Origin of the sequence: Pandoraea bronchicola, from assembly GCF_902459805.1 — a bacterium.
GTDB lineage: Bacteria > Pseudomonadota > Gammaproteobacteria > Burkholderiales > Burkholderiaceae > Pandoraea > Pandoraea bronchicola.
In genome coordinates, this window is the sequence record NZ_CABPST010000011.1 from 1 (window position 1) to 114,339 (window position 114,339).

Here is a 114,339-nt window from a genome sequence, read left to right on the forward strand (position 1 = left end):
AAAGTAGGTAATCGTCAGGCTCCCCTAAAGACCCCTTGCTACAACGCGTAGCAAGGGGTTTTTGCTTTGTGGCTCCCCGTTTCTCCCGCGACCGGGGGTAATGTCGGCGCGTGGGCCAAGGCCGGTGACGTGATGACATCAGCGCTCCGGATGTTGCATCGTCGTCATGATGTGAAATTCCCGATAGATCGACATCCATTTCTCGCTTAGCATTCGGCCACGGGGTTAGTGAAGTTCGTGGAGCGAAACAGGTGGTAAATCGAGATCGGAGCAAGCGCCATGCAAAGTGGCGCACAAGTGGGGTGTGTATCGGTGCCGCAGCCATTGTTTGGGGAATGGGAGGGTGTGCGTCGCCGGGACCGTCTTCAATACAGGCTTCGACGATAGCTGTGCCGGTGCAGAACGACGAAATTGCACCCCTTTCTGCCGCGCAGAATTCGGATGGATTGCCTCCGCATTGGGAGACTTATCTCGTCACCCGAAAAAAGCGGCTTACCCACTATGAGCAGGTCACGGATGGTGACGGCATTGCCGTAATTCGTGCGAGCGTCGATGGGTCGGCGTCTGGAATCGCTCAGAAGCTCGACATACCGGTGTACCCCGGCGCCAGGTTAACGTGGCGCTGGCGCGCCGATGCCTTACCGGCTAGTGCCGACATTCGCACAAAGCAATTTGATGATGCACCTGTACGCATCGCACTCGCATTCGATGGCGATTCGGCAAAACTCAACGTACAAGATCATCTGCACCGTGAACTGGCCCGACTGGTGAGCGGCCGTGAGCTACCCTTTGCTACGCTGATGTACACATGGGGCGATGATAAATTCGCCGCGGACGAAGTCGTCGCGAACCCTTACACCGGTCGTATCCGCTCCGTCATTGTCGAACGAGGTGGGGTCAATCTTGGAAAATGGCAGACGTATTCCCGCGACATTGCCAAGGATTATGAGAAGGCGTTTGGTGAGCCGCCGGGGCGCCTGATCGGTATTGCCATCATGAGCGATGGCGATAATACGCAATCGAAATTCACCGCTTGGTATGGAGATATTCGCCTGGAGACCGAGGGCGTACCCACGACCACGGCCGCTAAATAGCGCCCCTGCTGCGACATCGGAAACAAAAAGGCCGGCACATATCATTGGCCGGCCTTCTTTATTTCGATCCGGACGAGCGGATCACGACAGCTTACTGACCACGTCGAAAATAGGTTTCGACCAGCTTCACCCAGTAGGTGCCGCCTAGCGGAAGCAGATCGTCGTTGAAGTCGTAGCTGGCGTTGTGCAGATTGCATGGCCCCAGGCCATGTCCCGTGTCTCGGTGTGTGCCATCGCCGTTGCCGATGAATACGTAGGCACCGGGTTTTTCGAGAAGCATGAACGAGAAGTCCTCGGCGCCCATCGTCGGTTCGACTTTGTCGTTGACGTTCTCGTCACCGACAATCTCGCGCATCACGTCCGCACATAATGCGGCCATGCCTGGCTCGTTGATCGTCGGCGGATAGTTGCGAAGGAATTCGATTTCTGCCGAGCAGCCAAGCCCCTTGGCGACAAACTCTGAGATCTCGCGCAGACGCGACTCAATAAGATCCAGAACTTCGATCGAGAACGTGCGAATCGTGCCGCCCAACCATGCCAGATCGGGCACAACGTTCGTCGTATCACCGGCGTGGATCTGGGTGATGGATAGCACGGCGGCGTCGATCGGGCGCTTATTGCGGGTGATGATGCTTTGCAACGCCTGCGCCACCTGGACCGCGGCGATTACCGGATCGATCCCCGCATTCGGAATGCCTGCGTGGGTGCCTTTGCCGCGAATCGTGATCTTGAATTCATTACTCGAGGCCATCATCGGCCCCGGCGTCACTGCGAACGTGCCCGTCGGTACCCCTGGCCAGTTGTGCATGCCGAACACGGCCTGCATGGGGAAGCGCTCGAACAAGCCATCCTTGATCATCTCACGAGCACCGCCGCCACCTTCTTCGGCCGGCTGGAAAATCAGATATACGGTGCCGTCGAAATTGCGGTGCTTCTGAAGATATTGCGCGGCGGCGAGCAACATGGCCGTATGGCCATCGTGGCCGCACGCGTGCATCTTGCCGTCATGTTTTGACGCATGTTCGAAAGTGTTGGCTTCGCGAATCGGCAAGGCATCCATATCGGCGCGCAGACCGATCGCGCGGTCGCTGCTGCCATTTTTGATGATGCCGACGAGGCCAGTCTTGCCGAGTCCGCGATGGATGGGGATACCCCACTTGGTCAACGTTTCGGCAACGACGTCGGACGTGCGTTTTTCTTCGAAGCAAAGTTCGGGGTGCGCGTGAATGTCACGTCGGATGGTCTGAATTTCGCCGCGGGCGGCGTCGATTTCTGGAATGAGCTTCATGACGGGGGATTCCTGCAGGGCGCAATGGCTCATCTTACCCCTAATAGCCCGGTCTGACATCTTGGTAGGAAATGCCTGAGCCTAGCCCCGGATACCTCTGGAAAATGCCGGGAGGGCCCGTGTGACGGGGCGGAGCGCGAACGAACGTAATACAATATCGCCAGCGTCCCACCGTTGCCGGACGCAGAAACTCGGTAGAGAGAGGAGTAGTTTCATGACGACCAATACCCACGTCGTTCGGGCCGCATGCCCGCATGACTGTCCCGACACGTGCGCATTGCACGTGACCGTGGAAAATGGCGTCGCGATCAAGGTTCAGGGGGATCCGGACCATCCGACAACCAAGGGCGTCCTGTGCACGAAAGTCTCGCGCTATACCGAACGCACCTATCACCCGGACCGCTTGCTGCATCCGCTCAGACGCGTTGGCCCGAAAGGCAGCGGGCAATTCGTGCGGGTCAGTTGGGACGAGGCGCTCGACGAAATTGTCAGCCGGCTGAGCGCCATCGCCGCGCGCGAGCCCGAAGCCATTCTCCCCTACAGCTATGCGGGCACGATGGGGTTCGTTCAAGGCGAATCGATGGCGGCGCGTTTCTTCAACAAACTTGGCGCGTCCGAGCTCGATCGTACGATCTGTGCGAGTGCGGGGGCTGCGGGGCTGCGATACACATACGGCGCGGGTGTCGGCATGCACGTCGAGCACTTCGTCGATAGCAAGCTGATTCTTATCTGGGGCAGTAATCCGATTACATCAAGCGTTCATTTCTGGGCGATAGCACAGGAAGCGAAGCGACGCGGTGCGAAGCTGATTGCCATCGATCCCTATCGCTCGCTGACCGCCGAGAAGTGTCACCAGCATATTGCGTTGCTGCCAGGCACGGATGCGGCGTTGGCGTTGGGCATGATGCATGTCCTGATCGCTGAGGATCTGGTCGATCACGAATACATTGCGCGGTATACGGTGGGGTACGCCGAACTCAAGGATCGCGTGCGGCGTTACACGCCGGCGCGTGTCGCGGAAATCTGTGGCATCAGCGAAGAGACGGTCACGACGCTGGCCCGGGAGTATGCGAGCGCGAAACCCGCGGCGATCCGGCTGAACTACGGTATGCAGCGTGCCAAAGGGGGCGGTCAGGCGACGCGTGCCGTTGCGTGTCTTCCGGCGCTGATCGGTGCTTGGCGCGATCCGGCAGGCGGGATGATGATGTCGACGTCCGGTTACGCGCCTGTCGACGCGGTCGCGCAGGCGCGTCCTGATCTGCGGCCACGGCGGGACAAGCCCGCGCGCATGGTGAACATGAGTGCCATCGGTGACGCGCTCTGCCACCCAGGCGACGAATCGTTCGGTCCGAAGATCGAAGCGCTGGTGGTCTATAACAGCAATCCTGTTGCGGTGGCGCCGGAGTCGAGTAAGGTAGCGGCGGGCTTCGGCCGTGAGGATCTCTTCACGGTGGTGCTGGAACACTTCCAGACGGATACCGCCGATCACGCGGACTTCGTGCTGCCGGCAACGACGCAGCTCGAGCATCTCGATATTCACAAGGCCTACGGACATACCTACCTGCTGGCGAACAATCCGGCGATTGCGCCGCTCGGCGAGGCCAAGCCTAATTCGGAAATTTTCCGTCTGCTGGCCCAACGCATGGGGTGGCAGGACACCTGCTTCTCCGACACCGACGATCAACTCGCGGAGCAATCGATTCGTTGGAATGATGCTCGCATGGGCAACTGCGACTGGGACACCCTCAAGCGTGACGGGTGGATTCGCTATGACCTGCCGGAGGCGCCATTTGCGAATGGTCAGTTCTATACGCCATCGGGCAAATGCGAGTTCTATTCCGAGCGCATGTTGCAGGAAGGTTTTGACCCATTGCCGGACTGGGTGCCGCCCTATGAGTCGGTCGCCAGTAATCCCGAACTGGCCGCGCGGTATCCTTTGGCGATGATCTCCCCGCCCGCCCGTAATTTCCTGAATTCGAGCTTCGTGAATGTCGATAGCCTGCGAGCGTCGGTCGGCGAACCGACGCTTGATATCCATCCGTCGGATGCTGCCCCGCGCGGTATTGCGGACGGCGTTGGCGTCAGGATTTTCAACGATCGGGGCACGTTGAACGCTAAGGCTCGGGTCACGGAGAAGGCGCGTGAAGGCGTCGTCGTCGGGTTGTCTATCTGGTGGAAAAAGCTCGCACCGGACGGTAAGAATGCGAACGAAGTCACGAGCCAACAACTCACCGATCTTGGCCGGGCACCGACGTTCTACGACTGTCTGGTCGAGGTGGCTCCGCTTTAAGGTCGGTCGATTTCACGCCAACGTCGAGAGGCGCACGCGATGCCGATCCTATCTGCGATGCTTATGATGATCTGTCGTTGGCGGCTCGGTGCGTTCGCGACAATGGCGACGGTATGCTGTCTATTGATCGGTCTCGGCGGATGCAGTCAGGTCGGCTATTACGCACAATCGATCAATGGGCACTTCACGATGTTGCACGAAGCGCAGCCAGTGTCGGAACTGCTTGCGGACCCATCGATTGATCCGCGATTGCGCACGCGACTTGTCGAAGCGGAGCAAATTCGCAGTTATGCAGTGTCTGCGCTCGCAGAGCCGGATAACGGTAGTTATCGCAGCTATGCCGACCTCAAGCGTCCATTCGTCGTCTACAACGTTTTCGCCGCCCCTTCGCTTTCGTTGAAACTGAGAGAGTCTTGCCTGCTGGTCGTGGGATGCGTCGAGTACCGGGGCTACTACTCCCGTGAATCTGCCGAAGCCTACGCGGCCGAGTTGCATCAGGATGGATGGGAGACGTTTGTTGCGGGGATTCCGGCTTATTCGACGCTGGGTTATTTTGACGATCCGCTACTGAACACTTTCATTGATCTCCCGCGAGCGGAAGTCGCGCGGATGATCTTCCACGAACTCGCGCATCAGATTCTGTTTGTTCGAGGGGATACCACATTCAACGAGTCTTTTGCCGTGACGGTGGAAACCGTCGGTGTCCAGCGCTGGCTCACGGCACACCCGGACGCTGCGATGCAATATGAGCGATACGACGCGCACCGACGCCAGTTTCGCAAGCTGGTGGAAAGCTATCGGAAGCGTCTGGAAGCACTCTATGCCGGTCCGGAATCGGACGAGGAGAAGGCAGCAAGCAAAGACGCCTTGTTCAGCCGCATGCGTGCCGACTATGCGGCGTTGAAAACGTCTTGGGGGGGATACAAAGGCTTCGATCTTTGGTTTGCCACCGATTTGAATAACGCCAAAATCGGATCCTTCGCGACATACAACCAATGGGTGCCGGCATTCATGGCACTACTGGCGCAAGAGCATGGCGACCTACCTAGGTTCTACGCCGCTGTCAAAGCCATGTCGAAACAGCCCGAAGAGAAGCGCAAAGCGATGCTCTCTGTCTTGGACAAAACCTCGGAAGCGGCTGCGGCGAGAGCCTCGCTGGACGCGTCCGGCGGGGCGATAAGCCAGCAGCAAACGGCCCCTTGAGCTTTCCCGCCAGGCGGCCGTCAAGTGCGTGGTTGGTGGCATCGGCCGAGAAACAGTCATTCTCTCGCGCGTTACCCGATCACCGACTTCAAGTCGCCCAACAAGAGATAAAGCTGCTGCTGACGATCCTCCGGTAGCCGTCCCAAGCGCTGCTCGATCCATGCTTCATGCGCGCGAGCCATATTGGAGAACGCCTTCTTTCCACGCGGCGTGAGCTTGATCAGGAAGGCGCGCCGGTCGTTGACGACGGTCTCGCGCGTGACCCAGCCTTCCTTCTCCAACTGATCGGTGATGCCTGTGACATTTCCGCCAGTGACCATCATCCGTTTGCTCAGTTCGCCCATTTTCAACCCTTCAGGGTGGCGGTCGAGTTGCGCGAGCAAGTCGAAGCGCGGCAGTGTGCAATCGAATTCCTGGCGCAAACGCGAACGGATATCCGTCTCGATCATGTTGGCGCAGGTGAGCAGCCGCAGCCACAGCCGCAAGGCATCGTGCTCACGATCGTGGGCTCGCGTTTCGAGATCGAGAGAGTCGGAATCGGCGAGGCTCATGGTCGGCGGAATGAAATTTACAGTATGGAAATTTTAGGTTTGAAATAAATGCTCGGTCAAGCTGGGGGTGCTACGAGGTTCCGACTCAAGTCGTGGTTTCGGCATTTCGCGCTAAGGAAATAAAAAAAGGGCACCCGAAGGTGCCCTTTCGTCAAACAAATGCTAAGTGACAGAAACTGTCAGCTTAGAACTTGTGACGGATACCAGCCGTAACAGCGAACTGGTTGGTGCTCGAGCTGGCCGGTTGACCGTTCAGCTGAGCCCAGCTACCGTTCGAAGCGTGTTGCCAGTTGCCGACCAGGTACGTGTCCGTGCGCTTCGACAGGAAGTAGTCGACGCCCAGGTTGACTTGGTGCCACTTCGGCGACACTTCAGCGCCAGCGCTGTTGTACAGGTTCGATGCAACGGTGTTGCCGCTCAGCTTCGACCACGTGTACGTGTACGACGCACCCAGTTGCAGGGCCGGCGTCAGCATGTACTTGGCGTTGGCTTCGATGTTGTCGAACTTCCAGCTGCCGCCGCCAACCGTTGCGGTGTAGTCGAACTTCGAGTGGCTATACACCAGGCCGAACGTGGCCGGGCCAAAAGCGTACGAACCGCCAGCAGCGTAGACTTGTTGCTTGTCAACGACGCTAGCCGTAGCTGCCGTCGGCGACTTGGCGGTCGGGTCGTTCCAGGCGCCGACTTCGTTCAGGTTGGCGTAGTCACCGTTGACAGCACCAGCCGTGCCGTTACCCGGCGTGCCGATGTACAGGTAACCAGCGCCCAACGTCAGCGGGCCGTTAGCATAGCCCAGACCAGCCGACCATGCGCGGTTGTTCGCGAAGCCGCTGCCGCCACCGTTGTTAGCTTGGTTCGCGAAGCCATACAGGCCGCCGAACGAGAAGCCCGAGTAGTTAGCGCTCGTGTACTTGACCGAGTTGTTGATACGGAACGAGTTTTTCAAGTTGTCGTTGTCGAACGGGTGAGCGCCCGAGAACGTTGCCCATTGGCTACCAACAGCCAGCGGACCAACGAAGTCAACCACGGAGTCGTACTGACGACCGATCGTGACCGTACCAGCCGTCGTGCTGCTCAGACCAACGTAGGCTTGACGACCGAACATGCGGCCACCTTGACCCAGCGCGCCGCTGCCCAGCGAGAAGCCGTTTTCCAAGACGAAGATCGCCTTCAGACCGCCGCCCAGATCTTCAGCGCCCTTCAGGCCCCAACGCGAACCTTGCAGGTTGCCGTTGCTGAACTTGAAGTTCTTCGAGCCGTTGGTCGACAGTGCGCTGTTGCCAGCGTTGACTTCGTTGCTGGTGTAGGTCAGGCCAGCGTCGATGATACCGTACAGGGTCACGCTGCTTTGAGCGTGAGCAGCGCCAGCGAATGCGCCGAGCACACCCAGAGCGAGAAGCGACTTTTTCATTGAGTGATCTCCAAAGGATTGTGAGATTTGTTTAACAAGGTCACTAGTGATAACGTCCTTGCTAATCAACTTCGCGAGAAGTTGGACGTAATGTAACAAATTCACTGTGGGCGGCAAAGGAAAAGGCCGGTTTTACGCGGGTTTGCGGCGTCCTTTGTTTCGTTTACGCAACAGCCCGGAAACCGGCGTCCAGCGGGGATTTCATGCGTTTGCGCCCGCGCAAGGCGCGCCGGACAAAGGGGCGTATCATCTGCGGCGGACGTGAATGAATCGTCCTTTGTTCCACATTGTGAAAGATTGAGTGAATTGGAAGTGCGATGTTCTCCGACAGCCTGATTTCCGAACTTGACCGCGGCCTGCGAGCGATTGCCGGCATCACGCAAGCCTCTCGCCCGACTCCCGCAGTGGCGCCGTCTATAGATAGCGATGTCCCCGTCGGCGATGACGCGTTGACGCCGCAAGAACGTCGCCATGTGGCGGGCCTCATGCGTGTGAATCACGTCGGCGAGGTTTGCGCGCAGGCGTTGTATCAGGCGCAGAAGCTAGCGACGAAGCGCCCCGAGCTGCGAGCTGCCTTCGAGCACGCCGGAAAGGAAGAGGAGGATCACCTTGCGTGGACGGCCCATCGCCTCTCGGAACTGGGCTCGCGTCCCAGTCTGCTCAATCCGCTTTGGTACGCCGGGGCGTTTGCCATTGGCTTCGTCGCCGGCAAGTGCGGTGACGCCGTCAGCCTGGGCTTTGTGTCGGAGACGGAGCGTCAGGTCGAGCATCACCTGCAGAGCCACCTGGACGATCTACCGCCGCACGATCTGCGCTCGCGCGCCATCGTCGATCAGATGCGCATTGACGAAATCGAGCACGGCCAGGCGGCACGTGATGCTGGCGGGGTCGAACTGCCGGTGCCTGTGCAGCGCGTGATGCGCGCTGCTGCCAAGGTCATGACCACCACCGCCTACTATATATAGAACGTCAGCAACGCCTCCCCGAAAGACCCCCACTTCCCGAGTCGATCTCCCTTTGCGCGACGCATCCTGGCCGGCGATTGTCCGGCCCGGGCACGGCGTGAGCGCGCACTACCCGATATCGATAGTGCTGGCGGGCCTCGCGCGAGGCGATGCCTAAAGTTTGAGGTTCCACTTTCACTATCGCAGTTATGTCTTTAATTTTCCTGACAAAATTCCGTTTTCTGGCTTTAGGAAAGTGAGCTAATTCATTGTTCTGTCTGGCAAATTCGCTCCTAAAAAAGGGCGAAAGGCTTGACCGGCCAAACACTCTCCTCTAAAGTGGGAAATAGTGTGAGAAAGTGTATTTTTGTGTGGCGTAGAGCACAAAATCTTTCTCTTTCGGCATAGCGGGCAGGCGGACGAAACCTCACGGGAGCGCACGTGTTTCAGGGAGCCTCGGCACTTTCACTCGATGCAAAGGGACGGATGTCGATTCCGGCCCGGCATCGTGACGTGCTGCAGGGCGACGCTGAAGGCAAGGTGACGATCACGAAACACCCGGACGGATGTCTGTTGCTGTTCCCGCGTCCTGAATGGGAAATCTTCCGCGGCAAGATCGCCGCACTGCCGATGGACGCGCACTGGTGGCGGCGCATCTTCCTGGGCAACGCAGCCGACGTCGAGATGGATTCGGCGGGCCGTGTCCTGGTGGCGCCCGAGTTGCGCGCGGCTGCGGGCATGGACAAGGAAGTCATGCTGCTGGGCATGGGCAGTCACTTTGAACTCTGGGATGCCGCGACGTATGCCGCCAAGGAACAGGCGGCGATGGCGCAGGGCATGCCGGAAGCACTGAAAAACTTCACTTTTTGACAGATCAGGTGGTCCGACGAGCATGGCGCACGCGGTGGAAACGGTAATGCAGCACCGCACGGTCCTGCTAGAGGAGGCCGTGGATGCCTTGCTGTGGCGCGACGACGGCGTATACGTCGACGGCACGTTCGGCAGAGGCGGGCACAGTCGCAGGATTCTGGAGCGGCTGGGTCCCAAGGGGAGGCTGATCGCATTCGACAAGGATCCCCAAGCGATCGCGGAGGCGGCAAAAATTGCCGATCCGCGATTTTCGATTGAGCACGAGAGCTTCGCGACATTGCGCGAAGCGCTGGCCCGGCGCGGTATCGACAAGGTGTCGGGGGTTTTGCTGGACCTGGGCGTGTCGTCGCCGCAGTTCGACGACCCCGCGCGCGGATTCAGTTTTCGTTTCGACGGCCCGCTCGATATGCGCATGGATCCCACGCGCGGTGAGTCGGCCGCCGACTGGCTGGCCCGGGCAACGCTGGAAGAAATGACGGAGGTCATCAAGGACTATGGGGAAGAACGGTTTGCTTTTCAGATTGCAAAGGCGCTTGTTGCTCGCCGGGCAAACGCCGACCACCTCGGTCCACTCGTCAGCACTCGCGAGCTTGCCGCAATCGTGGCGGGCGCGGTCAAGACCCGTGAGAAGAGCAAGGACCCGGCAACACGCACCTTTCAGGCTCTACGGATTCACGTCAATCAAGAGCTTGCGGACTTGCAGATAGCCCTCGACGTGGCGGCCGATGTCCTCGAAACGGGAGGCAGACTCGTGGCGATCAGCTTTCATTCGCTGGAAGACCGCATCGTGAAGCGCTTCATGCAAGCGCGCACGAGCGCACCGGTGGTGGATCGCCGCGTGCCTTTGCGCGCCCATGAAATTCCCGAGCCGCCCTTCAAATCCAGCCGCAAGATCAAGCCGTCCGCCGAAGAGGTGGAGGCAAACCCGCGCGCACGTTCAGCGATCATGCGGGTCATGGAGCGGGTGGCAACATGAGCCGGCTCAATATTCTTCTGCTCGCGCTGCTCATCGGTTGTGCGTTGTCGCTGATCAACGCTCAGTACCGGGCGCGCGGGACGTTCGTGGAACTCAACCGCGAGCAGGCACTCGAGCATCAATTGTTGCAGGACTGGGATCGCCTCCAGTACGAACAGAGCGCGCAGAGCAAGAGCGCCCGCATCGAAAGCGTGGCGCGCAGCGACCTGAAAATGCAGGCCGTGTCGCCAGGCCGCACGCAATACCTGTCCGCACCGGCCGGTAGCACCGGCGCGATGGTGGATGTGCCGGTGCCGACCGCAAGCGCCGCGTCTGCTCCGGCGAGCGGAGGCAAGCGATGATTCGCCGCAAAGACGCCAAGGCCAAGACCAAGGATGTGCAGTTCTCTGCCAGCCCGGTCCTGTCTGTGCGTCTGCCGATGTGGCGCTCGAAGATGCTCGTCTTCGTGATCTTCGGCGCGTTCGCGTCGCTGGTCGCGCGTGCCTTCTGGATTCAGGGGCCGGGCAACGCTTTCTATCAACGTCAAGGCGAGAGCCGTTACGAACGTACACTCGAGATGTCCGCCACGCGCGGCAAAGTGTTCGACCGTAACGGACAGGTGCTCGCCACCAGTCTGCCCGTCAAGGCCATCTGGGCCATTCCCGAGGATGTCCCCGACGACGTTTCGGCGCAGCAGATCCGTCAGCTCGCGCGACTGCTCGAGATGAGTGAGCCCGACCTGCGTCGCAAGCTCAATCAAGAAAAGAGCTTCGTCTATGTGAAGCGTCAGGTGTTGCCGGACGTCGCCAAGCAGGTCGCCGATCTCGATATCCCCGGTGTGTACCAGCGCAAGGAGTACAAGCGTTTCTACCCGGAAGGCGAGATTGCGGCGCACGTCGTGGGCTTCACGAACGTCGAGGATGTCGGGCAGGAAGGTGTCGAGCTGTCCATGCAGAAGGATCTGGCCGCGACGCCTGGCAGCCGCCGCGTGATCAAGGACCGTCTGGGGCGTGTCGTCGAGGACATCGACATCTTGGCGCAGCCGCGCGACGGCCACGACATCACGCTCTCGATCGACAGCAAGATCCAGTTCCTCGCTTACAGCGAACTGAAAGACGCCATCGAACGCACCGGTGCGAAAGCCGGCAGCGCCGTGGTGCTCGACGTGCGCACGGGCGAGGTGCTCGCGCTGACGAATCTCCCCACGTACAACCCCAACAATCGCACGAACCTGACCGGCGCGCAGTTGCGCAACCGCGTCATCACCGACACGTTCGAGCCGGGATCGATCATGAAGCCGATCACCGTTGCCGCGGCGCTCGAGAACGGCTACGTGAAGCCGACATCGACTGTGATGACCACGGGGCGAGCCAATTTCTTCGGCGCGACGATCACGGACACGCATGACTACGGCATGCTGACCGTAGCGGGCGTCATCCAGAAGTCGAGCAACATTGGCACGGCCAAGCTCGCGCTGCAGATGAAGCCCCAGGAAATGTGGGACATGTTCACGAGCGTCGGCCTCGGCCAGGCGCCGAAGATCGGCTTCCCCGGTGCGGTCGCGGGGCGTTTGCGCCCGGCCAAGAGCTGGCGTCCGATCGAGCAGGCGACCATGGGCTACGGTTATGGCTTGTCGGCTTCGCTGATTCAGCTGGCTCGCGCCTACACCGTGTTCGCGCACGACGGCGAGCTGCTGCCGATCTCCATCTACAAGACGGATGGCAGTGTCGTGAAGGGCACGCCGGTCATTTCTCCGGCGACGGCTCGCGAAGTGCGCGAGATGCTGGAAATGGTGACGTCGCCCGGCGGCACCGCCACGCGCGCCCAGGTGGTCGGCTATCGCGTGGGCGGCAAGACCGGTACGGCCTACAAGCAATCGGGCAAGGGATACGACAAGAGCAAATACCGTGCGTCGTTCGTCGGCATGGCGCCGATGTCGGAGCCGCGCATCATCGTGGCCGTCACGCTCGACGAGCCGGGGCGCGGCTCGCACTACGGTGGCGTAGCCGCCGGTCCCGCGTTCGCCGCCATTGTGGGCGGGACGCTGCGTGCGTTGAACGTGATGCCCGATTCGCCAGTGACAAAGCTCGTTGTGAGCGACAAGGTAGAGGAGAGCGAGCCATGGGCACCGTGACCCCGACGCCTCAGAACCCGGCCACGCTCGCCATGATCGCAGACGCCAACGAACGCGCCGTGCTCGCACAGGCGTGGGACTGGTTGCGCCGCACAGTGCCGGCCGGTGCAACGCTGCATGCGGATAGCCGTCGCGTGACGCCGGGCGACGTGTTCGTTGCGTACGCCGTGAAGGGCGCCGACAGTCGTGGCTTTATCGCCGACGCCGTGGAGCGAGGCGCTGCCGCCGTGCTTTGGCAGAGCGATGGTTTCACTTGGCCGGCGTCGCTGGCCGGTGTGGCCAACGTGCCGGCATTCGGCGTGCCGCGACTCGACTGGCTTGCCGGTCCGTTGGCGGCGTTGTGGTACGGCGAGCCGAGCGTAGGCATGACGATGCTGGGCGTGACGGGGACGAACGGTAAAACGTCGTGCAGCCAGTGGCTCGCGCAGTTGCTGTCGAAGACCGGCACCCGCAGTGCCGTGATCGGCACGCTGGGTAGCGGCTTCCCCGGTCATCTCACGGTGACGGGATTCACCACGCCGGATGCCGTCCAGTTGCAACGCAGCCTCGACGATCTGCGTGCCCAAGGGGCGAAGGCGGTGGCGATGGAGGTCTCGTCGCATGGGCTTTATCAAGGGCGCGTCAACGGTGTGGCATTCGACGTAGCCGTCTTCACGAATCTGACGCAAGACCACCTCGACTATCACGGCACGATGGCGGCTTACGAAGCGGCCAAGGCACGGTTGTTCGACTGGCCGGGCCTGAAGGCCGCCGTCATCAATCGGGACGACGCGATGGGGCAACGCTTGCTCGCACGTCTGGCCGGAAAGACGCCGGTATACGAATACGGGGTTCACGGCGACGCGGTGTCGGCCTATGGCAACCGGGTGTTGCGCGCCGAGGATATTCGCGCGACGACGGCAGGTACGCGCTTCACGCTGCATATCGACGATCAAAGCCAGCAGATCACGGTGCCGCTCATCGGTGAATTCAACGTGAGCAACGCGCTGGCCGTGCTGGGCGCGGCGCTCGCTGCCGGTGTGCCGCAAGACGCGGCCATTGCCGGGCTGGCGGCGCTTACCCCGGTGTCGGGTCGCATGGAGCAGATCGGACAACCGGGGCAGCCGCTGGTCGTCATCGACTATGCTCACACGCCCGACGCACTCGACAAGACACTCGAAGCGCTGCGCCCGGTGGCGGCAGCGCGCGGCGGCAAGCTCGTCTGCGTGTTTGGCTGCGGTGGCGATCGCGATGCAGGCAAGCGTCCGCAAATGGGCGCGGTGGCCGAGCGTCTGGCAGACGCCATCGTGCTGACGAGCGACAACCCGCGCACCGAGGTGCCGGCCGACATCATGGCGCAAATCGCCGCAGGTCTTGCGCAACCCGACGCAGCGCGCCGCATCGAAGACCGGGCCAGCGCGATTCTGCAGGCGGTGCGTGGTGCGCAAGCCGCCGACGTGGTGCTGATCGCGGGCAAGGGACACGAAAGTACACAGGAAATCATGGGTAAGAAGCGGCCGTTCTCCGATCAGGAGCATGCGCGTCTGGCACTCGCCGCACGTGCCACCGCTGTACGCGGAGGTGGCGAATGACGATGTGGCAATTGAGCGACGCCCAAGCCGCCGTGACCGATTCGCACGTGACGGGCGCACCGTCGACCGCCTTTACGCGCATCGTCACCGACAGCCGTTCGGTGCAGCCGGGCGATCTCTTCGTGGCGATCAAGGGCGAGCGCTTCGACGCGCACGACTTCCTGACCGACGTGGCGCGCGCAGGCGCTGCCGCTGTGGTCGCGTCGCGCGTGCCGGACGGGTTCGAGACGCCGGCACTGATCGTGCCGGACACGCGGATTGCGCTGGGTGAACTGGCCGCCGCCTGGCGCCGCCGCTTTGCGATCCCTGTGGTGGCCGTGACCGGCAGCAACGGCAAGACGACCGTCAAGGAAATGATCTCGGCGATTTTTGCCGAGGCGGTGGGCGCCGAGGCGCGCCTGGCCACGGCCGGCAACTTCAACAACGACATCGGCCTGCCGCTCACGCTGTTCCGTCTGAAGGACGGTGACAAGCTGGCGGTGCTTGAGTTGGGCATGAATCACCCCGGCGAGACGGCATATCTCGCGAAGATCGCGCAGCCGACGGTTGCCGTCATCAACAACGCGCAGCGCGAGCATCAGGAATTCATGGTGAGCGTAGCCGCGGTCGCGCAAGAACATTCGGCCGTGCTGGCGGCGCTGTCGGCCGACGGTGCGGCAGTGTTCCCGGCCGAGAGCGAATTTGCGCCGATGTGGCGCGAGATCGCAGGCAAGCGTCGCGTACTAGACTTCGCACTCGACGCGCGCGCCGCCGTTTCGGGACGATACGACGCGGCCACGCGCGTGCTGCGTGTGGCATCGCCGGCCGGCGAGTTTTCGGTCGCGTTGCCGTTGCTCGGTGAGCACAACGCCCGCAATGCGCTGGCCGCCATTGCATGTGCGCTGGGTGCGCATGTCGATATTGGCTCGATCGTGCGGGCACTCGAAGCATTTTCCGCCGTCAAAGGCCGGCTTCAGGTGTCAACGCTCTCGAAGGGACCGCTCGCCGGTGTCACCTTGATCGACGACACCTATAATGCGAACCCCGATTCTGTGCGGGCCGCGATCGACGTACTGGCTCAAACGCCTGCGCCGCGTGTTCTGGTGCTGGGCGACATGGGCGAGGTTGGCGACAACGGACCGGAATTTCATCGCGAAGTGGGCGAGTACGCTGCGCAGCGCGGTGTCGATCGCTTGCTGGCGATGGGGGAACAGACGCGGGCCAGCGTTGCGGCCTTCGGCGACGGTGGCGAGCATTTTTCGGACGTGACCGATGTCGCGCCGCTTGTGGCCGAGTTGAATGCCACGTTGAGCGCGCCGGCCACGATATTGGTGAAGGGAAGCCGCTTCATGCGGATGGAGCGCGTGCTCGAGCAGTTGCGCGCGACGAGTGAAGGCGGGGGCGGCGATGCCCCGGCCAAGTGATAAAGGATTGATGGAATGTTGCTGACGTTGGCGCAATGGCTGCAAGCGGATGCGAGCTATTTGCGCGTGTTCAACTACCTGACGTTTCGGGCCGTGATGGCAAGCCTCACGGCGCTGGTGATCGGGCTCTCGTTCGGGCCGATGGTCATCCGCAAGCTCGCCGAAATGAAGGTGGGCCAGGCCGTGCGTACCGACGGCCCGCAGACTCACCTTGTGAAGTCGGGAACGCCCACGATGGGTGGCGTGCTGATTCTCATCGGCATTACCGTCGCCACGCTGCTCTGGGCGGATTTGAGCAATCGTTTCATCTGGATCGTGCTGACGGTGACGCTGGGCTTCGGCATCATCGGCTGGATCGACGATTACCGGAAGGTCGTCTACAAGGACCCGCGCGGCATGTCGTCGCGCGAGAAGTACTTCTGGCAATCGATCATCGGCCTGTTCGCCGCGACGTATCTGGCGTTTTCGGTATCGGAGACGAGCAACCTGAAGGTTTTCGAGCTGTTCATCAGCTGGGTGCGCAACGGCTTCCCGCTCGATTTACCCCCGAAGGCCGACTTCATCGTGCCGTTCTTCAAGACGATGAGTTACCCGCTGGGCGTGTTTGGCTTCATCGCGTTGACCTACTTTGTCATCGTCGGCTCGTCCAACGCCGTTAACCTCACGGACGGCCTCGACGGCCTGGTCATCATGCCGGTCGTGCTCGTCGGCGCGGCACTCGGCGTGTTCGCTTACGTGATGGGCAACGTTGTCTATTCGAAGTACCTGCTGTTCCCGCACATTCCGGGCGCGGGCGAGTTGCTCGTGTTCTGTTCGGCAATGTCGGGCGCGGGGCTCGCGTTCCTGTGGTTCAACACCCACCCGGCACAGGTGTTCATGGGCGATGTCGGCGCGTTGGCGCTGGGCGGCGCGCTGGGCACGGTGGCGGTGATCGTGCGTCAGGAAGTCGTGCTCTTCGTGATGGGCGGTGTGTTCGTCGCGGAGACGATCTCGGTGATGTTGCAGGTGACGTGGTTCAAGTACACCAAGCGACGCTTCGGAGAAGGGCGGCGGATCTTCAAGATGGCACCGCTGCATCACCACTTCGAATTGTCGGGATGGAAGGAAACGCAGGTGGTGGTTCGCTTCTGGATCATCACGCTGATGCTGGTACTTATCGGCCTGTCGACGCTGAAGTTGCGCTGACAGGGCGAAAGAAGGCGAAAGAACGCATAAGAAGACGAGAGAGCGGCGGCGCGAATGGGCGAAGCCGCTTTCTCGCAGCGCTGCACTAAAGGAAGGGCGGCTCGCGCCGATAGCGGAATATCGGTGTTGTTGGAGCGATGCATTGGGCGGTTGTTTGAATCGATAAGAGGGAAAGAGCGACGTGTTCGGCGAGAAGTTTGGTGAATCCTGGCAACCGCGTGTCCTGATCCTGGGTCTGGGAGAGTCCGGCCTGGCGATGGCGCGTTGGTGCGCGCGTTACGGCTGCCGTGTGCGTGCGGCCGATACGCGCTTTGCGTCGTCGGAGACACCGCCGAACGTTGTGACGTTGCGCGTGGACGCGCCGCAGGCCGAGTTCATCGGCGGCGCGTTTGCCGGGCAAGTCGATGCACTGCTCGACGACATCGAACTGATCGGCATCAGCCCGGGCCTGTCGCCACAGGCGCCCGACGTGGCAGCGTTGCTCGCAGAAGCGGCTGAGCGTGCCATTCCCGTGTGGGGCGAGATCGAATTTTTCGCGCAGGCGCTGCGTCACATGCGCTCGACGAGCGGTTATGCGCCCAAGCTGCTGGCGATTACCGGCACGAACGGCAAGACCACGACCACGAGCCTGACGGGACTGCTGTGCCGTCGCGCAGGCAAGCGCACCGCCGTGGCGGGCAATATCAGCCCGTCGGCGCTCGACCGTCTGAGCGAGTGCATTGCGGACGCCACGCTGCCCGACGTCTGGGTACTCGAACTTTCCAGCTTCCAGCTCGAGACGACGCATTCTCTCGCGCCCGATGCGGCTGCGATTCTCAACATCACGCAGGACCATCTGGACTGGCACGGCGACATGGACGCCTACGCGCGTGCCAAGGCGCGCATCTTCGGTCCACAGACCGTGCGCGTGCTCAATCGCGACGATGCCCGTGTGATGGCGTTCGCCGCGCCCGAGGCCAATGTCGTGACCTTCGGCACGAGCAAGCCCGATGCCGTCGGTGACTTCGGTCTGGAGATGGACGGCGGCATGTGGTGGCTGGTCGAGGGCATGACGCGTGACGAAGCCCCGCCCGCACCGAAGCGCCGTAAGGCGGGAGCGGTAGAAGCGGCGGTCGAGGTATACGGCAAGCGTCTCATGCCGGCCGACGCGCTGCGCATTCGCGGTCAGCACAACGCCGCAAACGCGCTGGCGGCGCTGGCACTCGCCCGCGCCATCGATCTGCCCATGGCCAAGCTCCTGCACGGCCTGCGGGAATATCCGGGCGAGCCGCATCGCGTGCAGCTCATCGGCACGCTCAACGAAGTCGAGTACTACGACGACAGCAAGGGCACCAACGTAGGCGCGACGGTCGCGGCCATTACGGGCTTGCAAAAGAAACTGCTCCTGATTTTGGGCGGCGAAGGCAAGGGGCAGGATTTCTCGCCGCTGGCCAATCCCGTGGCGCATCATGCCCGCGCCGTGCTGCTGATCGGCCGTGATGCACCGCGGCTGCGTGAAGCCCTGACTGATACGGGGGTCGACCTGATCGATGCCCCGACGCTTGAAGACGCGACGCGAGAAGCCGCGAAGTTGGCCCAGCCGGGCGACGCGGTGTTGTTGTCTCCCGCTTGCGCCAGCCTCGACATGTTCCGCAACTACGAGCATCGCGCGCAGGTGTTTCGCGACACCGTGGTTGATCTGGCCGCCGACGCGGGGGTGATGCTATGAACCGTATCAAGTCGTTCTTCAGCAAGAAGCGTCAGGCAGGATTCGCCGGTGCCGGTTCGGCCACCGCGCCAGGCGCCGCGACCCAGGCCGCGAGCCGCACGCTCGGCAGCATCAAGCCGACGCGCTCGCGCATGCTCGAATACGACCACGCCCTCATGTGGGTGGTGATCACGCTGCTCTCGCTGGGGCTGGTGATGGTGTATTCGGCGTCGGTCGCGTTGCCCGACTCGCCGAAGTACAGCGGCTATTCGACGTATCACTTCCTGGGCCGTCACATCGTGTCGCTCACGATGGGACTGACTGCGGCCGCGATCATATTACGCATCCCGGTCAAGACGCTCGACAAGCTCGCACCCAAGGTCTTCCTGCTGGCGCTGGTGTTGCTGGTGATCGTGCTGATCCCGCACGTGGGCAAGGGCGTGAATGGCTCGAAGCGCTGGATTCCGTTCGGCGTGCTTAACCTCCAGCCGTCGGAAATCATGAAGCTCGCGGTCACGCTCTACGCCGCGAACTACACCGTGCGCAAGCAGGAATTCATGCAGAGCTTCGGCAAGGGCTTCCTGCCGATGGGGATCGCCGTGGTGTTCGTCGGCATGCTGCTGCTGCTCGAGCCTGACATGGGCGCGTTCATGGTGGTCGCGGCCATTGCGATGGGCATTCTGTTCCTCGGTGGCGTGAACGGCCGTCTGTTCGGCGGACTGGCGCTCACGGCCGTCGGCACGTTCGCCATGCTGATCTGGCTCTCGCCGTGGCGTCGCGAGCGGATCTTCGCGTATCTCGACCCGTGGCGCGAGGACTATGCGCTCGGCAAGGCCTATCAGCTCACGCACTCGCTCATTGCGTTCGGACGCGGCGAATGGACCGGCGTGGGGTTGGGCGGCAGCATCGAAAAATTGCACTACCTGCCCGAAGCGCATACCGACTTCATCCTCGCCGTGATCGGCGAAGAGTTCGGCTTCCTGGGCGTGCTGGTTGTCATCCTGCTCTTTTACTGGCTGGTGCGTCGCGCGTTCGAGATCGGCCGTCAGGCGCTGGCGCTCGAGCGCACGTTCGCAGGGTTGCTCGCGAAGGGCGTGGGCGTGTGGCTCGGTGCACAGACCTTCATCAACATGGGGGTGAATCTGGGCCTGTTGCCGACCAAGGGGCTGACGTTGCCGCTGGTCAGCTACGGCGGCTCGGGCATCTTGCTCAACTGTGTGGCCGTGGCGATTTTGCTGCGAGTGGATTACGAGAACCGCGTATTGATGCGGGGAGGAAAAGTATGACCGAGCGCGCTACCGCGATGCCGGCACCGGAAACGAAGACACGCACGCTGCTGGTCATGGCCGGCGGCACGGGCGGTCACGTCTTCCCGGGGCTCGCGGTCGCCAACTTCCTGCGTGTGCAGGGGTGGCGCGTGGTCTGGCTCGGGAACCCGAACGGCATGGAAGCGACGCTCGTGCCGAAGTACGACATTCCGATGGAGTTCGTGACGTTCGGCGGCCTGCGGGGCAAGGGGCTGATGACCAAGCTGCTGTTGCCGCTCAACCTGCTGCGCGCGTTCTGGCAGAGCATTGGAGCGATTCGTCGCGCCAAGCCGAACGTGGTGCTCGGCATGGGCGGCTACATCACATTTCCGGCGGGGATGATGGCGTCGCTGCTGGGGCGCCCGCTCGTGCTGCACGAGCAGAACTCGGTCGCCGGCATGGCGAACAAGGTGCTCGCGCGCGTGGCCGACAAGGTGTTGCTCGCGTTTCCCGACACGATCGAGGGCGGCGAATGGGTCGGCAATCCGATTCGCGCCGACTTCGACGAAATGGCCCCGCCAGCCGAGCGTTACAACGCCCGCACCGGCCCGCTGCGCATTCTGGTGGTGGGCGGCAGTCTGGGGGCGACGGTGCTCAACGAGATCGTGCCCAAGGCACTGGCGAAGCTGCCGCGCGAAGATCGTCCGCAGGTCACGCATCAGGCGGGCGTCAAACATATTCAGACGCTGCAGGCGAATTACGCCGCAGCGGGGGTGACGGTCGAAGCGGTGCCGTTCATCGACAACATGGTCGCGGCCTACGCGGCGGCGGATCTGGTGATCTGCCGGGCGGGCGCGATGACAGTGGCCGAAGTGGCCGCGGCTGGCGTGGCGGCGCTCTTCGTGCCGTTCCCGCACGCGGTCGACGACCACCAGACAACGAATGCGCGTTTCCTCGCCGACAAGGGTGCGGCAACGCTGATCGACCAGCGCGAGCTGTCGGTCGAGACCCTGGCCGAGTGGCTGCGCCGTCAAACGCGCGAATCGCTGCTCGCGATGGGAGAGAAAGCCAGGGCGCTCGCCAAGCCGGACGCCACCGAACAAGTGGCGCGCGTGTGTGCGGCTCTGGCCAAGGATTGAAATGAAACACATCGTCAAACACATTCACTTCGTCGGCATTGGCGGCTCAGGCATGAGCGGCATTGCCGAGGTGCTGCTCAACCTGGGGTATCAGGTGAGCGGCTCCGATCTGGGCGACAACGCGGTGACCCAGCGCCTCGCGGGCCTGGGCGCCCGTATCGCCCGCGGCCATGCCGCCGAGCATATCGATGGCGCGGACGCCATTGTCGTGTCCACCGCCATTACGGCAGACAATCCGGAAGTGCTCGCAGGCCGAGCCCGCCAGATTCCTATCGTGCCGCGCGCGCTGATGCTCGCGGAACTCATGCGTCTGAAGCAGGGTGTCGCCATCGCCGGTACGCACGGCAAGACGACCACGACGAGCCTGGTGGCCAGCGTGCTCGCCCAGGGCGGGCTGGACCCGACGTTCGTGATCGGCGGCCGTCTGAACAGCGCAGGGGCGAACGCCAAGCTCGGCACCGGCGACTTCATCGTGGTCGAGGCCGACGAGTCGGACGCCTCGTTCCTGAACCTGAATCCGGTCATCGAAGTCATCACCAACATCGATGCCGATCATATGGATACCTACGGGCACGACTTCGCCCGTCTGAAGCAGTCGTTCGTGGCTTTCACGCAGCGTCTGCCGTTCTACGGCATTGCCGTGCTGTGTGTGGACGACCCGAACGTGCGCGAGATCCTGCCGTTCGTCTCGAAGCCGATCGTGCGTTACGGCATGTCGGAGGACGCCCAAGTGCGCGCCATCGACGTGCGCGCCGACGCCGGACAGATGCGTTTCACCGTGCTGCGCCAGTTCGGCGCCGGTGCCGCGCCGCTCGACATCACGCTGAATCTGCCGGGCGAGCACAACGTGCGTAACGCGTTGGCGGCGATTGCCATTGCCACCGAACTCGAAGTGCCGGACGCCGCGATTCAGCAGGCCCTGGCCGAATTCAACGGCGTTGGCCGGCGCTTCCAGCGCTATGGCGAAATCGCCCTGCCGAAGTCGAGTGGCGGGGGCACGTTCACGTTGATCGACGACTACGGGCATCACCCGGTCGAGATGGCGGCGACGCTGGCTGCCGCGCGCGGCGCGTTCCCGGGGCGCCGTATCGTGCTGGCCTTCCAGCCGCACCGGTACACGCGCACGCGCGATTGCTTCGAAGACTTCGTGAAGGTGTTGTCCGATGCAGATGCCGTGGTGCTCGGCGAAGTCTATTCGGCGGGTGAGGCGCCCATCGTGGCGGCCGACGGTCGCGCCCTGTCGCGTGCATTGCGCGTGGCGGGCAAGGTGGAACCGGTTTTCGTGGAAGACGTCGCGCAACTGCCCGACGCCATTCTGCAAGTCGCTCGTGCGGGCGACGTCGTGATTACCATGGGCGCCGGCTCCATCGGCGCGGTGCCCGGCAAGTTGCAAGTTCAGCAAGGAGTTTGACGTGAGTGCTTTCGATCCGAAACGTTTCGGCAAGGTTGGCGTCCTGATGGGCGGACGCTCGGCCGAGCGTCAGATCTCGCTGATTTCGGGCCAGGGTGTGCTCGAAGCCCTGCGCTCGCGCGGCGTAGACGCGCACGCCTTCGATACCGGCATGCACGACCTCGCAGCACTGGCCGCGCAGAAATTCGACCGTGTGTTCATTGCACTGCATGGCCGCTATGGCGAAGACGGCACGCTGCAAGGCGCGCTCGAACACCTTGGCATTCCGTACACCGGCAGCGGCGTGTTGGCCTCCGCACTGGCGATGGACAAGGAAATGACCAAGCGCGTGTGGATCAACGAAGGGCTGCCGACGCCGCGCTTCGCGATGCTGCACGCCGACAGCGACTTCGATGCGGTGGTGCGCGATCTCGGCCTGCCGCTGATCGTCAAGCCGTCGCGCGAAGGCTCGACCATCGGTCTGACGAAGGTCACCGAGGCGTCGCAGTTGAAGGCCGCGTACGAGAAGGCCGCCGCACTCGATCCGGACGTGCTCGCCGAGGAGTTCATCGACGGCGACGAGCTGACCGTGCCGGTGCTTGGCGTAGGCACGAAGGGGGCCGCTGCGGCACGTGCATTGCCGGTGATCCGCATCGTGGCGCCGGACGCTAACTACGACTATCAGAACAAGTACTTCAAGGACGACACCCGCTACGAATGCCCGCCGCCGCTGTCGGTGTCGTTGCAGGAGGAAGTGCAGCGCCTGGTGTTGCGCGCCTACCTCGTGCTGGGTTGCCGTGGCTGGGCTCGCGCCGACGTGATGCTGCGCAAGCGTGACAACAAGCCGTTTTTGCTGGAGATCAATACGTCGCCGGGCATGACCGGCCACTCGCTGGTGCCGATCTCGGCGCGCGCGGCGGGCCTGTCGTACGAAGACCTGGTGGTCGAAATTTTGGCAACTGCGACGCTCGATCTGCATCCGAACGCGCAGTGGAAGCCAGAGTGAGCCGAGTTAAACCTTGAACGCGTTGAAGAACGCCCTGATACGGAAAGCAAATCGCCATGTGGCACAACGTACGCCTGCTCAACGCCATCGCGAGTGCGCTCGTCGCACTCGTCGTGCTGGCGGCGCTCGCGGCGGGCGGCCATTGGCTGATTCAGCGGCCGATCTTCACGCTCAAGGCGATTCAGATCGATGGGGACGTGGCGCATATCAACGGCCCGACGCTGCGCGCGAATGCGGTGTCGCGGCTCAAGGGCAACTTCTTCACGATCGACCTGGACGCCACGCGAGCGGCGTTCGAGGCGGTGCCTTGGGTGCGCCATGCGAGCGTGAGGCGTGTCTGGCCGAATCAACTGGCCATCACGATCGAGGAATACAAGCCGCTGGCCACGTGGAACGACGGTCGTCTGGTGAGCGTGGACGGCGAGTTGTTCGCGGCGAATCTGGCGGAAGCCGAGGACGACGGCAAGCTGCCCGAGTTTGCCGGGCCGCCGGGCAGCGAGAAAGATGTGACGGCGCGTTACTACGACTTCGTGAAGTGGTTCGCGCCGCTGAATATGAAACCCGAAGCGGTCACGCTGTCGAATCGTTACGCATGGGGCGTGCGGCTCGCAGGGGGCGTGCAACTGGCGCTGGGACGGGAGCGATCGCCCGAAACTCTCGCCACGCGCAGTCGGCGTTTCGTACAGGCGTATCCGCAGGTTGCGGCGCGCTGGGGAAATCAGATCGAGTATGCCGATCTGCGGTACCCGAACGGTTTTGCCGTCCGGGCGGCGGGCATGCGCTTCTTGAGCGAAGAACAGGCCAAGAAGCTAGCCGCGGCGCCGGTGCAAAAGCGGGATTCGCAAAAGCCGGCAGTTGCGCAACCTGCCGCGCGGCAGAAGCGAAGCCAGTGAGACTTCAGGACTTACACACGCTATGAGCAAAGATTACAAGGATCTGTTGGTCGCCCTCGATATCGGCACGTCGAAAGTCGTGGCGGTGGTGGCCGAGCTGCGCCCTGAAGGCCGCTATGAAGTGATTGGCCTCGGCCAGAGCGAGTCGCGCGGCCTGAAAAAGGGCGTCGTGGTGAACATCGAGGCCACCGTGCAGTCGATTCAGCGCGCGCTTGAAGAAGCCGAGCTGATGGCCGACTGCAAGATCACCAATGTGTTTACGGGCATTGCCGGTAGCCACATCCGCAGCTTCAATTCGAGCGGCATGGTGGCGATCAAGGACAAGGAGGTGACGCAGGCCGATGTGGCGCGCGTCATCGAGACGGCCAAGGCGATCAATATCCCGACCGATCAGCAGGTGCTGCATATCCTCACGCAGGAATTCATCATCGACGGTCAGGAAGACGTGCGCGAGCCAATCGGTATGAGCGGCATTCGTCTCGAAGTGAAGGTGCATATCGTGACCGGTGCGGTCTCGGCGGCGCAGAACATCGTGAAGTGCGTGCGCCGTTGCGGCCTCGAAGTGAACGATCTGATTCTGCAACCGCTGGCGTCGAGCATTTCGGTGCTCACGGAAGATGAGAAGGAACTCGGCGTGGTGCTGATCGACATCGGCGGCGGCACGACCGATATCGCGATCTTCAGCGAAGGCGCGATCCGTCACACGGCGGTGATTCCGATTGCCGGCGATCAGATCACGAGCGACATCGCGATGGCCGTGCGCACGCCGACGCCGGATGCGGAAGACATCAAGATTCAGCATGGCATCGCCAAGCAGTCGCTGGCGGATCCGGACGAGATGATCGAAGTGCCGGGGCTGGGCGAGCGCGGTCCGCGCACGCTCTCGCGTCAGGCGCTGGCGGCGGTGATCGAGCCGCGCGTCGAAGAGCTGTTCTCGCTCGTGCAGCAGGTGGTTCGCGAGTCGGGTTACGAAGAACTGCTCTCCTCGGGCATTGTGCTCACCGGCGGCGCGGCCATGATGCCGGGCATGGTCGAGCTGGGCGAGGACATCTTCCTCAAGCCGGTGCGCATTGGCGTGCCGGAGTATGCGGGCGGTCTGGCCGACGTGGTGCGCAGTCCGCGCTACGCGACGGCGATGGGGCTGCTGCTCGAAGGACGTTCCCAACGCATGCGCGGCCGCAAGGTCGCCGTGCAGTCGGGGCAAGCCAATCAGGTCTGGACGCGCATGCGCGACTGGTTCTTTAGCAATTTTTAATGGTGTTTTTTTGAGGGGTGTGGATTTGGCATTGAAAACACGCGCGGCTTACCCGAGCAGCACGTGGCCCGCAGTGCCGGATCTGTTTTTAATTCACTGGAGGCGCTATGAACTTTGAAATGTTGGAAACGGAAACCAACGGCACCATCATCAAGGTGGTGGGTGTTGGTGGCGCTGGCGGCAATGCTGTCCAGCACATGATCAACCGTGGTGTGCAAGGCGTGGAATTCATCGCCATGAACACCGACGCTCAGGCACTGGGCCGTTCGCAGGCCAGCGTGAACATCCAGCTCGGCAAGACCGGTCTGGGGGCTGGCGCCAAGCCGGAAATGGGGCATGCCGCAGCTGAAGAAGCTCGCGAGCGCGTGGCCGACGCCCTGCGTGGTGCTCACATGGTGTTCATCACCGCCGGTATGGGCGGCGGCACGGGCACGGGCGCGGCACCGGTCGTGGCGCAGATTGCCAAGGAAATGGGCATTCTGACCGTGGGCGTTGTCTCGAAGCCGTTCGAGTTCGAGGGCGGCAAGCGCATGCGCGTGGCCGAGACCGGCGCGCAGGAGCTGGAAGACAACGTCGACTCGCTGATCGTTGTGCTCAATGACAAGCTGTTCGAAGTCATGGGCGATGACGCCGAGATGGACAAGTGCTTCCAGTGCGCCGACGACGTGCTGCATAACGCCGTGGCCGGCATCGCCGAAATCATCAACGTCGACGGTCTGGTGAACGTCGACTTTGAAGACGTGAAGACGGTGATGGGCGAGCAAGGCAAGGCCATGATGGGCACGGCGACCGTTGCCGGTGTCGATCGTGCACGTCTGGCCGCCGAGCAAGCCGTGGCGAGCCCGCTGCTCGAGGGTGTGGACTTGTCGGGCGCGCGTGGCGTGCTGGTGAACATCACGGCATCGCGTTCGCTGCGTCTGTCGGAAACGCGCGAAGTGATGAACACCATCAAGAGCTACGCCGCCGAAGACGCGACCGTGATTTTCGGTACCGTCTACGACGACAAGATGGGCGATGCACTGCGCGTGACCGTCGTGGCAACCGGCCTGGGCCGTGCGGTTGCGAAGAAGGCCGCGGCACCGATGACGCTGCTCAAGACCGGTACCGACAACATGCCGATCGCGTCCGGCCACGTGCCGAACGTCGGTCAGGCGGGCGGTACGGACTACGGCGCGCTCGATACGCCGGCCGTGTGGCGCAGCACGCGCGAGACCGCAGCCTCGCACGTCGCCGCATTGCAGGAAAAGGGTGTCGACACGTACGACATTCCGGCTTTCCTGCGCAAGCAAGCCGACTGACAGGGTTGCGCGCGGGCCGGGTGCCAGTGCCTGGCGCCGCCGCACCTTGGGAATCGCGAGACCTACGCAGGTCGTCGTGAGGATTTGCCGTCGCCCCGACTACCATGCCATGTGGCGTGGGGAAGGCGCGCCGCAGTACGAGTCCGAATGGCGATACGGCGAGGTTGTGATCGCGGGAGATGCCTTGTGGCTGCGACAACCAGAGTCGCAAAAGGTATCAACGCATCGCAGATGACGAACGTTACGGGTAAGCGTTCGTGATCCCGGACCCGGTCTCGCGGATCTGTCCCCCCGACCGCTGCGGCACGCCTCCGTCGCGGCGGCCGGGGTGCCCCGAAAATACATGACGCCCGGCCTTTGGCCTGCCGTCGAAACGCGAAGTGACCTATTACGTATTGCGAGATGGGCGCAGACAAAGCGAAGAGGCAGAATTCAGAATGTTTAGTAACGAAGCGTTGTGTTTGTGGCACAGCGATGAAGGCGCCGATCTGTTATAATTCGATCTATGATCATTAGCGCCTGATAGTTTTAATAAATAGCATGCTTAAGCAGCGCACACTTAAATCCATCGCCAAGACAGTCGGCATCGGCTTGCACTCCGGTCGCAAGGTCGAGTTGTCGTTGCGTCCGGCGCCGCCCAATACGGGTATCGTCTTCTGTCGTACCGATCTGAATCCTCCCGTGGAGATTCCGGCGTCGGCGATGGCGATCGGCGACACGCGTCTTGCGTCGGTGTTGCAGAAGGATGGTGCGCGGGTGTCTACGGTAGAACACCTGATGTCGGCATGCGCGGGTCTGGGCATCGACAATCTATATGTCGACGTGACGGCCGAAGAGATTCCGATCATGGATGGCAGCGCTGCGACGTTTGTCTTCCTGATTCAATCGGCAGGCATCGAAGAGCAGGCCGCCGCCAAGAAATTCATTCGTGTGACGAAGCCGGTCGAGATTCGCGAAGGTGACAAGTTCGCCCGTCTCGAGCCGTACGACGGTTTCAAGCTCAAGTTCACGATCGACTTCCGTCACCCCGCAGTGGATCGCACGGGCCAGGCGCTCGAGATCGATTTTGCCGAGACGTCTTACGCGAAGGAAATTGCACGCGCCCGCACCTTCGGTTTTGCGCATGAAGTCGAGATGCTGCGCGAACTGGGACTGGCACGCGGGGGCAGCATGGATAACGCTATCGTCCTCGACGAGTACCGCATCCTGAACAACGACGGTCTGCGCTACGACGACGAGTTCGTGAAGCACAAGATGCTCGACGCGATCGGCGATCTGTATGTGATCGGCCACCCGTTGCTGGCCTCGTACACCGCATACAAGTCGGGACACGGTCTGAACAATCAGTTGCTGCGCGAGCTTCTCGCACAGGACGCTTACGAGATCGTCACGTTCGAGCGCGCCGAAGACGCCCCGCGCGGCTTCCAGTTCGACCCGCAGACACAGTTTGCGTAAATTGCGCAAAGCGCCGCACGCTGCGGCGCGAATGTAACAAAACGAAAGCGCCGGATTTCCGGCGCTTTTTTATTTGACGCGCGATAAATACCGGCGCTGGGAAATGTCGGGACCGTCAGGACTGTCAGGACGACTGTCAGGACTCACGGAGATCGGAAAGTCGCGATGACTCGACTCACGGCTTGCGTGAGCCGCCATAGGAATGCCGGGCGACAAGGCGGGCCAGGGCGTCGCGCAGCGGAGAGGGTTCCAGGGCGTCGCGCAGGTCGCGCAGACTCACCAGCCCCTGCCGGGGCAGCCGGGCCTCCTTGGGCGGTTTCTGGGGCTCCGGGGCCGCAATGCTCACCCGGATGCGGATCGTGCGAATCAACCAGCCTCGTGCGGCCAGGCCGTCGATCAGTGAGGGTGTCTGCTGTCGCAGACGCGCGGCCAGCGCATTGTTGGCGACCAGAAAGACCAGCGCCCCGTCGCGCGGCGGCGTGACCTTCACACTGGCGGTGAGCGCGGGAGGCAGTAACGCATGTACATCCCGCTCCAGCCGGCCCAACTGTTCGGCGGCGACGAGCAGCGAACCGGCGCCGTCGGATGCGGACAAGAGGGTGGTCAGGGGGCGGGCAACGCGATTCGCTTTGGGTCGTTTCATATGATGAGACAGAGGTCGCCGCATATTTTACCCCGCCATCGGGCGTCACCTCCGCCCGCCCCGCCAAATCACCGGATTGCCGGCATCGGGTACCGCCGGGACGTGCAACCGCAGCATGCTAGAATCCATTTTTCAGTACAGGTATCGAACCGGAGCGAGGCCCGAGTGCCAAACACCGGTGACCCGCAGCGCGCAGACGCATCGGGCGGTTCGCATTCCTGGGGCATGACCCCGGAGTGCGGGCTGCGTCCGTTGACAGGCTACGCGATTGCGAACGACATTTGCCGCCCTAACCAGTGATCCGATGATTCCCGGTCTTCTTAAAAAAGTATTTGGCAGCCGCAACCAGCGGCTCATCAAGCAGTACCAGAAAACCGTCACGGCGATTAACGCCCTCGAGCCGCAGATCGCCGAACTGAGCGACGAGCAACTGCGCGGCAAGACTGAGGAATTCAAGCAACGCATCGCCCAGGGGGCGACCGTGGATTCGTTGCTCGTCGAAGCCTTTGCAGTGTGCCGTGAAGCCGGCAAGCGCGTTCTCAAGATGCGCCACTTCGACGTCCAGTTGATCGGCGGCATGGTGCTGCACTTCGGCAAGATCGCCGAAATGCGCACGGGCGAAGGCAAGACGCTCGTGGCGACACTGCCTGCCTATCTGAACGCGCTGTCGGGCAAGGGCGTGCACGTGGTGACCGTCAACGATTACCTGGCGCAGCGCGATGCCGAGTGGATGGCGCGTCTGTACAACTTCCTGGGCCTGTCGGTGGGTATCAACCTGTCGCAGATGCCGCACGATCAGAAGCAGACGGCCTACGCGGCAGACATCACGTACGGCACGAACAACGAGTTCGGCTTCGACTATCTGCGCGACAACATGGTCTACGAGACCGAGCAGCGCGTGCAGCGCACGCTGAACTACGCGATCGTCGACGAAGTGGACTCGATCCTGATCGACGAAGCGCGCACGCCGCTCATCATCTCAGGCCAGGCCGAAGACCACACCGAACTGTATGTGAAGATGGATCGCCTGCCGGCGATGCTCGAGCGTCAGATTGGTGAAGAGAAGGCGGATGGCACGGGCGTCGAAGTGCCGGGCGACTACACGCTCGACGAGAAGGCGCGTCAGGTGTTCCTGACCGAGCGCGGTCACGAGAAGGCCGAGCAACTGCTCGCCGAGTGGGGCATGATCGCCGAGGGCGACAGCCTTTATGCGCCGCAGAACATCACGCTCATGCACCACGTGTATGCCGCGTTGCGCGCGCACACGCTGTTCCACAAGGACCAGCATTACGTGGTGCAGAACGACGAGATCGTTATCGTCGACGAATTCACCGGCCGTCTGATGGCTGGGCGCCGCTGGTCCGAAGGTCTGCATCAGGCGGTGGAAGCGAAGGAACGCGTCTCGATCCAGCACGAGAACCAGACGCTGGCCTCGATCACCTTCCAGAACTACTTCCGCATGTACGCCAAGCTCTCGGGCATGACGGGGACGGCGGATACGGAAGCGTTCGAATTCAACGAAATCTACCGTCTCGAAACGGTGGTGATCCCGACGAATCGAAACCCCAAGCGGATCGATCGCCAGGATCAGATCTATAAGACGGCCAAGGAGAAGTACGACGCCGTCATCAAGGACATTCGCGATTGCGTGGAGCGTGGCCAGCCGGTGCTGGTGGGTACGACGTCGATCGAGACGTCCGAGTACCTCTCGCAACTGCTCACGCGTGAAAAGCTGCCGCACCAGGTGCTTAACGCCAAGCAACACGAGCGCGAAGCCGAGATCGTGGCCCAGGCGGGCCGTCCCGGCGTGATCACCATTGCCACCAACATGGCCGGTCGCGGTACCGACATCGTGCTGGGCGGTAACGTCGAGAAGCAGTCGAGCTTCATCGAAGCGGATGCCAGCCTGGCGGACGCCGACAAGGAAGCCCGCATCAAGCAATTGCAGGACGAGTGGCAAGGTCTGCACGAGCAGGTGAAAGCCGCCGGCGGTCTGCACATCATCGGCACCGAGCGTCACGAATCGCGTCGTATCGACAACCAGTTGCGCGGCCGTTCGGGCCGTCAGGGCGATCCGGGTTCGTCGCGTTTCTATCTCTCGCTGGAAGATCCGCTGCTGCGCATTTTCGCGGGCGACCGCGTGCGCGCGATCATGGATCGTCTGAAGATGCCGGAAGGCGAAGCCATCGAAGCTGGCATCGTCACGCGCTCGATCGAGTCGGCGCAACGCAAGGTCGAAGCGCGAAACTTCGATGTGCGTAAGCAACTGCTGGAGTACGACGACGTTGCCAACGATCAGCGTAAGGTGATCTATCAGCAGCGTAACGAATTGCTCGAGGCGCAAGACGTTTCGGAAACCATCGCGGGCATGCGTCAGAGCGTGTTCGAAGATCTGGTGCGCACCTACGTGCCGGCCGGTACCGTCGAGGAGCAGTGGGACCTGAAGGGGTTGGAGACGACGCTGCGCGAAGAGTGGCAGCTCGACCTGCCGCTGCAGTCGCGTATCGAAGGCGCGGACGAGATCGACGACGAGGACATCCTCAAGGAAGTGATGGACGCGGCCGAGGCGTCCTACAACGCCAAGGTCGAACTGGTGGGACGCGAGTCGTTCTCCGGCTTCGAGCGCTCGGTCATGCTCCAGAGCGTGGACTCGAACTGGCGTGAGCATCTGGCGGCGCTGGATCACCTGCGTCAGGGCATCCATCTGCGCGGCTATGCGCAGAAGAATCCGAAGCAGGAGTACAAGCGCGAAGCATTCGAACTGTTTGCGCAGTTGCTCGAGACCATCAAACTGGAAGTCACGCGGGTCATCATGAACGTGCGTATCCAGTCGCAGGAAGAGCTTGAGCAGGCGACGGAGTCGCTCGACGACAGCGCGGGTGGGCTGGTCAACATCGAGTTCAAGCACGACGAACTCGAGACCGTGGGGGGCGACGGCGAGATCGATGAGGATGCCGGCCGCCCGGTGGTCGCTGCACTGGCCAAAGCGGCGAGCGCAGCCGCCGCGGCCGACGGCGAGTTGTTGCCGAAGGTGGGCCGCAACGATCCGTGCCCGTGCGGCAGTGGCAAGAAATTCAAGCACTGCCACGGCAAACTGTCTTAAGATGTGAACCGATCGACGCGGCGCCGACTCAAGCGGCGCCGCGTCGTTTGTAGCGCCGGTTTTTCAGCCGGCCGCACCGATCAACCGCCGCCCGGGCGGAGTGTCGTGCCGACATCGCCAGGGCGGGAGCTGCAACCCTTACCTCTCGCGGGCGAACCCTCATGGCCGTCAATTTCCCCTCGATCGAAGCCTCCCAACTGCGCGCCATTCCCGGCGTCGAACTGGGGTGGGCCGAAGCCAATATCCGTAAGCCGAACCGCAAGGATGTGCTGGTCATGCGACTGGCTGCCGGTAGCACGGTCTCCGGCGTTTTCACGACGAACCGTTTTTGCGCCGCGCCGGTGACGGTGTGCAAGGAGCATCTGGCCGCGCATGCGGGCATTCGCGCACTCGTCGTCAACACGGGTAACGCCAACGCCGGCACCGGCGAGCCGGGCATGGTGGCCACGCGTGCGACATGCACTGCACTTGCCGAGCTGCTGTCGATCGCACCGAACCAGATTCTGCCGTTCTCGACGGGCGTGATTCTCGAGCCGCTGCCGGTCGAGCGTCTGGTTGCCGGTCTGCCGCAGGCGATCGCCAACCTGGCGCCCGCGCACTGGTACGAGGCCGCCCAATCGATCATGACGACCGACACGCTGCCGAAGGCCGCGTCGCGCGAGATCGTGATCGACGGCAAGTCGATCGTCCTCACGGGTATCAGCAAGGGCGCCGGCATGATCAAGCCGAACATGGCGACCATGCTCGGCTTCGTCGGCACCAACGCACGCGTGGCGCAGCCGGTGCTCGACGCGCTCGTGAAGTACGTCGCGGATCGCTCGTTCAACGCTGTCACGATCGATGGCGATACGTCCACCAACGACTCCTTCATCGTCGTGGCCACGGGCCAGACCGACCTGCCGGAAATCGCCAGCACGGATACCGCAGCTTTTGCCGCATTCCGCGATGCTTTGCTCTCGATCTCGCAGGAGCTGGCGCAGCTCATCGTGCGCGACGGCGAAGGCGCGACTAAGTTCATCACAGTGAAGGTCGAGGGCGGGCGTGACGTGGCCGAGTGCCGTCAGATCGCCTATGCGATCGGCCATTCGCCGCTGGTGAAGACAGCGTTCTACGCGTCCGATCCGAATCTTGGCCGTATTCTGGCCGCGATCGGTTATGCCGGCGTGGACGACCTCGATGTCAGCAAGATCGACCTGTATCTGGACGACGTACTCGTCGCCCGCGCGGGGGGGCGCAATGCCGACTACCGTGAGGAAGACGGCCAGCGCGTGATGAAGCAAAGCGAGATCACGGTACGTGTGGTGCTCGGCCGTGGCGACGCCGCCACGACATTGTGGACGTGCGACCTTTCGCACGACTACGTGAGCATCAACGCGGATTACCGTTCCTGAGCCCTGACGCGACGGCCGTGCGCCTCCCACCCGGGGCGCACGGCCGTTGGGCGCAGAGGGCCGATGCCGGACCGGCACCGGCCACGCGCCGGTAGACGTGCCCGACGATGTCGGCACATCGCCGGCAGGTGGCAAAAGCACCGTGGCGCAAAGCGAAGGGAAACCACAACACCAAGAAGCATCGACACAAGCGCCCCTGAGCGGCGCGGGGATTTCGAAGCATGGACAAACTGGAGCAGTTCCTTACGCGCGCGGAAGGCGTGCTGGCCCGGCTGGAGGCGATGCTGCCCCCGGCCGCCCCCGAGATCGACTGGAACGCCGCCATGGCGTTTCGTTGGCGCAAGAAGCAGGGGCGTGGCTTCCTGCAACCGGTAGCGCACGTGTCCGAGATTACGCTGGACGATCTGCAGAACATCGAGCGCCAGAAGGGGCTCATCGAGCAGAACACGCGCCAGTTCGTTCGTGGTGAGCCTGCCAATAACGTGTTGCTGACCGGCGCACGTGGCACGGGCAAGTCGTCACTGATCAAGGCCTGCCTGAACCAATACGCCCCGGAAGGTCTGCGTCTGATTGAAGTCGACAAGGACGATCTGGTCGATCTGGGCGATATCGTCGACATGATTTCGCAGCGTCCCGAGCGGTTCGTGGTGTTTTGCGACGACCTGTCGTTTGAAGACGGCGAGTCGGGCTACAAGGCCCTGAAAGTCGCGCTCGACGGTTCGGTCGCCGCGCAGTCGGACAATGTGCTGATCTACGCCACGTCGAACCGCCGTCACCTGTTGCCCGAATACATGAAGGACAACGAGAGTTATCGCCACACCGAAGACGGTGAGATTCATCCGGGCGAGGTGATCGAGGAAAAGATCTCGCTGTCCGAGCGTTTCGGGCTGTGGGTGAGCTTCTATCCGTTCAAGCAGGACGACTACCTGACGATCGTCGGCCACTGGTTGCAGCACTTCGGTGTGCCGGGCGATCAGACGGAGAATGCGCGTCACGAGGCGCTGATCTGGGCGCTGGAGCGCGGTTCGCGTTCGGGCCGTGTGGCGTTTCAGTTTGCCCGCGACTGGGCGGGCAAGCAGCGTGGTGCGTCGCACGCATCGTAACGATCTGGCGAACGGGGTGCCGGGGCAGCAGGGCGGTGCCCCGTCCGTTCGTCCGTTCGTCCGATCAGGAAATTCCGCAGGCAATGTGCAGTCATATGACAGACTCGAAACGATTTGCGCCCGATGGGCGTCCCGTCACGGAAGTGGCTGTGGGTGTGATGGTGCGACCCGATGGCTCGGTGCTCCTCGGTCAACGTCCCGACGGTAAGCCGTACGCGGGCTACTGGGAATTCCCGGGTGGCAAGCTCGAAGCCGGCGAGTCGGTGGCTGCGGCGCTGGCGCGCGAACTGCACGAAGAACTCGGGGTGACGGTGGAGCGCTGTGCGCCGTGGCGCGTTCTCGAACACGATTACCCGCATGCCTATGTGCGTCTGCATTTCTGCAAGGTGACCGCGTGGCAGGGTGAGCCGCACGGCAAGGAAGGGCAGGCGCTGGCGTGGGAGCGTCCGCCGGTGAGCGTTGAGCCGCTGCTGCCTGCTGCGCTGCCACCGTTGACGTGGCTCGCCGAGGAGTTGGCTGCGAAGCTGTAGCGATGGCGTGGCGGCACCACCGGCGAGTCGGCGACGAGACGTCTCCGGAAATGAAAAAAGGCGCCCGCGGTGGGTGCCTTTTTCGTTGGTTCCGAGATGCCGCCACCCGCAGGGGGCTGTCCCGCTTAACGCTGTGTCGGATCGAGCGGCGCGTCCTGCGACGGATCGTCGGGCGATTCGGCGGGGATCGTGTACTTCTCCGCCGCCCAGGCGCCCATGTCGATCTGCTTGCAGCGCTCCGAGCAGAACGGGCGGAATTTGGCCTGAGGTCCCCAGACCACCTTCTTGCCGCAGGTCGGGCAGTGGATGACCGTCGTCATGATCTTACAGATTGCAGAGCGTTAGCAGGAACGGCACGTCACTGTCGACAGGACGCGGCTTCAGATCGCCGTCCTGTGTCGTGAAGCGCACCCACAGCATGTACTTGTTGGCGCTGGCTTCGGGAATGACGCGCAGATCGGCCGCAACCCGCACTTGCATGAGCTGGTAGACGCGGCCGGTCAGCATCTGCTGATAGCTGCCCTGCTGCGCCATCGCCTTGCTGGCGTGGCCAGACTCGCGGGCCAAGCCCAGCACGATGCCGATGGCATCGCGCAGCGGCAGCAGCGGACCGATCCATTTGTCAATGTCGTGACGGCGCTGTTCAGCGTCGTTGTGACGCCAAGCGTAATACGACGGCAGATCGAAGCGGCACGTGCCGCCCGGAATCACCGAGCGGCTGCGAATGCTTGCGAGCCATTCGTTGTCGTTCAGATGCTGGCCGGGTTTGCCCGGAATCTGGTTGAGGTTCGCGATCGCCAGTTCGACTTCGCCGATGAACTGCTCGAGCGCGTCGGAGGCGATATCGGGATTGCCGCGATAGGTGTGCAGCGTCTGACGCTGCCGGTCGAGTTCCTTGACCAGATCGTTCTTCAGGTCAGTGCGTCCGGCGATGTCGGCAATCTCGAACATCGTGATCAGCGCCGCATGGTGATCGAGCGGCTGATCCTGTCCGACGAAAAAGGCAAAGCGCCCGAACAGCTCTTCTAGCCGAAGCAGCGTGCGAATGCGTTCGTTGAGCGGATATTCGTACAGGATCAAGCGCGTTGGCCCAAAAGTTGGCGCTTTTCAGCGTAATGGCGACATTCTAATGCGGGAATCTGTCGGGGTGCAATGCGAGTGGGCGCTCAATCGAAGGCGGCGCGCAGGCGCGACGCACGAAACGCGACCGCCCACGCCGTTCAATCGCCTTCGGACTGCGCCGCGAGCTTCAGATAAGCGGCATGCAAACGGTCGACCTGCGGTGCCAGCGGCGCGTGTTGCATATCGTTGTCGATGACGTCGTCCGCGGCAGTGAGCCGCTGCGCACGCGTGGCCTGTCGCGCCATGATTGCCTGCACCTGCTCACGCGTGAAGCGGTTGCGGGCCATGACGCGTGCGATCTGTGTTTGCTCGGTGCAGTCGATAACGAGCACCCGCTGCACCCGCTCGCGCCACGTACCGGATTCCACCAGCAGGGGGACGACGAAAATCAGATACGGCCCCTGTGCCTCGGCGGCGGCACGCTCACACTCGGTGCGAATCAGCGGATGGGTGATTGCCTCCAAACGCGTTTTCGCTGCGTCGTCCGTGAAGACCGCTTCACGCATGCGCGCGCGATCGAGCGAGCCGTCCGGGGCAACAAAGGCGTCGCCGAACTCGCGCCGGATCGCGGGCATGGCGGCGCCGCCCGGTGCCGTAATGCTGTGTGCGATGGCGTCGGTGTCGATGATGGCGATGCCGTGGGCGGCGAACAGATTGGCGACGGTCGTCTTGCCGCTGCCGATGCCGCCGGTCAGGCCGATGGCGTAAGTCATGGAGTTCCTCCGATCCAGATCATGAGACCGTTGCCGCCGAACAGCGTGGCGATGCCTGCTGCTGCGAGAAATGCGCCGAACGGAAACATTTGGTCGCTGCGCAGGCGTCCGGCGATCCATGCGCCGCCCGCTACGACGATCGCTAGCAGGCAGGCGAGGGTCAGGATCTGCAATAACGCTGTCCAGCCGAACCACGCACCCAGCGCGGCATAGAGTTTGAAGTCGCCGAAGCCCATGCCTTCACGGCGACGCAACCACCAGTACACCCAATACAGCCCCCATAGACTCATGTAGCCTGCGGCGGCGCCGATAACGGCTGCAGGCAATGCGGCGAACCAGTGACCGAGGTTGCAGAGCAGCCCTACCCAGAGCAGGGGCAACGTCAGGATGTCCGGCAGGAGTTGTGTGTCGTAGTCGATGTAGGCGAGTGCGATCAGCGTCCAGACCAGCCCGAGTGCGCCGATACTCTGCCAGGTGGGGCCGAAGCGCCACCCGATGGCAATACTCAGCACACCGCTCAGGAGCGATAGCTGCCAGCGGCGCGACGGGGCAGTATTGAGTGAAGGGATGTTCAGCGCTGCGAGGGAGTCCGCCCGCGCCATCGCGGCAGACGGCAGGTCGGTCTGATGCGAGGGGGTGTGATGCGAGGGAGTGTGATGCAACAAGGGGCTCGTCGCGTTGACGGCCTGCATCTCTTCGAGCCACGCCTGTTCGACAGCGACCGGCACGCGTCGCACGACGACATCGAGGCCAAGTCCGGCCACGACACCCAACGCTGCGAACAGCAGCAGGCGCCAGTGAGGTTCCAGTTGCGCCAGCCAGTCGACAAGAAGCAGCTCTGCGTAACCGTTCATGCGACACCGTATCCGAGTTGGAACATCGGCAGGTACATGGCGAGCACCATGCCGCCAATCAGCAGGCCGAGAAACGTAATCATCATGGGTTCCAGCTTCGCGCAGGCACTGACCAGCGCATGCGAGGCCTCTTCGTCGAGCAGGCCGGCGGCCTGATTGAGCATGCGCCCGAGTGTACCCGATTCCTCCCCGATCACGGCCAGTTGCGCGATCACCAGTGGCCACTGTGCGTCAGCCTCGAGAGAGGTCGCGAGGCGCGCGCCGCGCGCGACGGCCCGATGCACGTCATGCGCTGCCTGCTGCATGACGAGGTTGCCGCAGGCGCTCGCCGCAGCGTCCATCGCATCGGGCAGCGCGATGCCTGCGTCCAGCAATGTGCCGAGGGTTCTGGCCCACCGTGCGGCGCTCATCATGCGGATGATCTGGCCGCCACCCGGCAGCCGCAATATCAGGCGATCCCGCAGCCGCCGTATTCGAGTGCTGCGGCGCAACGCTGCCGTGACCGCCAACCCCGACGCGCCAAAGCCGGCCAGCAGCCACGGCCCATGGGTCAGCGACGCGCGTGACATGTCGATGAGCCAGCGGGTGAGGGGCGGCAGCGGTACCCCGCCGCCTGCGGCGCTTGCGAACAGTCGCTCGAACTCCGGGATCACCCAATGCAACAGCGCGATCACGACGGTCACGGCAACGGCGAGCACGGTCAGTGGATACGCCAGCGCGCGCTGCAACTTCTCCCTCACGCTTCGCGTGTGATCGTACTGTGCGCTCAGGCCAGCCAGCGTCGGGCCAAGTCGCCCGCTCAATTCCCCTGCTGCGATCAACTGACAGTCGATGCTGGTGAATCGTCGGGTGGCCCGCGCCATGGCCTGCGCTAACGGATGCCCTTGGGCGACGTCCGATCCGACGGCGGAAGCCAGCCGCTTGAGTCCTCGCGTGTGGGTGCCGCGTGCAAGCACGTCAAGCGCGGCCGTGAGCGGCACGCTCGCACCCAGCAACGTCGCAAGACGCCGGACGAAGTCGGTGGCGTCTGCCGGCCCGACTCGCCCGGCCGCAGCATGTCTGCGGCCCGCCCGGATATGCGTGATGGTCAGGTGTTGGCCGCGAAGCATCAGGCGCGCGGCGGCCTCACCGGGAGCGATCACCGCTCCCCGGCGGCGCTGCCCATTGGCATCGAGACCCTGCCATTGCCAGCGGCGCAGCGGCTTCATCGATGGCTGGGATGGCATGGTTCGCTCCTCTGCGATACGGCGCCTGGCCGAGATCGGTGCATTCGCGTTGAAGGCGTGCGTAATGTGCGCGACGATGCCGGCGATGCGTCATTGCATGCGGACTGTGAACGTGCGTCAGGCGGGCGTTGTCGCATCGACATCCTCCTCACAGACGGTGCCTGCTGCAGCATGCCAGAGCCCCGCTTCGCGCAATGTCATGACGCCTTCGCTTCCGGCCTGCGCGGCCAACTCGTGCGGGCTGCGAGCCTGCGCGATGTTGATCGCCTGTGTCGCGCTGATCGGCATGACCTGAAAGGCGCCGATGCGCCCGGCAAAACCGGTGCCATGGCAGCGCATGCAGCGATGTTCTCCGGGCATTTCGCCTTCGGATGCGTCACCGGGTTCGCAGCCGGCCGGACATCGGCGCCGGAGCAATCGCTGCGCACTGATGACCAACAGCGTCGACGAAAGATTGAACGGTGCAACACCCAGGTCGAACAGACGGGCGAGGGTGCTGGGCGCGTCGTTCGCGTGAACGGTAGCAAAGACAAGGTGTCCGGTCTGCGCCGCCTGCACGGCGATCTCCGCAGTTTGCGCATCGCGGATTTCGCCGACGACAAGGACGTCCGGGTCCTGCCGCAGAAACGCGCGCAAGGCTGTCGCAAAGTCGAGTCCTGCGCGCTCGTTCAGATTGACCTGCGTGATGCCGGGCAAGCGGATTTCCACCGGGTCTTCGATAGTGACGATATTGCGCGACGTGTCGTTGAGCCGTCGCAGACAACTGTAGAGCGAGACGGTTTTGCCGCTTCCTGTCGGTCCGGTCAGCAGGATCATGCCGTGCGGCTGGGCAATTGCGCGGGCGAGCGCGAGGTACTGCTTCGGTGTGTACCCGAGACCTTCCAGCGAGAGCGGGACTTTCGCGCCGTCGAGCAAACGCACGACGAGCTTCTCGCCATGCAACGTTGGCAATGCGCTGACGCGGCACTCGACAGGTTCGCCCGCTTCGCGCCACACCATGCGCCCATCCTGCGGCAGACGCTTCTGAGCGATATCCAGGTTGGCGAGCACCTTGAGGCGCGAGATGAGCATGTCGCGCCAGGGCATGGGCACGTCGCAGTGTTCTTGCAGACGGCCATCGATACGCAGTCGAATACGAAAGCGTTGTGCCATCGGCTCGAAGTGCATATCGGACGCGCCCGCCCGAATGGCTTCGCTCAACATTTGCTCGAGGAACTGCAACGGTGTGGCAGCGTCGTGCTGCGCATGTGACCCGGTGGCGGCCGGGTCTGTCGCGCGGCTATCGGCCGGGGGCGCAACGTCTGCGGGTTCGGAGGCGTGAAATGGCATGACAGGGTTTGGCGAGGGCTGCGTGAAGCTTCAGTCTCGTCAAAACCCTGGAATGGCTCAATCGGAATTGCCCGAAAAATGGGGCGATGTTACGTGCAGTGAACTGCGCCGACTCAATCGTGCAACGACGATTGTGCCGTCGGCTTGAACAGGCGCACCATCTTGATCGCCTGATTGTCGATCTGCACGATTTCCATCCGGACGTTGCTGATTTCCAGACTGACCGCGGCTTCGGGGATTTCGCGCAGCACTTCGAGGATCAGGCCGTTGAGCGTCTTCGGCCCGTCGGTTGGCAGATGCAGTCCCAATCGGCGGTTCAGATCGCGCAGCCCCACGCCGCCGCTGACCAGGCAATCGTCGTTTGCCGTCCAGCCGGACCGGCTTCCGCCTGTGCCCGGCACGCTCGTCGTGAACTCACCGATGAGTTCTTCAATAATGTCCTCGGTGGTGACGAGTCCTTCGACTTCGCCGTATTCGTTCACAACCAGCCCCACGCGCCGGTGGTTCTCCTGGAAATACTGCAACTGACGCAACGCAGGCGTGTCGCTCGGAATGAAGTACGGGTCGACGAGCAACGCACGCAAGGTATCGACCGTGAGGCTGTCGGGGTGCCGCAGAGCGGCGAGCGTGCGACGCACCGGAAGAATGCCGACGACCCGATCGATGTCACCGTCATAGACCGGCAGCTTGTTGTGATAGCACGTCTCGAGTTGCGTGAGGATCGTGTCGAGCGGCGCCGAGATGTCGAGCGCTTCAATGCGCGCGCGCGGCACCATCACGTCGTCGATGGTGATGTTCTCGAGATCGAGCAGATTGAGCAGCACACTGCGCGGCTTGGTCGGCATGTAGTTGCCGGCTTCGAGCACGATGGTGCGCAACTCTTCCGTGGTCAGGCGAGCTTCGTTTGCTGCACGGCGCGTATCGATATGCAGCAAGCGCAGCATGCCACGCACGAAGCCGTTGAGCACCCACACGAGCGGCGTGGCGACCGTCACGATCGGTTTGAGCAGCGTGCTGGTCGGCAACGCGATGCGCTCGGGGTACGTTGCGCCGACGATCTTCGGGCCGATCTCGGCGAAGATGATGATGAGCAACGCAATGAGCGCGGTTGCGATCGACAGCGTGACGGCGTCGTTGCCGAAGTAGCGCACCGCAATCGACGTGGTGAGCACCGGTACGACCGTATTGATGACGTTGTTGCCGACGAGAATCGTCGAGAGCAGCGCTTCGGTCCGGGAGAGCAGACCCTGCGTCGCCTTGGCACCGTGGACGTTCATGCGTACCAGATGCTTAAGGCGATGGCGGTTGAGCGCCATCATGCTCGTTTCGGAAATGGAGAAGAATCCCGAGCAGATGATCAGAAGGGCGACGGCGCAAATCTGCGCCCATAAGGGCAAGGCTTCCAAGCGTTTTGGCGCGAATAGCGCGGGGGGTGGCAATGAGTTGCCACTATAGCAGAGGGGATATCGGCGTCCCCGTTCCGGGGTCGTCAGTGCATGGCGCATCAGGTCGAAGACGCGCACGGCAAGACATTCCAGGGATGGCGTCGAGGGGGACGTTGTGTGATCCGTATGGACAACAACGAATGCGACAGGCATAAAAAAACCGCCGGACATGTCCGGCGGTTTTTTTGCTTTGCTTGAGAGCAAAGTTAATCCTGGTCGGGGTGAGAGGATTCGAACCTCCGGCCTCTACGTCCCGAACGTAGCGCTCTACCAGGCTAAGCTACACCCCGCTTCGATACTGCTGCTTCACCCTTAAGTGCGTCGCGCTATCGAGTAAGAACACAATTCTAGCAGGCTATTTTTATAATGGGAAGAGGGAAGTGCAGAAATTGTTTGTGCTGCTGCATCGGCCTCTTCTTTTGCGCGTGCCAGCGTGTAGTCGAGTGCGCCTGTGCGCGTGATTGCCGCGAGGATCGGTTCGAACTTGTCGGTGCCGCCATTCTCGATGGCTTCACGCACAAGGGCGCGTTCTTCATTCGTGCCATGTTGCAGCACATGAATGAGCGGCAGCGTCGGTTTGCCTTCGCGCAGATCGTCGCCCGCGTTCTTGCCCATCGCGTCGGTGTCGCCTGCGTAGTCAAGCCAGTCGTCCATCAATTGGAACGCGGTGCCCAGACGCCCACCGTATTCACGCACGGCCGCTTCGGTCTGCGCGTCGGCATTGGCGAGCACCGCAGCGAGTTGCGTAGCGGCTTCGAACAGCGTGGCCGTCTTGTATTGGATGACTTGCAGATAGCGCGCTTCATCGACGTCGGGGTCGTGCATGTTCAGCAACTGCAGCACTTCGCCTTCGGCGATGACATTGGTCGCGCGCGCAAGGATCTGCATCACGCGCATGTTGTCCACGCTCACCATCATTTCGAAGGAGCGCGAGTACAGGAAGTCGCCGACCAGCACCGAGGCCGCATTGCCGAACAGCGCATTGGCGGTCTGCTTGCCGCGGCGCAGATCGGACTCGTCGACGACGTCGTCGTGAAGCAATGTCGACGTGTGGATGAATTCGATGACCGCGGCCAGTTCGAAACGGTGCGGCGAGGTCACGCCCAGCGCACCCGCCACGAGCAGCAGCAATGCCGGGCGCAGCCGTTTGCCGCCCGAATTGATGATGTACTCCGAGATCTGATTGATCAGGACCACCTCGGAGGCCAGCCGGTGGCGGATAAGCTGGTCGACGGCACGCATGTCGTCGGCGATGGCGGCCAGTACGTTCTGGGGAGAAGTCGAAGCAGTCAAGACAAGGCTCGGGTGAGGAAAAATTCGCCCCAAATTATATAGTGCGCGCGGTGACTTTCGGGGACCAGCCCCGCGTAATCGCGGGTTTCACGGAAGTCTTTGACTCAAAAGGAGAAAGTCTGTATAATCCCCGGTTTTCGTGCGCGCATTCGTTGCGCTAAGTCCGAAAATACTTCGGTATGACGGTCTGCGGCGGTGCGATTGGCCGGTAAGTCGAGTCCTTTCGGGACCCTCGGTCTGCACGGAAATTCTCTTGTTTATGAGTGAGGTTCAACAATGTACGCGGTCATAAAAACCGGCGGTAAGCAATATAAGGTTGCTGCTGGCGAAAAGCTCAAAGTAGAACAGATACCGGCTGACATTGGCGCTGAAATCACCATCGACCAGGTTCTCGCCGTTGGCGAGGGCGAATCGATTAAGTTCGGTGCGCCGTTGGTCAGTGGGGCTTCCGTCAAGGCTACCGTTATCGCCCAGGGTCGTCACCCCAAGGTGAAGATTTTCAAGATGCGCCGTCGCAAGCACTACCAAAAGCGTCAAGGCCATCGCCAAAACTACACCGAGCTGCGCATCGACAGCATCAACGGCTAATCGATCGAGCTAGGTAAGGAGTTAAGTCATGGCACACAAAAAAGCAGGCGGATCGTCCCGTAACGGCCGCGATTCTGAGTCGAAGCGCCTCGGCGTGAAGGTGTACGGCGGTCAGGCCATCCTGGCTGGCGGCATCATCGTTCGCCAACGCGGTACTCGTATGCATGCCGGCGAAAACGTCGGTATCGGTAAGGACCACACGCTGTTTGCACTGGCCGACGGCCACGTGCAATTCGCCGTCAAGGGCGCAGCGAAGAAGCAAGTGGTTAGCGTGGTGCCGGCAGCGTAAGCTAAGCCTTTTGCCACCAAAAGGCTCCGCTCCCATGCGGAGCCTTTTTTGTTTGTCCCGCCTGCGCGCAGCGAGCATCGCGCGCCCGGGCCGGATCATTGAATAGTATTTGGATCGTCTGCGGACGGTCGATTGAGCGGAACGAACCCACATGAAATTCATTGACGCAGCGCGCATCGAGGTGATCGCCGGGAATGGCGGCAATGGCTCGGCATCGATGCGCCGTGAGAAGTTCGTGCCGTTCGGTGGACCTGACGGCGGCGACGGCGGTCGCGGCGGCAGCGTGTTTGCCGTGGCGGATCGCAACATCAACACCCTGATCGATTACCGTTATTCGAAGAAGCATCTGGCGAAGAACGGTGAATCCGGTCGTGGCGCAGATTGCTACGGCAAAGGCGGCGAGGACATCTTCCTGCGCATGCCGGTCGGCACCATCATCAGCGACATGGAGACCGGCGAGACCATCGCCGATCTGACCGAGCATGGTCAGGAAGTCGTGCTCGCACAGGGCGGTGCAGGCGGTCTGGGCAACCTCCATTTCAAGTCGAGCACGAACCGCGCGCCCCGTCAGAAGACGGACGGCAAGCCCGGTGAGCGCCGCATGCTCCAGCTCGAGCTGAAAGTGCTCGCGGACGTCGGTCTGCTCGGCATGCCGAATGCGGGCAAGTCGACATTCATTGCATCGGTATCGAATGCGCGTCCGAAGATCGCGGATTACCCGTTCACGACGTTGCACCCGAACCTGGGTGTCGTGCGCACCGCGCCGGGCAAGAGCTTCGTGATCGCGGATATTCCGGGCCTGATCGAAGGCGCTGCGGAAGGTGCAGGACTGGGTCACCAGTTCTTGCGTCACTTGCAGCGCACCGGCTTGTTGCTCCATATCGTGGACATTGCCCCGTTCGACGAAGGCGTCGATCCGGTGGCTGACGCGCAGGCCATCGTTCTCGAACTCCAGAAGTACGACGAAGAACTGTTCCAGAAGCCGCGCTGGCTGGTGCTCAACAAGGTCGATATGGTGCCGGAAGCCGAGCGTGCCGAGCGCGTGGCCGACTTCAAGAAGCGCTTCGGCTGGAATGGCCCGACCTTCGAAATCTCTGCGCTGACGGGCGAAGGCTGCGAGAAGCTGTGCCTGGCGGTGCAGGAATATCTTTACCAGCAACGCGGTGCCGTCGAAGAAGCCCTTGAAGACGCCGCACTGGACCCGCGTTTTCGCGCAGGCAGTGCTGCGCCGGCCGAGCCGGCGGCCGATGCCGCACCACAAACGCCCCCGGACGACGCGCCAAAGGCGTAAACTTCACGTCACTCAAAGGCTGGCGCTGACGCGGAAAGTCGTGTCGCCGCCAGCGATCCGGCGGCTGTCGTCGTGTGAGGGAAGGGCGGTTCAACGTCGCTTCCCGCCTCCCGGCGACTGTCTCGGTCTGTCTTCCCAATACATCCGCAGGAGAATCCAGGTCCATGCGTTCGGTCATCGCCGATGCCAAGCGGCTTGTGGTGAAAGTGGGTTCCAGTCTCGTGACCAACGACGGTCGCGGTCTGGACGATGTCGCCATCGCGCGCTGGGCGCAACAGATCGCCGCGCTGCGGCACGGTGGCGACGGGCGTCCGCCAAAGCAGGTGGTACTCGTCAGTTCTGGCGCCATTGCCGAGGGAATGCAGCGTCTGGGCTGGGCAAGACGTCCCAAGGCCATCGACGAACTGCAGGCCGCTGCCGCCGTGGGCCAGATGGGACTTGCGCAGGTCTACGAGACTCGCTTCGCCGAGCATGGCGTGCGAACCGCACAGATTCTGCTGACGCACGCCGATCTGGCCGACCGCGAACGCTATCTGAATGCACGGACTACCTTGCTGACGTTGTTGCGTCTCGGTGTCGTGCCGATCATAAACGAGAACGACACGGTCGTTACCGACGAAATCAAGTTCGGCGACAACGACACGCTGGGCGCGCTCGTGACCAATTTGATCGATGGCGACGCGCTGGTCATCCTGACCGATCAATCGGGCCTGTACACGGCCGATCCCCGTAAGCATCCCGATGCCGAGTTCGTCCACGAGGCAGCGGCGGGGGACGAGCGTCTGGAGGCGATGGCGGGTGGCGCAGGAACCAACATCGGACGCGGTGGGATGCTGACCAAGATACTCGCGGCCAAGCGTGCGGCCACGAGCGGTGCGCATACCGTGATCGCGTCAGGGCGCGAAGCCGACGTGCTCGTGCGCCTGGCGGGCGGCGAGGCCATCGGGACGCAATTGGTGGCGCGTACGGCGGTGCTTACGGCCCGCAAGCAGTGGATGGCGGACCATCTGCAGGTGCGCGGTCGTGTCGTGATCGACGCGGGCGCGTGCAAGAAGCTGGTGGAAGAGGGCAAGAGCCTGTTGCCGATCGGTGTGATCGACGTCGAAGGCACGTTTGCGCGCGGTGAAGTGATCGCGTGTGTGGACGAAGCCGGTCATGAAGTCGCGCGCGGCCTGTCGAACTACAGTGCGTCGGAGGCGCGTCTGATTCGTCGTCACCCGAGCAGCGACATCGAGCAGGTGCTGGGCTTCGCGAACGAACCCGAGCTGATCCATCGCGATAATCTGATTCTGCGCTGAGCCGTAAGGCGAGGAGAGCTCCCTCGCGTCAGACGTCAAAAACGCCGGCACGCAATGCGTGGCCGGCGTTTTTTTTTCATGCGACCGGGGATGGCGGGGCCGGGCAAGGCTCGCCCGCCACACTCAACGATAGTTCGGCGAGGTCGTGGGGAAGCGCAGACCCTGGACGATGGCCTTGGCGTTGCCCAGTGGCGTCTTGTCTTGACAGAGATAGTCGCGATACAGAATGCCCTGATAGGCCGTTGCACCATACGGGCGGATCGGGCGCCATTCGCTGTTGCGCGCCGCGACCCATGTGCCGTCAGGACGGCCGGTGGCGTACAGGCGCGATTCGAACGACGAGCAATGAATACCTTCGAACGACACGTTACGCGCGCCTTGCTTGCTGCGGATCACGGCAACATAACGGACCACGCCGTCTTCCGTCACCTGCACGGACTTGGTGTCGATGGCGTAGTCGAGCGTGGCGTTCGGGTCGGTGGGAAAGCTCACCAGATCGGCGTCTTGCGGTGCCGAGGTCGGCAAGGCGTATTCCGCCTCCTTCCATTTGCCCTTGGCGGCTTCCTGCTGGGCGAGGTATTCGTCGAAGTCCTGGACAGGTTGCGACGGCATGTTGCTGCAGGCGGCGATCAGCGCCAGAGCGGCCAGAGGAGCCAGGGCGGCCAGGCGCGGGGCGCGGCGGGCAAAGAAAGGGCGCATGAGATGTGGATGAGAAGTCGGTTGGACGGCGGATGAACGAAAGCGGGGAATTCGCGCGGCATCCCGGAGGACACCAGGTCAAAAAAAGGGGCGCGGGCATGCAGCCCGCGACCGATGATGGGACAAGCCGGCCGCGGCCCGGTTCAGTGCTCCCGGGGCGGCATGCCCGAACTGGCGGTATCTGCCGCGTCGCCGGCATTGCCGCTGCAGGTGTCACGGTGGCATCCGTCGTCCTGCGCGTCCGTGCCGCCGGGCGGCATTTCCCCGATTCGAGCCCCGGCGCGCGGAAACCGCCGCCGATCCTGATGCGCACGTGCCGCCGAGCGCCGAAGATAGCGCGATAGCTCGTTCAGGGCGAGTTGATAGACCTCGCGCTTGAACTCGATGACCGCGTCGAGCGGCACCCAGTACTCGTTCCACCGCCAGGCGTCGAACTCGGGATGATCGGTGGCGCGCAGGCAGATGTCGCAATCGCGACCGACCATGCGCAGCAGGAACCAGATCTGTTTCTGGCCCCGGTAATGTCCGCGCACTTCGCGCTTGATGAATTTGTCCGGCACCTCATAACGCAGCCAGTCGCGTGTGCGACCGATGATTTTGACGTGTTCTGGCTTTAGCCCGGTTTCCTCGTGCAATTCTCGGAACATGGCCTGTTCAGGCGTTTCGCCGTACTTGATGCCGCCTTGCGGGAACTGCCAGGAGTGCTCGCCCAGCCGCTTGCCCCAGAACACTTCATTGCGTGCGTTTAAGAGGATGATGCCGACGTTCGGGCGAAAGCCTTCACGGTCAAGCATACAACCACCCTTGAATCCTTTAAAATTGCTTCGATTATAAACAGATAATCACCGGCGCGGCGGCCGGCGGCGGCTCGGGTGACCGGGGCGGCGCGTACGGCCGGCGGGTGTCTCGGGGGCGGCGACGACGTTCAGGCGCGCCCCCGCCTCGCTTCTGGCAACCGACCGAACCGCTGTGCGCGCCGTTGACCCTCTTTTTCCGGAAATCTGCATGAAAGCCTCTCGTTTCTTCATCGGCACCCTCAAGGAAGCTCCCGCCGACGCCGAAATCGTCAGCCACAAGCTGATGATGCGCGCCGGCATGATTCGCCGCGTCGCAGGCGGTATCTACGATTACCTGCCGATCGGCCTGCGCTCGATCCGCAAGGTCGAAGCCATCGTCCGTGAAGAAATGAACCGCGCTGGCGCGCTCGAACTGCTCATGCCGGCGGTGCAGCCGGCCGAACTTTGGCAGGAGTCTGGCCGCTGGGTGCAGTACGGCCCCGAACTGCTGCGCCTGAAGGATCGCAACGATCGCGAATTCGTCGTCGGTCCGACGCACGAAGAAGTCGTGACGGACATCGCTCGCCGCGAGATCAAGAGCTACCGCCAACTGCCGGTGAACTTCTACCAGGTGCAGACGAAGTTCCGCGACGAGATCCGTCCGCGTTTCGGCGTGATGCGCGGCCGCGAATTCATCATGAAGGACGCCTACTCCTTCGATAAGGACCGTGCCGGCATGCAGGTGTCTTATCAGAAGATGTTCGATGCCTATGTGCGCATCTTCACGCGTCTGGGCCTGGAATTCCGCGCCGTGGTGGCCGACAACGGCTCCATCGGCGGCTCCGGTTCGCACGAGTTCCACGTGATCGCCGACACAGGTGAAGACGCCATCGCCTACTGCCCGACGTCCGACTATGCGGCCAACGTCGAAATGGCCGAAGCGCTCGCGCCCCAAGGCGAGCGCGCCGCCCCTGCCGAGGCACTGACCAAGACCGCCACGCCGGGCAAGGCCAAGTGCGAGGCCGTTGCGGAACTGCTGTCGATCCCGCTCGAGCGCACGGTCAAGTCGATTGTGCTCGCCACGGATAGCGAAGACAGCGGCACCACGATCTGGTTGCTCCTGCTGCGCGGGGATCACGACCTGAACGAAATCAAGGCGAGCAAGGTGCCGGGGCTGTCCGGTTTCCGTTTCGCGAGCGAAGCCGAGATCGTCCAATGGTTTGGCACGCCGCCCGGCTATCTGGGCCCCCTGAACACGAAGAAGCCGGTCAAGCTCGTGGTCGACCGTTCGGTCGCGAAGATGAGCGACTTCGTGGTCGGCGCGAACGAGGTCAACTTCCACACGACCGGGGTGAACTGGGGCCGCGATCTGCCCGAGCCGGAAGTGGTGGCCGATCTTCGCAACGTCGTGCCGGGGGACCTCTCGCCGGACGGCAAGGGCGAGATCGCGTTGTGCCGCGGTATCGAAGTGGGGCACGTGTTCCAACTGGGCACGAAGTACTCGGAAGCGATGGATGCCACTTTCCTCGACGAGACCGGCAAGCCGGCACCGATGGAAATGGGCTGCTACGGCATTGGTATCACGCGAATTCTCGGCGCCGCCATCGAACAGAATTTCGACGACCGCGGCATCATCTGGCCGGAATCGATCGCGCCTTTCGAAGTGGTGCTGTGCCCGATGGGCTACGACCGCAGCGATGCCGTGCGTGCTGCCGCCGATAAGCTGTACGAAGATCTGCTGGCTGCCGGTGTCGATGTGATTCTCGACGACCGTGGCGAGCGTCCCGGCGTGATGTTCGCCGAATGGGAACTGATCGGCGTGCCGCATCGCGTGGTGATCGGCGACCGTGGCCTGAAGGAGGGCAAGATCGAATACCAGGGCCGCCGCGATACCGAAGCCCAGTTGCTCGACGCTGCTGTCGTGGCGGAATTCGTCACCGGTAAGGTGCGGGCCGCCAAGGCCGTCTGAGCGAGGGAGGTGCGGCGCGCCGGTGAACGTCTGCCGGTGGTACGCCGCACGTCCACCGACGCCATAGGCAATACCTGACGGCAGTCGCTCGCGCGGCTGCCGTTGTCATATCTGGAAGCGTTATCCGTATGGAATATACGTTCGCGTCAGCGACGGTGCTGTTGCTGCTCATCACCGACCCGTTCGGCAATATCCCCATCTTCGTGAATGCCCTGAAGAACGTGCCGGCGCATCGACGGCCGCGGGTGATCTTGCGCGAAGTGCTGATTGCCTTTGTCATCCTGCTGCTCTTCATGCTGGTGGGTGACCGCTTTCTGCGCATGATGAGTCTCACCGACCTATCGTTGCAGTTGGCCGGGGGCATCGTGCTGTTCCTGATCGCGCTGCGCATGATCTTTCCGCGTCCCGATCAGGGGTCGTTGCCCGATGCGGGCGAGCCGCTCATCGTGCCGCTGGCGATTCCCGCGCTTGCCGGACCGTCTGCGCTCGCGACCGTCATGCTGCTCGTGTCGCAGCAACCGGGGCGCATGCTCGAATGGATTACGGCGCTGTGTGTGACGATGGCCGTCTGTGCCGTGGTGCTGTTGCTTGCCGATCGTATCGAGCGATGGCTCGGCTCGCGTGTGGTGGCCGCGTTCGAGCGTCTGATGGGGCTGATCCTGGTAGCGATCTCGGTCGAGATGATCCTCAAGGGCGTGAAGATCTTCGTACATCAGTTCTGATCTGATGGCGTGGTGCGTGCAGCGGCTGCAATGAAAAAGGGGCCTGGCAGGCCCCTTTTGCTTTCGTGCGATGCGGGAGGTTGTCCCGCCGCCGCCTTCAGCGCGGCGTGGTCAGCGCGCGGATCGCCGGCAGATTGCGCCAGTAGCCCTTGGCGTCCATGCCGCAGCCGAAGACATAGCGGTCCGGCACCGTGAAGCCGCAGAAATCCGGATGCGACGGCTTTTCCTTCGTCAGAATCTTCTCGCAGAGCACGGCGCTGTAGAACTTCGAGGCGCCCATTTCCAGAATCCGGTCGCGAATGGCCGCCATCGTGGCACCTTCGTCGAGAATGTCGTCGAGCACGAGCACCACGCGCTCGCGCACCGAGTCGCGCGGCGCCACGCGCCACTGCATTGCACCGCCGGTGGTGGTGTTGTTGTAGCGCGAGAGGTGGATGTAGTCGAACTCGAGCGGGAAATCCAGACGCGGCAGCAACATGCCGGTGAAGACGGCTGCGCCGCCCATGACCGACAGCACCATCGGGAATTCGTCGCCAATGGCTTCCTTGATGGCCTTGGCCATCGTGTCGACGGACTGGCTCACCTCGTCGGCCGAGACGATTTCTTCGGAATTACGGAATACTTCGAGGGCTTCTTCGCGGTTCATATGGGGCGACCCTGTGGAACGAGTTGCGGGGGATGTCGCTAAGTGCGGCCCGGAGTATATACGGAAAGTCCGTAGGGATGCCCGGACCGCGGCCGTTAAGCCCGGCTCAGCGCATGCCGGGCATCATGCCTTTCATGCTGCGCATCATCTTCATCATGCCACCGCCTTTGAGCTTCTTCATCATGGTGCGCATCTGGTCGTACTGATTGAGCATGCGGTTGACCTCCTGCACCTGCACGCCGGCACCGGCGGCGATCCGGCGCTTGCGGCTCGCCTTGATCAGTTCCGGCTTGGCGCGCTCGGCCGGCGTCATCGAGTTGATGATGCCTTCCATGCGGCGAACCTGCTTCTCGGCCTGATCCATGTTGGTCTGGCTGGCAGCCGCCTGGAATTGCGCGGGCAGCTTGTCCATGAGCGACGACAGGCCGCCCATTTTCTTCATCTGGCCGATCTGCGCCTTGAAATCGTTCAGATCGAAGTCTCCGCCTTTCTTGACCTTCTCGGCGAGCTTTTGCGCGGCTTGCACGTCAACGCCACGTTGGGCTTCTTCGACGAGCGCGAGAATGTCGCCCATGCCGAGAATCCGGTTCGCCATGCGATCCGGGTGGAAGACTTCAAGGCCGTCCAGCTTTTCGCCGACACCGACGAATTTGATCGGCTTGCCGGTGATGTGGCGTACCGACAGCGCAGCACCGCCGCGTGAGTCGCCGTCGAGCTTGGTGAGCACCACGCCGGTGAGCGGCAGCGCGTCGTTGAAGGCGCGGGCAGTGTTCACGGCGTCCTGGCCGAGCATGGCGTCGACGACGAACAGCGTTTCAATCGGTTTGAGCTCGGCGTGCAGGGCGCTGATTTCCTGCATCATGGCTTCGTCGATACCCAGACGGCCGGCCGTGTCGACAATCAGCACCTCATGGTGATGGCGACGCGCCCAGTCGACGGCCGCGCGGGCGATGTCGACCGGCTTCTGATCGGGTTGCGACGGGAAGAAGTCGGCGTCGACCTGTTGCGTCACCGTCTGCAACTGGGCGATAGCCGCGGGGCGGTAGACGTCGGTCGAAACCGTGAGGACTTTCTTCTTCTGAGCGCGCAGCAGCTTGGCGAGCTTACCGACGGTGGTCGTCTTGCCCGCGCCTTGGAGGCCGGCCATCAGGATGATGGCGGGCGGGGTGGTCGCGAGATTGAGTTCGGCGGCACGGCCTTCGTAATCGCCGCCCATGAGCGCGGTCAGTTCGCGCTGCACCACGCCGACGAGCGCCTGGCCCGGCGAGAGGCTGGAAATGACCTCCTCACCGAGTGCCTTTTCCTTCACCTTGGCGATGAAATCGCGGACCACCGGCAGCGCGACGTCGGCCTCGAGCAGGGCGAGGCGCACTTCGCGCAGCATTTCCTGCGTGTTCGCCTCGGTCAGGCGTGCTTCGCCGCGCAGCGTCTTGACGACCTTGGCGAGGCGCGTAGTGAGATTGTCGAGCATGAAACGTATCCTGTAAGACTCGCAGTGGCCCCGGTTGCCCTGCCTCGCGCTCCCGGAGGGGCGGTGGCGGGTACGGCAGCGCGCCCGTCATGGGCTGGTGTAAACTTCAAATATGACTATTTTACTGTATGCGCTGACCGCCATCCTTTACGCCGGGTTGGCGGTTTGTTCGTGGCAAGGATACCGGCGCGATGCCGCGCTCGCTCTGGCGGGCGGGCGGGTCGCGCCTGCGCCGGTCACGGGCACGCCCTCACGCTGGCCGATGCAGCTTTCGCTGTTCGCCGCGCTCTTGCTGCACGGGGTGCTGCTGCATCAGACCATCTTCCGCGCTGACAGCATGCACTTCGGTTTCGCGTACATGCTCTCGGCCATGCTGTGGCTCTCGGTCGGCATCTACTGGATCGAGAGTTTCTTTTTCCCGCTCGATAGCCTGCGGCTGATGGTCACACCCGTGGCCGCCGTGGCCTGTCTGTTGCCGATGATTTTTCCGGATGTGCGCATTCTCGGCTTTGCGGCAGATCCGATTTTCAAGGCGCACTTCATCATCGCCAACATGGCCTACGGGCTGTTCGCGCTGGCGGCGCTGCACGCGTTGCTGATGATTTACGCCGAGCGGCAACTGCATCCGTCGCGCAGCAGCGAGGCGACCGGCTGGCTTTCGCGCTGGCTCGAGACGTTGCCGCCGCTGCTCACGATGGAAAAATTGCTGTTCCGGCTGATCGGTGCCGGGTTCGTGTTGCTGACCCTGACGCTGATTTCCGGTGTGATGTTCTCCGAGGCGCTGTTCGGGCGTGCGGTGCGCATCGATCACAAGACCGTGTTCGCGGTGGTGTCGTGGCTGATGTTTGGCGCGGTGCTGCTGGGCCGGCACTTCTATGGGTGGCGCGGTAAGGTCGCGCTGCGTTGGGTTCTGGCGTCGTTTGTGGCGCTTTTGCTGGCGTATGTCGGCTCTCGCTTCGTGCTTGAGGTGGTGCTGCATCGCATGACGGAGACTTGAAGCGCGATGCGCAATATTCTGCTGTTACTGGTGCTGTTGGTGGCGGGCACGTGGTGGATGCGACACAACGAACGCAAGCGCAATACTGAGCGTAATGAGCGCGAAGAGCGCATGCGTCCGCCGCCCGCAAACGGTGCGCGCACGACCGCGCGTCAGGCGCTGCCGCCCGCCGAGCGCATGGTGCAATGCATCGAGTGCGACACCTACCTCCCCGAGAGTGAAGCCATCGCCGGCGCCGGCGGCACACACTTTTGCAGCGTTGCGCATCGCGACGCCAAATTGGCGCGCGAACGCCGCGCCTGAGTCTCGCTGCGCAGCCAGGCTGCGCAGCGAATCCGAATTCTCCCCTCGTCTCTGGCATGCCCTCTGAACGGGCTGCCTTGCGCATGCCTGTCGCATGCACTAAAACACAGTAACCGGCTCTGTATAAAAGACCCATAACAACAGGGACGAGACGACAGGAGGGCGCAACATGCTAATGCGCAGACGGATGTATTTTCTGCTTCCCGATCTGGCCAGTGCCGGGCGCACGATGAGCGATTTGCTGCTCGCCCGAGTCGAGGAGCGCCACATTCACTTCATGGCACGTGACGAAATGGACTTGGAGGGACTGCACGAGGCTAACCTGCTACAGACTTCCGATATCGTGCACGGCGCAGAAGCCGGGCTCGTGATCGGCGGGTTCTGTGGTTTGGCAGTCGGTGCAGTCGCGGCGTTTTTCCCCATCGTGGGCACGCGTCCCCAATGGGAATTGATGATCGTGACCGCACCCCTCGGCGCGCTCTTTGGCGCCTGGGTGTCGAGCATGATCGGGGTGTCGGTGCCGAACTCTCGGCTCAAAGCTTTTCGCGAACCCCTCGAGCGCGGCATGATCCTGCTGATGGTGGATGTGCGCGACAGTCGCGTGGATGAGATTCGCGAGATGCTCAAGGAGCATCACCCTGAAGCGCATATGGAAGGGGTGGAAGCGGCAATTCCGGCATTTCCGTGATCGATGGCAACCAGCGAGGTGAGCGTATCGAAAGCGACGAGCAGTGTTGGCGAAGCAGTTGGGTTTCACCGGCCGGCAACGGCCATTAGCGCCGCACCTGTGAGCGGCGCGGGGTGGTGCGCGTGTTGTACGACACGAGTGCGACGCCATCTCCGGGCGTGGTCACGCCCACAGAAGCCTCTCGGCCAAGTACGGCGGGAGGCTTCTTCTTTGGGAAGGGCATATCTATATAGTGCGATGTCTGTCGAGGCGCCGGCAATGCATGGCATTTCCACAAGCCGCCCGCCTCCGACGCGCCGGACGCCCCTCCGGCGGCGTTACGCCAAGTGGGCTACAATGGCGCCCCTCGCTCTACGGGAGTTCGCTGTGCCCGTCATGCTCCAGTCATTTGTGTCCCCTAACGTTGCGCACCGGTCATGTAACCGCGCTCAGAGGCACACCTTGCCGATGTCGCGAGGTGAAGCATGAACGCGCCAGACCAACGCCTGTCGTTCACGCTCGATGCCGGCGGCTGGGTGCGCGAAGCCGAACGTCTGCCGTCACCCAATTTCGATCGGCGGCCCGACGGCATGCCGATCGGCCTCCTCGTGGTGCACAACATCTCGTTGCCACCGGGCCAGTTCGGCGGAGACGAGATCGCGGCGTTCTTTCAGAACCGGCTCGACCACGATGCGCATCCGTTCTTCGACGAGATTCGCGGCGTGCATGTCTCGTCGCACTTTCTGGTGCGACGCGATGGTGCGTTGCAACAGTTCGTGTCGTGCGACGCGCGGGCGTGGCATGCGGGAGCGTCGTCATTCGAAGGCCGTACCCGTTGCAACGATTTCTCAATCGGTGTTGAGCTGGAAGGCACCGACGACTTGCCGTTCACGGCGGCGCAGTACGCAACCCTGGCGGCGCTCACGCGCGTGTTGCGTGAGCGTTATCCGATTCACGCCGTGGCCGGGCATGCCGATATCGCACCGGGCCGGAAGACAGATCCGGGGCCGCATTTCGAGTGGCAGCGATTGCGCCGGATGGCGGATCTGGATCCCGAAGCGCTGCCGTTTCAGGCTGCCGATTAATCCCCTCAGGGGGACAGGTTTTGCTTGACACGACGATGCCACGGGCCTCCCCGGCGAGCGAAATTTTTGAGTTTGCGGAGTGCGTCATCTCCACTATACTTAGTGCCAATTCCGGTGCCGACCACTACATCTAGTGGTTGATGTCAGGTTCGGCACAGGATGCAATAACCATCAATACCGTGCTTGTCCCGCGGCGTTTTGTGGGGCGGCACAGCAGCAAAGCCGTGCAGCGGACACCTCGAACCCTTGGCCGTCCGTCGGTCGTGCGGTGTTCAGCACTTCGCTCCATCGGCGTCCCCCAGGGCGCATTTTTACCGGCCGTAAAACTGGTAGAGGCGCGCTAACAGCACCATCTCATTGGAACGGGAGTTTTTACATGCAGACTAACGAAAACCTCACCCGCCCGAACCCGACGCCCGCCGCAACCGCTGGCAGTGGCGCGGGTGCGTCGGCGCCCCAGACGACGGGCGCATTCGAGCCGGCCACCAACGCCGACTTCAAAGTGATTCGACGCAACGGCTCGGTGGTGGGTTTCGAGCCGTCGAAGATTGCGATCGCCGTGACCAAGGCGTTCCTTGCCGTGAACGGCGGTCAAGGTGCGGCTTCGGCGCGCGTACGTGAGCTCGTGGAGCAATTGACGGAGAACGTCGTGCGCGCATTGGTGCGCAGCCGCCCGAACGGCGGTACGTTCCATATCGAAGACATTCAGGATCAGGTCGAGCTCGCGCTCATGCGCGAAGGCGAGCACAACGTGGCACGTGCCTACGTGCTGTACCGCGAGAAGCGTGCGCAAGAGCGTGCGCATGCGGTCGAGGCCACGCAGGAAACGGCCACGCCCGACGCGCCGGTGCTGCGTGTCACGGACAACGGTGTCACGCGCCCCCTCGACATGGCCGTGCTGCGCGGCGTGGTGCAGGCTGCGTGCGAAAACCTCGGCAGTGAAGTCAACGCCGAGCCGATCCTGACCGAGACCATCAAGAACCTGTACGACGGCGTGCCGCTGTCGCAGGTCTACGATTCGGCGATCCTCGCTTCGCGCACCCTCATCGAGAAGGAACCGGCGTACAGCCAGGTCACGGCTCGTATCCTGATGCACACAATCCGCCGCGAAATTCTCGGCGAAGAAGTGCCGCAGGGCGAAATGGCTGCGCGCTACATCGAGTATTTCCCGCGCTTCATCAAGCAAGGTGTCGAGGCAGAACTGCTCGACGAGCAACTGCTCTCGTTCGATCTGGCCAAGCTGGGCGCTGCGCTCGACGCGTCGCGCGACCTGCAATTCAACTACCTTGGCCTGCAGACGCTGTACGACCGCTACTTCCTGCATATCGACGGCCATCGCATCGAAATGCCGCAGGCGTTCTACATGCGCGTGGCAATGGGCCTGGCACTGAACGAAGTCGAGCGCGAAGCGCGCGCGATCGAGTTCTATCAGATCCTGTCGAGCTTCGACTTCATGAGTTCGACGCCTACGCTGTTCAACTCGGGCACGCGCCGCTCGCAGCTCTCTTCGTGCTACCTGACCACCGTCTCGGACGATCTGGAAGGTATCTACGAAGCGCTCAAGGAAAACGCGCTGCTCTCGAAGTTCGCGGGCGGTCTGGGCAACGACTGGACGCAGGTTCGTGCACTCGGCTCGCACATCAAGGGCACGAATGGCAAGAGCCAGGGCGTGGTGCCGTTCCTGAAGGTGGTGAACGACACGGCCGTGGCCGTGAACCAGGGCGGCAAGCGCAAGGGCGCTGTCTGTGCCTACCTGGAAACGTGGCACCTGGACATCGAAGAGTTCCTGGAACTGCGCAAGAACACCGGTGACGATCGTCGCCGCACGCACGACATGAACACGGCGAACTGGATTCCCGATCTGTTCATGAAGCGCGTGATGGAAGGCGCCGAGTGGACGCTGTTCTCGCCGTCGACCTGCCCGGATCTGCACGACAAGTACGGCAAGGCCTTCGAACAGGCTTACACGGCTTACGAAGACAAGGCCGCGCGCGGCGAAATCAAGCTGTTCAAGAAGGTGCCGGCGCAGGCGCTGTGGCGCAAGATGCTGGGCATGCTGTTCGAAACCGGTCATCCGTGGATCACGTTCAAGGATCCGTGCAACATCCGCTCGCCGCAGCAACACGTGGGCGTGGTGCACTCGTCGAACCTGTGCACGGAAATCACGCTCAACACGAGCGAGACGGAAATCGCCGTGTGTAACCTCGGCTCGGTGAACCTCGTGGCTCACCTGAAGCAGACGGCCAACGGCTACGAGCTGGATCACGAAAAGCTGCAACGCACCATTCGCGTGGCGATGCGCATGCTCGATAACGTCATCGACATCAATTACTACGCGGTGGCGAAGGCGCGCAATTCGAACCTGCATCACCGTCCGGTGGGCATGGGCATCATGGGGTTCCAGGACTGTCTGCATCTGCTGCGTACGCCGTACGCGTCGAACGATGCCGTCGAGTTCGCCGACCGTTCGATGGAAGCGGTGTGCTACTACGCCTACTGGGCGTCGACCGAGCTGGCCAAGGAACGCGGTCAGTATTCGTCGTACAAGGGGTCGCTGTGGGATCGTGGCATCCTGCCGCAGGATTCGCTCAAGCTGCTGGCCGAAGAGCGCGGTGGTTATGTCGACGTCGACCTGTCGAGCACGCTCGAATGGGACAGCCTGCGCAAGCACATCGCCGAATACGGCATGCGCAACTCGAACTGCGTGGCGATCGCACCGACCGCGACGATCTCGAACATCATCGGTGTCTCGGCTTGTATCGAGCCGACGTTCCAGAATCTGTACGTGAAGTCGAACCTGTCGGGCGAATTCACGGTGGTCAACGAATATCTGGTGCGTGACCTGAAGGCCCGTGGTCTGTGGGACGAAGTGATGGTCGCCGACCTGAAGTACTTCGACGGCTCGCTCGCCCGTATCGATCGCGTGCCGGCCGACCTGCGCGAGATCTACGCCACGGCGTTCGAAGTCGAGCCGAAGTGGCTGGTCGAGGCGGCGTCGCGCCGTCAGAAGTGGATCGACCAGGCGCAGTCGCTCAACATCTACATGGCGGGCGCCTCGGGCAAGAAGCTCGACGAGACGTACAAGCTGGCGTGGACGCGCGCACTGAAGACCACGTACTACCTGCGTACGATGGCGGCTACGCACGTCGAGAAGTCGACGGTGAGCCACGGCGCGCTGAACGCGGTGCCGAGTTCGGGCGGTATGTCGGGTGGCTTCTCGGCCGAGCCGACCTCGCCGCTGGCACAACCGATGCCGGAAGCCGAAGGCGCGGTCTGCACGATGCGTCCTGGCGACCCGGGCTTCGAAGAGTGCGAGGCTTGCCAGTAAGCTGAGTGTGCCGCGGTGCCGAAAGGGGTACCCGGCACTTGGGAAAAACCCCGTCGCCCTTGCGGGCCGACGGGGTTTTTTCTTTGGCGGGTTCGTCCGTCGATCAGATCAGGTCAGATCGATGCGCATCGACAGATCGAGCGTCTGCCCGTGTGGCAACACCACATGGTCGTCGTCGAACTCGCCGACCCGATGCGTCGACGGCTCGAGGCACAGGTAAGGGCGCCCGGCGGGCGAGTGAAGCACCAGCCAGGTGGCATCCTCGCTGCGCACGGTGGCGGAACGCAGGCCGCCGGCGTAGTCGATGCGGGCATTGAATCGTCCGGACTCGGAAGGCACTTCGGCGAACCAGGTCGAGCGCCCTCCGGTATCGAGCCCGCCCCCGACGGACACGACTTCCATCGCGCCGACATGCACACGCTGCTCGCTCGGCCAGCGGATGTCCTCGGAGGGCGAACGCCAGATCGCTTCCGACTCGAAGGTCAGACGAGCGCCCGCGGGCCAGCGGAAGTACGGGTGCAGCCCGAGTCCGGCCGGCATGTCTTCGGCGCCGAGGTTGGTGATCGACAATTGCATGTCGACACCCTGCTCGTCGAGCGACACCGAGAGATACGCCTGATAGTGCCAGGGCCATTCGGGCTGCGCGGGACTGTCGAGTTGCAGCACGCAGCAGTGCGGGCTCTCGTCGACGACGTCCCACTCGCGACGTAGCCCCCAGCCATGCAGAGAACTCGACGCCGCCGGTGCCTCGCGAACGAGAATCGCGCGATCGCGCCAGTGCAGGGTGTCGTCACGCAGCCTGTTGGTATATGGCAGCATCGGGAACGCACCGGCTTTCGGCCATTCGTCCGACGAGAACGGCTCGTTGCCGAGCGGCACGAGGTAGTCGAAGACGTCGTCGCGTGTGTCGCGTCGAGCAAGCCGGGCGAGGCGGCCGCCGCAACCGGGCTGGACTTCGGCCACGAGGGCGCCTTTCGAGAGGCGGATCGGCTTGCCGGGCGTGAGGATGAGTGGGGTCGGGCCCGGCGAACCTGCCGTAGCCTGTGCGCCATCGGCGCCTGCGGATGTCATCGTCGGTATCTCCTTTATCGGCGTCGGGAGGAGGTGGCGCGCGCCGGAATCTGCCGTGCCGGTCCGCTGCGCAGTGACGCTCGTCGCCAAAGGATACGCCAATGTGGCGCAACGCCATTTCGACGCTGCGCAATGGCTGTCGTGCGGCGCCGTTTCGTGGCAAGATGCCGGTCCCGCGAGGCTGGATGGCAATGCCCACTGGTAAACCATCAAACACTAGGTATAGTGGTCATCGTGCGGTGCGACACTATATCTAGTGTTGTGGGCTGGAATGAGTGACGTAATTGTGCTAAATTGGAGTCATTCAATTCGACGTCGGGAGGTCATGATGTGGCTACGGCACTCGCGTCGGCGTTGTTGTTCAAAACTGCGCAGTTGCGCATCTGCATTACCCCCGAAACACGGCCATTTTTCCGGTGGACTTCGCACGGCAAGCGATAGGCTGCCGGCTGCCGGATCGCAAGTTTTTTGTCAGCCTTCGCTCGCGAACGGCTGATCTGTCACTTCGGCGATGTGCGCGCATGTGTGCATCGCATCAACCTGAACGGACTGAGACCCTATGCTTAACTGGGAAGAAGACACCACCGCCGCCAAATCGGCTGCCCCCTCCGCTGCTCCGGCCCCGGCGCCCGCGTCGAACATTCTCGGCACCCAAGGGGATACCCCAAGTGTGATCGCCTCGCAGTCGACGCGTCGCGTGAGTGCGTCCGACAAGCGCGTGATCAACGGCACGACGGACGTGAACCAACTGGTGCCCTTCAAGTACAAGTGGGCCTGGGAGAAATATCTGGCCGGCTGCGCGAACCACTGGATGCCGCAGGAAATCAACATGTCGCGCGACATCGCCTTGTGGAAAGATCCGAACGGTCTGACCGACGACGAGCGCCGCATCATCAAGCGCAACCTTGGCTTCTTCGTGACCGCCGACTCGCTGGCCGCGAACAACATTGTGCTGGGCACCTATCGTCACATCACTGCGCCGGAGTGCCGTCAGTTCCTGCTGCGTCAGGCGTTCGAAGAGGCGATCCATACGCACGCGTATCAGTACATCGTCGAGAGCCTAGGCCTGGACGAAGGCGAGATCTTCAACGCGTATCACGAAGTGCCGTCGATTCGCGATAAGGACGAGTTCCTGCTTCCGTTCATTGAAGTCGTGGCCGATCCGTCGTTCCAGACCGGCACGCAGGAAGCCGATCAGAAGCTGCTGCGCTCGCTGATCGTGTTCGCCTGCATCATGGAAGGTCTGTTCTTCTATGTCGGCTTCACGCAGATCCTGGCGCTGGGCCGTCAGAACAAGATGACGGGTGCTGCAGAGCAGTATCAGTACATCCTGCGCGACGAGTCGATGCACTGCAACTTCGGCATCGATCTGATCAACCAGGTGAAGCTGGAAAACCCGAATCTGTGGACGCCGGAGTTCCGCGAAGAGATTCGCGAACTGTTCAAGAAGGCAGTCGAGTTGGAGTATCGCTACGCCGAAGACACGATGCCGCGCGGCGTGCTGGGTCTGAACGCAGGCATGTTCAAGAGCTATCTTCGCTTCATCGCGAACCGTCGTTGTGCCCAAATTGGTCTCGAGGCGCTCTACCCGAACGAAGAGAATCCGTTCCCGTGGATGAGCGAGATGATCGATCTGAAGAAGGAGCGCAACTTCTTCGAAACGCGCGTGATCGAGTACCAGACCGGTGGCGCGCTGAGCTGGGACTAAGCGTAGAGAGAAAATTGGGTGCTCGCTGCAAAGCAAGCATCCATGCGGGTTTCGAGAGGGTGGTGTGTGCGTGCATGACACGCGTGACCAGCAGCAAGAGAAGCAAAAGAGAACGTGCAGGTCACGCACATCATCCTCACTCGCAAGACGTTTCGATCGCTTCGCAAGTGCTTCGCATGCATCGACATGCGAGTGCGATGTGAATCAAATACAACAGATTGACTTCTTCGGTACGAATGTTGTGCGCTTTTTTACGCGCAAAGTATTAACATCGCATCACAAAAGAATTATTATTCGCTCAAATAAATTGCAGTCTCGATGAACACACGAAAGCACATTGCTTTCCTCCCGCGACAGAGAGCTGGTAGTTACGGAGCGTAAAAACCTTGGTGCATAGCAAGCAGTATCGCTTATCCGCTATCGCAATCTCCTCCATCCCGATGACGGGACAGGCAAGCTACCCCCCGAAGAATCTGGCGAATCCCCCTTCTCAAGACAATCGAATTGCTGGCGGCAATGTCGCCGGCAATTTTTTTGCGCGCGTGACCACACACGGTCAGCGTCATGCGCGCAGCGCCGAATTCATTAGCGTAAGCCGTCGATGTCCGATGCGTACGCCGATGAATAGCCCGCTCGCCGGCGGTTCGCCGCACGGTGGTCGGGTTTCCTTCTCAGGTGGTTTTGTTTGAGTGATCTTTCACGTTAAGGAGCAAAGTGATGGCTACTACTGCTAAGAAAAAACCCGCAGCCAAGAAGGCTGTTGCCAAGAAGCCGGTAGCGAAGAAGGCTGCCGCCGCCAAGAAGCCTGTCGCCAAGAAGGCTGTGGCTGCTAAGAAGCCTGTCGCGAAGAAGGCAGTTGCTGCCAAGAAGCCGGCAGCGAAGAAGGTTGCTGCCAAGAAGCCGGCAGCCAAGAAGGTTGCAGTGAAGAAGGTTGCTGCCAAGAAGCCGGTCGCCAAGAAGGCAGCGGTGAAGAAGGTTGCCGCCAAGAAGCCGGTCGCCAAGAAGGCAGCGGTGAAGAAGGTTGCCGCCAAGAAGCCGGTCGCCAAGAAAGCCGCAGTGAAGAAGGTGGCTGCCAAGAAGCCGGCCGCGAAGAAGGCAGCAGTGAAGAAGGTCGCTGCCAAGAAGCCGGCTGCGAAGAAGGCTGTTGCGAAGAAGCCGGCTGCTAAAAAGCCCGCTGCCAAGAAGCCTGCTGCTGCTGCCAAGAAGCCGGCAGTGAAGAAGGTTGCTGCGAAGCCTGCAGCTGCACCGGCCGCAGCGCCGGCAGCCGCACCGAAGACGGCGCTGAACCCGGCAGCGGCATGGCCGTTCCCGACCGGCAGCCGTCCGTAATTCGAGTGCCGATGCAGGAACCAAGGCACTTAGGTGTCTTTTGATCGAGTAGGCCTACTCGATCCGAAACCCGCTGTGATGAGCAATCGTCACAGCGGGTTTTTTCATGGCAGAAATGAAAACGGGCGACCTGAGTCGCCCGGGTGATGCCTGCGCGAGCGCGATGCGGGATCGCTCTCTGCGAGTACGAGTCCAGCGAACTTCAGTTCGCCGTGAAGACTTAGTGCGTCACACGTGTCACGCCGCCGCTCGAGAGCAGACGCACGCGCTGTCCCGGCTGGAAGCCCTCGTCGGCATCCTGCGTGATCGCACGCAGTTCGCCATTGTCGAGTCGCACGGTGATTTCCAGACCCGCCTTCTTGCTCATGCGGCTCTCAATGGCTTGACCTGCGACCGCGCCAATCAGTCCCCCGACAATGCCCGTCGCAATCGAGCCGCGACCGCCGCCGATGGCGCTGCCGCCAATGGCGCCGAGTGCGCCGCCACCGGCGATGCCGAGAATGCCCGGATCGCCGTTGCTGCTGTCGATCGTGACCGGGCGCACCGATTCAACCGTGCCCATGCGCACGACCTGTTCGCGTTGCGCCTGACGGCTGTTGTAGACGCTCGCAGAATTGCTCGGGCCGAACGCCGTGCAGGCGGACAGGGAGAGTGAAGCCGCGGCAGTGAGAATAATGAGCGGTGTGGTCAGTCGTGCCATCGTTGTGCCTTTTCTAGAATCATTCGAAGCGGTGGCCGAACGCTTCTACATAGTGCGCCTCGATCTCGGAGCGCGTCGGTGCGTAAGTCTGCGGGCCTTGCTCGGCAATCTTGAGTGAACCCATCAGGCTGGCCAGGCGGCCGGTAGTCGGCCAGTCGAGACCCTTTTCGATGCCATACAGCAACCCGCCACGGAAAGCATCGCCGCACCCAGTGGGATCGACAATACGCTTGGCGGTCACGGCAGGAATGTCGTGTTGCTTGCCGTCGGCGAAGATCAGGGCCCCGTGTTCTCCGCGCGTGACGACAAGTGCCTCGACGCGTGACGGCAGGTCTTCCATCGACCAGCCGGTCTTCGAGCAGAGGAGCTTGGCTTCGTAGTCGTTGACCGCAAGATACGTTGCGAGTTCCACCGTGTGGCGCAGTGCCTCAGCCGAGAGGAGCGGCAGGCCCTGGCCCGGATCGAACATGAACGGCACGCCGGCAGCGGCGAAGCCTTCGGCGTGGGCGAGCATGGCGTCGGGAGCGTCGGGAGCCACGATGCCGAGCGTTGCGCCCGTGACATCGGCCACGCGATTCTTCGACGAGAACATCATGGCGCCCGGGTGGAAGGCCGTGATCTGGTTGTTGTCCAGATCCGTGGTGATCATGGCGTTCGCCGTCATGCTGTCGGTGACGGTGCGCACGAATTCCGTCGTCATGCCAAGCGACTGGAGGCGCTCGAGGTAGGCACCACCGTCGTCGCCGACCGTACCCATCACCACCGGTGAGCCACCCAGCAGGTGCAGGCTGTAGCCAATGTTGCCGGCGCAGCCGCCAAAGTTGCGGCGCATCGTCGGCACGAGGAAGCTGACGTTCAGTATATGTACCTGATCGGGCAGGATGTGCTCGCCGAAGCGGCCTTCGAACGTCATGATGTTGTCGTAGGCGAGCGAGCCGCAGATCACGGTAGTCACGGAATAGATCCTTGCGAAAGGTAAGAGGGGGCCAACAAGGGCGGTAGCGGATGACGGTCGATCGAGTTGCCTTGCGCCACCCGAAAACTAGCCGGTGCATTCGCTGCGCCGGCGCGGGAACTGCAATCTGGCACGCACCGGCGGTGCCGGGCGGGCCAGAGGCGCTGCGTCGATTTACGACAGCGCGGCGAGCGCTGCGTCGTAGTTCGGTTCGTTCTTGATCTCGGGCACCAGTTCGGCGTGGACGACGCGGTTATCGGCGTCGAGCACCACGACGGCACGCGCCGACACGCCGGCGAGCGGACCGGTGGTGATCGCCACGCCGTAGTTCTTGAGAAACTCACGGCCGCGCATGGTCGAGAGCGTGACGACGTTGTTCAGGCCTTCGGTGGCGCAGAAGCGGCTCATCGCGAACGGCAGGTCAGCCGAGATCACGAGCACGACGGTGTTCTCGAGTTTGCCGGCGGCTTCGTTGAACTTGCGGGTCGACGTGGCGCAGGTCGGCGTGTCGAGGCTCGGCACGATGTTGAGCACCTTGCGTTTGCCGGCAAAGTCGTCGAGCGTGACGTCTTGCAATTTGGCGTTGACCAGCGAGAGTGCCGGTGCGGTCTGCCCCTTCTGCGGGAACTGGCCGTCGACTTCGATGGGGTTACCCCCGAGCGTGACTTGGGACATCAATATCTCCTAGATTGAGTGCAACAGCGCTATCACGGATAGAACGCGAGCACCCGGTAATTACTGGCTAGCGCTGCCTGCGCCGACAATCGTAACCGAATCGTGCGTTCATTGCGTGGAGCCAGCCCGGCCTCGCGCTGGGCGGCGTCGGTGACATAGTCGCTGGCCGCAAAAACACGCCGCACGACGGGCTTGCCATCGATGTCCGATAGCGTGAGTTCGAGCGACGGCCAAGCGAGCGCGTAGTCCGCCTGATTGCGGATGAACACGGTGAGCGTCATGGGCACGGCGTTGCCGGCGGCCGACGGCGCATTGCCTGCCGACGCCGCGCTTGCCGTTGCGTCGGCCGAGGTGTTCGACGCATTCGTTGCGTCGGTCGCGTCAGCTTCGTCGGTGACAAGCGTGACGCTGGAAATCTGAATCATGTCCGGCTGACGCGGTGGCGCGATCGTGACGTGCATCGGACGTCCGACGCTCGCGAACACACCGCGCAACGCCGGAATGCGATCGACGAGGGCGGCGCGTTCGATCCACGCCCACTGAGCGATCAGGCCGAGGATCGCCAGCGTAAGCAACACTCGCCAGATCACCCGGCCGGCGCCAGGGCGTCGCGATTGTCCTGCGAGGCCGGATGAAGCCGGTGGCTCGGCGCGTGACGTCGACGCGGTAGGCGCCGTGAGCGTTGCGGGATCGTCGTCGATATAGCGTCCCGGGCCGTGCTGCATTTGCGCCCGGCTTTCGTCGGGGGTGCCCAGCAGTGCCGCGATGGCCGTGGGCGTGAGCATCTCGGGCACCGGTGGCCTTTCGGCGGAGGCGGTGGCATTGTTCTCCGGTGTCGACGCCGGGGTGGCCGAGGCAGCCTGCGTCGCCGAAGGCACGGCCGCGTCGAATGACACGGATGACGTCTGCGGCTCGCTTGTCAGGTCGAACGCACCGACGTCGTTCCTTGTGACGGCATGGGGTTGGGGGGTGTCGTCGGCGCGTGCCGTGTTCGTGGCATTCGTGGTGTTCGCCGCCTCGGCGGCCGGCACGTCACCCGCTTCGCTGGGGGGCTCGCATAGGTAGACGCGGCCGTCGAACACTTCACGGCAGTTGCCGCAACGCACCAGGCCGTCGCGCAGCTTGAGCTGATCCGCAACGACGCGAAAGACGGTATGGCAGTGGGGGCAGCGGGTAGCGAGAACGCGCGAGGGCTGGGTCATGGGACTCGGGGGCTCGGCGCGTCGTGCGCGCGTTTAGCTGGCGGCCTGCCCGTGCAGGCAGACCCAGCCATCGTGAGCGCGCCAGACAGACATCTTCATATAGGGCGCGTAGGCGGCGATCACCTCGTCAGCCTGCCGTTCCAGCACGCCGGACAGTGCGAGGCGTCCGCCCGGCGCCACCCGCGAGGTGAGCATCGAGGCCAGCAGCTTGAGCGGATTCGACAGGATGTTGGCGACCACGATGTTGAACTGGCCGTCGCGCAGGTCATCGGGCAGCCCGTATTCGACCGCCGCACGATTGCGTTCGCTGTTGTAGCGCGCGGACTCAACCGCCTGCGGATCGATATCGATACCGATGACCGGATCGGCGCCGCACTTCTGCGCGAGAATCGCCAGAATGCCCGAGCCGCAGCCATAGTCGAGCAGCGACTGGCCCGGCTGCACGTTCTGTTCGAGCCACTCCATGCAAAGCCGCGTGGTCGGATGGCTGCCGGTGCCGAAGGCCAGACCCGGATCGAGTTCGAGGATGAGCGCATCGGTGTCCGGGGCGTCGTGCCACGACGGCACGACCCAGATCCGCTGGCCGATCTGCATCGGTTCGAACTGCGATTGCGTGAGACGCACCCAATCCTGTTCCTCCACGTCACGCAACGTGAACGCGGGTGACTCGTTGAGTCCCAATTCATTGACGGCCGCCGCGAGCAGCACGGCGGCGTCCTGGTCTTCCCCCACCAGCGCGACCACGCGCGAGTGTTGCCACGCGGTGTCCGGCGGGGTCAGGCCAGGCTCGCCGAACATCGGTTGCTCGTCGGGCGTGTCGGCGTCCGCGTCTTCCACGGAGACCGACAGTACGCCCAAATCGAGCAGGGCGTCCGACAGGGCCTCGGCTTGGGCACGGGCAACTTCTACGACGAGTTCGCGATACATAGCGAGTAGTTCCTACGAATTAACGACTTAATTGCCGCCGACGGCAGATTTCTGCGCCAGCTTGTGTTCCAGATAATGAATGCTCGTGCCGCCTTCGACGAACTTGGCGTCGAGCATCAACTCCCGGTGCAGCGGGATGTTCGTCTGGATACCTTCGATCACGATTTCCGACAGCGCCACTCGCATGCGACGGATGGCCTGGTCACGCGTTGCGCCGTAGGCGATCAGCTTGCCGATCATCGAATCGTAGTTGGGCGGCACGAAGTAGCCGTTGTAAGCGTGCGAGTCGACGCGGATGCCAGGGCCGCCCGGCATGTGCCAGGCAGTGATGCGACCCGGCGACGGCGTGAACTTGAACGGATCTTCGGCGTTGATACGGCACTCGATGGCGTGCCCCTGGAACTGGATGTCGCGCTGGCGGTAGGCGAGCTTCTCGCCGGCCGCGATGCGGATCTGTTCCTGCACGATATCGATGCCCGTGATCATTTCCGTGACCGGGTGCTCGACCTGCACACGCGTGTTCATTTCGATGAAGTAGAACTCACCGTTTTCGTACAGGAACTCGAACGTGCCGGCACCGAGGTAGCCCATCTTCTTGCAGGCGTCGGCGCAGCGGTCGCCGATACGCTCGATCAGACGGCGCGGGATCAGCGGCGCGGTCGCCTCTTCGATCACCTTCTGGTGACGGCGCTGCATCGAGCAGTCGCGCTCACCCAGCCAGACCGCATTCTTGAACTTGTCGGAGAGCACCTGGATTTCAATATGGCGCGGGTTCTCGAGGAACTTCTCCATATAGACTTCCGGGTTGCCGAATGCACGGCCGGCCTCTTCACGGGTCATGTTGACCGCGTTCACGAGGGCCGCTTCCGTGTGCACCACGCGCATGCCGCGACCACCGCCGCCGCCAGCGGCCTTGATGATCACCGGGTAGCCGACCTGACGTGCAATGCGCACGATTTCCTTCGGATCGTCGGGCAACGCGCCCTCAGAACCCGGCACGCACGGCACGCCGGTCTTGATCATCGTCTGCTTGGCCGAGACCTTGTCGCCCATCAGGCGAATGGTGTCGGGACGCGGACCGATGAACGTGAAGCCCGATTGCTCGACGCGCTCGGCGAAGTCGGCATTTTCGGAAAGGAAGCCGTAGCCCGGGTGAATGGCCTGGGCGTCGGTGACTTCCGCCGCGCTGATGAGCGCAGGCATGTTCAGGTAGCTGAGCGGCGAGGGGGCCGGGCCGATACAGACGGCTTCGTCTGCGAGCTTGACGTACTTCGCTTCCTTGTCGGCTTCGGAGTAGACCACGACGGTCTTGATGCCCATCTCGCGGCACGCGCGCTGGATGCGCAGAGCGATTTCGCCGCGGTTGGCGATGAGAATTTTTTCAAACATTATGTGCAGTCCTGCCCGTAAGGGGAGAGGATCGGGGCCGGACGCCGCTTGCCGCCAGGCGGCACACAGCCGCGCAGGCGGGGCGTCCGACAACCGGCATTAGCCGATCACGAACAGCGGTTGACCGTATTCCACGGCCTGACCGTTCTCGACGAGGATTTCCTTGATCACGCCAGCTTTGTCCGACTCGATTTCGTTGAGCAGCTTCATCGCTTCGATAATGCACAGCGTCTGGCCTTCCTTGACCGAGTCGCCGACTTGCGCAAACGGATCGGCGCCCGGCGACGGGGCGCGGTAGAACGTACCGACCATCGGCGACGTCACGATGTGACCTTGCGGCAGCACCGGCGTGACCGGAGCGGGGGCGGCGGCAGACGCGACCGGCGCTTGCGCAGCAGCCTGCGGGGCGAGTGCCGGCATGGCCATCTGCATCGGGGCGGCGATCACTTGGGGCGGCGCCTTGACGATGCGGACCTTGCCTTCGCCTTCGGTGACTTCGAGTTCGGAAATACCCGATTCGGCCACGAGGTCGATCAACGTCTTGAGTTTGCGCAAATCCATGAAGGAAGCTCCTTGATTCGATATCGACGCGGGGGCAACGCCCCGCGCGGGAAATAGGGGATAAGAGGACTACCCGCCGGCGAGTCGCCGCAGGGCAAAATCGAGTGCGTAGGTGTACCCGCGCCAGCCCAGGCCGCAGATCACGCCTTGCGCAATATCGGATAAGTACGAGTGATGCCGGAAGGCCTCGCGCGCATGGACGTTCGAGAGGTGGACCTCGACGAACGGAATGCCCACCCCGGCCAGCGCGTCGCGGATGGCCACGCTGGTATGGGTGTAGGCCGCAGGGTTGATGACGATGAAGTCGATCGACTCATCGCGTGCCGCCTGAATCCGGTCAACCAATGCACCTTCGTGATTGCTCTGGAATGTCACCACCTCGGCACCCGCCGTCTTGCCTTGCGCCACAAGGGCGGAGTCAATATCGGCCAACGTCGTGCGACCGTACACCTCCGGCTCGCGAGTACCGAGCAGGTTCAGGTTGGGGCCGTGGAGCACGAGAATGCGGTGAGGCATCGGCGAATCAAATTTCACGAAATTGGGCGCAATTAAACGCCAGTTGGTGGATTTTGTCCAGTGGGGCGAAAATCTGGCCTCGCCGCTCACGTCTGGCGGGACTTCCCGCGGCTCCCCGTGGCTCCCGGTTTCCCGCGGCGGGGTCAGATGAGCGGTTTGAGCGCCGCGCGCACCTCGTCCGACGTGATGCGGCCGAGCTTTTCGTAGTGCAGGCGGCCTTGGGGGTCGACAACCACGGTAAAGGGCAACGCCCCGGCCTTGTTACCCAGGGCACGGGCCAGATCGGTCCCGGCATAGCCCGCCACCAGCAACGGGTAGCCGACCTTCACCTTCTGCTCGAACGCGAGCATATTCTGTGCGGTATCGATGCCGATCCCGACAAATTGGACGTTTTTGCTACCGAATTCCGCAGATAGGGCCTGCAGATCGGGCATTTCTTCCACGCATGGCCCGCACCACGGAGCCCAGAAGTTGACGACCAGTGTCTTGCCGCGCCATTGCGCGATGGGCTGCTCGTTGCCGTTCAGGTCGGGCAGCCGGGTGGCGAGCAACTGCGTAACGGCGGCGTCCGATGCGCCCGGCGGCGCGTTGCGATGGCCGAGCCAGAAGCCGCCCGCCAAGCCTGCGAGCGCCAGAATCACCAGAATAACAATGCGTTTTGCCATGATGGGAAGGAAGGCAGAGGTGCCGGGATCAACGGTAGACGAAAAACGGAGGGTAATTGCGAAGAATTAATGGCGATTTCGCCGCAACATGACGGCAGATCAATGCGTGTGCGCTTGTTCCGTGGCCTCGGCGATCAGCGTGCGCAGGCCGTTGGCGTCGACGCGTACCGGGCGGCCGTTGCCGTCGGTTGTCTTGAGCGCCCCGCGCATGTCATCCATCGAATACAAGGACAGGTGTACGCCCGCGGGCTCGCCGCGCTGATGCCGCTCGCGCCACAGGAAACTCAGCGTCTCGACCATGCCGCGACCATTGAAATGACGGCTCTCCGAGACCTCGTAGTCGATGCCTCGATTGAGCAGGTCGATGGCGACTTCCTTCGGGTTGTCGCAAAAAGCCTGCAAATAGATATCAGATAGGGCCGTCGCCGTGCCATTGTAGACGGCGCCGGTGATGAACGGCCGATAGCGCGCCAGTTCCGTCATCACGGTGAGCGCCACCTGACGCAGGTGCGCCAGCTCGGCGGGCTGCGTATCGGAGAGGAATGTCTGGACATATTCACGGACTTCCGCTTCGATCTGATCGTTATCAGGCAGTAATTCGCCGGCAATTCGCGCTTCACCCGTGACCTGCTTTGCCGCTTTGCGCTTCGCAGTCGCGTAGTCGGCGCCCTCCTCGGCGATGAGGCGGGCGGCGGCGAGCGCGATTTCTTCGCGCAAGCGTTGGGCGTCGGTCCAGGATTTGCGTGTCATGCGGACGATGATACCCGAAAGGCATTGCGGAGCACGCCGCAGGTACAATGGAGCCCTTGGCTTTTCGGCATTCCTATTTCCCGCACGGGTTCGGCCCGTTCTCATCACGCTCCCCATCCATGCATATTCATATTCTTGGCATCTGCGGTACGTTCATGGGCGGTCTGGCAGTCCTCGCGCGTCAGGCCGGCCATACCGTCACGGGTTGTGATGCCAACGTCTATCCGCCCATGAGCACGCAGCTCGAGGCGCAAGGCATCCGGTTGATCGAGGGGTTCGACGCCGAACAGGTCTCGCTCGAGCCCGACCTGTTCGTGATCGGTAATGTGGTCTCGCGCGGCAATCCGCTGATGGAAGAGATCCTGAACCGGAATCTGCCGTACACCTCGGGCCCGCAATGGCTCGGCGAGCATGTGCTGGCGAAGAAGTGGGTGCTGGCCGTGGCGGGAACCCACGGGAAGACCACGACCACCTCGATGCTGACCTGGATTCTCGAAGACGCGGGCTACAACCCGGGCTTCCTCGTTGGCGGCGTGCCGATGAACTTCGGTATTTCGGCGCGTCTGACCGACAGCGATTTCTTCGTGATCGAAGCCGACGAGTACGACACCGCGTTCTTCGACAAGCGGTCCAAGTTCGTCCACTACCATCCGCGCACGGCGATTCTGAACAATCTGGAGTTCGATCACGCTGATATCTTCCCGGATCTGGCGGCCATCGAGACGCAATTCCACCATCTGGTGCGCACGGTGCCGGGGCAGGGCCGCGTGATCGTCAATGGTCGCGAGCCGGCGCTCGAGCGCGTGCTGGCGCGCGGATGCTGGAGTGAGGTCGAACGCTTCGGCGTGGCAGACGGCTGGCACGTGGCTCAGGCCAACGACGCGCTCGCGCCCGGACAGGAGGCGTTCTGGGTTCATCACGGCCCGGTGGCCGCCGGGGAAGTGAAATGGTCGCTTCAGGGCGAGCACAACCGGATGAACGCGCTGGCCGCGCTGGCGGCAGCACGGCACGTCGGTGTGCCGCCGGAGCAGGGCGCAGCGTCGCTGGGTAAGTTCCAGAACGTGAAGCGCCGCATGGAAGTTCGCGGCGAGGCGGCTGGCGTTACCGTCTACGACGACTTCGCGCACCATCCGACCGCCATTCAGACGACGCTGGCGGGATTGCGCCGTCGTGCGGGAAGCGCGCGCATTCTGGCGGTGCTCGAGCCGCGCTCGAATACGATGAAGCTCGGCGTGATGAAGGCGCAATTGCCCGCGAGTCTTGCCGATGCCGATCTGGTGTTCGGCTACGGCGCACCGTCGGGCAAAGATGCCCTGGGCTGGAATCTCGCCGAGGCGCTCGCGCCGCTTGGCGCCCGGGCGCAGGCGTTCAGCGACATCGACGGACTGGTGCGCGCCGTGAGTGCGGCGGCACAGCCGGGCGACCAGATCGTGGTGATGAGTAACGGTGGCTTCGGCGGCATTCACCAGAAATTGCTGGATGCGCTGGCGGCGCGCGCCTGATGCGGGCGCTTTTTGCCGCCTGTGTACACTGACTTGGTTTTATCGGGAGCTCACATGATTCTCTATTTGCACGGCTTCCGTTCGTCGCCGCGTTCGTTCAAGGCGCAATTGATGGCGGCCCGCATGCACCGGCTCGGACTCGGTCATGCCTGGGCCTGCCCGCAGTTGCCGCCGTCGCCGCTCGCTGCGGTGGTCGATGCGCAGCGTCTACTGGCAGGCGTGGCGCCCGAAGCGTTGACCATCGTGGGCAGTTCGCTGGGCGGCTACTACGCCACCTATCTGGCCGAGAAGCTCGGATGCCGCGCGGTGCTGCTCAATCCGGCCACGCGCCCTTACGACGACCTCGGCAAATGGCTCGGTGAGCAGCCGATGTGGCATGGCGGCGGCACCATCGTCGTCGAGCCGCGTCATCTGGACGAACTGCGCATGATCGACGTGGCGCAGATCACACGTCCCGAGCGCTATTATCTGGTGGCGGCGACCGGCGACCAGACCCTCGACTACCGTGACATGGTGGCGAAGTTCCCGGGGGCCAAGCTCACCCAGATCGAAGGCAGCGACCACGGTATTTCCGATTTCGTCGACTATATGGACGACGTGCTGCGCTTCGCCGGCATCGACGTCCCCCCTTCGCCCGATACTGCGGGTTCGTTCGCGGGCGAATGACGCGTTTGCCCGTTCTGCCCTAAACCGCCGTACTTTGGCGGGCTACAATATTGCCTATTGCGATCGATGGCTGTTTCATGAATATTTTTTTTGAGGAATCCGGCGGCTTCAAGGCTGGCACGGTGTTGTCGCAGCAGGGTGAGTCGTATCAGGTGGAACTGCCTGGCGGACGCCGTAGCAAGATCAAGGGACGCGACGTCCTGTTGCGTTTTGAATCCCCCTCTCCCGCAGAGCTGATCGCTCAGGCTCAGGCAGCCGCACAGGACATCGACATGAGTTTCCTGTGGGAATGCGCGCCTGCCGAGGAGTTTCCGTTCCCTACGCTTGCCGCCGAGTACTTCGGTGAGGGCGCGAGCGTTGCGCAACAAGCCGGACTGGCCCTGGCCCTGCAGGCCTCGCCGATCTACTTCCGTCGCAAGGGCCGCGGCCAGTATCAACGTGCGCCCCAGGAGCAAATTCAGGCGGCGCTTGCGGGACTCGCCCGTAAGCAGCAGCAGGCGGAGTTGCAGGCCAGCTACGCGGAGCAGATGATTGCGGGCACGCTCCCCGATGCGCTCAAGGGCAAGGAACTGCTGTTGCTGTTCCGTCCGGACAAGAACGCCATCGAGTGGAAGGCGCTCGACGCTGCCGCCAGCGAACTGGGCAAGACGCACGCCGAGGTGATGCTCGCCTGTGGCGGCATTGCGTCGCCGCGCGCGTATCACGAGGCGGCGTTCCTCTACGAATACTTCCCGCGCGGTACCGGCTTCCCCGACGTGGGACCGGTGCCGGTGCCGGGTGACGATTTGCCGTTGGCCGACGTGCAGGCGTTCTCCATCGACGATTCGACGACGACGGAAATCGACGACGCCCTCTCGGTGCAGGTGCTGCCCGACGGCCTGCTGCGCGTGGGTATCCACATTGCGGCGCCGGCGCTCGGCATCACGCGTGGCGACGCCATCGACGACATCGCACGCGTGCGTCTGTCGACGGTCTACGCGCCCGGCGAGAAGATCACGATGTTGCCCGATGCGGTGGTTGAGGCATACACCCTCGCCGAGGGCGGTGCGCGTCCGGCATTGTCGTTGTACGTCGTGGCCAAGGCCGACACCTACGAGATCGTTGCGACCGAAACCCGTGCGGAACGTGTGCCGATCTCCGCGAATCTGCGTCACAACGAACTTGACTCGATCATCACGGCCGAGACGCTGGCCGATGGCAGTGGCGACTATCCGCACAAGGAAGCGCTGCGCTTGCTGTGGCCGTTCGCGCAGTCGCTTTACGACAAGCGCCAGGCCGCGCGTGTGGGCTACGGCCTGCGCCCGGAAGTGCAGAACAAGACCGACTTCAGTTTCTACGTCGATGGCGAGCACGTCACGATCAAGCAACGCCTGCGCGGTGCACCGCTGGATCTGATCGTCGCCGAGATGGCGATTCTCGCGAATAGCCGCTGGGGACGCTTGCTGGCCGAATGCGGCGTGCCCGGCATCTACCGCGCGCAGCGCGCCTACGGCGTGAACCGCACGCGCATGCAGACGTCGCCCGCGCCGCACGAGGGACTTGGCGTCGAACAGTATGCGTGGAGCACGTCGCCATTGCGCCGCTACGTCGATCTCGTGAATCAGTGGCAGTTGATCGCGTGTGTGCGTCACGGTGTGACGGCCAAGCTGGCAGCCCCCTTCAAGCCGAAGGATGCCGACCTGTATGTCACCGTCTCGAGCTTCGAAGCCGCTTATGCGGCTTACGCCGAGCACCAGAGCCGGATGGAGCGTTACTGGTGCCTGCGCTGGCTGCTCCAGGAGAACAAGTCGCAGGTGCAGGCGAGTGTGCTCAAGGGCGACACCGTGCGTCTGAACGATATCCCGCTCACGTTGATCGTGCCGGGTCTCGGTCTGCACGCGCGGGGCACGCAGATCATGCTCGACGTGCTGTCACTGGATGTGGTCACGCTCAGTATTTCGGTGCGTATCTCGCAGGTGCTCGGCGCCAGCCAGACCGAGCTTGCCGATGACGACGACGAAGGCGAAGGCGGCGCGGGTGAGGGGGGCGACGGCAGCGAAGGGGCAGACGGTGCGGATGGTGCCGATGGCAACGACGGTGTCGAGGGCCGTGGTGACGACGATGCCGCGTCGGCCTCGCCCGACACGAGCGCGCGCGCCGCACAACCGGCGGATGCCGCCGCCGAAACCTCGCCGCTCGCTGCTGCGCTGATGGCTGCGGGCGCTCGCGACGCATCTGCCAGCCCGGCGTGCTGAAACCGGCGCTCGCTTCCGGCAATCTGGGCGCGGCACGACGCCGCGGCTGGTCGTTCATGCGCGAGCATCCGCTCGCCACGGGCCTCGTGTTTTCGGCCGTGGTCCATCTGCTCGCGCTGGCGGTGCACTTCGTTGCGCCCGACAGTTTTCGGCTGCACAGCGCAGACTCGCCGCTCGAAGTCGTTCTCGTGAATGCAAAGTCGGCCAACGCGCCCGATAAGGCTGCCGCGCTGGCGCAGGCCAATCTCGTAGGTGGAGGCGAGCACGACGGTGAGCGCGCGACGTCGCCATTGCCGTCGCGCGCCGTCGATCGCGACGGTGCGCCTGTCGCCCAGATTCAGCGCAACGTGAGCGATCTCGAGGCGACGCAGGAGAAGTTGCTTTCGCAACTGCGCAGTCAATACGCCGCCACGCCCGAATCACAGCACAAGCGTGCCGATGCGCCGCAACGCGGGCAAGGGCTCGACGACCAGAACGTCGATCAGCAAATCGCCCGTTTGCAGGCGGAAATCGACAAGCAATTGCGCGCTTACCAGACCCGTCCGAAGCGCGGCCAGGTCACGGCCAACACGCGCGAAGCGGCGTACGCACGCTACTTCGATACGCTGCGTCATCGCGTCGAGCGCTACGGCACCGAACACTTTCCACAGATTGGCAACGACCGTCTTTATGGCGAGTTGATCGTAACGCTCAACGTCAATCAGCGTGGCGGGCTCGGCTATCACAAGGACGGCTGGGACGTCGCGGGCGTCGAGGTTACGCGAAGCTCCGGCAATCGCGATCTGGACCGCCGCGCTGTGGCGATCGTGCAAGCCAGCGCCCCGTTTGGCGACTTCTCTCCTGAGATGAAGCAGCGCTACGATATTCTCGAAATCGTGACGCGCATGACGTTCTCACGTCAGGGCGTGCAGGCCGAAACGCTCGTCGCACCGCCGGGTGTCGGGGCACCGTAATCCCTTGCGTCGCATGGGGCGACCTGCTCGGAAAAGCTCTCCAAATATTTCTATAATTGCGAAGTTTTCCCCGAACTGGAAAGTCCGCCATGAAATGGATTGTTCTGGCGATCTTTGCTGCTTGTGCTGCATATGTGCATTTCCGCGGTAAGGTTCGCCATCACTTTTTCCGCCAACTCTCGGACCATTCGACGTTTCTGTCGCCACTGAACGTGTTCATGTACACGTTCTCTCGTGTGCCGACGACGCCGTATCTGGAAGCCGAGCACTTCCCAGAATTGGAGCCCTTGCGCCAGAACTGGGAAGCGATTCGTGCCGAGGCGGTGTCGCTACTTGAGGCGAGCCGCATCAAAGCGTCGGACACATACAACGACCTCGGTTTCAATTCGTTCTTCAAGAGTGGCTGGAAGCGCTTCTACCTGAAGTGGTATGACGATGCGCATCCGTCCGCCAATGCACTCTGCCCGGTGACGACCGGCCTCGTGCGTCAGATCCCGACGATCAAGGCCGCGATGTTTGCCGAACTGCCGCACGGCAGCCGTCTCGTGCGCCACCGTGATCCGTTTGCGGGGTCGCTGCGTTTTCACCTCGGACTGGTCACACCGAACGATGACCGCTGCTATATCGACGTCGATGGTCAGCGCTATAGCTGGCGCGACGGCGAAGGCGTGGTATTCGACGAGACTTACATTCACTATGCCGAGAACCAGAGTGGTCGGAACCGCATCATTCTGTTCTGCGATGTCGAGCGTCCGATGCGGTATCGCTGGACGCAGGCGATCAACCACTGGTTCGGCCGTCATCTGGTCGGTGCTGCGGCGTCGCCCAACGAGGCGGGCGACCGTACCGGCGGGCTGAACAAGGTGTTCCGGTATGTTTACTCGATCCGCATTGTCGGCAAGCGCCTCAAGGCATGGAACCGCTACGTGTACTATGCGGTGAAATGGGCGCTTTTCGGCGGCATCGCACTGTGGATATTCTGGTGATCGACGTGCGCTGAACGCCGGTCAAATGCCGTCACTTGCCACATGCAACAGCGGCGCCTGAGCGAAAGCCAGGCGCCGCGTCTTTGAAAACGATGACAAACCAAACGCCATCCGGGGACCTGCCGGCCGATCGCTACGCTGTGATCGGTCATCCTGTCGAACATAGCCAGTCGCCGTTCATTCACGCGGAGTTCGCGCGGGAGACGGGCCAGCATCTCACGTATGAACGCCTGCTCGCGCCGCTCGACGCGTTCGCGGCTACCGTGCGCACCTTCATCGAAAATGGCGCACGGGGCGCCAACGTCACCGTGCCGTTCAAGCTGGAGGCGCATGCGCTCGCGGACCGTCTGACCGAACGCGCGCAGGCGGCTGGCGCTGTCAATACGCTGGTGTTCGATGTACAGGGCATCACGGGCGACAATACCGACGGCGTGGGCCTCGTGCGCGATATCGAAGGGCCGCTCGGCACCTCGCTCAAGGGGCGCCGCGTGCTGCTGCTCGGGGCTGGCGGCGCGTCGCGCGGGGCGATGTTGCCGCTGATCGAGGCTGGCCCGGCGGCACTTTTCGTGGCCAATCGCACAGCCGCACGTGCCGATGAACTTGTCGCGCGCTTCGCCGCGGCGGCGGGGCGTCATGGCGTGACGCTGGCGGGGGGCGGCTGGGACAAGACTCCGGTGGGGTTCGACGTCGTCATCAATGCCACGGCCGGTAGCTTGCAGGGTGACGTGCCGCCACTGCCGGCGGGGGTCTATGCCACCGGATCGCTGGCCTACGACATGATGTACGGTGCGCAACCGACAGTGTTCATGACGCACGCGTTGTCGGCCGGTGCGGCGCGCGCGGCGGACGGACTGGGCATGCTTGTCGAGCAGGCCGCCGAAGCGTTTGCTGTGTGGCGCGGTGTGCGTCCGTCGACCGGTGCCGTGCGCGCCGCGTTGCGCGCACGGCTCGCTGCCAAGGGCTGATCGTCATCGATGCCTGCGCAGCGACGCGCTCCGCGCACGACCCGCAAACGCCGCTGGGGGCCTTGGCAATGGACGGCTTACGTCGTCACGCTGGTATTCGTGGGCGTGCTGGCCACGCAGCTCTATTACTTCATGCAAATCGGCTGGTGGGTCCACTTCAATCCGCAATCGACGGCGTTCATGCGGGCGGCCGAGGCGCGGCTGCGCGAGACCAATCCGAATGCGACGCTTCGGCACGAATGGGTGCCGTACGATCAGATTTCGCGCAACCTGAAGCGCGCGATCATCGCCAGCGAGGACGCGAACTTCGTCAACCACGATGGCTTCGAGATCGACGCGATGCTCGGCGCATGGGAGAAGAATCAGAAGAAGGGCCGCATCGTCGCTGGCGGCTCGACCCTTTCCCAGCAGTTGGCCAAGAACCTGTTCCTGTCGAGCGAGAAGAGCTATCTGCGCAAGGCCGAGGAACTGAGCATTACCTGGATGCTCGAGTTCTGGATGGACAAGCAACGTATCTTCGAGATCTATCTCAACTCGGTTGAGTGGGGAGAAGGCGTGTTCGGTGCCGAAGCGGCTGCGCGTTACTACTACGGCATTCCGGCCTCGAAGCTCTCGCCATGGCAGGCGGCGCGGCTGGCCGTGATGTTGCCGCGCCCCCGCTATTTCGACACCCATCGCAATTCACCGTATCTCGCGCAGCGCGCTGGCGTCATTGCGCGTCGCATGGGGGCTGCGGAGCTGCCGCAGTAGCGTGTTGCGCACGTCTGGGGCGCGCGCTCTTGCGCCTGATTCGTCACGAAAAAAAGGCGGCACGACCTTCGTCGCGCCGCCTGACGTGCCAATCTCGTGCGCTGCGCCCCGCGCCCCGCGACCGTTCGCGCGGGAAATCGCGCGAGGGCTAGTGTCTTGGCTGCGCTGCGTCTGGCAGCGACTGCGCAGGCACTTGCAGGATGGTGCGCGTCGGGAAGGGCAGCGAGCAGCCCACGCTCTCGACCGTCTCCTTCACGCGGCGCTGGAGATCCCAATACAACCCCCAGTAGTTGCCCAGCAGCGACCAGACGCGCACGTTCACGATCACGGCGCTGTCGCTCACCTGCTTGACCATGATTTCCGGCGCGGGTTTGTCGAGCACCCGGCCGTCGTCGGCGACGTGCGCACGCAGTGCCGCCATGGCTGCATCGAGATCGTCATCGAGCGCAATGCCCACCGTGATCTCCATGCGACGCGTGGCGTTGCGGCTGTAGTTCGTGATCGGCTGCCCCCATATTTGGTTGTTCGGCACGCAGACGAAAATGCCGTCGGCATTCGTGAGCGTGGTCGTGAACAAGCCGATCTCTTCCACGGTACCCGCGACCGATGCGCCCGCAGTAATGTAGTCACCATTGCGGAACGGGCGAAGCACGAGCAGCATCGTGCCCGCCGCGATGTTCTGCAACGTGCCCTGCAACGCCAGACCGATCGCCAGACCGGCGGCGCCAAGCACGGCGATGATGCTGGCCGTTTGCACACCGAACTGTGCAAGTACGGCAATGATGGTGATGATGCGTACCGACCACAGCACGACCGACTCGATGAGCGGCTTGAGCGTGGCGTCGAAGTGCGGTGACCGGCTCAGTGTGCGGTGAACGAAGCGGGCCAGTCGTTTCGCGATCCAGAAGCCGATCAGCAGGATCAATACGGCCTGTACGAACGAAAGACCGTAACGAACGGCGTTGCCCGCCAGAAAACCCATCACCGCGTCGAAGGACGCGAGAGGGGTTGTGACTTCATTCATTTTGCTTTTCTCCCTGTCGATGGACGCGTGAGTGCGTCGATATCAAAGTTGACGCAAAGTGCGCAGATTGGTTCGATCCGCGTGCGACCGATGCTTGCCGAGCGCCCCGACTTCATCGAATTTAGGAGGATGCTTACGGCCGAATCCTCCATTTGCCGACGAAGGGGGCGGTGTGTCACTCAGGCTGAGTCGCCGCCCTTGGCGTGTCTGTGGCGTGGCTGCTACACTTGCCGTCGCCGCGTAGCAGGGAGAACCTCGTTTGATCAATGCCTTTGTCATCCATCAGGGCCGCCTGCAACAGGTGACTTGTGACCACCCCAGCGATCTGGCTAGCGTCTCGCCGGTCTGGGTCGATCTGCATAGCGAATCGGAAGAGGAGCGCCGCTGGGTCGAAGAGGCCTATCACGTCAAGTTGCCGTCACGCGACGAGGTGACCGATATCGAGGCGTCTGCACGCTATTACGAAGACGATGGCGGCGTGCTGCACATCCGCACGGACTTCCTGCTCGACGACGAGGAGCAGTCGCGTAACGTGCCGGTCGCGTTCGTGGTGCTCAAGGATCTGCTGATTTCCATCCACGACGAAGATCTGCCGGTGTTCCGGCTGGTGCGCATGCGCGCGCGCATTCGTCCAGGGTCGGTTCGCGACGCCATGGATGTATTGCTTGATCTTTATTCGACCGATGCGGAGTATTCGGCCGATTCGCTCGAAGGGGTGTATGCCGCGCTCGAAGCGGTGAGCAAGCGGGTGCTGGGCAAGAATCTCACCGATGCCGACGCCGCCAAGGCGCTGGAAAGCATCGCCGCCGAGGAGGATTTGAACGGCCGTATTCGCCGCAACGTGATGGATACGCGTCGCGCGGTGTCGTTCCTCATGCGCGCCCGCATGCTCAAGGACGAGCAGTATCAGGAGGGCAAGCAGATCCTGCGCGATATCGAGTCGCTCGATAACCACACGGCGTATCTGTTCGACAAGATCAACTTCCTGATGGATGCCACTATCGGCTTCATCAACATCAACCAGAACAAGATCATCAAGATCTTCTCGGTGGCGGCGGTCGCTTTCCTCCCGCCCACGTTGATCGCCAGTATTTACGGCATGAACTTCCAGATGATGCCGGAGTTGCATTGGGAAGTCGGTTATCCGTTCGCCATCGGCCTGATGGTCCTTTCGGCGATTGCGCCGTTCCTGTATTTCCGCCATCGCGGCTGGCTCGACTGAGCGCGCGCGGCGGCGCTTGACGCTGGCGCAGCGGCCGCTTTGCGCCGGACAAGGGAAGGCGAGGCCGCGGAGCAGGTAAAATAGCGGCCTTGCTGGATGGAATCAGTCTCGAATCACCCTCCGTCGGATTACTGCCGCCGGAACCCCGCCGGAACCCCGTCATGACATTCACCGAAGTTCTCAACGCCGCCTGGACGCGCAACAATTCGCTGCTTTGCGTGGGTCTGGACCCTGAGCCGTCGCGCATTCCCGCGCATCTGCAAGGGCAGCCCGACGCCATTTTCGAGTTCTGCCGCCAGATCGTGGATGCCACGGCACCCTACGCCAGTGCGTTCAAGCCACAGATTGCCTACTTCGCCGCGCATCGCGCCGAAGACCAGCTCGAGCGTCTGATTGCGCATATCCACGCCGATCATCCGGGCCTGCCGGTGATTCTCGACGCCAAGCGCGGTGACATCGGCAGCACCGCCGAGCAGTACGCGCGCGAAGCCTTCGAGCGCTATCGTGCCGATGCCGTGACGGTGAACCCGTATATGGGCTTCGACTCGCTTGAGCCGTATCTGGCGCATGCCGACAAGGGCGTTATCGTGCTGTGCCGGACATCAAATCCCGGGGGCAGCGATCTGCAATTCCTCGATGTCGACGGCAAGCCGCTGTATCAAACGGTGGCGCGTCTGGCGGCAGGTCCGTGGAATACGAGCGGTCAGATCGGTCTGGTGGTCGGTGCAACGTTCCCGGCGGAGATCGCGGCCGTTCGCAGCATCGTCGGCGATATGCCGTTGCTGATCCCGGGCGTGGGTGCTCAGGGCGGCGACGTCGAGGCGACGGTCAAGGCCGGTCGCACCGCCAACGGTACCGGCATGATGATCAATTCTTCGCGCGCCATCATCTATGCGGGGCGCGACGAGCAATTCGCTGCGGCTGCCGCAGCGGCTGCACAGAAGACGCGCGACAGCATCAACGCCTATCGTTGAGCAGCCTTCGTGCAGAGGTGCGAGTCATCGCGCATCGCGCGGCGGCAACCCCATCGGATTCGCCGCCATGTCATGGGCTGACGCCTTCGCCAAAAAAACAGCGCCTTGCGTACGAATCGCAGGCGCTGTTTTTTTTGGGGTGGCGGGATGGCTGCGATCACGCTGCCTTGCGCGCGCCTTTGCCCTTTAGCCCATCGCGCATATGTGCGACGTTGGACGCGTGGGGCGAGTGGGACGGATTACGCTTCTGCCTTGTCGAGCAACGCGATGACGCCACGCAGCGCGTGTTGTGCGGCCTGACTGCGCACTTGGGTGCGATCGCCCTTGAAGTGCTTCGTCTCGACAATCGTCGTGACGCGGTTGCTCCACCCGAAGCACACCATGCCCACGGGTTTGTCGGGGGTGCCGCCGCCCGGGCCGGCCACGCCGGTGATCGACAGCGAAACTTGCGCGCGGCTGTTGAGCAGTGCGCCTTCGGCCATGGCACGTGCCACGGGTTCGCTCACGGCGCCGTGCTTGCCGATCAGTTCGGCCGGAACGCCGATCATCTCGGATTTGGCTTGATTCGAATAGGTGACGAAGCCGCGCTCGAACCAGTTGCTGCTGCCGGAAATGTCGGTGATCGCTGCGGCGACGAGGCCGCCGGTGCAGGACTCGGCCGTCGTGAGCATCAGTCGTTCGTCACGCAGACGGTTGCCGACTTTCACCGACAGTTGGGCCAGAAGATTTTGTTCGGAGACCACGGGACGACGCCTTCAAAAAGTCAAAGCAACGAATACGTAACGGGCGCATGCACAGCACTTGCGTGGCGCCCTTGCATGGCGTGCTGTCCCGGTGCGATGACGTACCGGTAAGCGACTCGCTCAGATCGAGCGCCACAGCGCAATCACGAGCAGCGTACAGAACGCGGCGACGAGATCGTCCAGCATGATACCGAGGCCGCCCTTCACCGTACGATCGAAGTAGCTGATGGGCGGCGGTTTGACGGCATCGAAGAAGCGGAACAGGACGAACGCCACGAGTTGGCCGCCGAAGCTCGCCGGGGTAATGAACAGCAGCACGATCCAGAACGCGACGATCTCGTCCCATACGACCGCGCTGGGGTCCTGCGTGCCGAGCTTGTGCGCGGTATAGCTGCAGATCCAGACGCCGCCAATGAGGGATGCGGCAATCAACACGCCCCAGCCGGTAACTGTCAGATACAGATTGAGCACCAGATACGACGCCCATCCGAAAAGCGTTCCCACGGTGCCTGGCGCGAATGACGACAGGCCCGTGCCGAAACCGAGCGAGAACAGGTGTGCGGGATGCGACAGCAGGAAGCGCGAAGTCGGCCGGCGCGGGCCACTGCCCGGATTGACGGCGGCCGTTTGATCAGTGCTCATTGGAAATGGTCGAAACTTTTGAAATCGGCAGCGACGGCCGCGCCGGTCTTGTCATGAAGATGCAGCATCGTTTGGCGCGCGTCGGGAAGCGCTATTGTACCGATACGCGTGAGGCGTATGCCGAGTTCGTCGCCAATCGCCGCAATTCGATGCCGTTGCGTACTGTCGGCGCAGAAGCACAGTTGATAGTCGTCGCCGCCTGCGAGCGTACAAAGCCGTTGAATCGCGGGCGTTTGCGACGAAAGCAGGGCGGAACGGGGCAGGTCGTCGACGTTTACCTGCGCGCTCACGTTCGAGCGCTCCAAAATATGGCCGAGGTCGCCGAGCAACCCGTCGGAGATGTCCAGCGCGGCCCGGGCAACGCCCCGCAGCGCCAGCCCGAGGGGTATCTGAGGTTCCGGCCAGTCCATCGCGCGGCGCGCGAGCGCGAGATCGTCGTCTTGCAGCGGCCACTCGCCCCGTAATGCGCCGAGTGCCAGCCGGGCGTCGCCGAGGGTGCCGGAGATCCAGATGTCGTCGCCGGGTTGCGCGGCGTCACGCCGCAGCGCCTGGGCGGCTGGCACACTGCCGAAGACGGTCACACAGAGATTGCGCGGACCGCGCGTAGTGTCGCCGCCGACGAGCGGGCACGCATAATGATCGGCTAGCGCCGAGAGGCCTTCGGCGAACGGTGCAAGCCAGGCGGGATCGCTGTCGGGCAGGGCGAGCGCCAAAGTGAATCCCATCGGCCGTGCACCCATCGCGGCCAAATCCGACAGGTTGACGGCGAGTGTCTTGTGACCGAGCGCGCGCGGATCGGCGCCTGCGAAAAAATGCCGGCCCTCTACGAGCATGTCGGTCGAAATCGCAAGTTGCTCGCCTGCCTGCGGACTCAGCAGGGCGCAATCGTCCCCGATGCCGAGCGTCACATGCTCACCCTGACGCGTTGCACGGGCGAAGAAGCGATCGATCAGCGAGAACTCGGACAGCGGCAAAGTTGACGGGGATGTCGTGGTCATGGGCACCGGCACGGTTGCCAGCCTTGGGCGGGGGCATTGCAGCGCAGTCAGGGGCGGCGCAACGCAAGACGCCATGCGGCAGGCGATGAATAAACGGCTGCGGTAATGCGCAGCGCAAGGTTCCATTCTAAGAGGCTGTCTTCGCTTTCCCAAGCAGACAAACGAGGAGACGGCGGATTTCAGCCTCGCTCTCATAGTCCTTTCGGACAACACCTGAGGCGAATTTCATCCGTGGTCCGAAAGCGCGAGCAATGGTGCAATGCAGCGTTGAATTCGCGCGGATTTCTGGTCACTATCGTCGAGGAAGTGTCGTAGTGCGGGTGCAGCCCTTATCCGTTTTTTGCATAAATGACGTGAATAAATGGGGCTACAATTCGCAGTGAAAATTTGACTCATCCTGTTTGCCCAAGAGCCTTTCCTCATGCCCACGCCGATCGATCCGAAACTGCGCGAAGCTGCGCTCGAGTATCACGAATTCCCCACTCCCGGCAAAATCGCTATCGCGCCGACCAAGCAGTTACTCAACCAGCGCGATCTCGCGCTGGCGTACTCGCCGGGCGTTGCGGCCGCGTGTGAGGAAATCGTTATCGATCCGCTCAATGCATCGCGTTACACGGCGCGCGGCAATCTGGTCGGTGTGATTTCGAACGGCACCGCAGTGCTCGGTCTGGGCGACATCGGTCCGCTGGCATCGAAGCCGGTGATGGAAGGCAAGGGCGTGCTGTTCAAGAAGTTCGCCAATATCGACGTGTTCGATATCGAAATCGATGAGAAGGACCCCGAAAAACTCGTCGACATCATCGCGGCACTGGAACCGACGTTCGGCGCAATCAATCTTGAAGATATCAAGGCGCCCGAGTGCTTCATCGTGGAGCGCAAGTTGCGCGAGCGCATGAAGATCCCGGTCTTTCACGACGATCAGCATGGCACGGCCATCGTGGTTGCCGCCGCCCTTATCAACGGCCTGAAAGTCGTCGGCAAGGACCTGAAATCGGTGAAGGTGGTGACCTCCGGCGCGGGCGCTGCCGCACTCGCATGCCTGGACCTGCTCGTCGACATGGGCCTGCCTATCGAGAACGTCTGGGTGACGGATCTGGCGGGTGTGGTGTACGAGGGCCGTACCGAATTGATGGATCCGGAGAAGATCCGTTTCTCGCAAAAGACGGACGCACGCGGCCTCGCCGAGGTGATTGGCGGTGCAGACGTGTTTCTTGGCCTGTCGGCCGCTGGCGTGCTCAAGCCGGAAATGGTCAAGACCATGGCCGATAAGCCGCTGATCTTCGCGCTGGCCAATCCGAATCCGGAAATCACGCCGGAACTCGCGAAGGAAGTGCGTCCGGATTGCGTGATGGCGACCGGCCGCACCGACTATCCGAATCAGGTCAATAACGTCCTGTGCTTCCCGTTCATCTTCCGGGGGGCCATCGATGTCGGCGCGACCACGATCACGCGTTCGATGGAAATCGCCGCCGTGAACGCGCTTGCCGAGCTGGCGCGTCAGGAGCAGAGCGATATCGTGGCGTCGGCCTACGGTATCAAGAATCTGTCGTTCGGTCCCGAGTACCTGATTCCGAAGCCGTTCGATCCGCGTCTTCTGGTCAAGGTCGCCACGGCGGTGGCCGAAGCGGCGATGGCCGCCGGTGTCGCGACGCGACCGCTCGCGGATGTGGATGCCTACTCGCAGTCGCTCCAGCAGTTCGTGTATCACAGCGGCGGTCTGATGAAGCCGCTGTTCTCCGTGGCGCGCAGCGTGCCTGCCGACAAGAAGCGCATTGCGTTCGCCGAGGGTGAGGAAGAGCGCGTGCTGCGAGCCGTGCAGGTGCTCGTGGATGAGCGCGTTGCGACGCCGATTCTGGTGGGGCGCCCGGCGGTGATCGAACACCGCATCGAGCAATATGGCCTGCGTCTGACGCCGGGGGTCGACTTCACCGTCGTCAACCCCGAGCACGACGAACGCTATCGCGATTACTGGGAAACGTATCACCAGTTGACCAACCGCAAGGGTGTCACGGCGTCGTATGCACGTGTCGAGATGCGCCGCCGCACGACGCTGATCGCCGCCATGCTGGTTCGCAAGGGCGAGGCCGACGGCATGATCTGCGGCACGGTTTCCACACCGGGCCGTCACCTGCACTTCATCGATCGCGTGATCGGCAAGCGTGCGGGCGGGCATGTCTATGCCGCGATGAATGCGCTGATTCTGCCGAATCGCCAGATATTCCTGGTCGACACCCACATCAATCAGGATCCGAGCGCCGAAGAGCTGGCCGAGATCACGCTGATGGCGGCAGATGAGATTCGCCGTTTCGGCATCCAGCCGAAGGTCGCGTTGCTCTCCCACTCCAACTTCGGCACGAGTGATGCGAATTGTGCCCGCAAGATGCGCGAAACGCTGGCGATTCTGCAAGAACGTGCGCCGGAACTGGAGGTTGATGGGGAAATGCACGGCGATTGCGCGCTCGACCCGGAGCTTCGCGCGCGTATCATGCCGGAATCGACGCTTACCGGTGCCGCCAACCTGCTCGTCATGCCGAACATCGACGCCGCAAACATTGCCTACAACCTGCTCAAGACGGCAGCGGGCAACAATGTGGCAATCGGCCCGATTCTGTTGGGAGCGGCCAAGCCGGTGCATATCCTGACCGAATCGGCCACGGTGCGGCGCATTATCAACATGGCCGCGCTGGTGGTGGCCGATGCGGCAGCGCAGCAAGAGACGCGCTGACCTGACCGGGGCGCAAGGCGGTTCACCGCCGTTTGCCCCACGATAACGACAAAACGCCGCACCCGTTCGGGGCGGCGTTTTGTCATTTTAGCGACGCATTTCGCGCATCGTATATGTTCATGTGGGTGCTTACTGTCGTGAAAACCCCTGTGTTTTCGTGAATTTGTTGACTAGTTTGGTTGCAAAATGTAAGCCGACATTGATTCTCGTGAGCAATAGCGATAACCTTACGGCTTCACCCACCAGAACGAGTCCGCAACGCAAAACGGCGTCGGACGACAGGCAAGCTATGACAATGGCACGTTGGCTTCATCGGGGCATCGTGGCGCTGACGGCGGCTGGTAGTGTTTTTCTGGCGGGCAATACCGTGGCGCGCGAAACCGCGCCATACGTCACGGATCAAACGGCGGCGGTATCCGTTGCCGAGTTGCCTCGCGAAGCGCAGCGCACGCTGACGCTGATTGCTCAGGGCGGGCCGTTCCCTTACGCCAAGGATGGCATTGTGTTCGGGAACTACGAAAAGCTCCTGCCCAAAAAGCCGCGCGGCTATTACCATGAATACACGGTGTCGACTCCCGGTGCCCGCAATAGAGGTGCCAGGCGCATCATCTGTGGCGGTGACCAACGCGCAGTGGATCCGTGTTACTACACCCAAGACCACTACAACAGCTTTAGACGCATAAGGGAATGACAGCAGTATGAGTGAGCCGGTTTTCGCACAGGAACGCGGGAAAGATCTTATGGCAGATCCATTCGGTGCGGGCGAGGGCAACTTGTTCAAGCAGGTGCTGGGCCTGCATGCTGTCGCGCGGGCTGGCCGCCGCCATACCTTATCGGAAGAGGGAGATATGAGTCTTTTCAAGACCGTCAGGCCGAATATTGTGCAGTCGATCCGCGCATTCCGCGTGCCGGAACTGGCCGCAGAGGCCGAGCGACTCGGGCAGCACTTCCTGTACGCGAATTGTTCGCAGGCGCAGAGCAAGGCCGAGGTGCTGGAGACGATTGCCACGTCGTTCCTGTTCCCCAAGCATTTCGGGAAGAATTACGATGCGTTGCACGATTGCCTCACCGATCTGGTCGCTCATGCGGGACCTCAACCCGGTTTCGTGGTGGTGCTGGAGGGATTGCCGGTGGTGACGAAATTCGATAAGGACGGCCGGGAAACGCTGCTTGACGTCTTCCGCGATGCCGCTGAGTTCTGGTCGGAGCGCCGCATCAGTTTCCGCGTTTTTTACTCGTTTGCCTGATGATCAATCAACTCATCGGCAGTGAATTTTCGTGAAAACACCGCCTGATGTCGTCAAATGCGCGCCCTGATGTGACTTGATGCCGGATCAGGCGCCAGAAAAAAGGTCCGCTTTGCGGACCTTTTTTCGTTTCTGGCTGGGTACCGCCTGCCAGTGACGTCAGCCGGTATGGCCGCCGAGGAATTTTTGCGCGAGGCTTGCCAGATCCAACTGACCCTGCGGCAGATCGCCGTTCGGTGTGAGGTGATTGATGACCTCCGGCAGAAGCGAAGATAACTGCTGTGCGGCTTCGTCCTGGCTGACGCCTGCGGTATCGGCCAGTTGTTGCAGTTGACCGCCTGGGCCAAGCGCCTGGGTTACCTGATCGGCCGAGACCGGCTGATTGCTTCCCGTGCCGACCCAAGAACGCACGGCGTCGCCGAGCCCACCGTTCTCGAGCATCTGCGTCAGGCCACCCAGACCGCCGAGCGCACCGACCAAATCGCCGGGTGAGGTCGCCGGCGCACCCGAGCCCGTCGGCTGTGATGCCTGCGCACCACCCAGCAAGCGTCCCAACAGGCCGCCGAGACCGCCGCCACCGCTGGCGGCAGCACCGCCACCCAGCATCCCGCTGAGTGCGCCGCCTAGCGAGCCGAGCAGGTCGCCACCTTGACCGCCTTGGCCCTGCGTATTGCCCGAGCGGCTGGCGATCATCGCCAGTAACCCCATCAGCAGCAACATCTTGGTATTCCCGCCGCCGCTATTGCCACCGGCCTGATTGCCGGATACGCCGCCGAGAATGGAATCGAGGATACCCATGAGGAATTACTCCTTTTGACTTGAGAAGCCGTTTTCGAGTCGTCTATGCTTACCAACCGCCCCAGCGTGCGGCCAGAGCAGCGAGTACAGCCATTCCCGCCGTTTCCGTCCGCAAGACACGTTCACCCAAGCGAATGGCTGTGAAGCCAGCCTCCCGTGCGAGCGATTCTTCCTGAGGTGCCAGCCCGCCTTCCGGGCCAAAGAGCAACACGCCAGGTTGAGGCGGCACTTCCCGCGGCAGCGAATCGAAATCGCTGTCTGCTCTAGGTGACAATAGCACACGCCATCCGTAGTTCGTCTCCGTCTCCGGGTCATGCAGCCACGTCGTGATCGGGCGGATCGGCAGGATGCGCGGCACCCGATTTCGTCCGCACTGCTCGCAAGCGGCCTGTGCCAGCGCTTGCCAGTGGGCAACCCGCTTTGCGGCGCGTTCCGCGTCAAGGCGAATGACCGAGCGTTCGGTGGCAAGCGGCTGAATGTCCGTGACACCGAGTTCGATGGCCTTTTCGATCAGCCAGTCCATCTTGTCGCCGCCGGCGATACCCTGCGCCAGCGTGACGCGATAAGGCGTTTCCGCTTCACGGGTATCGTGCTCCCCGAGTTGCGCCGTCGCGTGACGTTTTTCCAGTGTCGCGAGTACGGCGGGAAACTCGCCGCCCGTGCCGTTGAACAGCGTGAGTGCGTCGCCTGTTTTCAGACGCAATACCTGAGCGTGACGAACCACGGTGTCGGGGAGGTCAAGCAGGGCGCCGGCGTGCAATGGCGCATCGATGAAAAAGCGAGGCATACGGGCGAAAGGCGAAGAAGGGCTGTGCGGCAGGACGTTGGGGACAGAAGCATACCCCAATGCCATCGGAGCGCGTACTCAGCCGCGCGATGCAACGGGCCGGGCGAAGCCCCAGCGATACCCGTCAGGGTCCTCCAACTGGCAGAAGCGATCCCCCCAGAATTGATCGCTGGGTGGCATCAGCCCCTTCGCTCCGGCGGCAATGGCGCGTGCGTATAGCGCATCGACGTCCTCCGTATACACATAGAAGCTCTGCGGCGCTTCTACACCTGAAGTGCGCGGCGTACGTGCCGTGCTCGCAAACGCACCTTCGGGAGCGAACATCAGGATCAGTTGCCCCCGATAGAACATCTCGACGTGCATGACCGCACCGTCGTCGTCCACCATGTCGTGCACCGTGAAACCGAACGCCTGCTCATAGAATGCTGCGGCCGCTCGGGCATCGCGCACGGTCAGATAGGGCGTCAACCACGGCACATGGGATGGGCGGGGATCGGACATGACTGTGCTCCGGTGGGCTCGCCGGCGGGGGCAATGGGCGCGCGTCCCGAAAACGGGGGAGGGGAGCACGGGGTGCCGACGGTCGTGACTAGCCCTCAATATACAAGGAACGCGCGTCTGCTTCACTCGCAGCGCGTCATCTCGTTGCGGGGTGAGCCGGCGCACCGCCAAGCACGGACGTCAACTCCGGTGCAATGTCGAACAGCGCAGCGTGCCGGGATGGCGAGTAGTGGCGCAAGGGTTGCAGTGCGTCCGGCAGGGTGTCGGGGGTGTTGTCGCGCACATCGAGTGAATCGCTGGCGAATGCCAGGGCCCATTGCGTGCCGTAAAGCGGCACGTACGTTGTCATGGGCTGGACGCAGGCGAACACCGAGCGCAGCGCGTCGAGCATGCCTCGAACCTGATCGCCCTCGAACCAAGGCGCCCCCAGTTGCAGAGCGATGCCACCCCGCGAACCGAGTAACGTGCGGACTTTGACGAAGAACGCGGCATCGTGCAGCGTGGCTGCGTCGCCGTCGGCTTCTGTCAGGTCAAAAATCACGGCGTCGAATCGCTCGCCCTGCGCGAGTGCGGCATCCACGAGATCCCGGGCGTCGCCGATGACGAGCGTGGTGCGCGGATCGTCGAATGCCCCATCGGCCAGCGCCGGCATGTGTTGCAGGACGGTGGCCGGCACCTGAGCATCAAGTTCGGCAACGACGACCTCACGCACGCTCGCATGGCGTAACGCTTCGCGCGCCGAACCGCCGTCACCTCCGCCGAGTATCAGCACGCGTGCGGCGCTGCCGTGGGCAAGCAACAGGGGGTGCACCATGCATTCGTGGCAGATATGCGCATCGGCGAGCGAAGCCATGAACCGGCCATCGAGGCGATAAGCGCGTCCGAGTGCGCCGAATGCAGGCAGATCGACGACTTCGATGTGCTGGTGGGCAGACGTCGTGGCGAACACGGGACGCGCGACGAACGCATAGCTGGCCCATTGCCCGAGGGGCGCCGTGCAAGGGGACGGCGCGATGCCGGATTCGTGTGCGGGGACGTCACGTTTGGCGGACATTGGCAGGGCAACTTCCTCTAATTTGGAGTGATCACGTCACTTACTCGCATGATTCCACGTTCCCGCCGGTTGGGGAAGTTCGCCGCTAACGACCCGGGCAGGTGTCGTATCTGGTAAAATCTCGGTCTTTCTCTGCAATTGAATTTCGCGCGGCAGCTCGCGGCAACGGGGCACGCCCGCTCTTCCGGCTGGTCACCATGACGAACTCCTCTTCTGCTACGGCTGCACTGATGGCCTCTGCCATTCGCGTCCTCTCCATGGATGCGGTCCAACAGGCCAACTCCGGTCACCCTGGCGCGCCGATGGGCATGGCCGATATCGCGGTCGCTCTCTGGGGCCGTCATCTCAAACACAACCCCGTCAATCCGCACTGGTTCGATCGCGACCGCTTCGTGCTGTCGAACGGCCACGGTTCGATGCTCATCTATTCGCTGCTGCATCTGACGGGCTACGACCTGCCGCTCGAAGAACTGAAGCACTTCCGTCAACTGCACAGCAAGACGCCGGGTCACCCCGAAGTGGGTATCACCCCGGGCGTCGAGACGACCACGGGGCCGCTGGGCCAGGGCATCACCAATGCCGTGGGCTTTGCGCTCGCCGAGGCACTGCTCGCCAAGGAATTCAATCGCCCGGGCAACGACATTGTTGACCACTATACGTATGCGTTCCTCGGCGATGGTTGCCTGATGGAAGGCATCTCGCACGAAGCCTGCTCGCTCGCAGGTACGCTGCGTCTGAACAAGCTCATCGCGCTGTACGACGATAACGGCATCTCGATCGACGGCGACGTCGAGTACTGGTTTGCCGACGACACGCCCAAGCGCTTCGAAGCGTACGGCTGGAACGTGATTCGCGGCATCGACGGTCACGATGCCGACGCCGTCGACGCTGCCATCGCACAAGCCAAGACGTCGGATCGTCCGACGCTGATCTGCTGCAAGACGCTCATCGGCAAGGGCGCGCCGAACAAGCAGGGCGGTCACGACGTGCACGGCGCCCCGCTCGGCGCCGACGAAATCGCCGCCACGCGCGCTGCGCTGGGTTGGAACCTGCCGCCGTTCGAAGTGCCGGCCGAGGTCTACGCCGCATGGGATGCGAAGGCTGCGGGTCAGCGAGCCGAGGCTGCGTGGAACGAGCGTTTTGCCGCGTATCGCAGCCAGTTCCCGGCAGAAGCTGCCGAGTTCGAGCGACGCATGAAGGGTGAACTGCCGGGCGACTTCAAGTCGGCCGCCGCCGCCTTCGTTGCCAAGACCAACGAGAAGGCCGAGACGGTGGCGACGCGCAAGGCGTCGCAGCTTGCCATTGAGGGCCTGGCCGCAGTGCTGCCGGAATTCCTGGGCGGCTCGGCTGACCTGACCGGCTCGAACCTGACGAACTGGAAGGCCAGCAAGGCCGTGCGTGCGAACGCGGACGGCGTGCAGTTCGGCAATCACATCAACTACGGTGTGCGCGAGTTCGGCATGAGCGCCATCATGAACGGCATTGCGCTGCACGGCGGTTACATCCCGTTCGGCGGCACGTTCCTGACGTTCTCCGACTACAGCCGCAATGCGCTGCGCATGGCGGCGCTCATGAAGTTGCGTTCGATCTTCGTGTTCACGCACGACTCGATCGGTCTGGGCGAAGACGGCCCGACGCACCAGTCTATCGAGCACGTCTCGAGCCTGCGCCTGATCCCGCAAATGGACTTGTGGCGTCCGTGCGATACGACGGAGACGGCGGTCGCGTGGGTGGCTGCGGTGGAGCGTCACGATGGCCCGTCGAGTCTCGTGCTCAGCCGTCAGAACCTGCCGTTCGTCGCGCGTGACGACGCGCAGATCGCCAACATCCGTCGCGGCGGCTACGTGCTGCGTGACGTGGCGAAGCCGCAAATCGTACTGATCGCGACCGGCTCGGAAATGGATCTGGCCCTCAAGGGCGCCGAAGCACTGGCTGCCGAGGGGATCGCGGCGCGTGTCGTGTCCATGCCGTCGACCAACGTGTTCGATCGTCAGGACAAGGCGTATCGCGAGAGCGTGTTGCCGCGCGGCGTGCCGCGTGTGGCCATTGAAGCCGGTGTCACGGCGTTCTGGCATAAGTACGTCGGCCTGGAAGGCGGCGTGGTCGGTATCGATACCTTCGGCGAGTCGGCTCCGGCCGGCGTGCTGTTCAAACACTTCGGCTTCACCGTCGACCACGTGGTCGCGACGGTCAAGTCCGTGCTTGGCTGATTTCGTTAGACCTTACGGAGAAACCCCCATGACCATTCGCGTCGCTATCAACGGCTACGGCCGTATCGGCCGCAACGTACTTCGCGCCCACTACGAAGGTGGTAAGAAGCACGACATCGAAATCGTCGCCATCAACGATCTCGGCAATGCACAGACGAACGCTCACCTGACGCAGTACGACACGGCGCACGGCAAGTTCCCGGGCACGGTGTCGGTCGACGGCGACTTCATGGTCGTCAACGGCGACAAGATCCGCGTGCTGGCCAACCGTAACCCGGCCGAACTGCCGTGGGGCGAGCTGGGCGTTGACGTCGTGCTCGAGTGCACGGGCTTCTTCACCACGAAGGAAAAGGCCAGTGCTCACCTGAAGGGCGGCGCGAAGAAGGTCATCATCTCGGCCCCGGGCGGCAAGGATGTGGACGCCACCATCGTGTTCGGCGTGAACGAAGGCGTGCTCAAGGCGACCGACACGGTCATCTCGAACGCTTCGTGCACCACGAACTGCCTGGCACCGCTGGTGCAGCCGCTGCACGAGAAGATCGGTCTGGAAACGGGCCTGATGACGACCGTTCACGCTTACACCAACGATCAGGTGCTGACGGACGTGTATCACGAAGACCTGCGTCGCGCGCGTTCGGCCACGATGAGCATGATCCCGACCAAGACGGGTGCCGCTTCGGCCGTTGGTCTGGTGTTGCCGGAACTCAACGGCAAGCTCGACGGCTACGCCATCCGCGTTCCGACGATCAACGTGTCGATCGTTGACCTGTCGTTCATCGCCAAGCGCGACACGACGGTGGACGAAGTCAACGCGATTCTGAAGGAAGCGGCGGAAGGTCCGCTGAAGGCCATCGCTACGTACAACACCGCACCGCTGGTGTCGGTTGACTTCAACCACAATCCGGCCTCGTCGAACTTCGACGGCACGCTGACCAAGGTGTCGGGTCGTCTGGTGAAGGTCAGCTCGTGGTACGACAACGAGTGGGGCTTCTCGAACCGCATGCTCGACACGACGGTCGCGCTGATGTCGGCGAAGTAAGCAGACGGCATTTGCCGGATAGGCGAACCGAAAAAAGCCCGACGGTATCCATCGGGCTTTTTTCGGTTCGCCTATCCGCAACATGCGTAGCGTATTAATCCAGATCGTCGCCGCACGATGATGTGCGGCTTCCCAAAACTCTCGGGTAGAGGGGACTGGCGGCGGGTCAGTTTTTCAGACGGTGTGGGCACGGGTTCTTTGTGCAACTCCCGTACATGGCGAGCGAGTGTTCCTGAAGCGCGAAGCCTCGTTCCTTGGCAATCATCTTCTGGCGGCTTTCGATCTCTGCGTCGAAGAACTCTTCGACTCGGCCGCAGTCAAGGCACACCAGGTGATCGTGGTGAGTGCCCTCATTGAGTTCGAAAACGGCCTTGCCGGATTCAAAGTTGCTGCGCGACAATAGTCCGGCTTGCTCGAATTGGGTCAGCACACGGTAGACCGTGGCGAGGCCGATATCGAGGTTTTCATTGAGCAGATGACGATAAACGTCTTCAGCGGTCAGATGGCGCACCTGACTACTCTGAAAAATCTCCAGAATTTTCAGGCGCGGAAGCGTGGCTTTCAGTCCGATATTTTTCAAATCGGCGGGATTCGGCATCGCTCTACGTCCCTAGAGTACAATACAGCCCCAATAATAATGCCTTTTTGCCTTGCTCGGGTGCAAACCGGGGCAAACGGGACGGTAAATGCCGTCAACAGGGGCGATGTGGCGGCGCGCCCGGCGTGCCGGAGTCAAGTTCGATTTTTTTGAAAGCGAGTCAGATTTGCGTCGTTATCTCTCCCTTCCGTTCTCCGTCTGTGCTGCGGCGGCATTCCTGGCGCTGGCCGGCTGCTCGACGTACGACAGCGTGACCGACAAAGTGATCGGCGTGGTAACGCCGTATCGAATCAACATCGTTCAAGGCAACTTCGTCTCGAAAGAGGCCTATGACCAGCTCAAGGCCGGCATGACGCGCGATCAGGTGCGTCAGTTGCTCGGCACGCCGCTGCTAACGGACCTATTCCACGCCAACCGCTGGGACTACGTTTTCTACTTCAAGCGCGGCAACGCCTCGGTGGTGCAGGAGCGCCATCTGAAGGTCTATTTCGACGGCGATACGCTGGCACGTTGGGAAGGCGGCGAAAACTTGCCGACCGAGTACCAACTGGTCCAGGAAATCGACGGTCAGAAGGGCAAGACCGTGAAGACCGACGCACCTGCGCCGTCGACAGCAAGTGCTGCTGCCGCCGAGGCCGCTGCGCCGTCGCCGGATGCTGCCGCCGTCGCACCGACCGCAGCACCTGCGGCAGCGAACGTCGCGACGGTGTCGACAGACGCCGCCTCGCAAGCCTCGCAGGCAGCCCCGGCTGCCGGCAACAGCGCATCGGGCAGCGCCGGCACGTCTTCCGGTACGGGGCTTGTCCCGTCGCCGCGTGTGACCTCTGGTGGCGGCCTGTTCTCGGCGCCCAAGTAAGCTGTTGGAAGAATAAAGAATCACGATGATGAAAATTGCGATTGCTGGCGCCTCTGGCCGTATGGGCCGGATGCTGATCGAAACCGTGTTGGCTGCCGATGACGCGGAACTGGTCGGTGCCCTCGACCGTGAGGGCAGTCCGGCGCTGGGTCACGATGCTGGCGCGTTCCTGGGTCGCGAGACTGGTGTGAAAATCACCGCAGATCTCGATGCCGCGCTTGCCAACGCCGAATACCTGATCGACTTCACTCGCCCTGAAGGGACGCTGGCGCATCTGGCCGCCGCCGAAAAGCACGGCGTGAAGATGATCGTCGGCACCACGGGCTTCTCGGAAGAGGACAAGGTGCGTCTGGCTGAGGGGGCTGAGCGTGTGGCCGTCGTATTCGCGCCGAACATGAGCGTCGGCGTGAACGCCACGTTCAAGCTGCTCGAAATCGCTGCCAAGATCCTGAATACCGGCTACGACATCGAGATCATCGAAGCCCACCATCGCCACAAGGTGGATGCGCCGTCCGGCACGGCGCTGCGCATGGGCGAAGTCGTGGCCGAGGCATTGGGCCGCGATCTGAAGGAATGCGCGGTCTATGGTCGCGAAGGTGTGACCGGTGAGCGCGATCCGTCGACCATCGGTTTCGCCACCGTGCGCGGCGGCGATATCGTTGGCGATCACACGGTGCTGTTTGCCGGTATCGGTGAGCGCATCGAAATCACGCACAAGTCGTCGAGCCGTCTGTCGTACGCGCAGGGTTCCTTGCGTGCTGCCCGCTTCCTTGCGCAACACAAGACCGGCCTGTTCGATATGCAGGACGTGCTAGGCCTACGCTGATTCAGCGTAGGCTTCCGGCCGGGTTGCCGCCCGTGCGCATCTCATAAGATGCGCACGAGCGGCTCCTGAAGCCTTCAGAACGGGTGCCCTCCACCGCAGATCGCACAACGCATCGACGGGCTTCGGAGTCAAAGTGACCCAAAGGCCGCATCCCCTCGCAGCCGTCGCGCCGAATCCGCTCCCGGCGGCGTTATAATCATCGTTTTCCCCGGATCTGCCCTGAAAGTGCTGCGTGCTGCGCAATCGCGCCCGCATGCCAGCGGGGGAAGACCGAGCCGAATCCTATCCGCCGACCCATCATGCAAGAAAAATACGTTCCCGCCGACGTCGAAGCCTTCGCCCAGTCCCACTGGCGCGCGATCGATGCCTACAAGACCACCGAGCGCGCGGACAAACAGAAATTCTATTGCGTCTCGATGCTGCCGTATCCGTCGGGCAAGCTGCATATGGGACACGTGCGCAACTACACCATCAACGACGTGATGTACCGTCAGATGCGTATGCGCGGCTACAACGTGCTGATGCCGATGGGCTGGGACGCTTTCGGTATGCCGGCGGAAAACGCGGCCATGGCCAACGGCGTGCCGCCGGCCAAGTGGACGTACGACAACATTGAGTACATGAAGAAGCAGATGCAGGCGATCGGCGTGGCGGTCGACTGGTCGCGCGAAATTGCTACCTGCAAGCCGGAGTACTACCGCTGGAACCAGTGGCTGTTCCTCAAGATGCTCGAGAAGGGCGTCGCCTATCTGAAGACGGGCACTGTGAACTGGGATCCGATCGATCAGACCGTGCTCGCCAACGAGCAGGTGATCGACGGTCGTGGCTGGCGTTCGGGCGCGCTGGTGGAAAAGCGCGAAATCCCGATGTATTACATGCGCATCACCGATTACGCCGATGAGTTGCTCCGTGATCTGGACGAACTCGGCTGGCCCGAGCGCGTGAAGGTGATGCAGCAGAACTGGATCGGCAAGAGCTTCGGCGTGAACTTTGGCTTCCCGTACGAGCTCGATGGCGAGAGCAAGTTGCTGCGCGTGTTCACCACGCGTGCCGACACGATCATGGGCGTGACCTTCTGCGCGATTGCGGCTGAGCATCCGCTGGCCACGCGTCTGGCGGCCGAGCGACCTGACTTGCAGGCGTTCATCGCCGAGTGCAAGCAGGGCGGCGTGGCGGAAGCCGACATCGCCACGATGGAAAAGAAAGGGATGCCGACGGGCTTCTTCGTCACGCACCCGCTCACGGGCGAGAAGGTCGAAGTTTGGATCGGCAACTACGTGCTGATGGGTTACGGCGAGGGCGCGGTGATGGGTGTGCCTGCGCATGACGAGCGCGACTTCGCGTTCGCGCGCAAGTATGGCCTGCCGATCAAACAGGTCGTCGCGGTCGCTGGCGAAACGTACTCGACGGACGCTTGGCAAGCCTGGTATGGCGACAAGGAAAGCGGCACGCTGATCAACAGTGGCAAGTACGATGGCCTGGGCTTTGCGGCCGCCGTCGACGCGATTGCCGCGGATCTCAAGGCGAAAGGCGCGGGTGACAAGCAGGTCACGTTCCGTTTGCGCGACTGGGGTATTTCGCGTCAGCGCTACTGGGGCACACCGATCCCGATCATTCATTGCGACGCGTGCGGTGCCGTGCCGGTCCCCGAGAAGGATCTGCCGGTCGTGCTGCCTGAAGATCTCGTGCCGGACGGCACCGGCAACCCGCTGGCCAAGTCCGAAGCGTTTCTCAAGTGCGATTGCCCGAAGTGCGGCAAGCCGGCACGCCGTGAGACCGATACGATGGACACGTTCGTGGACTCGTCGTGGTACTTCTCGCGCTATGCCTGCCCGGATGCCGACAAGATGGTCGACGAGCGCACCAATTACTGGATGCCGATGGATCAGTACATTGGCGGCATCGAGCACGCGATTCTTCACCTGTTGTATTCGCGCTTCTGGACCAAGGTCATGCGCGATCTGGGGCTGGTGAACTTCAAGGAGCCGGCGCAGAACCTGCTCACGCAGGGCATGGTGCTCAATGAGACCTTCTATCGTGAAGACGCCTCGGGCAAGAAGACGTGGTTCAACCCGCTCGACGTGCAAGTGCAGTTCGACGACAAGGGCCGTCCGACCCGTGCGACGTCGAAGGCCGATGGGGCCGACGTGACGCTCGGCGGCATCGAGAAGATGTCGAAGTCAAAGAACAACGGTGTAGATCCGCAGTCGCTGATCGATCAGTACGGTGCCGATACGGCGCGTCTGTTCGTGATGTTCGCGGCGCCGCCGGAGCAACAGCTCGAGTGGTCGGGCGCGGGTGTTGAAGGCGCGAGCCGCTTCCTGCGACGTCTGTGGGGCTTCGGTCAGTCGCAGGCTGCGCTGCTGCGCCAGACGGACGCCGCTATCGATGCGGCCAACCCGGCGGCTCAGGCGCTGCGTCTCGAGATTCATAGCGTGCTCAAGCAGGCCAACTACGACTACCAGCGTGTGCAGTACAACACGGTCGTGTCGGCGGCGATGAAGATGCTCAACGCGATCGAGAGCGACAAGGGGGCGGCGGGTGCCGGTGCGGTGCGCGAATGCTACGGCATTCTGCTGCGCGTGCTGTACCCGGTGGTGCCTCACATCACGCACGGCCTGTGGGTCGAGTTGGGTTACGCGGCGCAACAGGGCGATCTGCTGGACGCCTCGTGGCCGGAAGTCGACGAAGCCGCGCTGGTGCAAGACGAAATCGAACTTGTGCTGCAGGTGGCCGGTAAGGTGCGTGGCGCCGTGCGTGTGGCGAAGGACGCTTCTCGCGAGGTCATCGAGCAAGCCGCGCTGGCGCACGAAATGACGGCCAAGTTCGGCGAAGGCAAGCCGGTGAAGAAGGTCATCGTCGTGCCGGGCCGTCTCGTGAACGTCGTGGTCTGAGACGTTAGCCACTACTGCTGGTCGATGATTTGATGACGTTTGGTGACAAGAGGGCACATCACGTGCAAATGACATCCGGGCAACGAGGCGTCGGTGTGACGCGCAGGATTTTCGGCTGGATCGCTATGCTGGGCTGCGCGTTGGCGCTATCCGCGTGCGGCTTCCAGCTGCGTGGCGCAAGCGAGTATGCGTTCCACCGTCTGTACATCTCGGGCGGTGGTCAGATGGCGACCGACATCTCGCGCTACATCCGCTACGGAAGCAAGGGAACGGTGGTTGTGACCGAACCCAAGGACGCCGATGCCCGGCTGGAAATCGTGAACACCACGTCGTCACGCTCGGCCGTCAGTCTCGACGCGAATGGTCAGGCGCGTGAGTACGAAATGCGCAGCGCGTTCACCTTCCAGCTTGTGACGCCAGATGGAACGCCGATCATTCCGTTGAGCACGATTCGCCTGACGCGAAATTTGCCGTATAGCGACAGCGAAACGACTGCGCGAGACGCGGAAGCCGCGTTGCTCAGCCGGGACATGCAGAAGGACGCCGTAGCCCAGATCATCCGCCGTATGGAAGCCGTGAAATCCATGCCGGCGAAGAAGCCGGAAGAGTAACGCCTACCGTTATGCAACTGCGTCCCGACGCGCTCGACGCGCATCTCGCCAAAACACTCTCGCCGATCTATACGATCTACGGCGATGAGAGTCTGCTCGTGCAGGAGGCGGTGGATCGCGTGCGCGCGGCAGCGCGTGCGGGAGGCTTCACCGAGCGCGATGTGCTCAGCGTCGAGCGCAGCTTCGATTGGGGGGCCCTTGCGAATGCCGGGCAGTCGATGTCGCTGTTCGGCGACCGCAAGCTCATCGAATTGCGCATTCCCGGTGGAAAGCCCGGCAAGGACGGAGGCGCCGCGCTCAAGGCGCATGCCGATGCCGCCAACAGCGACGTGCTGACGATCATCACGCTGCCACGGCTCGATGCCACAGCGACCAAGTCCGACTGGTTCTCGTCGCTCGATCGCGCCGGTGTCACGATCAAGGTCGACCCGGTCGACCGGAGCCGTCTGCCGGACTGGATTGCCCAACGTCTCACCGCGCAGGGACAGCGAGTTGAAGCCGGTGAGCCGGGGCGTCGCGTCTTGCAGTTCATCGCAGACCGCGTGGAAGGCAACCTGCTCGCAGCGCATCAGGAAATTCAGAAGCTGGGCCTGCTGTACCCGCCGGGCGTGCTGGCGTTCGAGCAGGTCCAGGATGCCGTGCTGAATGTCGCGCGTTACGACGTCTTCAAGCTCAGCGAAGCCGTGCTGGCCGGTGACGCCGCCCGGCTGGTCCGCATGCTTGACGGCCTGCGCGGCGAAGGCGAGGCCGCTCCGCTGGTGCTGTGGGCGTTGACCGAAGAGGTCCGCACGCTTGCCAAGATCACGCGCGGAATGGCGGCGGGCAAACCGCTCGCCATGTTGTTGCGCGAATATCGAGTCTGGGGTCCGCGTGAGCGTTTGATGGAGCAGGCGGCGAATCGCGCCACGCCGGCCATGCTGGCGCAAGCGTTGCAGTTGGCTGCGCGTCTGGACCGGCAGGTCAAGGGCTTGCGCGCCGACGGCTTGCCTGGCGACCCATGGGACGGCATGCTGCAGCTCGGTCTGCTGCTCGCGGGCGAGCGACCGCCGATGGCGCGCTCCGCTCGCGCACCCCGTCCGGTGCACGCGTAGACCGCGCCCCAATTCCCGCCACCGTCGGCTGCCCGCACCGGCAGCCAACAGAATGCAAAGGCGACCGAGTCGCCCAAAGAACTGCCGAACCGACGAAATGGATATCAAAGCCTACATGCAATCGCTGGGCCAGCGTGCCCGTGAGGCGTCGCGCGCCATGGCGCGTGCCGACACTGCCGCCAAGAATCGCGCGTTGCTCGCGATTGCGGATGCCATCGAACGCGATGGTGCCAAGTTGCAGGACGTGAACCGCCGCGATCTTGAGCGCGCGCGTGCCAACGGTCAGGACGCCGCGTTCATCGACCGTCTTACGCTGTCCGACAAGGCGCTGCGCACGATGATCGAAGGGCTGCGCCAAATTGCCAGCCTGTCCGACCCCATCGGTGAGATCAGTAATGTGCGCGTGCAGCCGAGCGGCATTCAGGTCGGCCAGATGCGAGTGCCGCTGGGTGTCATCGGCATCATTTACGAGTCGCGTCCCAATGTGACCATCGACGCCGCAGCGCTTTGCCTCAAGTCGGGCAATGCGACCATTCTGCGTGGCGGGTCCGAAGCCATCGAGAGCAACACCGCGCTCGCTGCCCTCATTGCTCAGGCGCTTGCGGCGACCGGTTTGCCTGGCGACGCCGTGCAGGTGGTGAGCACGCCCGACCGCGCGGCTGTTGGTGAACTCATCACCATGACCGAGTACGTCGACGTGATCGTGCCGCGCGGCGGCAAAAGCCTGATTGCGCGTCTGATGCAGGACGCCCGTGTGCCGATGATCAAGCACCTTGATGGCATTTGCCACGTCTACGTTGACGGCCGCGCCGATCCGGCGAAGGCGCTCGCGATTTGCGAGAACGCGAAGACGCACCGCTACGGCACCTGCAACACGATGGAGACATTGCTCGTCGATCAGCAGGCCATCGGCCAGTTGCCAGCCATTGCCCGCATGTTCCAGGGCAAGCAGGTCGAGTTGCGTGGTTGCGAACGAACGCTGAAGGTGCTGGGCGATGCCGGTGTGACGGGCGTGGTGTCGGCGACTGAGGAAGACTGGTCAACGGAATACCTCGCACCGGTGCTGGCGATCAAGATCGTCGACGGCCTTGCGCTGGCCATTGAGCACATCAATCGTTACGGCTCGCATCATACCGACGCCATCGTGACTGAGGACTACACTGCTGCGATGCAATTCCTGCGCGAAGTCGATTCAGCGAGCGTGATGATCAATGCCAGCACGCGATTTGCCGACGGCTTCGAGTTTGGTCTGGGCGCTGAGATCGGCATCTCGAACGACAAGCTCCATGCGCGCGGCCCGGTGGGTCTTGAGGGCCTGACGAGTCTGAAGTACGTCGTGTTCGGGCACGGCGAAGTCCGCCAGTAACCGCATCGGCAGCTACGTCATATGAAACTGCAAGCGCTCGGCCCTGCCGATTTTCTGAAGATGCCGTGGAAGAACGGCCAGGGTGTGACGACGGAGCTGGCTGTGGCGCGACGCGCCGGCGGCGACGGCTTTGACTGGCGGATCAGCACGGCGACGGTCGCGGCACCGGGGCCGTTCTCCGTGTTCGCGGGCATTGACCGTTCGTTGGCGATTGTCCGGGGCGGCACGCTCAAGCTGAACGTTGAGGGTCGTCCGGATGTCACGCTCACGACGCGTACGCCACCCTACGCGTTTGGCGGTGAGCTGAATGTGAGCAGCGTTCCGGTGTTGGAAACCGCCGGGGTGCCGATAGATGACTTCAACGTCATGACGCGTCGAGCCGAATGGCGGCACACGCTGGCGCAGCATCGTCTCGATGGGGAGGCGCTTACGTGGGTGTTGCCAGCGGATGCCGAAGTCGTCGCCTTTCTTTATTGTTCGCAAGGGCAAGTGTGGGCGACGTTTGGCGATGGTCAGGCGGTAAGCGTTCCCGAGGGGCATGCGTTGCGCATTGAAGGCGGTGACATGTGTGAATTGCGAGCCGACGCCAATCCTGCCGAAGTTTTCCTGACGACGCTCTCGCGCCGCTAACCCCCCGACCTGGGCCTCGCGCACCACGACTGAGGCGGCACCGTCGCCGCCTCGTCAAGCGCCGATAGCTGGAGGCCCGAGAATTGCGGGAGGTGTCGGTAAAAGCCCCAAAGGCGAGGGGGGAGATGGACCGGGGCCCCTTTCTGCAGCGAGTTGGGTTTATGTCTGAGAGGCGGAAAGGGGCCCCGGTCCATCTGGAGGGCGGTGTTGAGGGGGGGGATATTCCCGACGCAGCCTGACTGTGGCGAAACGGGGCGAAGTCCCAAAAAAAATGCCGCTTCGATTTGCTTCGAAGCGGCATTTTTTCTTAGCTGAACGGCATGACGCCCGAAGGCGCCATTCTGCGTCGCAGAGCGGGGGGGGGGCTTAGTGACGGAAGTGACGCGTGCCCGTCATCAGCATGGCGACGTTGCGCTCGTCGGCGGCGGCGATGACTTCATCGTCGCGCATCGAGCCGCCTGGGTGGATGACGCAGGTAGCGCCTGCGTCGACCACCACGTCGAGGCCGTCACGGAACGGGAAGAACGCGTCTGACGCCACGGCCGAGCCGATCAGCGAGAGGCCGGCGTTCTGTGCCTTGATGCTGGCGATACGTGCCGAATCGACGCGGCTCATCTGGCCTGCGCCCACGCCCAGCGTCATACCGCCGGCACAGAACACGATGGCGTTCGACTTGACGTACTTCGCCACGCGCCATGCGAAGAGCAGGTCTTCCATTTCCTTCGGCGTCGGATGACGCTTCGTCACTACGCGCAGTTCGTGCGGCGCCACGTTCTTGGCGTCCGGCGACTGAACGAGCAGGCCACCGCCAACGCGCTTGAAGTCGTACTGATTCACGCCGTTGCCCAGCGGGACTTCCAGCAGACGCACGTTTTGCTTGGCGGCGAAGATTTGCTTGGCGGCGTCGGTGAATGACGGGGCGAGCAGCACTTCCACGAATTGCTTGGCCACCGATTGCGCGGCGGCTTCGTCGACTTCGCGGTTGAAGGCGATGATGCCGCCAAACGCCGACGTCGGATCGGTCTGGAACGCCTTGGCGTAAGCCTCGGCAGGGGTGGCGGCCACGGCCACACCGCACGGATTTGCGTGCTTGATGATGACGCAGGCGGGCGCGTCGAACGTCTTCACGCATTCCCAGGCGGCGTCGGCATCGGCGATGTTGTTGTACGACAGTTCCTTGCCCTGGAGTTGGCGATAGTTCGCGAGCGAGCCGGCGGGCGTGATGATGTCGCGGTAGAACGCGGCGCTCTGGTGCGGGTTCTCGCCGTAGCGCATGTCCTGCACCTTCGTGTACGCGAGATTCAGCGTCGCCGGGTAGGCGGAGCGTTCGCTGTGGCGCAGCGACTCGCCAAGGCTCGTGAGGTAGTTCGTGATCGCGCCGTCGTACTGGGCCGTGTGGGCAAACACCTTGGTGGCCAGACGGAAGTTCGTGGCGTAGCCGACCGTGTTGCCGTTCGCCTTCATTTCGTCGAGCACCACAGCGTAGTCGGCCGGATCGACGATCACGGTGACGTCGCGGTGATTCTTCGCCGCCGAGCGCAGCATGGTCGGGCCGCCGATGTCGATGTTTTCGATGGCGTCTTCGAGCGAGCAGTCGTCTTTTGCGATGGTCTGCACGAACGGGTACAGGTTCACGACGAGCAGGTCGATTGTCGGAATGTCGTGCTTCTCGAGCGCGGCCATGTGCTCGGGCAGATCGCGACGGGCCAGAATGCCGCCGTGAACCTTCGGATGCAGCGTCTTCACGCGCCCGTCGAGCATTTCCGGGAAGCCGGTGTAGTCGGCCACTTCGGTCACCTTCAGGCCGGCTTCCGCCAGCAGTTTGGCGGTGCCGCCAGTGGAGAGGATAGACACGCCCTGAGCAGCGAGCGACTTGGCGAAGTCGACGATGCCGGTCTTGTCGGAGACGGAAATGAGAGCTTGCTTAATCATGACGGACGGTAGTGAAGCGGCAAAAACTGGCGAGTTGGGCGAATGGCTGGACGCAACGGTTAGAGCAAGCCGTGCTGCTGCAACTTCTTGCGCAGCGTGTTGCGGTTGATCCCCAGATATTCGGCGGCGAGCGACTGGTTGCCGTCGGCCTTGCCGAGCACGAACTCGAGCAGCGGCTTCTCAACGACCGAGACGACCATATCGTAGACATCGTGTGGCCGTGCGCCATCCAGATCGCGGAAATACGAATCCAGACTGTCGCGCACGCATTGTTCTATGTTTGTTTTGCTCATGCGGCTAATAGCTCCCTCGGCGATTCTTGTTCATAGCAGAGACGGTCCGAGTGCGCCTTCTGCTGTTCGAAAAACTCGTTGACCGCGGCCAACTGTTCCTGCGTAGTGTCGAGCGTGTTCATACGCTGGCGGAACGTGGCTGCCCCCGGCAGGCCACGCGAATACCACGCGATATGCTTGCGCGCGGTCCGCACACCGGTGTACTCCCCGTAAAACTCGTAATGGTCTTCGAGGTGTTCGTTCATGATCTGCTGAATCTCGTCAACGCGCGGCGGCAAGGCGATCTCGCCCGTCGTGAGAAACAACTCGATGTCGCGGAACAACCACGGACGGCCCTGTGCGGCACGGCCGATCATGATGGCGTCGGCGCCCGTGACTTCCAGCACGTGCTTCGCTTTCTGCGCCGTGGCGATATCGCCGTTCGCGACGATCGGAATGCGAGCGGCGGCTTTCACGGCGGCGATGGTCTCGTACTCTGCGTCGCCGTGATACAGGTCGGCGCGCGTGCGGCCGTGAACGGTCAGCATGCTGATGCCGCAGTCTTCGGCGATACGCGCGACCGTGAGGGCGTTTTTGTGTTCGCGATCCCAGCCCGTGCGAATCTTGAGCGTGACCGGCACCACGTCGCCCACGGCGCCGACGACAGCGGACACGATTCGGGCGACGAGCGGTTCGTTTTGCAGCAGGGCCGATCCGGCGGCGACGTTGCAGACCTTCTTGGCCGGGCAACCCATGTTGATGTCGATGATCTGTGCGCCGCGCTCCACGTTATAGCGGGCGGCCTCGGCCATCATGGCCGGGTCGGCGCCGGCGATTTGCACGGAGATCGGGGCGACTTCGCCGGCGTGATTCGCGCGGCGCATCGTCTTCTCGCTTTTCCAGAGCTGTGCGTTCGACGCCACCATCTCCGAGACGGCATAACCCGCGCCGAGTCGTTTGCACAACTGGCGGAATGGCCGGTCCGTCACACCCGCCATGGGGGCGACAAACAGGTTATTGCGGAGTTCGTGGGGACCAATACGCACGATGAAGGGAAAAGCCGGGAAAAAGTTTGTATTTTACTGCGAAAACCCGTCCCCGTCGCCTAAAAAATGTGCAAATCGTTCGGGGGCCCCACCGGGAGCGCCCGCCTCAGCCGCGCTGGCCGAACATCATCTGGCGGGCGAAGGCGGTTTTGACTGGCGGGACGAGGTCGAGGCCCGCGAGAGCCATGCCGCGCAGGACGGCGACAGGCGCGGCGTCGATGCCGAAGACGAGGGGCAGCAGATCGGTGATGCGGATCGTCAGGCCGCGGTCGGCACGGCGCCGACGGGCGAAGGCGGTGAGGGCCGCAGGCCCCGGTACGCCATGATGGACGGCGGAGGTGCGTGCGTCGCGAACGAGTGTGTCGGTCAGGTCGAAGGCGTCGCGCAGGCCGAGGTTCAGGCCTTGTCCGGCGACTGGGTGGAGCGTTTGCGCGGCGTTACCGATGGCTGCGACCCGGCCGTCTACGACATGGCCGAGGGCGTTCAGGCCCAACGGGAACCCCGCGCGGCCGGCAATCGACGTGAATTGGCCCATACGGTCGCCAAAGGCCACGTGCAGTTCCGCAAGAAACGACGCGTCGTCCATCTCGCGGCGGCGCTTCGCCTCGGCGTGCGAGCAGCACCACACCAGCGCGTAGCCGTTTTCCTGCGGCAACAACGCCAGCGGACCGTCCGGTGTAAAACGCTCCCATGCCCAGCCAATACGCGGCCGTTCGCAGGTCACGAAACCGACGAGCGCCGTCTGACCGTAGTCGCGCACGTGCGGGCGAGCCGTCTGGCCCTCGAACAGACCGCCCTCTGCATTCACCGCAAGCGTGGCATGCAGCGTATGCGCCTGATCGTCGATCGACGTGCCGAGGGTGATCGTGACCTGCTGCGAATCCTGACGCAGGGCGATGGCCCGATAGGGACGGAAGTGATGCAGGCCCGGCGCGTCGTGCGACGCGGGCGACGTGGGCGACGCCGGCGATGGCAGTGAGGTCGGCGCGTGTTCGAAGCGGGCGGGCACGCGCGACATGGCCGCGTCCAGGGCGCGCATCAGCGTGCCGTAACGCACCACATAGCCCAACGCAGGCACGCCATGATCGAGGTAGTCGATTTCCGTGCTGCCGAAGCGTCGTGCTTGTGAGACGTGGATATGCTGGATCGGTGTGCTGTCGAGCCCCGAACCGCTGTGCGGCCATGCCCCGGCGCGCGCGAGAATCTCGCGGCTGCCGTGCGAGAGGGCCAGCGTGCGCGGGTCGTCGTACCCCGCCTGCGCGCCGCGCCCGTCCACCAGCGCAACGCGCAACTGCGGCGCGCGTTGCGCAAGCATCAGCGCGAGGGTGGTGCCGACCGGGCCGGCGCCGACGATCGCCACGTCGAAACGCCGGGCGGCAGGCTCGCGCGCCAGTGAAGCGCAGTGCATCGGGGATGCGGGGGCTGCGTGCGTCATCAGCCGCGCATCAGGGCTTCGATCTCGTCGGCATCTACCGGCACGTCGCGGGTGAGCAGCGTACAGCCGTCTGCGGTCACGACCGCATCGTCTTCGATACGAATGCCGATGTTCCAGTAGCGCTCATCGATGTCCGGCGCGGGCCGCACATAAATGCCCGGCTCGATGGTCGTCACCATGTTCGCGCCCAGCGTGCGCCACGGGCGTTCGCCGTTCGGACCGTCCTCGCGATACTCGCCGCAATCATGCACGTCCATGCCGATCCAGTGCCCCGTGCGGTGCATGTAGAAGCGGCTGAACGACTTGTTGGCGATCACGTCGTCGAGATTGCCGACGGCGTCGCGTTTGAGCAGGCCGGTATCGAGCATGCCCTGCGCGAGCACGCGCACGGCGGCGTCGTGGGGGGCATCGAAGCGCACCCCGGCGCGCGTGGCGTCGATGGCGGCTTGCTGCGAAGCGAGCACGATGTCGTATAGCTCGCGTTGTGCCGGGGTGAATTTGCCGTTCACCGGGAATGTGCGCGTGATGTCCGAAGCGTAGCCATCCAGTTCGCACGCCGCGTCGATCAGACACAGATCGCCATCGCGCAACTCGGTGTCGCCCGCGCGATAGTGCAAGATCGTCGCGTTGGCGCCAGCGGCGACGATCGAGCCGTAAGCGGGGAATTGTGAACCGTTGCGGCGGAATTCGTACAGCAGCTCGGCTTCGAGATGGTATTCACGCAGCCCCGGACGCGATGCCTTCATCGCGCGAACGTGGGCATCGGCTGAGATTTTGCCCGCGCGGGCCATGATGTCGAGTTCGATACTGTCCTTGATCAGACGCATTTCGTCGAGAATCGCGCGGATATCGCGAGCGGCCGACGGCGCCGATACCCCCGTGCGGCTCTGCGCGCGTACCGCGTTCAGCCAGTGGCGCACCTGGCGATCCTGCTGGGCGGAGGCGCCGAGTGCGTAGAAGAGGGCCGGTGCGTCCGCCAGCAGTTGGGGCAGACGTGTATCGATCTCGTCGATTGGGTAGGCGGCGTCGAAGCCGAAGGTCTCGCGCGCGGCGTCGGGGCCGTAGCGATAGCCGTCCCAGATCTCGCGTTCTTCGTTCTTCGCGCGGCAGAACAGAATCGAGTGTCCCGTGCGGCTGTCGAGCACGACGACCGCTTCGGGCTCCGTAAAGCCCGACAGGTAATAGAAATAGCTGTCGTGACGGTAAGGGAAGTCGCTATCGCGATTGCGCGGCACTTCCGGCGCTGTCGGCAGGATAGCGACGCCGCCACCGGCCTTGCGCATCTGTTCAATGACTCGCTCGCGGCGGGCACGGTACGGGGAATCGGACATCGCGGGCTCCATTTCGTCTATTCGGTCGATTTCAGGCGTGTTCGGATGTATTCAGGCGATTCTACTGCCGGGGGCGAGGTCGTGCCGGGCGCGCACGTCGGCGTCCAGTGCGGCGAGCTGCGCCGGGGTGCCAACGTTTTCCCAAATGCCGTCGAAGCGCTCGCCGCTTGCCTGCCCGGCCGCAATCGAGCGCTGATACAGCGGTGTGAGCGCCAGGCGCGTACCCGGGGCAATCCCGTCGAACTGACGCAGATCGTACAGCGCGATGTTGCCGAACGTCAGCGGGCTGGCGGTCGCCGGGGCGGCATCGGGCAGATACAGGCGGCCTGCCGGGTCGAGCGCGAAGTCGCCCTCCGGATGAAACGGCGGGTTCGGCACCATCACCAGATGCATGCCGGGCTCGGGCTGCGTGGCCATGCGCGCGGCGTGCGGGCGCAGCGACGCGTAATCGAACGCCGTGAAAACGTCGCCCGAGACCGCGAGAAACACCTGGCCGGCCCCTTCAAGCAACGGGCGCGCCTTTGCAATCCCGCCCGCTGTCTCAAGCGCTTCGGCCTCGGCCGAGTACGCGAGCCGCACGCCGAACGCACTGCCATCGCCGAGCGCAGCTTCGATCTGCGCACCCAGCCAGGCGTGATTGATGACGATGTCCGTGAAGCCCGCGCGCGCGAGCGCTTCGATCTGCCAGACGATGATCGGCTTGCCGCCGACGCCCAGCAGCGGCTTTGGCGTGGTGTCGGTGAGCGGGCGCATGCGTTCGCCGCGTCCGGCAGCGAAGATCATCGCCTTCATTGCGGTCATGCGGCGCGCCTCAGAACGTGTAGCCGACGTCGACCTGCTGGCCGGTCAATTCGTCGAGCAGCTTGGCCAGCGGGCGCAACGGCGCGTAACGATCGGCGACCTTGCGGGCGTACTCGATGAAACGCGGCGTGTCGGCCAGATAGCGCGGCTTGCCGTCGCGATAGTTGATGCGGGCGAAAATGCCGAGCACCTTCAGGTGGCGTTGCAGGCCCATCCATTCCGCCTGTCGATAGAACTCGCCGAAGTCGGCATCGACCGGCAGACCGGCCTTGCGGGCGCGCTCCCAGTAATACGCCAGCCAGTCGAGCTGGCTTTCTTCGTCCCAACTGCGGAACGCGTCGCGCATGAGCGAGATGACGTCGTAGGTGAGCGGGCCGTAGACGGCATCCTGAAAATCGAGAATGCCCGGGCCTGTCGTGCCCGGCAGGCCTGGCATCAGGTTGCGGGGCATGTAGTCGCGATGCACGAACACCTTGGGTTGCGCGAGCGCATTGTCGATGAGCAACTGATTGATGCGATCGAGCGTGGCTCGTTGGTCTGCACTCAGTTCCACCTTCAGATGCTTGCCGACGTACCAGTCGGGGAACAGGTCGAGTTCACGCTGGAGCAGCGCCGTATCGTAGGCGGGCAGCACCTCCGGACGGGAGCTTTTCTGCCAGACGATCAACGCGTCGAGGGCGGCGCGCATGAGCGGGCGGGCGTTCTGCTCATTGATCACGTCGAGATACGTTTCGCGCCCGAGGTCCGTCAACAACAGGAAACCCTGCGCGAGATCCTCGGCCAGCACCTTCGGGGCTTGCAGGCCCGCTTCGTCGAGCAATTGGGCGACGCGCACGAACGGGCGGCAATCCTCCTGCGGCGGCGGCGCGTCCATCACGATCAGGCTCGGATGAGCGGGATCGTGGCTGCCGATGCGGAAGTAGCGCCGGAAGCTGGCGTCTGCCGAAGCCGGGGCCCACTGCGTCATGTCGAGCGCAAACGGTTCGGCCACACTGGCGAGCCAGTCGCTCAGGGCCTGCAGGCGGGGATCGGTGGCGTCGGAGAGCGAGTGGGAAGCGTTGGAAACACTCGCGGAAGCAGTGGGGTGTGCGGTCATGATGGGGGCGGTAAACGTCTTGCCATATAATACCCGATCATGTTTTCCCGACGCCCTGTTTCTCGACCTCGATCGACCCTCCCGAATGTCCCGGCAAAGCCGTGCAGACATGCGGGATTGGCTGCGCGCAAGCGGCGCCACGATTGTCTCGCTGTTTGCGTACATGCCGGATAAACAAGTCCATACGAATGATGTCTCTTCGCTGCGGCGCCTGATGCGTACGCGGCGCAAGCCGCTGGCACTCCTGCTCTCCCTTCCGGGAGTGTGGTGTTCGCTCGCCGGTGCACAGGAAGCCCCCCCTCCCGATATCGCCAAGAGTGACGGCCTTGTGCTGCGCACGGTGCCGGCGCTCGTCGACAACCCGTTGGGGGCCGGTGACGACGTGCCGATGTATGTGCGCGGCATGCACCTCACCGGCCGAACCAATGTGGACGCGACGGTCGATGGCGACGCCGAGGCACGCAAGTACCGCCAGTTCGTGAAGGGCGACCGCCTGACGTACGACCAGGACTCGGATGAAGTCGTGGCGCGCGGCAATGCGCGTCTGTCTCAGGGCGGCAATGTGTTCGTGGGCCCTGAGGCCCATATGTATACCGGCGCGGGCGACGGCTACATGCTGACGCCGACTTACCGGCTTGCGTCGGGCGGAGGCGGCAAGTCGGAGCGGGCGGATATCGAGGCGAACAACCTCGTGACGATGCAGCGAGGCACGTATTCGGCCTGTGCATGCACGGACGACGACAAGACGCCTGCGTGGTACATCAAGGCATCCGAGTTCGAGTTCGATCAGGAGCAGCAGGAAGGCACGGCGTACAACGGCATCTTGTTCTTTCAGGACGTGCCGATTTTCGCCAGTCCGTATCTGTCGTTCCCGACGTCGAGCGAACGCCGCTCAGGATTGCTGGCGCCGACGTTTACGCAGTCGACCCGCACGGGTTTCGAGCTGGCCACGCCGTACTACTTCAACATCGCGCCGAACCGTGATCTGACGGTCACGCCCCGCTTCATGACCAAGCGCGGCGTGATGCTCATGGGCGATTTTCGTTATCTCGAGCCAACCTATGCCGGGTTGTTCCACCTCGAGTATCTGCCGAAGGATCGTGTGACGGGTGACGCCCGCTACACGTTCACCTGGCAGCATAGTCAGTCTCTCGGCTATGGCGTGAACGCCTACGTCAACTTTACGAAAGTTTCGGACGACACTTATCCGGACGATTTCGGTTCCGGTACCAATTTCCAGACTGGCGTGCAGCGTGTGTATAACCGCGAAGCCGGGTTGACCTGGAATTACGGTGACTGGTCGTTCCTTGCCCGAGTGCTGAAGTATCAGACGCTCGCCCCCAGCTCGCCGCAGTACGAATCGGTGCCGGAGCTGTCGGCGACGTACAACAAACTGGATTTCCACGGCTTCGATTTCACGATGCCGATCCGGTACAACCGGTTCCAGATCGCATCTTGGACGGGCCAGCCGAACGGCGAGCGCCTGTATGCCCAGCCCACGCTGAGCTACCCGATTCTGGCGCCCGGCTACTTTGTCGTGCCGAAAGTCATGTTCAACGCGGCCTCGTACAACGTCGATTATCCGAACAGCTCGACGATGCAATCGTCGATCACGCGTACGGTGCCGACGGTCAGTCTCGATGCCGGTCTGACGTTCGAGCGCCCGGTGAACCTGTTTGGCACGGCGATGCGGCAAACGTTGGAGCCTCGCCTGTTCTACGTTTATACGCCGTACCGTAACCAGAGTTCGATCCCGATCTTCGACAGCGCGGTTTCCGACTTCAACCTCGCGGAAATCTTCAGCGAAAACTCATTTATCGGCGTTGACCGGATTCAGGACGCCAATCGCCTCACGATGGCACTGACATCCCGCCTGATCGACGCGGATTCCGGGGTGGAGCGCGGCCGTGTCTGGTACGCACAGCGTTACAACATT

Annotated in this window: 103 protein-coding genes and 1 tRNA gene (1 of these 104 only partly in view); 60 read left to right on the forward strand and 44 right to left on the reverse strand. The window is 62.8% G+C overall.

Annotation, left to right across the window (positions count from 1 at the left end):
• The first annotated feature begins 395 nt into the window (after positions 1-395).
• Complete coding sequence (locus tag PBR20603_RS18115; protein ID WP_174977968.1) at positions 396-1,094, forward strand: DUF3047 domain-containing protein; 699 nt, start codon at positions 396-398, stop codon at positions 1,092-1,094.
• Between the two features lie 91 nt (positions 1,095-1,185).
• On the opposite strand, the gene PBR20603_RS18120 is transcribed toward PBR20603_RS18115, so the two are convergent.
• On the reverse strand, positions 1,186-2,382 hold the full coding sequence (locus PBR20603_RS18120) for a M20 aminoacylase family protein (RefSeq protein ID WP_150560892.1): 1,197 nt from the start codon (positions 2,380-2,382) through the stop codon (positions 1,186-1,188).
• A gap of 214 nt (positions 2,383-2,596) precedes the next feature.
• Between PBR20603_RS18120 and PBR20603_RS18125 the strand changes: the two genes are divergently transcribed.
• The gene (locus tag PBR20603_RS18125) at positions 2,597-4,672 is read left to right on the forward strand and encodes a molybdopterin-containing oxidoreductase family protein (RefSeq protein ID WP_150560893.1); all 2,076 of its coding nucleotides are present in this window, start codon (positions 2,597-2,599) and stop codon (positions 4,670-4,672) included.
• Positions 4,673-4,774: 102 nt separating this feature from the next.
• Positions 4,775-5,875, forward strand: a complete 1,101-nt coding sequence (locus tag PBR20603_RS18130; protein WP_150561031.1) for an aminopeptidase — start codon at positions 4,775-4,777, stop codon at positions 5,873-5,875.
• A gap of 71 nt (positions 5,876-5,946) precedes the next feature.
• Here PBR20603_RS18130 and PBR20603_RS18135 read toward each other — a convergent pair whose 3' ends face one another.
• Together PBR20603_RS18135 and PBR20603_RS18140 are read right to left on the reverse strand one after the other, a co-directional pair.
• Positions 5,947-6,426, reverse strand: coding sequence for a MarR family winged helix-turn-helix transcriptional regulator (locus PBR20603_RS18135; RefSeq protein ID WP_150560894.1), 480 nt, complete (start codon positions 6,424-6,426; stop codon positions 5,947-5,949).
• Between the two features lie 184 nt (positions 6,427-6,610).
• Positions 6,611-7,837 (reverse strand): porin, encoded by a 1,227-nt coding sequence (locus tag PBR20603_RS18140; protein ID WP_150560895.1) that lies wholly within the window; start codon positions 7,835-7,837, stop codon positions 6,611-6,613.
• 317 nt (positions 7,838-8,154) lie between these two features.
• Between PBR20603_RS18140 and coq7 the strand changes: the two genes are divergently transcribed.
• The 17 genes from coq7 to lpxC all read left to right on the forward strand — a co-directional run bounded on the left by coq7 (position 8,155) and on the right by lpxC (position 28,269).
• Complete coding sequence (gene coq7 / locus PBR20603_RS18145; RefSeq protein WP_150560896.1) at positions 8,155-8,802, forward strand: 2-polyprenyl-3-methyl-6-methoxy-1,4-benzoquinone monooxygenase; 648 nt, start codon at positions 8,155-8,157, stop codon at positions 8,800-8,802.
• A 420-nt stretch (positions 8,803-9,222) separates the two neighbouring features.
• Positions 9,223-9,651, forward strand: a complete 429-nt coding sequence (mraZ, locus tag PBR20603_RS18150) for a division/cell wall cluster transcriptional repressor MraZ (protein WP_010806918.1) — start codon at positions 9,223-9,225, stop codon at positions 9,649-9,651.
• 46 nt (positions 9,652-9,697) lie between these two features.
• Positions 9,698-10,627, forward strand: a complete 930-nt coding sequence (gene rsmH, locus PBR20603_RS18155) for a 16S rRNA (cytosine(1402)-N(4))-methyltransferase RsmH (protein ID WP_425495831.1) — start codon at positions 9,698-9,700, stop codon at positions 10,625-10,627.
• Positions 10,624-10,968 (forward strand): cell division protein FtsL, encoded by a 345-nt coding sequence (gene ftsL / locus PBR20603_RS18160; protein WP_150560898.1) that lies wholly within the window; start codon positions 10,624-10,626, stop codon positions 10,966-10,968. Before rsmH ends, ftsL begins: the two co-directional genes overlap by 4 nt.
• Positions 10,965-12,740 carry a peptidoglycan D,D-transpeptidase FtsI family protein gene (locus PBR20603_RS18165; protein ID WP_150560899.1) on the forward strand — a complete coding sequence of 592 codons (1,776 nt, stop codon included), beginning with the start codon at positions 10,965-10,967 and terminating at the stop codon, positions 12,738-12,740. The genes ftsL and PBR20603_RS18165 overlap by 4 nt, the downstream gene beginning before the upstream one ends.
• 32 nt (positions 12,741-12,772) lie before the next feature.
• Complete coding sequence (locus tag PBR20603_RS18170; protein ID WP_150561032.1) at positions 12,773-14,311, forward strand: UDP-N-acetylmuramoyl-L-alanyl-D-glutamate--2,6-diaminopimelate ligase; 1,539 nt, start codon at positions 12,773-12,775, stop codon at positions 14,309-14,311.
• Positions 14,308-15,714, forward strand: a complete 1,407-nt coding sequence (locus tag PBR20603_RS18175) for a UDP-N-acetylmuramoyl-tripeptide--D-alanyl-D-alanine ligase (protein WP_150560900.1) — start codon at positions 14,308-14,310, stop codon at positions 15,712-15,714. Before PBR20603_RS18170 ends, PBR20603_RS18175 begins: the two co-directional genes overlap by 4 nt.
• A gap of 15 nt (positions 15,715-15,729) precedes the next feature.
• A complete protein-coding gene (mraY, locus tag PBR20603_RS18180) occupies positions 15,730-16,899 on the forward strand; it encodes a phospho-N-acetylmuramoyl-pentapeptide-transferase (protein WP_150560901.1) in 1,170 nt (389 codons plus the stop codon).
• Between the two features lie 181 nt (positions 16,900-17,080).
• Positions 17,081-18,607 (forward strand): UDP-N-acetylmuramoyl-L-alanine--D-glutamate ligase, encoded by a 1,527-nt coding sequence (murD, locus tag PBR20603_RS18185; RefSeq protein ID WP_150560902.1) that lies wholly within the window; start codon positions 17,081-17,083, stop codon positions 18,605-18,607.
• The gene (gene ftsW, locus PBR20603_RS18190; protein WP_150560903.1) at positions 18,604-19,872 is read left to right on the forward strand and encodes a putative lipid II flippase FtsW; all 1,269 of its coding nucleotides are present in this window, start codon (positions 18,604-18,606) and stop codon (positions 19,870-19,872) included. Before murD ends, ftsW begins: the two co-directional genes overlap by 4 nt.
• Positions 19,869-20,972 (forward strand): undecaprenyldiphospho-muramoylpentapeptide beta-N-acetylglucosaminyltransferase, encoded by a 1,104-nt coding sequence (murG, locus tag PBR20603_RS18195; protein WP_150560904.1) that lies wholly within the window; start codon positions 19,869-19,871, stop codon positions 20,970-20,972. The genes ftsW and murG overlap by 4 nt, the downstream gene beginning before the upstream one ends.
• Position 20,973: 1 nt before the next feature.
• Positions 20,974-22,383: a UDP-N-acetylmuramate--L-alanine ligase gene (murC, locus tag PBR20603_RS18200; protein WP_150560905.1), complete on the forward strand. Its 1,410-nt coding sequence runs from the start codon at positions 20,974-20,976 to the stop codon at positions 22,381-22,383.
• Position 22,384: 1 nt separating this feature from the next.
• Complete coding sequence (locus tag PBR20603_RS18205; RefSeq protein ID WP_150560906.1) at positions 22,385-23,368, forward strand: D-alanine--D-alanine ligase; 984 nt, start codon at positions 22,385-22,387, stop codon at positions 23,366-23,368.
• 56 nt (positions 23,369-23,424) lie between these two features.
• Positions 23,425-24,261, forward strand: coding sequence for a cell division protein FtsQ/DivIB (locus PBR20603_RS18210; protein WP_150560907.1), 837 nt, complete (start codon positions 23,425-23,427; stop codon positions 24,259-24,261).
• A 22-nt stretch (positions 24,262-24,283) separates the two neighbouring features.
• Positions 24,284-25,516, forward strand: a complete 1,233-nt coding sequence (ftsA, locus tag PBR20603_RS18215) for a cell division protein FtsA (protein ID WP_010806905.1) — start codon at positions 24,284-24,286, stop codon at positions 25,514-25,516.
• Between the two features lie 107 nt (positions 25,517-25,623).
• Positions 25,624-26,814, forward strand: a complete 1,191-nt coding sequence (gene ftsZ, locus PBR20603_RS18220; RefSeq protein ID WP_150560908.1) for a cell division protein FtsZ — start codon at positions 25,624-25,626, stop codon at positions 26,812-26,814.
• Between the two features lie 540 nt (positions 26,815-27,354).
• A complete protein-coding gene (gene lpxC / locus PBR20603_RS18225; protein WP_150560909.1) occupies positions 27,355-28,269 on the forward strand; it encodes a UDP-3-O-acyl-N-acetylglucosamine deacetylase in 915 nt (304 codons plus the stop codon).
• A gap of 175 nt (positions 28,270-28,444) precedes the next feature.
• On the opposite strand, the gene PBR20603_RS18230 is transcribed toward lpxC, so the two are convergent.
• A complete protein-coding gene (locus PBR20603_RS18230; RefSeq protein WP_174977969.1) occupies positions 28,445-28,912 on the reverse strand; it encodes a DciA family protein in 468 nt (155 codons plus the stop codon).
• Between the two features lie 304 nt (positions 28,913-29,216).
• Here PBR20603_RS18230 and secA point away from each other — a divergent pair, with 304 nt between their 5' ends.
• The 4 genes from secA to PBR20603_RS18250 all read left to right on the forward strand — a co-directional run bounded on the left by secA (position 29,217) and on the right by PBR20603_RS18250 (position 35,039).
• Complete coding sequence (gene secA, locus PBR20603_RS18235; RefSeq protein ID WP_150560911.1) at positions 29,217-32,015, forward strand: preprotein translocase subunit SecA; 2,799 nt, start codon at positions 29,217-29,219, stop codon at positions 32,013-32,015.
• 161 nt (positions 32,016-32,176) lie between these two features.
• Entirely contained in the window at positions 32,177-33,406 is a 1,230-nt protein-coding gene (argJ, locus tag PBR20603_RS18240) for a bifunctional glutamate N-acetyltransferase/amino-acid acetyltransferase ArgJ (RefSeq protein WP_150560912.1), read from the forward strand.
• 221 nt (positions 33,407-33,627) lie between these two features.
• Positions 33,628-34,509: an ATP-binding protein gene (locus PBR20603_RS18245; protein ID WP_150560913.1), complete on the forward strand. Its 882-nt coding sequence runs from the start codon at positions 33,628-33,630 to the stop codon at positions 34,507-34,509.
• A 95-nt stretch (positions 34,510-34,604) separates the two neighbouring features.
• Positions 34,605-35,039, forward strand: coding sequence for an NUDIX domain-containing protein (locus tag PBR20603_RS18250; RefSeq protein WP_150560914.1), 435 nt, complete (start codon positions 34,605-34,607; stop codon positions 35,037-35,039).
• Positions 35,040-35,164: 125 nt separating this feature from the next.
• Here PBR20603_RS18250 and yacG read toward each other — a convergent pair whose 3' ends face one another.
• The 9 genes from yacG to PBR20603_RS18295 form a co-directional block, all read right to left on the reverse strand.
• Entirely contained in the window at positions 35,165-35,359 is a 195-nt protein-coding gene (gene yacG / locus PBR20603_RS18255) for a DNA gyrase inhibitor YacG (protein ID WP_150560915.1), read from the reverse strand.
• 4 nt (positions 35,360-35,363) lie between these two features.
• Positions 35,364-36,119 (reverse strand): cell division protein ZapD, encoded by a 756-nt coding sequence (zapD, locus tag PBR20603_RS18260; RefSeq protein WP_150560916.1) that lies wholly within the window; start codon positions 36,117-36,119, stop codon positions 35,364-35,366.
• 140 nt (positions 36,120-36,259) lie between these two features.
• Complete coding sequence (coaE, locus tag PBR20603_RS18265; RefSeq protein WP_150560917.1) at positions 36,260-36,874, reverse strand: dephospho-CoA kinase; 615 nt, start codon at positions 36,872-36,874, stop codon at positions 36,260-36,262.
• Positions 36,871-37,728 (reverse strand): prepilin peptidase, encoded by an 858-nt coding sequence (locus PBR20603_RS18270; RefSeq protein WP_150560918.1) that lies wholly within the window; start codon positions 37,726-37,728, stop codon positions 36,871-36,873. The genes coaE and PBR20603_RS18270 overlap by 4 nt, the downstream gene beginning before the upstream one ends.
• Entirely contained in the window at positions 37,725-38,954 is a 1,230-nt protein-coding gene (locus PBR20603_RS18275) for a type II secretion system F family protein (protein ID WP_150560919.1), read from the reverse strand. Before PBR20603_RS18275 ends, PBR20603_RS18270 begins: the two co-directional genes overlap by 4 nt.
• Positions 38,955-39,071: 117 nt before the next feature.
• Positions 39,072-40,283: a GspE/PulE family protein gene (locus PBR20603_RS18280; protein ID WP_150560920.1), complete on the reverse strand. Its 1,212-nt coding sequence runs from the start codon at positions 40,281-40,283 to the stop codon at positions 39,072-39,074.
• Between the two features lie 113 nt (positions 40,284-40,396).
• Positions 40,397-41,689, reverse strand: a complete 1,293-nt coding sequence (locus tag PBR20603_RS18285) for an HlyC/CorC family transporter (RefSeq protein ID WP_150560921.1) — start codon at positions 41,687-41,689, stop codon at positions 40,397-40,399.
• 252 nt (positions 41,690-41,941) lie between these two features.
• A tRNA-Pro gene (locus tag PBR20603_RS18290) sits at positions 41,942-42,018 on the reverse strand.
• A 22-nt stretch (positions 42,019-42,040) separates the two neighbouring features.
• Positions 42,041-42,970, reverse strand: a complete 930-nt coding sequence (locus tag PBR20603_RS18295) for a polyprenyl synthetase family protein (protein ID WP_246174832.1) — start codon at positions 42,968-42,970, stop codon at positions 42,041-42,043.
• 327 nt (positions 42,971-43,297) lie between these two features.
• On the opposite strand from PBR20603_RS18295, the gene rplU reads away from it, so the two are divergent.
• The 4 genes from rplU (at position 43,298) to proB (ending at position 46,487) form a co-directional block, all read left to right on the forward strand.
• Positions 43,298-43,609, forward strand: coding sequence for a 50S ribosomal protein L21 (gene rplU, locus PBR20603_RS18300; RefSeq protein WP_010803930.1), 312 nt, complete (start codon positions 43,298-43,300; stop codon positions 43,607-43,609).
• A gap of 28 nt (positions 43,610-43,637) precedes the next feature.
• Complete coding sequence (rpmA, locus tag PBR20603_RS18305; protein WP_010803931.1) at positions 43,638-43,898, forward strand: 50S ribosomal protein L27; 261 nt, start codon at positions 43,638-43,640, stop codon at positions 43,896-43,898.
• A gap of 151 nt (positions 43,899-44,049) precedes the next feature.
• Entirely contained in the window at positions 44,050-45,189 is a 1,140-nt protein-coding gene (cgtA, locus tag PBR20603_RS18310; RefSeq protein WP_150560923.1) for an Obg family GTPase CgtA, read from the forward strand.
• A 164-nt stretch (positions 45,190-45,353) separates the two neighbouring features.
• Entirely contained in the window at positions 45,354-46,487 is a 1,134-nt protein-coding gene (proB, locus tag PBR20603_RS18315; RefSeq protein ID WP_150560924.1) for a glutamate 5-kinase, read from the forward strand.
• A 123-nt stretch (positions 46,488-46,610) separates the two neighbouring features.
• On the opposite strand, the gene PBR20603_RS18320 is transcribed toward proB, so the two are convergent.
• Both PBR20603_RS18320 and PBR20603_RS18325 read right to left on the reverse strand, forming a co-directional pair.
• Complete coding sequence (locus tag PBR20603_RS18320) at positions 46,611-47,186, reverse strand: CNP1-like family protein (protein ID WP_150560925.1); 576 nt, start codon at positions 47,184-47,186, stop codon at positions 46,611-46,613.
• A 143-nt stretch (positions 47,187-47,329) separates the two neighbouring features.
• Complete coding sequence (locus PBR20603_RS18325) at positions 47,330-47,980, reverse strand: RNA pyrophosphohydrolase (RefSeq protein ID WP_150560926.1); 651 nt, start codon at positions 47,978-47,980, stop codon at positions 47,330-47,332.
• Between the two features lie 211 nt (positions 47,981-48,191).
• Here PBR20603_RS18325 and PBR20603_RS18330 point away from each other — a divergent pair, with 211 nt between their 5' ends.
• Both PBR20603_RS18330 and PBR20603_RS18335 read left to right on the forward strand, forming a co-directional pair.
• A complete protein-coding gene (locus tag PBR20603_RS18330; protein WP_150560927.1) occupies positions 48,192-49,931 on the forward strand; it encodes a proline--tRNA ligase in 1,740 nt (579 codons plus the stop codon).
• A gap of 128 nt (positions 49,932-50,059) precedes the next feature.
• Positions 50,060-50,653 (forward strand): MarC family protein, encoded by a 594-nt coding sequence (locus tag PBR20603_RS18335; RefSeq protein WP_150560928.1) that lies wholly within the window; start codon positions 50,060-50,062, stop codon positions 50,651-50,653.
• A 97-nt stretch (positions 50,654-50,750) separates the two neighbouring features.
• Here PBR20603_RS18335 and PBR20603_RS18340 read toward each other — a convergent pair whose 3' ends face one another.
• Entirely contained in the window at positions 50,751-51,299 is a 549-nt protein-coding gene (locus PBR20603_RS18340; protein WP_150560929.1) for a hypoxanthine-guanine phosphoribosyltransferase, read from the reverse strand.
• Positions 51,300-51,405: 106 nt separating this feature from the next.
• The gene (gene ffh, locus PBR20603_RS18345) at positions 51,406-52,770 is read right to left on the reverse strand and encodes a signal recognition particle protein (RefSeq protein ID WP_150560930.1); all 1,365 of its coding nucleotides are present in this window, start codon (positions 52,768-52,770) and stop codon (positions 51,406-51,408) included.
• A 112-nt stretch (positions 52,771-52,882) separates the two neighbouring features.
• Between ffh and PBR20603_RS18350 the strand changes: the two genes are divergently transcribed.
• The 5 genes from PBR20603_RS18350 (at position 52,883) to PBR20603_RS18370 (ending at position 59,150) form a co-directional block, all read left to right on the forward strand.
• Positions 52,883-53,767 (forward strand): cytochrome C assembly family protein, encoded by an 885-nt coding sequence (locus PBR20603_RS18350; RefSeq protein ID WP_150560931.1) that lies wholly within the window; start codon positions 52,883-52,885, stop codon positions 53,765-53,767.
• A gap of 6 nt (positions 53,768-53,773) precedes the next feature.
• Complete coding sequence (locus PBR20603_RS18355; protein WP_150560932.1) at positions 53,774-54,070, forward strand: PP0621 family protein; 297 nt, start codon at positions 53,774-53,776, stop codon at positions 54,068-54,070.
• A gap of 175 nt (positions 54,071-54,245) precedes the next feature.
• Positions 54,246-54,758, forward strand: a complete 513-nt coding sequence (locus PBR20603_RS18360) for a DUF1269 domain-containing protein (RefSeq protein ID WP_150561033.1) — start codon at positions 54,246-54,248, stop codon at positions 54,756-54,758.
• A 464-nt stretch (positions 54,759-55,222) separates the two neighbouring features.
• On the forward strand, positions 55,223-55,822 hold the full coding sequence (gene ampD, locus PBR20603_RS18365; protein ID WP_150560933.1) for a 1,6-anhydro-N-acetylmuramyl-L-alanine amidase AmpD: 600 nt from the start codon (positions 55,223-55,225) through the stop codon (positions 55,820-55,822).
• 376 nt (positions 55,823-56,198) lie between these two features.
• Positions 56,199-59,150 carry a ribonucleoside-diphosphate reductase subunit alpha gene (locus PBR20603_RS18370; RefSeq protein WP_150560934.1) on the forward strand — a complete coding sequence of 984 codons (2,952 nt, stop codon included), beginning with the start codon at positions 56,199-56,201 and terminating at the stop codon, positions 59,148-59,150.
• A 108-nt stretch (positions 59,151-59,258) separates the two neighbouring features.
• Here PBR20603_RS18370 and PBR20603_RS18375 read toward each other — a convergent pair whose 3' ends face one another.
• Entirely contained in the window at positions 59,259-60,221 is a 963-nt protein-coding gene (locus PBR20603_RS18375) for an aldose epimerase family protein (RefSeq protein ID WP_174977970.1), read from the reverse strand.
• 559 nt (positions 60,222-60,780) lie between these two features.
• On the opposite strand from PBR20603_RS18375, the gene PBR20603_RS18380 reads away from it, so the two are divergent.
• The 3 genes from PBR20603_RS18380 (at position 60,781) to PBR20603_RS18390 (ending at position 63,258) form a co-directional block, all read left to right on the forward strand.
• Complete coding sequence (locus PBR20603_RS18380; protein WP_150560936.1) at positions 60,781-61,929, forward strand: ribonucleotide-diphosphate reductase subunit beta; 1,149 nt, start codon at positions 60,781-60,783, stop codon at positions 61,927-61,929.
• A 386-nt stretch (positions 61,930-62,315) separates the two neighbouring features.
• Positions 62,316-62,618: a hypothetical protein gene (locus tag PBR20603_RS18385; RefSeq protein ID WP_150560937.1), complete on the forward strand. Its 303-nt coding sequence runs from the start codon at positions 62,316-62,318 to the stop codon at positions 62,616-62,618.
• Positions 62,619-62,646: 28 nt separating this feature from the next.
• Positions 62,647-63,258, forward strand: coding sequence for a histone H1-like DNA-binding protein (locus PBR20603_RS18390; protein WP_150560938.1), 612 nt, complete (start codon positions 62,647-62,649; stop codon positions 63,256-63,258).
• Positions 63,259-63,478: 220 nt separating this feature from the next.
• Here PBR20603_RS18390 and PBR20603_RS18395 read toward each other — a convergent pair whose 3' ends face one another.
• From PBR20603_RS18395 to PBR20603_RS18440, 10 genes are all read right to left on the reverse strand, one after another.
• A complete protein-coding gene (locus PBR20603_RS18395; RefSeq protein WP_150560939.1) occupies positions 63,479-63,958 on the reverse strand; it encodes an outer membrane lipoprotein in 480 nt (159 codons plus the stop codon).
• A 19-nt stretch (positions 63,959-63,977) separates the two neighbouring features.
• Positions 63,978-64,913 (reverse strand): carbohydrate kinase family protein, encoded by a 936-nt coding sequence (locus PBR20603_RS18400; protein ID WP_150560940.1) that lies wholly within the window; start codon positions 64,911-64,913, stop codon positions 63,978-63,980.
• A gap of 174 nt (positions 64,914-65,087) precedes the next feature.
• On the reverse strand, positions 65,088-65,588 hold the full coding sequence (gene tpx / locus PBR20603_RS18405) for a thiol peroxidase (RefSeq protein WP_150560941.1): 501 nt from the start codon (positions 65,586-65,588) through the stop codon (positions 65,088-65,090).
• 32 nt (positions 65,589-65,620) lie between these two features.
• A complete protein-coding gene (locus PBR20603_RS18410) occupies positions 65,621-66,790 on the reverse strand; it encodes a DUF3426 domain-containing protein (protein WP_150560942.1) in 1,170 nt (389 codons plus the stop codon).
• Positions 66,791-66,823: 33 nt separating this feature from the next.
• A complete protein-coding gene (prmA, locus tag PBR20603_RS18415) occupies positions 66,824-67,717 on the reverse strand; it encodes a 50S ribosomal protein L11 methyltransferase (RefSeq protein WP_150560943.1) in 894 nt (297 codons plus the stop codon).
• 27 nt (positions 67,718-67,744) lie between these two features.
• A complete protein-coding gene (accC, locus tag PBR20603_RS18420) occupies positions 67,745-69,106 on the reverse strand; it encodes an acetyl-CoA carboxylase biotin carboxylase subunit (RefSeq protein ID WP_150560944.1) in 1,362 nt (453 codons plus the stop codon).
• Positions 69,107-69,205: 99 nt separating this feature from the next.
• A complete protein-coding gene (gene accB / locus PBR20603_RS18425) occupies positions 69,206-69,667 on the reverse strand; it encodes an acetyl-CoA carboxylase biotin carboxyl carrier protein (RefSeq protein WP_150560945.1) in 462 nt (153 codons plus the stop codon).
• Positions 69,668-69,736: 69 nt separating this feature from the next.
• Positions 69,737-70,183, reverse strand: a complete 447-nt coding sequence (gene aroQ, locus PBR20603_RS18430) for a type II 3-dehydroquinate dehydratase (RefSeq protein WP_150560946.1) — start codon at positions 70,181-70,183, stop codon at positions 69,737-69,739.
• A gap of 143 nt (positions 70,184-70,326) precedes the next feature.
• Positions 70,327-70,848: a TlpA family protein disulfide reductase gene (locus tag PBR20603_RS18435; protein ID WP_150560947.1), complete on the reverse strand. Its 522-nt coding sequence runs from the start codon at positions 70,846-70,848 to the stop codon at positions 70,327-70,329.
• 99 nt (positions 70,849-70,947) lie between these two features.
• Positions 70,948-71,598: a UDP-N-acetylmuramate--alanine ligase gene (locus PBR20603_RS18440; protein WP_150560948.1), complete on the reverse strand. Its 651-nt coding sequence runs from the start codon at positions 71,596-71,598 to the stop codon at positions 70,948-70,950.
• A 119-nt stretch (positions 71,599-71,717) separates the two neighbouring features.
• Here PBR20603_RS18440 and mpl point away from each other — a divergent pair, with 119 nt between their 5' ends.
• The 7 genes from mpl to mtgA all read left to right on the forward strand — a co-directional run bounded on the left by mpl (position 71,718) and on the right by mtgA (position 79,654).
• On the forward strand, positions 71,718-73,100 hold the full coding sequence (gene mpl, locus PBR20603_RS18445) for a UDP-N-acetylmuramate:L-alanyl-gamma-D-glutamyl-meso-diaminopimelate ligase (protein WP_150560949.1): 1,383 nt from the start codon (positions 71,718-71,720) through the stop codon (positions 73,098-73,100).
• Positions 73,101-73,154: 54 nt separating this feature from the next.
• Positions 73,155-73,766, forward strand: a complete 612-nt coding sequence (locus tag PBR20603_RS18450; RefSeq protein WP_150560950.1) for a YqiA/YcfP family alpha/beta fold hydrolase — start codon at positions 73,155-73,157, stop codon at positions 73,764-73,766.
• Positions 73,767-73,843: 77 nt separating this feature from the next.
• Positions 73,844-76,000, forward strand: coding sequence for a ribonuclease catalytic domain-containing protein (locus PBR20603_RS18455; protein ID WP_150560951.1), 2,157 nt, complete (start codon positions 73,844-73,846; stop codon positions 75,998-76,000).
• The gene (locus PBR20603_RS18460; protein WP_246174819.1) at positions 75,994-76,953 is read left to right on the forward strand and encodes an energy transducer TonB family protein; all 960 of its coding nucleotides are present in this window, start codon (positions 75,994-75,996) and stop codon (positions 76,951-76,953) included. The genes PBR20603_RS18455 and PBR20603_RS18460 overlap by 7 nt, the downstream gene beginning before the upstream one ends.
• Positions 76,954-77,042: 89 nt before the next feature.
• Complete coding sequence (gene lpxO / locus PBR20603_RS18465) at positions 77,043-77,939, forward strand: lipid A hydroxylase LpxO (RefSeq protein ID WP_150560952.1); 897 nt, start codon at positions 77,043-77,045, stop codon at positions 77,937-77,939.
• Positions 77,940-78,031: 92 nt separating this feature from the next.
• Positions 78,032-78,904 carry a shikimate dehydrogenase gene (gene aroE / locus PBR20603_RS18470; RefSeq protein WP_150560953.1) on the forward strand — a complete coding sequence of 291 codons (873 nt, stop codon included), beginning with the start codon at positions 78,032-78,034 and terminating at the stop codon, positions 78,902-78,904.
• Between the two features lie 9 nt (positions 78,905-78,913).
• On the forward strand, positions 78,914-79,654 hold the full coding sequence (mtgA, locus tag PBR20603_RS18475) for a monofunctional biosynthetic peptidoglycan transglycosylase (RefSeq protein ID WP_150560954.1): 741 nt from the start codon (positions 78,914-78,916) through the stop codon (positions 79,652-79,654).
• Between the two features lie 148 nt (positions 79,655-79,802).
• Here the strand turns inward: mtgA and PBR20603_RS18480 are convergent, their stop codons facing one another.
• A complete protein-coding gene (locus PBR20603_RS18480; protein ID WP_150560955.1) occupies positions 79,803-80,678 on the reverse strand; it encodes a mechanosensitive ion channel family protein in 876 nt (291 codons plus the stop codon).
• A gap of 259 nt (positions 80,679-80,937) precedes the next feature.
• Here PBR20603_RS18480 and corA point away from each other — a divergent pair, with 259 nt between their 5' ends.
• Positions 80,938-81,900, forward strand: coding sequence for a magnesium/cobalt transporter CorA (gene corA / locus PBR20603_RS18485; RefSeq protein WP_150560956.1), 963 nt, complete (start codon positions 80,938-80,940; stop codon positions 81,898-81,900).
• 161 nt (positions 81,901-82,061) lie between these two features.
• Entirely contained in the window at positions 82,062-82,874 is an 813-nt protein-coding gene (gene pyrF / locus PBR20603_RS18490; protein WP_150560957.1) for an orotidine-5'-phosphate decarboxylase, read from the forward strand.
• 239 nt (positions 82,875-83,113) lie between these two features.
• On the opposite strand, the gene PBR20603_RS18495 is transcribed toward pyrF, so the two are convergent.
• The 3 genes from PBR20603_RS18495 to thiL all read right to left on the reverse strand — a co-directional run bounded on the left by PBR20603_RS18495 (position 83,114) and on the right by thiL (position 85,257).
• Positions 83,114-83,617 (reverse strand): CinA family protein, encoded by a 504-nt coding sequence (locus tag PBR20603_RS18495; RefSeq protein WP_150560958.1) that lies wholly within the window; start codon positions 83,615-83,617, stop codon positions 83,114-83,116.
• 120 nt (positions 83,618-83,737) lie between these two features.
• A complete protein-coding gene (locus PBR20603_RS18500) occupies positions 83,738-84,259 on the reverse strand; it encodes a phosphatidylglycerophosphatase A family protein (protein WP_150560959.1) in 522 nt (173 codons plus the stop codon).
• Positions 84,256-85,257 (reverse strand): thiamine-phosphate kinase, encoded by a 1,002-nt coding sequence (gene thiL / locus PBR20603_RS18505; protein ID WP_150560960.1) that lies wholly within the window; start codon positions 85,255-85,257, stop codon positions 84,256-84,258. Before thiL ends, PBR20603_RS18500 begins: the two co-directional genes overlap by 4 nt.
• A 421-nt stretch (positions 85,258-85,678) precedes the next feature.
• Between thiL and PBR20603_RS18510 the strand changes: the two genes are divergently transcribed.
• The 3 genes from PBR20603_RS18510 to PBR20603_RS18520 all read left to right on the forward strand — a co-directional run bounded on the left by PBR20603_RS18510 (position 85,679) and on the right by PBR20603_RS18520 (position 89,229).
• Positions 85,679-87,982: an NADP-dependent malic enzyme gene (locus PBR20603_RS18510; RefSeq protein WP_150560961.1), complete on the forward strand. Its 2,304-nt coding sequence runs from the start codon at positions 85,679-85,681 to the stop codon at positions 87,980-87,982.
• Positions 87,983-88,277: 295 nt separating this feature from the next.
• Entirely contained in the window at positions 88,278-88,673 is a 396-nt protein-coding gene (locus tag PBR20603_RS18515; RefSeq protein WP_150560962.1) for a guanyl-specific ribonuclease, read from the forward strand.
• Positions 88,674-88,680: 7 nt separating this feature from the next.
• Positions 88,681-89,229, forward strand: coding sequence for a barstar family protein (locus PBR20603_RS18520; protein WP_150560963.1), 549 nt, complete (start codon positions 88,681-88,683; stop codon positions 89,227-89,229).
• Positions 89,230-89,388: 159 nt separating this feature from the next.
• On the opposite strand, the gene PBR20603_RS18525 is transcribed toward PBR20603_RS18520, so the two are convergent.
• The 4 genes from PBR20603_RS18525 to PBR20603_RS18540 all read right to left on the reverse strand — a co-directional run bounded on the left by PBR20603_RS18525 (position 89,389) and on the right by PBR20603_RS18540 (position 92,369).
• A complete protein-coding gene (locus tag PBR20603_RS18525) occupies positions 89,389-90,027 on the reverse strand; it encodes a YidB family protein (protein WP_150560964.1) in 639 nt (212 codons plus the stop codon).
• Between the two features lie 49 nt (positions 90,028-90,076).
• Positions 90,077-90,814 (reverse strand): 16S rRNA (uracil(1498)-N(3))-methyltransferase, encoded by a 738-nt coding sequence (locus PBR20603_RS18530; RefSeq protein ID WP_150560965.1) that lies wholly within the window; start codon positions 90,812-90,814, stop codon positions 90,077-90,079.
• 78 nt (positions 90,815-90,892) lie between these two features.
• Positions 90,893-91,315, reverse strand: a complete 423-nt coding sequence (locus tag PBR20603_RS18535) for a VOC family protein (RefSeq protein WP_150560966.1) — start codon at positions 91,313-91,315, stop codon at positions 90,893-90,895.
• Between the two features lie 136 nt (positions 91,316-91,451).
• Positions 91,452-92,369, reverse strand: a complete 918-nt coding sequence (locus tag PBR20603_RS18540; protein ID WP_150560967.1) for a spermine/spermidine synthase domain-containing protein — start codon at positions 92,367-92,369, stop codon at positions 91,452-91,454.
• A gap of 197 nt (positions 92,370-92,566) precedes the next feature.
• Between PBR20603_RS18540 and tkt the strand changes: the two genes are divergently transcribed.
• On the forward strand, positions 92,567-94,579 hold the full coding sequence (tkt, locus tag PBR20603_RS18545; RefSeq protein ID WP_150560968.1) for a transketolase: 2,013 nt from the start codon (positions 92,567-92,569) through the stop codon (positions 94,577-94,579).
• Between the two features lie 28 nt (positions 94,580-94,607).
• Positions 94,608-95,618 (forward strand): type I glyceraldehyde-3-phosphate dehydrogenase, encoded by a 1,011-nt coding sequence (gap, locus tag PBR20603_RS18550; protein ID WP_150560969.1) that lies wholly within the window; start codon positions 94,608-94,610, stop codon positions 95,616-95,618.
• Positions 95,619-95,784: 166 nt separating this feature from the next.
• Here gap and fur read toward each other — a convergent pair whose 3' ends face one another.
• On the reverse strand, positions 95,785-96,216 hold the full coding sequence (gene fur, locus PBR20603_RS18555) for a ferric iron uptake transcriptional regulator (protein WP_150560970.1): 432 nt from the start codon (positions 96,214-96,216) through the stop codon (positions 95,785-95,787).
• A 166-nt stretch (positions 96,217-96,382) separates the two neighbouring features.
• On the opposite strand from fur, the gene PBR20603_RS18560 reads away from it, so the two are divergent.
• The 7 genes from PBR20603_RS18560 (at position 96,383) to PBR20603_RS18590 (ending at position 104,490) form a co-directional block, all read left to right on the forward strand.
• Positions 96,383-97,072, forward strand: coding sequence for an outer membrane protein assembly factor BamE (locus tag PBR20603_RS18560; RefSeq protein WP_246174821.1), 690 nt, complete (start codon positions 96,383-96,385; stop codon positions 97,070-97,072).
• 28 nt (positions 97,073-97,100) lie between these two features.
• Positions 97,101-97,898: a 4-hydroxy-tetrahydrodipicolinate reductase gene (dapB, locus tag PBR20603_RS18565; protein WP_150561036.1), complete on the forward strand. Its 798-nt coding sequence runs from the start codon at positions 97,101-97,103 to the stop codon at positions 97,896-97,898.
• A 299-nt stretch (positions 97,899-98,197) separates the two neighbouring features.
• Complete coding sequence (gene leuS, locus PBR20603_RS18570; protein WP_150560971.1) at positions 98,198-100,792, forward strand: leucine--tRNA ligase; 2,595 nt, start codon at positions 98,198-98,200, stop codon at positions 100,790-100,792.
• 95 nt (positions 100,793-100,887) lie between these two features.
• On the forward strand, positions 100,888-101,403 hold the full coding sequence (locus PBR20603_RS18575; RefSeq protein ID WP_174977971.1) for an LPS-assembly lipoprotein LptE: 516 nt from the start codon (positions 100,888-100,890) through the stop codon (positions 101,401-101,403).
• A gap of 11 nt (positions 101,404-101,414) precedes the next feature.
• Entirely contained in the window at positions 101,415-102,494 is a 1,080-nt protein-coding gene (gene holA / locus PBR20603_RS18580) for a DNA polymerase III subunit delta (RefSeq protein WP_150560973.1), read from the forward strand.
• A 97-nt stretch (positions 102,495-102,591) separates the two neighbouring features.
• On the forward strand, positions 102,592-103,860 hold the full coding sequence (locus PBR20603_RS18585) for a glutamate-5-semialdehyde dehydrogenase (protein ID WP_150560974.1): 1,269 nt from the start codon (positions 102,592-102,594) through the stop codon (positions 103,858-103,860).
• Between the two features lie 21 nt (positions 103,861-103,881).
• Positions 103,882-104,490: a HutD/Ves family protein gene (locus PBR20603_RS18590; RefSeq protein ID WP_150560975.1), complete on the forward strand. Its 609-nt coding sequence runs from the start codon at positions 103,882-103,884 to the stop codon at positions 104,488-104,490.
• Positions 104,491-104,856: 366 nt separating this feature from the next.
• Here PBR20603_RS18590 and purH read toward each other — a convergent pair whose 3' ends face one another.
• The 7 genes from purH to PBR20603_RS18625 form a co-directional block, all read right to left on the reverse strand.
• Positions 104,857-106,422 (reverse strand): bifunctional phosphoribosylaminoimidazolecarboxamide formyltransferase/IMP cyclohydrolase, encoded by a 1,566-nt coding sequence (gene purH / locus PBR20603_RS18595; RefSeq protein ID WP_150560976.1) that lies wholly within the window; start codon positions 106,420-106,422, stop codon positions 104,857-104,859.
• A 59-nt stretch (positions 106,423-106,481) separates the two neighbouring features.
• A complete protein-coding gene (locus PBR20603_RS18600) occupies positions 106,482-106,715 on the reverse strand; it encodes a Fis family transcriptional regulator (RefSeq protein WP_010803993.1) in 234 nt (77 codons plus the stop codon).
• Positions 106,712-107,740, reverse strand: a complete 1,029-nt coding sequence (dusB, locus tag PBR20603_RS18605) for a tRNA dihydrouridine synthase DusB (RefSeq protein WP_174977972.1) — start codon at positions 107,738-107,740, stop codon at positions 106,712-106,714. Before dusB ends, PBR20603_RS18600 begins: the two co-directional genes overlap by 4 nt.
• A gap of 106 nt (positions 107,741-107,846) precedes the next feature.
• Positions 107,847-109,175 (reverse strand): UbiH/UbiF/VisC/COQ6 family ubiquinone biosynthesis hydroxylase, encoded by a 1,329-nt coding sequence (locus PBR20603_RS18610; protein ID WP_150560978.1) that lies wholly within the window; start codon positions 109,173-109,175, stop codon positions 107,847-107,849.
• Positions 109,175-110,506, reverse strand: coding sequence for an aminopeptidase P N-terminal domain-containing protein (locus tag PBR20603_RS18615; protein ID WP_174977973.1), 1,332 nt, complete (start codon positions 110,504-110,506; stop codon positions 109,175-109,177). The genes PBR20603_RS18610 and PBR20603_RS18615 overlap by 1 nt, the downstream gene beginning before the upstream one ends.
• Before the next feature lie 51 nt (positions 110,507-110,557).
• Positions 110,558-111,298, reverse strand: coding sequence for an N-acetylmuramate alpha-1-phosphate uridylyltransferase MurU (gene murU, locus PBR20603_RS18620; protein ID WP_150561037.1), 741 nt, complete (start codon positions 111,296-111,298; stop codon positions 110,558-110,560).
• Between the two features lie 19 nt (positions 111,299-111,317).
• On the reverse strand, positions 111,318-112,403 hold the full coding sequence (locus tag PBR20603_RS18625) for an aminoglycoside phosphotransferase family protein (protein WP_174977974.1): 1,086 nt from the start codon (positions 112,401-112,403) through the stop codon (positions 111,318-111,320).
• 109 nt (positions 112,404-112,512) lie between these two features.
• Between PBR20603_RS18625 and PBR20603_RS18630 the strand changes: the two genes are divergently transcribed.
• Positions 112,513-114,339, forward strand: partial view of an LPS-assembly protein LptD gene (locus PBR20603_RS18630; protein ID WP_174977975.1) — the 5' portion only. It continues 588 nt past the right edge of the window; only the first 1,827 of its 2,415 coding nucleotides appear in the window; the start codon lies at positions 112,513-112,515; its stop codon lies beyond the right edge, outside the window.

Excerpts from the sequence above, each read along its gene's own strand:
- PBR20603_RS18120 (WP_150560892.1), bottom strand. The coding sequence starts at position 2,382 with ATGAAGCTCATTCCAGAAATCGACGCCGCCCGCGGCGAAATTCAGACC.
- PBR20603_RS18125 (WP_150560893.1), top strand. The coding sequence starts at position 2,597 with ATGACGACCAATACCCACGTCGTTCGGGCCGCATGCCCGCATGACTGT.
- PBR20603_RS18130 (WP_150561031.1), top strand. The coding sequence starts at position 4,775 with ATGGCGACGGTATGCTGTCTATTGATCGGTCTCGGCGGATGCAGTCAG.
- PBR20603_RS18135 (WP_150560894.1), bottom strand. The coding sequence starts at position 6,426 with ATGAGCCTCGCCGATTCCGACTCTCTCGATCTCGAAACGCGAGCCCAC.
- PBR20603_RS18140 (WP_150560895.1), bottom strand. The coding sequence starts at position 7,837 with ATGAAAAAGTCGCTTCTCGCTCTGGGTGTGCTCGGCGCATTCGCTGGC.
- coq7 (WP_150560896.1), top strand. The coding sequence starts at position 8,155 with ATGTTCTCCGACAGCCTGATTTCCGAACTTGACCGCGGCCTGCGAGCG.
- rsmH (WP_425495831.1), top strand. The coding sequence starts at position 9,698 with ATGCAGCACCGCACGGTCCTGCTAGAGGAGGCCGTGGATGCCTTGCTG.
- ftsL (WP_150560898.1), top strand. The coding sequence starts at position 10,624 with ATGAGCCGGCTCAATATTCTTCTGCTCGCGCTGCTCATCGGTTGTGCG.
- PBR20603_RS18165 (WP_150560899.1), top strand. The coding sequence starts at position 10,965 with ATGATTCGCCGCAAAGACGCCAAGGCCAAGACCAAGGATGTGCAGTTC.
- PBR20603_RS18170 (WP_150561032.1), top strand. The coding sequence starts at position 12,773 with ATGATCGCAGACGCCAACGAACGCGCCGTGCTCGCACAGGCGTGGGAC.
- PBR20603_RS18175 (WP_150560900.1), top strand. The coding sequence starts at position 14,308 with ATGACGATGTGGCAATTGAGCGACGCCCAAGCCGCCGTGACCGATTCG.
- mraY (WP_150560901.1), top strand. The coding sequence starts at position 15,730 with ATGTTGCTGACGTTGGCGCAATGGCTGCAAGCGGATGCGAGCTATTTG.
- ftsW (WP_150560903.1), top strand. The coding sequence starts at position 18,604 with ATGAACCGTATCAAGTCGTTCTTCAGCAAGAAGCGTCAGGCAGGATTC.
- murG (WP_150560904.1), top strand. The coding sequence starts at position 19,869 with ATGACCGAGCGCGCTACCGCGATGCCGGCACCGGAAACGAAGACACGC.
- murC (WP_150560905.1), top strand. The coding sequence starts at position 20,974 with ATGAAACACATCGTCAAACACATTCACTTCGTCGGCATTGGCGGCTCA.
- PBR20603_RS18210 (WP_150560907.1), top strand. The coding sequence starts at position 23,425 with ATGTGGCACAACGTACGCCTGCTCAACGCCATCGCGAGTGCGCTCGTC.
- ftsA (WP_010806905.1), top strand. The coding sequence starts at position 24,284 with ATGAGCAAAGATTACAAGGATCTGTTGGTCGCCCTCGATATCGGCACG.
- ftsZ (WP_150560908.1), top strand. The coding sequence starts at position 25,624 with ATGAACTTTGAAATGTTGGAAACGGAAACCAACGGCACCATCATCAAG.
- lpxC (WP_150560909.1), top strand. The coding sequence starts at position 27,355 with ATGCTTAAGCAGCGCACACTTAAATCCATCGCCAAGACAGTCGGCATC.
- PBR20603_RS18230 (WP_174977969.1), bottom strand. The coding sequence starts at position 28,912 with ATGAAACGACCCAAAGCGAATCGCGTTGCCCGCCCCCTGACCACCCTC.
- secA (WP_150560911.1), top strand. The coding sequence starts at position 29,217 with ATGATTCCCGGTCTTCTTAAAAAAGTATTTGGCAGCCGCAACCAGCGG.
- argJ (WP_150560912.1), top strand. The coding sequence starts at position 32,177 with ATGGCCGTCAATTTCCCCTCGATCGAAGCCTCCCAACTGCGCGCCATT.
- PBR20603_RS18245 (WP_150560913.1), top strand. The coding sequence starts at position 33,628 with ATGGACAAACTGGAGCAGTTCCTTACGCGCGCGGAAGGCGTGCTGGCC.
- PBR20603_RS18250 (WP_150560914.1), top strand. The coding sequence starts at position 34,605 with ATGACAGACTCGAAACGATTTGCGCCCGATGGGCGTCCCGTCACGGAA.
- yacG (WP_150560915.1), bottom strand. The coding sequence starts at position 35,359 with ATGACGACGGTCATCCACTGCCCGACCTGCGGCAAGAAGGTGGTCTGG.
- coaE (WP_150560917.1), bottom strand. The coding sequence starts at position 36,874 with ATGACTTACGCCATCGGCCTGACCGGCGGCATCGGCAGCGGCAAGACG.
- PBR20603_RS18270 (WP_150560918.1), bottom strand. The coding sequence starts at position 37,728 with ATGAACGGTTACGCAGAGCTGCTTCTTGTCGACTGGCTGGCGCAACTG.
- PBR20603_RS18275 (WP_150560919.1), bottom strand. The coding sequence starts at position 38,954 with ATGCCATCCCAGCCATCGATGAAGCCGCTGCGCCGCTGGCAATGGCAG.
- PBR20603_RS18280 (WP_150560920.1), bottom strand. The coding sequence starts at position 40,283 with ATGCCATTTCACGCCTCCGAACCCGCAGACGTTGCGCCCCCGGCCGAT.
- PBR20603_RS18295 (WP_246174832.1), bottom strand. The coding sequence starts at position 42,970 with ATGCGTGCCGTCGACCAGCTTATCCGCCACCGGCTGGCCTCCGAGGTG.
- rplU (WP_010803930.1), top strand. The coding sequence starts at position 43,298 with ATGTACGCGGTCATAAAAACCGGCGGTAAGCAATATAAGGTTGCTGCT.
- rpmA (WP_010803931.1), top strand. The coding sequence starts at position 43,638 with ATGGCACACAAAAAAGCAGGCGGATCGTCCCGTAACGGCCGCGATTCT.
- cgtA (WP_150560923.1), top strand. The coding sequence starts at position 44,050 with ATGAAATTCATTGACGCAGCGCGCATCGAGGTGATCGCCGGGAATGGC.
- proB (WP_150560924.1), top strand. The coding sequence starts at position 45,354 with ATGCGTTCGGTCATCGCCGATGCCAAGCGGCTTGTGGTGAAAGTGGGT.
- PBR20603_RS18320 (WP_150560925.1), bottom strand. The coding sequence starts at position 47,186 with ATGCGCCCTTTCTTTGCCCGCCGCGCCCCGCGCCTGGCCGCCCTGGCT.
- PBR20603_RS18325 (WP_150560926.1), bottom strand. The coding sequence starts at position 47,980 with ATGCTTGACCGTGAAGGCTTTCGCCCGAACGTCGGCATCATCCTCTTA.
- PBR20603_RS18330 (WP_150560927.1), top strand. The coding sequence starts at position 48,192 with ATGAAAGCCTCTCGTTTCTTCATCGGCACCCTCAAGGAAGCTCCCGCC.
- PBR20603_RS18335 (WP_150560928.1), top strand. The coding sequence starts at position 50,060 with ATGGAATATACGTTCGCGTCAGCGACGGTGCTGTTGCTGCTCATCACC.
- PBR20603_RS18340 (WP_150560929.1), bottom strand. The coding sequence starts at position 51,299 with ATGAACCGCGAAGAAGCCCTCGAAGTATTCCGTAATTCCGAAGAAATC.
- ffh (WP_150560930.1), bottom strand. The coding sequence starts at position 52,770 with ATGCTCGACAATCTCACTACGCGCCTCGCCAAGGTCGTCAAGACGCTG.
- PBR20603_RS18350 (WP_150560931.1), top strand. The coding sequence starts at position 52,883 with ATGACTATTTTACTGTATGCGCTGACCGCCATCCTTTACGCCGGGTTG.
- PBR20603_RS18355 (WP_150560932.1), top strand. The coding sequence starts at position 53,774 with ATGCGCAATATTCTGCTGTTACTGGTGCTGTTGGTGGCGGGCACGTGG.
- PBR20603_RS18360 (WP_150561033.1), top strand. The coding sequence starts at position 54,246 with ATGCGCAGACGGATGTATTTTCTGCTTCCCGATCTGGCCAGTGCCGGG.
- ampD (WP_150560933.1), top strand. The coding sequence starts at position 55,223 with ATGAACGCGCCAGACCAACGCCTGTCGTTCACGCTCGATGCCGGCGGC.
- PBR20603_RS18370 (WP_150560934.1), top strand. The coding sequence starts at position 56,199 with ATGCAGACTAACGAAAACCTCACCCGCCCGAACCCGACGCCCGCCGCA.
- PBR20603_RS18375 (WP_174977970.1), bottom strand. The coding sequence starts at position 60,221 with ATGACATCCGCAGGCGCCGATGGCGCACAGGCTACGGCAGGTTCGCCG.
- PBR20603_RS18380 (WP_150560936.1), top strand. The coding sequence starts at position 60,781 with ATGCTTAACTGGGAAGAAGACACCACCGCCGCCAAATCGGCTGCCCCC.
- PBR20603_RS18390 (WP_150560938.1), top strand. The coding sequence starts at position 62,647 with ATGGCTACTACTGCTAAGAAAAAACCCGCAGCCAAGAAGGCTGTTGCC.
- PBR20603_RS18395 (WP_150560939.1), bottom strand. The coding sequence starts at position 63,958 with ATGGCACGACTGACCACACCGCTCATTATTCTCACTGCCGCGGCTTCA.
- tpx (WP_150560941.1), bottom strand. The coding sequence starts at position 65,588 with ATGTCCCAAGTCACGCTCGGGGGTAACCCCATCGAAGTCGACGGCCAG.
- PBR20603_RS18410 (WP_150560942.1), bottom strand. The coding sequence starts at position 66,790 with ATGACCCAGCCCTCGCGCGTTCTCGCTACCCGCTGCCCCCACTGCCAT.
- prmA (WP_150560943.1), bottom strand. The coding sequence starts at position 67,717 with ATGTATCGCGAACTCGTCGTAGAAGTTGCCCGTGCCCAAGCCGAGGCC.
- accC (WP_150560944.1), bottom strand. The coding sequence starts at position 69,106 with ATGTTTGAAAAAATTCTCATCGCCAACCGCGGCGAAATCGCTCTGCGC.
- accB (WP_150560945.1), bottom strand. The coding sequence starts at position 69,667 with ATGGATTTGCGCAAACTCAAGACGTTGATCGACCTCGTGGCCGAATCG.
- aroQ (WP_150560946.1), bottom strand. The coding sequence starts at position 70,183 with ATGCCTCACCGCATTCTCGTGCTCCACGGCCCCAACCTGAACCTGCTC.
- PBR20603_RS18435 (WP_150560947.1), bottom strand. The coding sequence starts at position 70,848 with ATGGCAAAACGCATTGTTATTCTGGTGATTCTGGCGCTCGCAGGCTTG.
- PBR20603_RS18440 (WP_150560948.1), bottom strand. The coding sequence starts at position 71,598 with ATGACACGCAAATCCTGGACCGACGCCCAACGCTTGCGCGAAGAAATC.
- mpl (WP_150560949.1), top strand. The coding sequence starts at position 71,718 with ATGCATATTCATATTCTTGGCATCTGCGGTACGTTCATGGGCGGTCTG.
- PBR20603_RS18450 (WP_150560950.1), top strand. The coding sequence starts at position 73,155 with ATGATTCTCTATTTGCACGGCTTCCGTTCGTCGCCGCGTTCGTTCAAG.
- PBR20603_RS18455 (WP_150560951.1), top strand. The coding sequence starts at position 73,844 with ATGAATATTTTTTTTGAGGAATCCGGCGGCTTCAAGGCTGGCACGGTG.
- lpxO (WP_150560952.1), top strand. The coding sequence starts at position 77,043 with ATGAAATGGATTGTTCTGGCGATCTTTGCTGCTTGTGCTGCATATGTG.
- aroE (WP_150560953.1), top strand. The coding sequence starts at position 78,032 with ATGACAAACCAAACGCCATCCGGGGACCTGCCGGCCGATCGCTACGCT.
- mtgA (WP_150560954.1), top strand. The coding sequence starts at position 78,914 with ATGCCTGCGCAGCGACGCGCTCCGCGCACGACCCGCAAACGCCGCTGG.
- PBR20603_RS18480 (WP_150560955.1), bottom strand. The coding sequence starts at position 80,678 with ATGAATGAAGTCACAACCCCTCTCGCGTCCTTCGACGCGGTGATGGGT.
- pyrF (WP_150560957.1), top strand. The coding sequence starts at position 82,062 with ATGACATTCACCGAAGTTCTCAACGCCGCCTGGACGCGCAACAATTCG.
- PBR20603_RS18500 (WP_150560959.1), bottom strand. The coding sequence starts at position 84,259 with ATGAGCACTGATCAAACGGCCGCCGTCAATCCGGGCAGTGGCCCGCGC.
- thiL (WP_150560960.1), bottom strand. The coding sequence starts at position 85,257 with ATGACCACGACATCCCCGTCAACTTTGCCGCTGTCCGAGTTCTCGCTG.
- PBR20603_RS18510 (WP_150560961.1), top strand. The coding sequence starts at position 85,679 with ATGCCCACGCCGATCGATCCGAAACTGCGCGAAGCTGCGCTCGAGTAT.
- PBR20603_RS18515 (WP_150560962.1), top strand. The coding sequence starts at position 88,278 with ATGGCACGTTGGCTTCATCGGGGCATCGTGGCGCTGACGGCGGCTGGT.
- PBR20603_RS18520 (WP_150560963.1), top strand. The coding sequence starts at position 88,681 with ATGAGTGAGCCGGTTTTCGCACAGGAACGCGGGAAAGATCTTATGGCA.
- PBR20603_RS18525 (WP_150560964.1), bottom strand. The coding sequence starts at position 90,027 with ATGGGTATCCTCGATTCCATTCTCGGCGGCGTATCCGGCAATCAGGCC.
- PBR20603_RS18530 (WP_150560965.1), bottom strand. The coding sequence starts at position 90,814 with ATGCCTCGCTTTTTCATCGATGCGCCATTGCACGCCGGCGCCCTGCTT.
- PBR20603_RS18535 (WP_150560966.1), bottom strand. The coding sequence starts at position 91,315 with ATGTCCGATCCCCGCCCATCCCATGTGCCGTGGTTGACGCCCTATCTG.
- PBR20603_RS18540 (WP_150560967.1), bottom strand. The coding sequence starts at position 92,369 with ATGTCCGCCAAACGTGACGTCCCCGCACACGAATCCGGCATCGCGCCG.
- tkt (WP_150560968.1), top strand. The coding sequence starts at position 92,567 with ATGACGAACTCCTCTTCTGCTACGGCTGCACTGATGGCCTCTGCCATT.
- gap (WP_150560969.1), top strand. The coding sequence starts at position 94,608 with ATGACCATTCGCGTCGCTATCAACGGCTACGGCCGTATCGGCCGCAAC.
- fur (WP_150560970.1), bottom strand. The coding sequence starts at position 96,216 with ATGCCGAATCCCGCCGATTTGAAAAATATCGGACTGAAAGCCACGCTT.
- dapB (WP_150561036.1), top strand. The coding sequence starts at position 97,101 with ATGAAAATTGCGATTGCTGGCGCCTCTGGCCGTATGGGCCGGATGCTG.
- leuS (WP_150560971.1), top strand. The coding sequence starts at position 98,198 with ATGCAAGAAAAATACGTTCCCGCCGACGTCGAAGCCTTCGCCCAGTCC.
- holA (WP_150560973.1), top strand. The coding sequence starts at position 101,415 with ATGCAACTGCGTCCCGACGCGCTCGACGCGCATCTCGCCAAAACACTC.
- PBR20603_RS18585 (WP_150560974.1), top strand. The coding sequence starts at position 102,592 with ATGGATATCAAAGCCTACATGCAATCGCTGGGCCAGCGTGCCCGTGAG.
- PBR20603_RS18590 (WP_150560975.1), top strand. The coding sequence starts at position 103,882 with ATGAAACTGCAAGCGCTCGGCCCTGCCGATTTTCTGAAGATGCCGTGG.
- purH (WP_150560976.1), bottom strand. The coding sequence starts at position 106,422 with ATGATTAAGCAAGCTCTCATTTCCGTCTCCGACAAGACCGGCATCGTC.
- PBR20603_RS18600 (WP_010803993.1), bottom strand. The coding sequence starts at position 106,715 with ATGAGCAAAACAAACATAGAACAATGCGTGCGCGACAGTCTGGATTCG.
- PBR20603_RS18610 (WP_150560978.1), bottom strand. The coding sequence starts at position 109,175 with ATGACGCACGCAGCCCCCGCATCCCCGATGCACTGCGCTTCACTGGCG.
- PBR20603_RS18615 (WP_174977973.1), bottom strand. The coding sequence starts at position 110,506 with ATGTCCGATTCCCCGTACCGTGCCCGCCGCGAGCGAGTCATTGAACAG.
- murU (WP_150561037.1), bottom strand. The coding sequence starts at position 111,298 with ATGAAGGCGATGATCTTCGCTGCCGGACGCGGCGAACGCATGCGCCCG.
- PBR20603_RS18625 (WP_174977974.1), bottom strand. The coding sequence starts at position 112,403 with ATGACCGCACACCCCACTGCTTCCGCGAGTGTTTCCAACGCTTCCCAC.